This window comes from Serratia aquatilis, assembly GCF_044865145.1.
In the GTDB taxonomy this organism is placed as follows: Bacteria; Pseudomonadota; Gammaproteobacteria; order Enterobacterales; family Enterobacteriaceae; genus Chania; species Chania aquatilis.
The window spans coordinates 2,761,693-2,877,035 of the sequence record NZ_CP173186.1 but is presented as its reverse complement, the minus strand read 5'-3'; the positions used below and the strand labels follow the sequence as shown (position 1 = coordinate 2,877,035).

The window sequence follows — 115,343 nt, the reverse complement described above, 5'->3', positions numbered from 1 at the left end:
TACCCTTAAATAACAATTGGTTCACATTTAGAGGTTTTTTTGACAATGCCAAAGAAGAAAATCGTAGTTGTTGGTGGTGGTGCCGGCGGTCTTGAACTGGCAACCAGCCTGGGTCATAAACTTGGCCGTAAGAACAAGGCTGAGATTACATTGGTAGACCGCAACCACAGCCACCTGTGGAAACCGTTGTTACATGAAGTGGCAACTGGCTCACTGGATGATGGTGTGGATGCGCTTAATTATCTGGCGCACGCCCGTAATCATCACTTCAATTTCCAGCTCGGTTCGCTGATCAACATCGACCGCGAGAAAAAAACGCTGCAACTGACTCAAATCTGCGACGAGCAGGGCAGCGAGTTGGTTCCCGCCCGCGAGTTGAGTTATGACATTCTGGTGATGGCGCTGGGCAGTACCTCGAACGATTTTGGTACTCCAGGTGTCAGAGATAACTGTATCTTCCTGGATAACCCGCACCAGGCACACCGTTTCCATAACGAAATGCTAAACCTGTTCCTCAAGTTTTCGGCCAAACCGGACGAGAAGGAAAGCGTAAATATTGCCATCGTCGGCGGTGGTGCTACTGGCGTCGAGTTATCAGCCGAACTGCACAATGCGGTGAAACAACTGCATAGCTACGGTTTTGAAGGGTTGGATAACAGCGCGTTGAAGGTCACTTTGGTAGAGGCTGGCGAGCGCATTCTTCCTGCATTGCCACCACGAATTTCTGCTGCGGCCCACCAGGAGTTGAACAATCTGGGCGTGCGCGTGTTGACCAATACCATGGTGACCAGCGCCGATAGTAACGGCCTGAACACCAAAGGCGGTGAATTTATCAATGCCGATCTGATGGTTTGGGCGGCAGGGATCAAAGCGCCGGACTTTATGAAAGATATTGCCGGGCTGGAAACCAACCGCATTAACCAATTGGTGGTGGAGCCGACATTACAAACCACACGCGATCCAAATATCTTCGCGATTGGTGACTGTGCTTCCTGCCCACGTGAAGGTGGGGGTTTTGTTCCACCGCGCGCCCAGTCCGCACATCAGATGGCTTCGCGTTGCTTCAGCAATATTCTGGCTTTGATGAACGGCCAACCTTTGAAGCCCTACGTGTATAAAGACCACGGCTCACTGGTTTCTCTGTCTCGCTTTAGCACCGTCGGCAGCCTGATGGGCAACCTGATGCGTGGGTCGATGATGGTTGAGGGGCGCGTGGCGCGTGTTGTGTACATTTCACTGTACCGTATGCACCAGGTAGCGTTGCATGGCTATACCAAAACCGGTTTAATGATGCTGGTTGGCGGTATTAACCGAGTGATCCGCCCACGTTTGAAAATGCACTGATAGGGGCTTGGTTAACTAAACCGTATCGTCATTAAAGCTTACTGAACCACGCGGATCCTCTGCGTGGTTTTGGTACTGCACTTCTGTCATTTCATCCACGAATCCGAATAATTTCCCGTCGACCAAATCTACTTAAAATCGCTGTCACTTAGCGGCTTAAGTATTGCATGCAATGCGTCTGTTTTTGCATAACAGCATGATTTCCTGCTAGGGTTGAGGAGGTAACGTTTCATATTTATATGAAGGCTTTAATGGCGACGGATATAAAAGGGAACTGAAATGCAACAGCAAATAAATCAGTGGTTATTAAAGTTCAGAATAGAATACACCGATGTAATGTCATTGATGCTGGTACTTGGCGTAATCTTACTGATTTCAGTTATTATTCACTTGGTGCTGCACCGTGTGGTGTTGGCCATGATTCAACGAAATAGTCAGCAATCGCAGCGCGTATGGCAGCGAGCTATGACCGAGCACAAATTGTTTCAACGTAGTGCGCTGTTGTTGCAAGGGGTGATAATCAACGCACAAGCTTTACTGTGGTTGCGCAGTGGTAGTGGGACACAAACGTTCATTGTCACCACAACTCAAATCTGGATCATGCTGTTTTCTTTGCTGGTTTTATTCTCATTGCTTGATACGTTATTGGAAGTGCTAAATAAAAGTACTATAGCCAATCAATTGCCTTCGAAAGGTATTTTCCAGGGGGTAAAGCTGGTTGCAACAATATTTATTGGCATCATGATTGTATCTTTATTAATGGGGAGATCGCCGTTGCTTCTGCTCAGCGGTCTAGGGGCAATGACAGCGGTATTGATGCTGGTATTCAAGGATCCTATCCTAGGTTTGGTGGCGGGTATCCAGCTTTCAGCCAACAATATGCTGAAGATTGGGGACTGGTTAGAGATGCCTAAATACGGTGCTGATGGTGCGGTGGTCGATATTGGCCTCACAACGGTCAAAGTCACTAACTGGGATAATACTATTACCACTATTCCTACTTATTCATTGATTTCTGACTCCTTCAAAAACTGGCGTTCTATGTCAGAATCCGGTGGTAGACGAATTAAACGTAGCATTAATATTGATATATCCAGCGTTCATTTCCTGTCTGAAAAAGAATTAGAGCGGCTGAATGCCAATCCTCTGCTGCAACGCTACTTACAAAGCAAAATGCAAGAGGTAAACCAGCATAATTCACAGGCTGAACTGGATTTAAGCCTATCACTCAATGGCCGAAGACTGACCAATATAGGTACGCTGCGTGCCTACCTGTCGTCTTACTTACGAACACATCCCAATATTCATCAACAGATGACGCTAATGGTACGGCAATTAGCGCCAGGGCCTGAAGGAGTGCCATTGGAGATTTATGCTTTTACCAACACCACCGCGTGGGCTGAATATGAGGCGATCCAAAGTGATATTTTCGATCATATTTTCGCGGTAATCGATGAGTTTAATCTGAGGATCCACCAGACGCCTACAGGTAATGATGTACGCACTATTTTTATCAATCAGGCAGATAAGACGGGTGTTGAAACGACTTTAGTCTAAATAAATCGCCTATACCCGTCGCCCTTCAAGCTGCAGGGTGTTGGCTGCGCCCTGTTACCCCAGCCACATAGTGGGCTATGCTACTGGGGTCTAGGGTGCTTGCCGCCTACAAGCAAATCGAATTATTTTGTGTATAGGACCACAAAAGTGCAGTGCGTTTTTGAACAGTGCTTGCGCTGACACAGCCTAATCAGTATGCAACCAACACCCATGCAACTTGAGGCTGCCAGGGTGTTGGCTGTGAAGGGAAGGGGTATTCCTATCATGCCGGCAACGTATGTTCCCGGAAGGATCCCAGTAACTCCTCGATAAATTTCAGGCGGGCCGGGCGGTCGGAAAGATCCAGCATAAACTTCAGCTTGGTTGGGCCATCTAGGCGATAAACTTGCGGCTTACTTTGTAGCAAACCAATCAGATAAGCGGGGTCGACGCGGTTTTTCTCGCCAAACTCGATAAACCCGCCGCGTTCATTGCCTTCAATGCGTTTGATCCCCAGCCTCTGCGCATCTTGACGTATGGCGGCACTTTGCAACAGGTGACGAGCAGCGTCGGGCAACAAACCGAAGCGGTCGATCAGTTCTACTTTCAACTCTTCCAGTTCTCCGACATTTTTGGCGCTGGCAATGCGTTTGTAGAAGGATAACCGGGTATTCACGTCCGGGATAAAATCATCGGGTAGCAGAGCAGGCATACGCAGCTCCACTTCGGTCAGGCTACTGGTGAGATCTTCTAGCGAAGGTTCTCGCCCATTCTTCAAAGCGTCCACGGCGCTTTCCAATAGCTCCATATACAGCGAGAAACCCACGGTCGTCATTTGACCGCTCTGATCTTCGCCCAGCAATTCTCCCGCGCCGCGTATTTCCAAGTCGTGCGTCGCCAGTGCGAACCCAGCCCCTAAATCTTCCAGGGTGGCAATGGCCTCAAGACGTTTTTGTGCATCAACGCTCATAGCTTTAGGCGTTGGTGTTAACAGATAAGCGTAAGCCTGATGGTGCGAACGCCCCACGCGCCCGCGCAGTTGGTGTAACTGTGCCAGCCCAAAGCGGTCTGCACGCTCGATGATAATGGTATTGGCGCTTGGGATATCGATACCGGTTTCTATAATGGTGGTACAGACCAACACGTTGAAACGCTGGTGGTGAAAATCGTTCATCACTCTTTCCAGATCCCGCTCGCGCATTTGGCCGTGGCCGATGGCAATACGCGCCTCAGGTACCAGTTCTGCCAGCTTCAGTGCCGCTTTATCGATGTTTTCTACGTCGTTGTAGAGGTAGTACACCTGCCCCCCACGCAGCACTTCACGCAGAATGGCTTCGCGTACTACCAGACTGTCGTACTCGCGTACAAAGGTTTTTACCGCTAGGCGGCGGGCTGGTGGGGTAGCAATGATCGAAAGATCGCGCATACCGCTCATGGCCATATTCAACGTACGCGGGATCGGGGTGGCGGTTAGTGTCAGAATATCCACGTCGGCGCGCATCGCTTTGATGCGCTCTTTGTGGCGCACGCCAAAGCGGTGCTCTTCATCAACAACCAACAGACCTAAATCTTTCCAGCGCAGATCGCTCTGCAGTAGCTTATGCGTCCCGATGAGAATATCGACTTTGCCTTCAGCCGTTTCTTGCAAAATCTGTTGCTGTTCCTTGGCGCTGCGGAAGCGTGACATCATTTCAATGCGTATTGGCCAGGTGGCAAAGCGATCGCGGAAGTTATCGAAATGCTGTTGCGCCAACAGCGTAGTGGGCACCAAAACCGCCACCTGTTTACCATTTTCAACCGCCAGAAACGCGGCCCGCATCGCCACTTCGGTTTTGCCAAAGCCTACGTCGCCACACACTAGCCGATCCATCGCCAGCGGTTGGCACATATCGCTCAGTACCGCGTTGATAGCCTGTTCCTGATCGGGGGTTGTCTCGAAAGGAAATGCCTGGCAGAACAGTTGGTATTGCTCCCGATTATGCTTAAACGCAAAACCGGATTTTGCCGCGCGTTGGGCGTAGATATCCAACAGTTCGGCTGCAACGTCACGCACGCGTTCGGCGGCTTTCTGCCGGGCTCGCGACCAGGCATCGCCACCCAGTTTGTGTAGTGGGGCATTTTCGTCAGCCCCGCCTGAGTAACGGCTGATCAGGTGCAGCGAGGAAACCGGTACATACAATTTGTCTTCACCGGCATAGGCGAGGATCAGATACTCCGCCTTGATACCACCTGCCTCCAAGGTTGTCAGGCCGACATAGCGGCCAACACCGTGCTCCAGATGCACCACCGGCTGCCCGGGGCGGAGTTCCGCCAGGTTGCGGATCAGCGTATCGGTATTAATGGTGCGGCGGTTATCCTGCCGACGGCGGCTGACCCGTTCGCCAAGCAGATCGCTCTCGCAAATCAAGGCCCGCTCGCGCAGGGTATCAAGGAAGCCGCGCTCAGAGGCTCCAACCATCATATAACGGCCCGGTGCTTCGACTTCGTCCAGGCGCTGTATCAGGCTGGTACTCAGCTTGATACGGCCAAGCAGTTCTTGCAGGGTCTCGCGGCGGCCTTCACTTTCTACCGAGAAAATGACGCTGCCGGTGAAACTTTCAATGAATCGGCGCAGATTATCCAGCGGTGCCTTCTGTTGCGCCTGCACAGCCAGTTCCGGCAGCGTCTGATAGCCCAAATTGGTACAGCCCGCCTTGGCAGGCAGTTCTTCGGTCTTCAGTGCTATGCGGGGCCAGGCTTTCAACTCGCTAAATAACGCATCAACGCGTAGCCATAAGCTATCTGGCGCAACCAGTGGCCGCATTGGGTCGATGCGCCGGTTCTCGTAACGCTGATTGACATCAAGCCAGAAACGTTCTGCTGCACTCTCCAGATTGCCGGTATTAACGATTAGCGTATTCGCCGGCAGGTAGCTGAACAGGGACGGTAACGGTTGGCTGAAGAATAGGGGTTGCCAGTATTCAATACCCGCAGGCCAAGTGCCTTTGCTCACTTGCTGGTAAATATGTTCGGCGTCGCGACGAACTTCAAACTGTTCGCGCCATTGGCTGCGGAACAGCTCAATGGCGGTTTTATCGGTTGGGAACTCATGAGCTGGCAGCAAATTGATGGCATTGACTTCGTTCAACGTGCGTTGAGTATCGACATCAAAAGTACGCAAGCTGTCGATCTCATCATCGAAGAAGTCGATGCGGTAGGGTTCTTCGCTACCCATGGGGTATAAGTCGAGTAGAGCCCCACGTGTAGCGAACTCACCGTGTACCATAACCTGATCGACGCTGCGGTATCCGGCTTGCTCCAATTGGCTACGCAACAGATCCCTTGATAGCCGTTGCCCCTTTTCCATTACCAGTGCGTGCCCGTGCAGGAATTCATGTGGGCACACACGCTGCATCAACGTGTTCACCGGCAGAATAATAATCCCGCGCGCCATGGTTGGCAGTTGGTACAGGCTGGAAAGGCGCGCAGAGATGATTTCCTGGTGCGGAGAGAAACTGTCGTATGGCAGGGTTTCCCAGTCCGCCAGCGTGGTGACCATCTGATCGGTAAATTGCTGGATTTCGTCCCGTAGCCGCAACGCGTTTTGCATATCCGGTGCAATGAGCATCACGGGGCCGGGATGACGCTCGACGATCTCGGCACATTCAACGGCACAGGCTGAACCGGTGAGTTGACCTAGCTGGCGTAAATCGCCTGCACGATCGGGTAAAGAGTAACGGGAAGAGGGCGATGCGGAACTGCGGCTATTATCTTGAATGCTCATTCAGTTATCTTTAATCAATGGATTGAATATACCCGTCGTTTTTCAAGCCGCAGAAGGTGTGTTCCTGGCCGATTTGCCGGTCAGTTGTTGCTTATCTGCTACCTTGAGTCACTCGGATAAAACAGTTTTTGTGGTGTTCACCGTGGTGATTGACGCATGAAGACCACAAAATCCTGTCCGTCAGGCGGAAATAGCAACGCGCCTTTACCCTGTTATACTAGCCCAGCGGCCAATAAACTGACACAGGTAAAAGCGCGTGGTTCAGGTTTGCCGGCGGTTATTTCACCAACTTATTCGCGTGCCATGCTGAGGTATTGCTCGATTTTGTCCACATCCACATTTCCGCCACTGACGATCACCCCAACTTTTTTGCCGTGCAGGTCGATCAGTCGATTCATGGCCGCAGCCGCAGCCAAGCAACCGGTGGGCTCGACGACGATTTTCATCCGTTCCATGAAGAAGCGCATTTGCTGGCATAACTGCTTGTCGGTCACCGTCAGAATATCTTCCACATACTGTTGAATGATGGGGAAGGTGAGTTGACCGACCTGTTGAGTTTGCGCGCCATCGGCAATGGTTAGCGGTACTGGTATATGGACCCGGTTTCCACTTCTGAGGGATTGTTGTACATCATTGCCAGCAAGGGGCTCCACGCCAAAGACCCGGCAGCCTGGTGACCAGTGGTGTGCTGCCACCGCACAGCCAGAGAGCAAACCGCCGCCACCGGTGCAGACCAACAGAATATCCAGTTGCCCAACCTCTTCTATCAGTTCTTTTGCAGCAGTCCCTTGGCCTGCAATAACCTGCGGATAATTGTAAGGCGGGATCACCGTTAAGCCCTGCTCAGTAGCCAATCTTTCAGCAATCGCCTCTCGGTCTTCGCTGTGGCGCTGGTAGATAACGACATTGGCCCCGTAACCGCGTGTTGCCGCCAGTTTGGTGGCTGGAGCGTCATGTGGCATCACGATGGTGGCATTAACTCCAAGCTCGCGTGCCGCCAGCGCTATCGCCTGGGCGTGGTTGCCAGATGAGAAGGCAATCACGCCTGCTCGGCGCTGTGTCTGGGTCAATTGACTGATGGCGTTATAGGCACCACGGAATTTAAAAGCCCCAATACACTGGAAGTTTTCGCACTTGAAAAACAGCCGTGCACCAGCGATTTCATCGGCCTGATGCGATGTCATAACCGGTGTGCGGATTGCATGACCTTGCAGGATTTCAGCAGCTTTGGCGATATCGCTGGCAGTAATACAGTGCGGCGTTGTGTTCATGGCGACCTCGTTTGTGGGAAAACGGATTGAATCAACTTGTTGAAGCGCTTGACGAAAATTACTATCAAAAGGTTGAGTTGATAAGTGATCTCGAACAAGAAAATGCCTGATTATTTTGGAGATGAAGAAGGGGGGAGTGATAGATGGCCCAGCGCTGAGAATATCAGATTTTCGTCCTGAACCATGCTGACAGAGAGAATAAAACGGGCCGGGTGGTTCCATAAACAGGGTAGAGCCTTTATTATCCTTGATCACTTTGCTTAAGCTACGGCAACAAAACGGATTTCATGTATCAACCTGTCGCGTTATTTATTGGCCTGCGTTATATGCGCGGGCGTGCTTCAGACCGTTTCGGGCGGTTTGTTTCCTGGCTCTCCACCATTGGCATTACGCTGGGGGTGATGGCTTTGGTCACCGTACTTTCGGTGATGAACGGTTTCGAGAAAGGTCTCGAAAACAACATTCTGGGTTTAATGCCACAAGCGCTGATCACTAGCAAGCAAGGGTCGATCAATCCTGAACAGCTTCCCGTATCTGCGATACAGGGGCTACAAGGGGTTTCGCGTATTGCCCCCTTAACTACCGGCGATGTGGTGCTACAAAGCGCCCGTAGCGTGGCCGTTGGCGTGATCCTGGGCGTTAACCCGGATGAGGCCGATCCATTAACCCCTTATCTGGTCAACGTTAAGCAGCAGCAACTGCAGCCTGGCCAATATAACCTGATCCTCGGTGAACAACTTGCGGGGCAGTTGGGCGTCAAGCGTGGTGACCAGTTGCGCCTGATGGTGCCGAGTGCCAGCCAGTTCACACCGATGGGCCGCATCCCAAGCCAACGTCTGTTTACGGTGATTGGTACTTTCCACGCCAATAGCGAAGTGGATGGCTATCAGTTACTGGCAAATCAGCAGGATGTTGCGCGCCTGATGCGTTATCCGGCGGGCAACATCACCGGTTGGCGCCTCTTCCTGCAGCAACCGTTGGCCGTGGATACGCTCAGCCAACAAACGTTGCCGCAAGGTGCCGTTTGGAAAGACTGGCGTGAGCGTAAGGGCGAGTTGTTCCAGGCGGTGCGCATGGAGAAAAACATGATGGGGCTGTTACTTAGCCTGATAGTTGCGGTTGCCGCCTTTAACATTATTACTTCACTGGGCCTGTTGGTGATGGAAAAACAGGGTGAAGTGGCTATTCTGCAAACACTGGGCCTGACGCGGCGCCAGATTATGTTGGTTTTCATGGTTCAGGGGGCCAGTGCAGGGATTATTGGCTCACTGTTGGGCACCCTGTTGGGCGTTTTACTGGCGACCAACCTGAACAGCCTGATGCCAATGCTGGGTGCATTGATTGATGGCGCTTCACTGCCGGTGGCGGTCGAACCGCTACAGGTGACTCTGATTGCCGTGGTGGCAATGGCGATCTCTCTGTTATCCACGCTTTACCCTTCATGGCGCGCTGCCGCCGTACAACCCGCTGAGGCTTTACGTTATGAGTAACCATCTTTTGCTGCAGTGTGACAACCTGTGCAAGACCTATCAGGAAGGCAATCTGCAGACCGATGTGCTGCGCAACGTCAGTTTTGCTATGCAACCGGGCGAAATGATGGCTATCGTCGGGAGTTCGGGGTCAGGTAAGAGCACTCTGCTGCACCTGCTCGGCGGGTTGGATTCCCCCACTTCGGGCGAAGTGATCTACAAAGGGCAGTCCCTGAATTCACTCTCGTCCACTGCCAAAGCGGAACTGCGCAACCGCCAACTGGGTTTTATCTACCAGTTCCATCATCTGTTACCGGACTTCACCGCGCTGGAAAACGCGGCAATGCCGTTGCTGATTGGTGGTATGAAACCAGCGTTGGCACAGGACAAAGCGCTGGAGATGCTGACCGCTGTCGGATTGGAAAAGCGTAGCAAGCATCGTCCATCCGAACTTTCCGGCGGGGAACGCCAACGTGTGGCGATAGCCCGTGCGCTGGTGAACAATCCATCACTGGTACTGGCGGATGAACCGACCGGTAATCTGGATAAGCGGACTGCAGACAGTATTTTCGATTTACTGGGTGAATTAAACGTGCGCCAGGGCACCGCGTTTCTGGTTGTTACTCATGATTTGCAACTGGCCAAGCGCCTGAGTCGCCAACTGGAAATGACAGATGGGCAATTGCAAGACCAACTTACCCTGATGGGGGCTGACTAATGAGCGTATCGCCACTTTCATTGCTGATGGCGTTGCGTTTCAGCCGTGGCCGGCGGCGTGGCGGCATGGTTTCACTGATTTCGGTCATCTCAACCATTGGTATCGCTTTGGGAGTAGCGGTGCTCATCGTTGGCCTGAGCGCCATGAACGGCTTTGAGCGCGAATTGCAGAACCGCATTTTGGCGGTAGTGCCGCACGGCGAGATCGAACCGGTCAATCAGCCATTCACCGACTGGCCTGAAATCCTGCAGCGGATTGAGAAAGTGCCGGGTATTTTAGCAGCAGCACCCTATATCAACTTTACCGGGCTGATGGAAAACGGAGCGCAACTGCGTGCGGTACAGGTAAAGGGAGTTGATCCCGAACAGGAAAGTCAACTCAGTGCGTTGCCTAAGTATGTCAAAGATAATGCCTGGGCCAATTTTAAAAGCGGCGAGAACCAGGTGATCCTCGGGCAGGGCGTCGCTGAAGCGCTTGGGGTGCAGCAAGGTTCTTATGTTACGGTAATGATCCCGAACAGTGACCCTGAAATGAAACTGCTGCAGCCGAAACGTATTCGCCTGCACGTCACCGGTATTTTGCAATTAAGTGGCCAACTCGATCACAGTCTGGCAATGGTGCCGCTGGCGGATGCTCAACAGTATCAGGATATGGGCGACAGCGTGACCGGGATTGCTATCAAGGTCAACGATGTGTTTAAGGCCAATAAACTGGTGCGCGATGCCGGTGAGGTCACCCATTCCTATGTATATATCAAGAGCTGGATTGGCACCTTCGGCTACATGTATCGCGATATCCAAATGATCCGCGCCATCATGTATCTGGCGATGGTATTGGTGATAGGTGTGGCCTGCTTCAATATTGTCTCTACGCTGGTGATGGCGGTGAAAGACAAAAGCAGTGATATTGCCGTGCTGCGTACCCTGGGAGCCAAAGACGGTTTTATCCGCGCCATCTTCATCTGGTATGGTCTGTTGGCCGGGCTGGTGGGGAGTTTGAGTGGTGTGGTGGTAGGGGTGATTGCCTCGATGCAACTGACCAATATCATCAAAGGGATCGAAAAGCTGATCGGTCACTCTTTCCTGTCTGGAGATATCTATTTTATCGACTTCCTGCCGTCTGAATTGCACTGGCTGGATGTGGTTATCGTATTGGCAACGGCACTGGTGCTCAGCCTATTGGCCAGTTGGTATCCTGCCCGGCGCGCAAGCCGCATCGACCCAGCCAGGGTACTGAGTGGGCAATCATGAATGCGCGATAGCACACCATTTTTATCCTGAGGGAACTCGATGTACTACGGTTTCGACATAGGCGGTACCAAGATCGAAATGGGCGTATTCGATGCCAATTTGCAGCAGATCTGGCAAAAACGGCTGCCGACGCCCCGTGATAATTATCGGCAACTGTTGGCTGTATTACGCGATATGACCGTTGAAGCCGATGCGTTTTGTGGCATGCAGGGTTCGGTGGGCCTAGGGATCCCTGGGTTACCGAATGAGGATGGTACCCTGTTTACTGCCAATGTTCCGGCGGCGATGGGGCAAGCGCTGCCGCGCGATCTGAGTGCGCTGATTGGTCGTGAAGTGAAGGTAGACAATGACGCCAACTGCTTCACGCTCTCGGAGGCCTGGGACCAGGAGTTCCGGCGCTACCCGACGGTTCTGGGTATTATTTTGGGTACTGGCGTTGGCGGTGGTTTGATCGTTAATGGTAAGGTGCTGTCCGGGCGTAATTATATCGCTGGGGAATTTGGTCATTTGCGCTTGCCAGTGGATGCGCTGGAAGTGCTGGGGCGGGATATTCCGCGCGTTGCCTGCGGTTGTGGCCACGGTGGCTGTATCGAAAATTACATTTCGGGGCGTGGATTTGAATGGATGTACGCGCATTTCTATCAGCAACAGTTGCCCGCAAAGCAAATCATTGCGCACTATCGGGCGGGTGAACCACAGGCGGTGGCTCATGTTGATAGATTCCTGGAGGTCTTGGCAATTTGTCTGGGTAATTTACTGACTATAATTGATCCTCATCTGCTAGTGATCGGTGGTGGTTTGTCGAATTTCGCCGAAATCTATCAGGCATTACCCCTGCGCCTGCCAGCCCATCTGTTACGCGTGGCTAAACTGCCGCGCATTGAGAAGGCTCGTTACGGCGATGCGGGTGGTGTTCGCGGGGCTGCGTTCCTCAATTTGCTGGAAAGTCATTAATAAGGAGAGTTCATGCACACTCGCCATAGGCTGTGTCAGTTTCGAAAGAGTAAGCATGTGCTGCATCAGCGCTTTCGCTCACGCATTTTTCATCGCGATACTATGGCCGCGGCGGAGCTTAAAAAACCCTTTGTGGTGGTGCTGACGGGCGCAGGTATTTCTGCCGAGTCCGGCATCCGTACTTTCCGCGCTGCCGATGGGTTGTGGGAAGAACATCAGGTAGAAGATGTAGCTACTCTGGATGGTTTTAAACGCGATCCGGCATTGGTTCAATCGTTTTACAATGCTCGCCGTCGTCAGTTACAACAACCCGGTATTGCCCCTAATGCCGCACACCGTGTACTGGCCGATCTGGAAGAGTGGCTAGGAGACAACTTCCTGCTGGTGACGCAAAATATTGATAACCTGCATGAGCGGGCGGGAAGCAAACGGGTATTGCATATGCACGGTGAGCTCCTCAAAGTGCGTTGTACCAGTTCGGGACAAGTGTTCGAATGGCATGAAGATCTGGACGTTGAAGAGCGCTGCCACTGCTGCCAGTTTCCCGCCCCATTAAGGCCGCATGTGGTTTGGTTTGGTGAAATGCCGTTGGGGATGAACGAGATCTACGAGGCATTGGCCAAAGCCGACTTCTTCGTAGCGATTGGTACCTCGGGCAATGTTTACCCGGCGGCAGGCTTTGTTCATGAGGCACGACTGGGTGGCGCCTATACCATGGAACTGAATCTGGAGCCCAGTCAGGTAGAAAGCCAGTTCGAAGAGAAACATTATGGCTTGGCCAGTGAAATTGTGCCGCGTTTTGTACACAAATTCCTGATGGGTAAGGTCGAACGGGCGGATAAGGCATAACAACGCTGACGCTGGTTTTTGTTACCCCAGTTTAAACGCCCCCTTCTCTATAAGAGAAGGGGGCGTTTAAACGATTCGCGTTAATCAGCGCCCGGCTTTCAACTGCTGGAAATAGGTTTCATACAACGTGCTGGTTTCGCCTACGTCATTCTGCCACTCGCCGTTCTCAATCACGGCATCATCTGGATACAATGATTTGTCGTTGGCGATTTCTTTCGGCAGCAGTTTTCTAGCAGCCAGATTGGGGGTTGGGTAACCGATGGTCTGCGCGACCTGTAACGCAATTTCCGGACGTAACAGGAAGTTGATTAACTTTAGCGCTCCGTCGACATTTTTAGCGTTCGCTGGAATGGCAAGGCTATCCATCCAGAAAATGCCACCTTCTTTTGGCCAAACGATATCAAGCGGTATGCCAGCCTGTCGCGCCACATAGGCTGAGCCGTTCCACAGCATCCCCAGGTTCACTTCACCTTCCATATAAGGATTACCGGGATTATCGGAATTAAAGGCTAGCACGTTAGGCATCAGCTTCTTCAGTTCGTTATAAGCAGCCTCGATCTGTTTAGGATCGGTGGTATTGCCTGAATAACCGAGTTTACGCAGCGCGATCTGGAACACCTCGCGGGCGTCATCAGTCAGCAGCAGACTGCCTTTGTATTCCGGTTTCCACAGGTCGGCCCAGGAGGTGACGCTTTTCGAGTCGATAGCATCGGTATTCACGCCAATGGCGGTAGCGCCCCAAATATAGGGAATGGAGAAGTCATTATGCGGATCGAAGGATTTGTTCAATAGGCCGGGATCGAGATCTTTAAAATTACTGAGCTTACTCTTGTCGATCTTTTGCAACATTCCCTCTTTACTCATCTTGGCGATGAAATAGGTTGAGGGCACCACCAGATCATACGCGCCGTCCTTGTAGGTTTTTAACTTGGCGTACATGCTTTCGTTGGATTCGTAGGTGGAGTAAATCACCTTGATGCCGGTCTCTTTGGTGAACTGTTCTAACAGACCCGGTGGGACATATTCAGTCCAGTTATAGAAATAGAGCGTTTTGCCGTCATCGGCAGCATTTGCAGAGAAAATGCTCAGTGCCATCACCCCGGTGGCGAGCAGATGTGACCACTTTTTCATTGATACATCCTTCAGCAGTGATTTCGAATTTCAGTATATCCCCGGGCCCTTCAAGTTGCAGGGGAGTGACTTCTAAAAACAAAGGTGCTTTTTGCCATACGATAAATCAGCGCGTATGGCGATCGCGCAGTACCAGTTGGCTGGTGACAACCAATATCAGTGATAACAGCAATAGAATGGTCGCCAGCGCATTGACCTCGGGCGATACGCCGACTTTGACCATTGAGTAGATCTTTAACGGCAGGATTTCATAGCTTGGCCCAGTCACGAACGAAGAAACCACCACATCGTCCATCGACAGAGTGAAACTCAATAACCAACTGGCGGCGATGGCGGGCATTGCCAGTGGCAGAATGATTTTGCGCAGAATGACAACTTCACTGGCCCCGAGATCGCGTGCTGCTTCAAGCATTTTCACGTCAAAGCCCTTCAGGCGGGAATAAACGGTGACAACCACAAATGGTAAGCAGAAGGTGATGTGTGAAACAAACAATGACCAGAAGCCTAACGAGATCCCCAACAGCATAAACAGCACCAGCAGCGAGATCGCCATCACTATATCGGGCGACATCATTACCACAAACAGCATACCGCTGACGAAAGGCTTGCCACGAAAACGGTAACGGTAGAGTGCAACAGCCGTCAGCGAGCCGATCAGCGTAGCAAAGCTGGCTGATAGTGTCGCCATGATCAGCGAGTGGCCTGCCGCCTGTAACAGACTGTCGTTATTGATCAACGTGCTGTACCAATTGGTGGTAAAACCCTGCCAGTTGATGCCAAAGCGCGAGGTGTTGAACGAGTTAACGATCAGGATCACGATGGGGATATAGAGATAGGCGTAAATCAGGGCCATGAATCCGCTGCGCAATAGGCGACCAATCATTCCAACTCCCCCTTTTTATTTAGCAACCTGGCGGCGCGGTAGTAGATCCACAGCATCAGCCCCATAATTAACGTCAGGCAAATACTGGTGGCAGCGCCAAATGGCCAGTCGCGGATGTTCAGGAACTGGCTTTTGATCACACTGCCAATCAGCAGGTTTTTGGCTCCTCCCATCAAATCTGCTACATAGAACAGGCCCATGGCGGGGAGCAGTACTAACAGACAGCCGGCAATGATCCCAGGCATGGTCAGTGGAATAATGATGCGAATAAACGTCTGTAATTTGCTGGCACCAAGATCGCGTGCAGCTTCGATACAGGATTTATCTAGCTTTTCCAGGCTGGAGTAGAGCGGCATCACCATAAAGGGCAGCAGGATGTAGATCAGGCCGATGATCACCGCCTCGGAGGTGTACATAATGCGAAACGGCGTATCGATTAATCCGCTCCACAGCAGGAATTCGTTCAAGTAACCACGGGTGCTCAGGAACAACTTGAGACCATAAATGCGGATCAGCGAGTTTGTCCAGAACGGGACGATCAGCAGGAACAGTAGCAGTGGCCGTATTTTTTGTGGCAGTTGTGCCAGAATGTAGGCAAAAGGATAACCGAGCAGCAGGCAACACAATGTGGCGATCAGCGCCATATTCAACGAGTGCAGCATCACCTGCGCGTAGAGTGGGTCAAACAGGCGCAGATAGTTATCCAGAGTGAATACCATCTTTACCAGGTTGGCGTCGTCGCGTGTCAGGAAACTGGTACCGATAATCATCAGATTCGGGATAAAGACAAACAGAACGAGCCAGGCAACGGCGCCGCCGATCACCAGATTCTGAAATATATTACGCGATTTCTTCATCGACGAGCACCACCTCCCAGCTTTCTACCCAGGTTAACGCCATCTTCTGGTTCAGCGAGTGGTCGAAGTCTGGGTCATCTTCATTGAAGAACTCATTGACCATCACCATTTTGCCGTTTTCCAGTTCAACTACGGATTCCAGTGTCATACCTTTATAGTTACGTTCGCGTACATAGCCAATCAACCCATCGATCTGCTCGCCGTCATTAACTTCCTCAACGCGTAAGTCTTCAGGGCGCAGCAGAACTTTTAGCGATTGCCCTGGCTCAACCGGCAGGGTCGCGTAGATATCACACTCACGGCCTTCCACGCGGGCTCGCACCCGTTGAGGATCCAGGCGCTGTAACACGGTGGCATCAAAAATATTGATCTCGCCTATAAAACTGGCCACAAATAGGTTGGTGGGTTCTTCATAAATCTCTCTTGGCGTCCCGTCTTGCTCGATCCGCCCGTCGCGCATCACCACAATACGGTCCGACATGGTCAAGGCTTCTTCCTGATCGTGCGTAACGAAAATAAAAGTGATGCCCAGTTGACGCTGTAGTGCTTTCAGCTCGTTCTGCATCTGTTTACGCAACTTATAGTCCAGCGCAGAAAGTGATTCATCCAACAGCAGCACCTTGGGCTTATTCACTACGGCTCGAGCGATAGCCACCCGCTGTTGCTGACCGCCAGACAATTGATGTGGTCGACGTTGGGCAAACTCATCCAGTTGCACCATGCGTAGGGCTTCTTCAACGCGTGGTGTCAGCTGTGCCTCTGGCGTTTTCTGCATACGCAGGCCAAAGGCGACGTTCTCAAATACCGTCATGTGAGGGAAAAGCGCATAGCTCTGAAAGACAGTATTAACGTGGCGATGCTCGGCGGGAATGGCGGTTATATCTTGCCCCTCAAGAAAAATTTGCCCTTGATCGGCGCTTTCTAAACCGGCAATCAGCCGCAGTACCGTGGTTTTTCCGCAGCCGGACGGGCCAAGAATAGTCAAGAATTCCCCGTCGTTAATCTCAAGGTTGAGATTGTGGATGATTTCTTTGCCGTCAAAGCTTTTGCTTAGGGCATTGAGCGTTACTAGGGAGCTGTTTTCAGTCATTTTAAGAGTCTCTATCCCGTAAGGTGATGCAGATAGAACCGCCACTGGAAAAGACTGCACGAGTCTATAGGTATTTACTTTAGCTCAAAGCCAGTGACGCCAATCGAAATTTTAGGAGCGCGCATGATAGACGCTAAGGCAAAGAATGAAAAGCCAAAATGACCACAGCAGGACGCCTGTCTGAGTTTACCTGCGAAAACTTTGGTTTCAAACAATTGCTAGGCTGTGTCCCTTAAAGGGACACAGCCTAGGCTGATGATTTCGGTTAAATCTGGTTATTAATGACCTGTCTCAATATTTGATCCGGATCGGTTCCGCATAATGAACAGCGAAATTCTGAGGGCGGAATCATGGATAAACTACTCGATCGCTTTTTCAACTACGTCTCGTTCGACACACAGGCAAAAGCGAATGTCAAAAATGTGCCGAGCACCGAAGGGCAATTTAAGCTGGCGCGGGCGTTGCGGCAGGAAATGATTGAACTGGGGTTTGAACAGGTATCGCTCAGCGAACATGGCTGCGTGATGGGCACATTACCTGGCAACGTCGCCTGGTCAGTCCCGACTATCGGGTTTATTTCTCATCTTGATACCTCACCGGATTTTTCCGGTAAGAATGTCGTACCGCAAATTGTGGAAAATTATCGTGGTGGCGATATTGCTTTGGGTATTGGTGACGAAGTGTTATCGCCAGTCATGTTTCCGATCCTGCATCAAATGTTAGGGCAAACGCTGATCACTACCGATGGCAAGACGCTGCTTGGTGCAGACGATAAGGCCGGTATTGCCGAAATTCTGACCGCCATGGTGCGCCTGAAACAGAAAAATGTTCCTCACGGTGAGATTCGTGTGGCCTTTACCCCTGATGAAGAAGTCGGCAAAGGAGCTCATTTCTTTGAGGTTGACGCGTTTAATGCCGAATGGGCATATACCGTTGATGGCGGTGGTGTGGGTGAACTGGAGTGTGAGAATTTCAATGCGGCAGCGGTGACGGTTAAAATCGTCGGCAATAACGTGCATCCAGGCAGTGCCAAAGGAGTGATGGTCAACGCACTGTCGCTGGCAAGCCGTTTTCATCAGGCGCTGCCTGACGATGAAACGCCAGAGAATACCGAAGGCTACCAGGGGTTCTACCATCTGGGTAGTATCAAAGGAAACGTAGAACGTGCAGAGATGCATTACATTTTGCGTGATTTTGAGCGTGAGGGTTTTGAGGCGCGTAAACGCAAAATGATCGAAGTGGCGCAAAAAGTGGGGCGCGGCTTGCCGCGGGATTGTTATATAGAAGTGGCTATTGAGGATAACTATTACAACATGCGTGAGCAGGTTGCCAAACATCCCCATGTGATTAAGTTGGCGCAACAGGCGATGCGTGATTGTGATATCGAACCGCTGATGAAACCCATTCGCGGTGGCACCGATGGTGCGCAACTGTCATTTAAAGGGCTGCCTTGCCCTAATTTGTTCACCGGTGGCTATAATTTCCATGGCAAGCATGAGTTCATCACTTTGGAAGGTATGGAGAAGGCGGTGGCTGTTATTATGAGAATTGCCACACTCACCGCTGACCGAGCTAAGAACAAGAGCTCGTTTTCTTGATAGCATCAATAACAACATCAAATGAGGGTGATGCGCCAGTCGCATCACCCTTCATCTCTAACCGTTTCTAGTTGTTGAAATACCAGTAACCGCTGTTGATCAACTCCGTCAGCAAAGCCAGGAAAGAAGGGTCATCAATGGCTTCTCCCAGCATTTCTGCCTGGACCGTAAAGTGATTACACAGCGCATCGGCCGCTTGCAGATGCTCCGTTTCAATCAACTCACCATTTACGAAGCATTGATCCCCAACGCGCAGCACGCGCAGGCCACCCAGCCGTTGCAATGGCTCACCTTGCTGTAGCAGCTGGTAGATTTCACCTGCCTGATAAGGTGGCTCCGGTGGCGCGATGTCCAGTTCATGGCGTGACTGCGAGATAAATTCGCCAAACCAGTTCTGGAAGTGTTCTGGCTGTTGAACCAGATCGAGCATCATTTGACGCAAGCCATCGACTTCATTTGGCAGGATGCGGGCAGGGGCGTCACGCAGAGTAATGTCTGGATCGCTATAGCGATGGCTACCCAGTTCACGGGCCAAAACGTAATCAGCAAAACCACTCACCAATTCGCGGCAATTTGGTGCACGGAAACCAACAGAATAGTTAAGTGAATTTTCCAGTGAATACCCTTCGTGTGGGAAACCCGGTGGGATATACAGAATATCACCGGGCTCCATTACTTCATCAATGATGGCGTCAAACGGGGCTACCTGAAGCAGATCAGGGTGCGGGCTGTGCTGCTTCATTGGCACTTTCTCACCCACTCGCCAACGGCGGCGGCCAGTCCCCTGGATAATGAATACGTCATATTGATCAAGGTGCGGGCCAACGCCACCGCAGGGTACAGAAAACGAGATCATCAGGTCGTCCATACGCCAATCCGGCAGTTTGCGGAAGGGGAGCATTAACGCACTTGAGGCTTCATGCCAGTGATCAACGGCTTGTACCAGCAGTGACCAGTTGTTCTCACCCAGATGGTCATAGCTGTCAAACGGGCCGTGAGCCACCTGCCAATGACCTTCCTGATGACTTACCAGACGGCTGTCCACCTCATTTTCCATCGCCAACCCGGCCAACTCATCCGGAGAAATCGGATCGATAAAATTATTAAAACCGCGCTTGATGATAACTGGACGCTTTTGCCAATAACGTTGCAAAAAGTCGTTCCAGTCCAGGTCTAATTGATAATCCATTTTCTATTCCAGAATAGAGTAAGCCAGAGGGAATTATAACGGAAGTCTGGCCCAGTTGAGCGGGAACGGAGCCTGAACGACAGAATTTATTCGTGATGGTGGTGATCGTGCTGACGGGCAAAAGTCACTTCCATGCGCGCACCGCCTAACGGACTGTCACTGATGGTAATTTGCCCATCGTATTGTTCGATGATCTCCGCGGCGACCGAGAGGCCAAGACCCTGACCAGGGCGCAGAGTATCAACGCGCTGGCCGCGCTGGAAAATCAGTTCGCGTTTGCTTTTCGGGATACCTGGGCCATCATCGTCAATGAGGATAGTCAAAAATTTGTCTGAATGCCGCGAGGTGATTTCAACAAATTCCAGGCAATACTTACAGGCGTTTTCCAGCACATTGCCCATCACTTCCATAAAATCGTTTTTCTCACCGATAAATGTCACTTCAGGTGAAATGTCGAGGGTTATCGCTACACCTTTGCGCTGATAAACTTTATTTAATGCCACACACAGGCTATCAAGCAGAGCGGAAACCGAATGCATCTCACGTGTCAGAACTGTCTGCCCTGAATTGATACTGGCACGGTGCAGGTAATAACCAATCTGTTGCGAGATCCGCCCGATCTGTTCAAGCATAATCGGTTCCGCTTCTTCGATGGTGGTCTGTTTGCCGGAACGTAGCGAGCGTAGGGTGGTTTGCAATACCGCCAGCGGGGTTTTCAGGCTGTGGGTCAGATCTGACAGCGTAGTGCGATACTTGGTATAGCGCTGCCGTTCATTGCGCACCAGAATGTTAAGGTTTCGCACCAGGCTGCGTAGCTCGCTGGGGGGATTCTCATCCAGTTGTTCCCGTTCACCATTTTCCAACTGCCCCACCTGCGCGACCAGTGCTTGAATGGGGCGTAAACTCCAATAGGCTGCCAGCCACAACAGCGGCACCACCAGTAATAGGTTGGCCAGCAATACGTAGCTGAACCATTCCCAAACCACGTCTGAACGCTGGAGTTCCTGCGGGATACTGTCAACTACGACAATGGTCAGGGCAGGTAGATTTGGTGTGGCGGCATAGGTATTGACGGCGACCGAGTGGGTCAGGGCGTTCTGGTCGCTGTCATCGTAATTTTTCAACTGGTTCTGCGCTGTGGGGTTATTACCCAGCACTTTACTACTGGTCCGAGTATTGGTATCGATTTCGTAAAAACCGGACTCTTCAAGCCATTTTTTCTGAATGCGCTTTTCCAATTCAGGGACGGATCGCTGGCTCCACAACAGGTTTCCCTGCACGTCATAGATAAAGACTAAGGTTGGGGAGTTGATATCAAGTTCGGGAGGGACAGAAATAGTTAGTTTTTTATCTTTCCACTGCGCCAGGCTGAAAAACAGGTTGCTCTCACCGCGTAGCAGGCGGAAAGAGGTTTTATCAAAACTGACGATGTAACCCACAACTGCCACTAACCCATAGGACAGAGACAGTGCCAGGATCACCCCGGCAGTAGCCATTAAAAAACGAGCTCGGAGTGAGAAGGGCTTTTTATTTTTTTTGAACATCATGTTCACTTAGTATCGAAACGATAGCCCTGCCCACGTACGGTAGTGATAACTTCGTGTGGATGCTCGGCCTGCAGTTTTTTACGCAGACGGCCCATCAACACATCGATAGTGTGGCTTTCACGCAGTTCCGCATCAGGGTAGAGCTGCAACATGAGAGAATCTTTGCTCACCACTTTACCTGCGTTACGGATCAGTGTCTCGATAATCGTATATTCAAATGCGGTCAGTTTGATTTGCTGTTCGTTGACGGTGATCTCACGACGCGAAAGGTCGATCTGGAACGGCGGCAGTACGATCACTTGTGACGCCAGGCCACTGTTGCGACGCATCAGCGCTTGCATGCGGGCAATGACCTCTTCCAGATGAAACGGTTTGGTCACATAGTCATCAGCACCGGCTTCCAGCACGGCGACTTTATCCTGCCAGCTTTCACGGGCGGTCAACACCAGAATAGGTAACTTCATCTGATTAGCCCGCCAGCGGCGAATAAGGCTAAGGCCATCTTCCCCTGGCAGCCCCAGATCGACAATAGCAATATCAGGGGCATGTTCTTGCAGGAAGTAGTCGGCTTCTTTGGCATCTTCAGCGGCATCCACCTGATGGCCCATCTCGCGCATTTGCACAGAAAGGTGGTGACGCAGCAAACCATTATCTTCAACAACCAGTACTCGCATGGGGAAAGCTCCTGTTGACGTGTGGGCAAAACTTCATTTAACCGCGTTATGGGGCTACACACTTTTCAGTACGCAAGGGATAACGTCTGGATAACTGACAATGGATCCGCTTAGTGGTTTAAGTTAACAGTATGCTAGACGGGCCGCTATTGCCGCAAGAATACAGCGGAAAATCAGCGTTATCACACCAGATACTTTAAGTTTCTCAAGTTGCGCGGGGTAAGCCAGCCAACATGCAACTTGAAGTCAAGTGCATTGATTATCGTCAATCGGTAATAAACACAGGATAAACAGCGTGAAAGCAAAGGTAAACCAAACTTAAACGACATTAAACGACAGCGAGTGTGGTGCAGGTTTGAGCAGGGCGCTCGCGTCCAGTTAAAGGACACAGCCTAGCCCACCGCTTCAGTCTGGCCGATTTCTTTGCCATGGTGCAATCCCTGGTAACGGTATTGGTCTACAACAGTACAGGTGCCCAATTATACTGCTGGCAGTGCCATTTAAACTGCTCGATCATTTCAAGAGCGGCCTGGGTTAATGGTCTTTTGCGGGGATAAATCAGGCCGTAGTGCCCAACCGGCAGTAATGCATGCCCAATAGGTAATACACTCAAAACGTCGCCAAAGTTCAATTCACTAAGTCGCGCCTGAGCCAGGATCGTCAGGTAATCGCTATTGGTCACCAGTTTCATAATGCACACCATCGAGTCGGTTAAAACCGGAGCTGAAGGGTTATTGGGGTGATTAAATGGGATAAATTGCCGAATGTAGTGGTAGTAGCCCATATCTGTTTCTGGGATCAGCCACTTGGCGTCAGCCAACTCCTCCGGCGAGGAGCAGTGCATCAGCGGGTGATTTTTACGTCCCGCAATACAGAATGGTGCGTCGAATAGCGGGGTAATGATAAAATCGCCTAATGGCATATCTTCGGTCAAGGTACCGAGTGCAAAGTCGAGCCGGCCGTCGCGGAGGCTGGGTAACAATGTCGATAGTTGAGCTTCTTTAATATTAATGAGTGTTTTAGGCCGCGTTTTTTTAAAATCCCGAATCACAGCATCGAGTATGGTTATGCCAAACAGGGATGAAATGCCGAAAGCAACGCGTCCATAAGTGTTTTTATTTATTTGTTCAATTTCATCTGCGGCTTTCTCCAATTCTTCTAAAATCAGGTGAGCACGGACAGCGAACGATTTTCCAGCCTCGGTCAAGGTGATACCTTCATTACTGCGCACTAACAATGTCGCACCTAAATGATGCTCAAGTTCTTTCAATGTTCGGGTTAATGCAGGCTGTGACTGATTCATTTCTCTGGCTGCAGCACGAATACTCCCACTGCGTATAACCTCATTGAAAACCTTAATTTGCTGCAGCTTAGGTAAATATCGCATTTTAGTCCCTATCAGCTTTTATTATCATGGTAAGAGTAATAGCATCGCTATCCATCATCATTCATTGCGCAAAATCAAAAGAACCTGGCAGTAATATCAGCAACACTAGAATGACTTTTTTAAAATGGAAATAATCCAATGCTAACTATTACTCTGGGGATATTGGTACTCATTGCGACCATTGTATTATTAGTCAGGCGCTATGACACCAGAACCACACTTATTGGTGCAGGGATAATACTCTGTATTCTCTCATTGTCACCGATGAATGCGTTTAGTGCTTTTTCGGATCGGATGTCCACCTCTGGACTGATTGAATCAATCTGTTCCAGCATGGGTTTTGCCTACGTTATGAAGTATACCCGATGCGATCTAGCGCTGGTGCACTTGCTGACGCGAGGCCTTTCCAAACTCGGTTTTTTACTGATCCCGGCGGCGGTTGCTGTCACCTTTGTGGTTTGCATCGCTATCCCTTCTGCGGCGGGTGTCTCCGCTGCGGTTGGTGCCACTCTGATCCCACTGCTGATTGCCGCGCGTATCCATCCGGCAATCGCCGGAGGCACGGTACTTTCCGGCACCTTGGGGGCCTATCTGAACCCCGGTGTGGCCCACAATGCCTTCATTGCCAACATATCTAAAACACCGCTGATGGACTTTGTTTTTTACCATGCTCCAATCACCATCATCTGTGGCGTGATCTGCGCAATCTGCCTGACGCTGGTGGCAATCTTTGCCAAAGAGCTCAACTATCAGCCACCAGAGGGGGCGGAGTCTGTGGCCAAGCAAGGAACCGAGCATCAAGAAATACGCGACCTGCGTTTTTACCTAAAGACTATCGCCCCCTTTTTACCGGTAGTATTACTGGTTGCCGCCGGGCTTGGTTGGTTTGGCAATACCAAAGTCAATGTGCCTGCGGCAATGATTATTGGTTCGATTTACGCATTGTTAATTACTCGCTCCACCCCCAGCGAACTGACGAAAAGCTTTTTTGATGGTATGGGTTCATCTTATGCCAATATTATGGGCATCATCATTGCGGCTGCGGTATTTATTGAAGGGTTAAGCGCAGCGGGCGTTATTAAAGGTTTTATTCAGTTACTCACCAGTTATCCAGAGTTTGCTCGTTGGGGGGGCACCTTGGGGCCTTTCTTTATGGGGCTGATTACCGGTACCGGTGATGCAACGGCATTTGCATTTAATGAAGCAGTAACGCCTCATGCCAGCAGCTTTGGTTATGAAGTTAATAATCTGGGGGCTGGAGTGATGTTGGCTTCCGCACTGGGGCGCAACATGTCACCATTGGCAGGTGCAGCCATCGTGTGCGCGGGGTTGGCTGGAGTAAATCCAGTGGAGATCGCCAAACGAACCGCCCCTGGAGCCATTGCCGCGGTGCTCTTTATCGCCATCTTTTTCTTATAAACGGGGATCTGATTATGAGCCATCCAACCTCAGAACAGCTACAGCAGTGGCGCAGGGAATTCCATCAGATGCCGGAAATTGGCTGGTCGGAATTTGTGACCACCGCGAAGCTAATGAGTATGCTGCGTGAAATGGGCTATCAGGTTTTGCCCGGTAAAGCTTTCTTGTCCCAGGACGCTATTCTTGGGCGCCGTCAACAGGATGTCGAACAGGGATTAGCGCGTGCGCAGGCGTACGGCATTTCCCCCCAACTCATTGCAGAGATGGCAGGACTAACCGGATGCGTGGCGCAGTTGGATACCGGGGTAGCGGGGCCAACCATTGCTATGCGTTTTGACATTGACTGCGTAGTGGTTGCTGAAAGCCAACACCCGCAACATATTCCAGCGCAGCTTGGGTTTGCTTCGGAAAATCCGGGTTATATGCATGCCTGCGGGCATGATGGGCATATGGCGATAGGGCTGGGGGTTGCTCAATGGCTGATGGCATCACGATCCACGCTAAAAGGGCGTTTCAAGCTGATATTTCAACCTGCTGAAGAGGGAGTGCGCGGTGCTAAGCCGGTTGCCGAAGGGGGCATTCTCGATGATGTAGATTATTTCTTTTCCGCACATTTGGGGATGGGGTGCCCAAGTGGGGAAATCATGGTTAACCCGCTGGAGTTCTTGTGTACGACCAAGCTGGACTTTCGTTTTTATGGCGCCCCGGCACACGCTGGCATCAACCCGCAGGGCGGTGCCAATGCGTTAGCTGGAGCCTGCCATTGTGTAACACAACTGTTGGGCATACCGCGCCATGGTGACGGTATGACGCGTATTAACGTGGGGACGCTGCATGCCGGTGAAGGGCGCAATGTGATCCCCGCGAAAGCCGAGTTGCAGCTTGAGGTGCGTGGGGCTAACCAGGCAATTAATCAGTATATGATCGCCCAGGCTCTCAATATTGGCATCGGGATTGCCCAGAGTTACGGATTGCGTTTTGAACATGAGGTTATGGGTGAGGCGGTGGATCTTCATAATGATACTGAACTGATCGATTTGGTCAGCCGTGTCGCCTGCAATGAGATCGGGCTCAAGCCACGAGAAGGGCTGTTTGGCGGTAGCGAAGATGCAACACTGCTGGTTAAGCGGGTACAGGATCTGGGCGGCAAAGCGATTTATTTTGTGCTGGGTTCAACTATTGCTGCCGGGCACCACGAGGCAAGCTTTGATATTGATGAGTCATCGCTATTACAGGGTGTTCAGGTATTTACCGGCTGTATCCGCGTATTATCAGGGCGTTAATCACTCCTGGTGATACTGTACGGCTGTGGTGTATTAAACTGGCATAATCAATCTTCATATCGATCAGGCGAGAGACGTTTATGGTGATAAATCAGTATGGTCAGCCGGTAGGAGAACCCTTACCTCACTGGTCCCCGCGAGCGCGTCCAGATGGAGCCACTTTGAACGGCAGGTTTTGTCGCCTGCAAGCGCTGGATGCTGAACGCGATTTTTCCGCGCTGTTCGATGCGTTCCAGTTAGCGCCTGATGGGCGCGACTGGACTTACCTGATGCGGGAAAGGCCTGAAAGCCCGCAAGAGTTGCGTGAGCATTTGCAAAACATGCAGGCAAATTTGGCGCTAGTTAACCTGACCGTGTTTGATTTATCGAGCCAAAAGCCGGTTGGCACGGCAGCCTTTATGCGCATTGAAGAAGGCCATGGGGTGTTGGAAATTGGTCATATATGTTGGTCGCCGCTGATGAAACGGTGCTCGAGTGCCACAGAAGCCATTTACCTGATGTTGCGTTATGCGTTTGATGAGTTAGGTTATCGCCGTTGCGAATGGAAATGTGACAGCCTGAATGAACCATCCCGGCAGGCTGCGCAACGTTTTGGCTTTACTTATGAAGGGCGGTTCATCAAGGCGTTAGTAACCAAGGGCCGCAGCCGCGATACCGACTGGTTTGCTTTGACGGAAGAGCGCTGGCCTTTGGTACGCAGCGCGTTTGAACGCTGGCTTGATGACAGTAACTTTGATGCTGCAAACCAGCAAAAACAGCGCTTGCAGGCGTTTATGTCCTTTTAAGCTCTTGGCGTATGACGAGTCAGCCATGTAGACTGCGCCCCAAAAGTCTGCCCTTGGTGTTTCTTTCACCCTCCGCCTTGATGGCGGGCCGCTGGGTCAGCGACGGTAACTAAGGGGCACAGCCTAGGTGACTTACTGCGCTTCAGCCTGTTTTCCAAGCAATACGCGGACTTCATTGAGCAATATTGGCCATGCTGATGACCGTGTGGAGACTAAATCATAATGTGTTGCTCCAGGCACAATGATGGTCTTAACTTCACTTGGATGCTGGTTATACTTTTCTGTGTACTCATTGGCATAATCAGGTATAGAGATAGTATCTCTTGCACCATTGAGCAAAGTAACAGGAGTTTTCGGGCTACCCATATGATAAGGAGAGGTATCAGAGTAGGGATCTTTTCTTTGATGATTAACCATCCCAAGTAAGTTCTGATAGTCGGTTTCTGTTAAATTCGAGCAGGCTTGTTGCATATTTTCCATATTGGGCAAACTGCCAAGCGCGACAACACCTTTAAAGGCTAAATTTGCGGGCTGCAAATACTCGCTCTTCATATTGTTACTCGCCGCTGCCCATTGAACTAAATGCCCACCAACAGAATGGCCCACCAAGACTACGCGGGAAAGGTCTAATGAATACTGTTGGGCCGACTGCTTGAGCATATCAATCGCGCTAGAAATATCGTTATAAGTTTTTGGATAGCCTCCTCCTTCTTCATTGATGCGGTGATATTCAACGTTCCAGACGGCGATCCCATGCTGACTAAAGGCTTCAGCCAATTCTCCCATTTGTGGAATACCCTGGGCACTTTTATCCCAACAGCCACCGTGTATCAATATTACAACGGGGGATAACGCTGTTTTTTTCTCTGCATGCGCCAAGAATAACTGTGCGTACTGTGATGATTCCTTACCGTAATGCAGTACGGCATCCGGCTCTCTGCTGCCTTTCAATTTCATATAATCCGCTAGCTGCATACCATTGAAGGCAAGTGCAAGGGGAGAAAAAACGTATTGAAATAAGGTGAGCAACATGGCTACGGCAATTTGACGATAAGTTTTAACTAAGGTTGTCTTTCTTTTAACGGTTAATAGCATATATATTCCTTTAATGACATTTACCTATCGGCCTTCAAGCTGAAGGAGCCATTGGCTATTAGGACAATAGACTTCAATAGCGTACCCTAATACGCGATGGGTGAATATAGTTTCCAGACAATTTATGGCATGAATGGAATAATAATCAGCCACATCCGACTAGTGGTGCACTAAAATTGAACAGCCTGGGTTCTATAACAACGCTGGAACAGGGAATACGGCGACCGTAACTGCTTGGAAAAATTAAGACACGAGGTTTGAATAAAGGGATATTGATATACTCTAGATAATTCGAGTTGCATATAGGCTGCATACACTGTGCCAAATCGAATCACACGTATTTTAACTCAAACTCCTAAATACAAGGGACACAGCCTAGGCCGAGAGTCGCCAGGAGCAAAGCCTATTATATGCCTGCCACGATCAGGCCCATAAAAATTGAAGAATGACGGGTATATACAGTTATATGAGTGACTGCTGTAATATCCCTCTCCCCCTAATGCTTCAAGGTGGGAGAGGGAATGACTGCCAGTTACTTCAATTCATCTACCATGGTGGCCGCTCGGCCAATATAGTTGGCTGGCGTCATGGCTTTAAGGCGGATTTTCTCTTCCTCTGGCAGAGCCAGGCTATCGATAAAGGCCTGCATACCCGCTGCATCTACACGTTTGCCTCGGGTCAGCTCTTTCAGCTTTTCATACGGCTTTTCGATACCATAGCGGCGCATTACCGTCTGAATAGGTTCAGCCAGCACTTCCCAGTTGTGATCCAACTCGTCCAACAGATGAGCACGGTTCACTTCCAGCTTACTGATGCCCTTCATGGTGGCTTGATAAGCAATCAATGCATAGCCAAGGCCCACGCCCAGGTTACGCAGCACGGTAGAGTCAGTAAGGTCGCGCTGCCAGCGGGATACCGGCAACTTGCTCGCCAGGTGGCCCATCACGGCATTGGCCAGGCCCAGGTTGCCTTCGGAATTCTCGAAGTCGATAGGGTTAACTTTGTGCGGCATGGTGGAAGAGCCAATCTCACCGGCAATGGTTTTTTGCTTGAAGTGATTCAGGGCAACATAGCCCCAGATATCACGATCGAAGTCGATCAGAATGGTGTTGAAGCGTGCAACGCAGTCGAACAGCTCAGCAATATAGTCATGTGGTTCAATCTGGGTGGTATACGGGTTCCAGGTAACCCCCAGTGAAGTGACAAACTCTTCGCTGAAACGGTGCCAGTTCACTTCCGGGTAGGCCACAATGTGAGCGTTGTAGTTACCCACCGCACCGTTGATTTTGCCGAGGATCTCAACGCGCTCCAATTGGCAGTATTGACGCTCCATACGGTAGGCCACGTTGGCCATTTCCTTACCCACTGTAGACGGGGTGGCTGGTTGGCCATGGGTGCGTGACAGCAGGGGAATATCGCGGTATTCCAGCGCCAGTCCCTTAATAGCATCAATGATTTTGCGCCAGTAAGGTAGCACCACGTCCTGACGGGCGGTTTGCAGCATCAGCGCGTGTGACAGGTTGTTGATATCTTCTGAAGTACAGGCAAAGTGGATAAACTCTGACACTGCGTGTAGGGCAGGCACTGCTTCTACTTTTTCTTTTAGAAAGTATTCAACCGCTTTCACATCGTGGTTGGTGGTGCGCTCGATAGTCTTGATGCGTTGCGCGTCTTCTTCACTGAATTCTGCGACGATCTTATCAAGGTAAGCGTTTGCGTTGGCATCGAAAGCGGGAACTTCCTTGATCTCCGCGCAGGCGGCCAGTTTTTGCAGCCAACGTACTTCAACCTGCACGCGGAATTTCAGCAGGCCGTATTCGCTGAAAATGGCGCGCAGTGCGCTGACTTTATCACCGTAGCGTCCGTCAACGGGTGAAACGGCGGTCAGTGAGGATAATTCCATCGGTAGCAACTCCTGGGAAAATTAACAATGAGCAACGATATTCTGCGCCTGCTTAAGCAGACGATTACGGGAAAACATTAATTGCAGACGGCTACCGCCTACCTGCTGCCACAACACGGCAGCACGGATACCGGCGAGCAGTGCGGCACGCACCTTGGCTTGCACCTGAGGATTCTGCAGGATGGCGGGTGACCCTGTCACCTGAATACGTGGCCCCAACGGCGCCACGACATCCACATAGATCCCGGCCAAAGAACTGATGATGGTTTCAGAGCCCAATTCAAAATGAACCAGTTGGCGTTCCAACTGGCTGAGCCGTTCACCTAGCGTATTCATCGCTGACTTATTGGCATTCAGCTTACGTTCCAGCACCATCAGGCTGATGGTGTAGCGGGTCAGTTCAGCGGCAAGCCCCTTATTATTGGCATTGAGCACGCTAATCAGCGTTTCAAGGCCCATCTTCAAGTTACGTTCTTCACCGCCGAAGACTGCCAGCGTTGAAGGGGGATCCATCTGTAACAGGCTATTGAGTGAGGTATGGAAAGCTTCCTGATCCAATTGCCCTTCATGGGCTAGTTGTTGAACCAAACGTGCGGCTTGGCTAATTCCAGCCATTGCCAGCGTAATGTCATAATAATTCTTCGCCACGATTACTCCTGTAAGCGCTGTTCAATAATTCCGCCACCCAGGCAGATATCACCAAGATAGAATACGGCAGACTGGCCTGGCGTGACTGCTGCAACCGGTTCGTCGAAGCGGACCTCGATACGATCGGCATCCAGGGGGATCACGGTGCAGGGAATATCCTGTTGGCGATAACGGGTTTTTACCGTACAACGCAGGGTTTCTTCCAGTGGCAGGCGGTCAACCCAGTGTAGTTGTTGTGCAATCAGACCATTGGACATCAGGCGAGGGTGATCGTGGCCTTGAGCCACCACCAGAATATTATTGATGACGTCCTTATCTACTACGTACCAAGGTTCTTCACCACTGTCCTTCAGGCCGCCAATGCCCAACCCTTTACGCTGGCCGAGAGTATGGTACATCAACCCCTGGTGTTCACCGACGGTCTGGCCGTCCACAGTGACGATAGGCCCCGGTTGCGCGGGCAGATAACGGCCAAGAAAATCACGGAATTTACGTTCACCAATAAAGCAGATACCGGTAGAGTCTTTCTTCTTGGCAGTAACTAGCTCCAGTTGCTCCGCAATGCGGCGTACTTCCGGTTTTTCCAGCTCACCAACCGGAAACAGACTCTGTGCAACCTGCTCGTGGCTCAGTGTGTAGAGGAAATAGCTCTGGTCTTTGTTGCCATCAACACCGCGTAGCAGGCGGCTTTTGCCGTCTACATCCTGACGGCGGACATAATGCCCGGTAGCAATGTAGTCCGCACCCAGATCTTCTGCCGCAAACTCCAGGAACGCCTTAAATTTGATCTCTTTGTTGCACAGGATGTCTGGGTTTGGAGTGCGGCCTGCTTTGTATTCTTCTAAGAACAGCTCGAACACGTTGTCCCAGTATTCGGCAGCAAAATTGACCGTGTGCAGCTCGATGCCCAGTTTATCGCATACCGCCTGCGCGTCAGCCAAATCGGTAGCTGCCGAGCAATACTCTTCGTCGTCGTCCTCTTCCCAGTTCTTCATAAACAACCCAGCGACCTGATAGCCCTGTTGTTGTAACAGATAGGCAGTAACGGAGGAGTCGACACCGCCGGACATTCCGACGATTACTTTTTTCTGGCTGTTGTCTGACATGGGGATCTCACGAACTTGAACACGCACTGCGCGATAAAAATGAGCGCAGGATTTTACCACGTTGGCAGCCTGCGCGCACGGCACTTATTTACCCTCAGAACGGCCAGTTATAGCTGGAAACCAGCGATAGTGGGTAACGCTCTTGTTGCTGGTAACAACGGATACTCTCGGCAACCAAGGGCGAACGCAGGTTGTTAGCTTCCAGGATCTGCTGCGGGGTGAGCCACAGGCAGCGATCGATGTCGCTGTCATGAGGCTCGGTAGGCAACGGTGTAGCCAACTCGATGACAAAACTAAAACGCAGAAATGGCGTATTGTCGGGGGCAATCCACTGATGCATCCGCAGGAAAAACTGCGGCTGTGCGCGGATACCGGTTTCCTCCCACAGTTCACGCTCAGCAGCCTGAAGCAATGTTTCATCCGCTTCAAGGTGACCCGCTGGTTGATTCCACAGAGCTTTGTGATTGATGGTTTCTTCAACAATCAAAAATTTACCGGCAGCGTGGACGACGCACGCAACGGTGACGTGTGGCTTAAACATGGTGACTCCTTAGCTGGCTGTGCCCATAGGTGTTTGCTAGTTTGCGGCTATTTGGGCTTGGTTGGTTACAGCGAGTCAACGGTTTGCCATTCACCCGGTTGCAGCGATCCCAACGAAAGGTTTCCCATACTGTAACGAATCAGGCGCAGGGTAGGGAAGCCGATATGCGCCGTCATGCGGCGCACCTGGCGATTCCGGCCTTCGTACAGCGTGATTTTCAGCCAACAGGTAGGAATCGATTTGCGCTCACGAATCGGTGGGTTGCGTGGCCATAACCATTCCGGTTCATTAGTCTTTTCTACTTCTGCGGGCAACGTGGGGCCATCTTTTAGCATTACACCGTGGCGCAGCGCAGCCAGATCCTGTTCTTGTGGTTCCCCTTCGACCTGCACGAAATAGACCTTACCGGTCCTTTTGCCCGGTTGAGTTAATTGCGCCTGTAGCTTTCCATCATTGGTGAGTACCAGCAGGCCTTCGCTGTCTCTATCAAGACGCCCTGCAGCATAAACATCGATAAAGGGGATAAATGTTTTTAGCGTTTCACGCCCAGCTTCATCAGTAAACTGAGGCAATACGTCAAAGGGCTTATTGAATAGCACGATCCTGCGCGGCCCCTGCTTCACAGGCTTGGGGGCCTTGAGGCTAGTGCGGCTGAATCGTTTAACTTGGTGATTTTTAACAGGGAATTTAGTCATAATAGTTGAGATTACGAATGATAGGCGCATTATAGCCGAATCCGTTTCGGATTGGCGCGGACTGAATATTCAAGTAGTATTGACACGCATCTTACAAAGCATTAACAAAATTGCGCTTGAAGAAGAAGGAGAGGTTGATGGAAAGCAAAGTAGTTGTTCCGGCAGAAGGTAAAAAGATTACGGTTGATGCCCAGGGTAAACTGGTTGTTCCGCATAACCCTATCATTCCGTTCATCGAAGGTGACGGTATTGGCGTTGATGTTACCCCTGCCATGATTCACGTGGTTGATGCTGCAGTAAAAAAAGCCTACCACGGCGAACGTAAAATCTCCTGGATGGAAATCTATACCGGTGAAAAATCCACCCACGTATACGGGAAAGACGTGTGGTTGCCGGATGAAACGTTGGAACTTATCCGTGACTATCGCGTTGCAATCAAAGGCCCACTGACCACGCCGGTGGGTGGTGGTATTCGTTCCCTTAACGTAGCTTTGCGCCAACAACTCGATCTGTATGTCTGCTTGCGCCCAGTGCGTTACTATCAGGGTACGCCAAGCCCGGTAAAACAGCCCGAATTGACCGATATGGTCATTTTCCGTGAAAACGCCGAAGACATTTATGCCGGTATTGAATGGAAAGCGGGTTCTGCAGAAGCTGATAAAGTGATCAAGTTCCTGCGTGAAGAAATGGGTGTGAAGAAAATCCGCTTCCCAGAGCAATGTGGTATCGGCGTGAAGCCATGTTCTGAAGAAGGCACCAAGCGTCTGGTTCGTGCCGCAATTGAATATGCCATCGTTAACGATCGTGATTCAGTGACTCTGGTTCACAAAGGCAACATCATGAAGTTCACCGAAGGTGCCTTCAAAGATTGGGGCTATGAACTGGCGCGTGAAGAGTTCGGCGGCGAACTGATCGACGGCGGTCCATGGCTTAAAATCAAGAATCCGAACACCGGCAAAGAGATTGTGGTTAAAGATGTGATTGCCGACGCATTCCTGCAGCAAATTCTGTTGCGTCCGGCGGAATATGACGTAATTGCCTGTATGAACCTCAACGGTGACTATATTTCTGACGCCTTGGCTGCACAGGTTGGCGGTATTGGTATCGCGCCAGGTGCTAATATCGGTGATGACTGTGCTTTGTTTGAAGCAACCCACGGTACAGCACCGAAATATGCTGGCCAGGACAAAGTAAACCCAGGATCCGTTATCCTGTCGGCTGAGATGATGCTGCGTCATATGGGCTGGTTCGAAGCTGCCGACCTGATTGTTAAGGGAATGGAAGGCGCAATCGCTGCCAAAACCGTGACTTATGACTTCGAACGCCTGATGGAAGGCGCTAAACTACTGAAATGTTCAGAGTTTGGCGACGCTATCGTTAAACACATGTAAGTGTGATTTAGCGTTGAATGATTACGGGAGCCTGATGGTTCCCGTCCGTTTTTCCCCCTCCAAAAATTCTTCTACAAAACTCTTCTACAAAACTGTATAAAAAATGCGCTATTTTTACCCGCTAACACCCTTCCAATCTTTCCCTCGATCATCGTTATAGCGATCAGTTTGTCGCTGGGTTTTATGCCCTAATAAATCCTTGGTGTTCACTTTCTGTTCTCTGTACAGGCGCTCAGCCAAGGAACGAATTTCGTGAAAAGTTGGGGGAGTTCCTTTTTCCCAAACCAAGCCACTGTAAATATGCTGGAAGTGTTCTGGCCTATTGATTCAATCTATCATTGACGGTGTTTGAACCTGAGCCAGCTCCAGATTCCGAGGCAGAACACTAGGCTGGTCCCTCCATTTGCCCGTGGTGCCGTCGCAGACTCAAAAGCCCGTTATCAAGGTGGAGGGGCAAGGGCTGAGTGGCGCTCTATTTAACCCGACTTTGCTTCGAACGTGCTTTCGGGGCGTGACTCTTCGGGCTGGGGCCATTTGCGTGCATTGTCGTGTTGTTCGCCGCTTATTTGGCGCACCAACTTGTACGACTCTCGCTTTGCTATGCGCGCAAATGACCGCCAGCGGCGCTCACGTGCAAGGGGTAACTAGCTAAAGTAGAGGCAATCAGTCTAGGTTTCCGTCGCGATTGCTGGCTTTTTTATCAGATTATGACCTTTAATGAGCAGATATCCTTGGTCGGACAGATACACAGTGCAACTGGCAACGGATAATTTGGGTTACTCTCTGTCCAGAGCGGTAAGCAAACTGCAAAACATAACCCAAGGTAATAATTTCATTGACACACACCACCAGAGAAACTATTTTTCTTTTATCTTAATAACTTAGATAAGGAGAATGTCATGACATCTCGTCCTGTGCATGGCTGTATTGATAACGTTGAGCTAGCCGTCAGTGATATTGAACGTTCGCGTGCTTTTTATGGCGCGGCATTTAATTGGACATTCAAGGAGTATGGGCCTCGCTACTGTGAATTCAGTGATGGTCGTATCAACGGCGGATTGACCACACTCAGTGAAGTTAAGTCAGGCGGTGGTCCTTTGATTATCCTGTATACTGATGACCTTGAAGAAGCAAAAGTGCGGCTAGAATCTCTGGGGGCTTCGATTGTAAAACCTATCTTCTCTTTCCCCGGCGGGCGACGCTTCCATTTCGTGGATCCGGATGGCTACGAATTGGCGGTCTGGTCTGATCGGTAGCTTGGCAGCATGTCGATGCCTAAGAAATTAACACTGCAGTTCGAGGAAGAATGAACAATTATATCATTCTGGTTAGCAACGGTATTTACGTGGCGGTGGATATATTATCCAATTCGGCATCCAATGAAATAACCTCTCTGTTACAGCAAGGCTTTACTATCGCCTATGACTCTTGCAAAGCCGAAAGTATCGAACAGGCACTGAGGACCTGGCAAAAGCAGAAGGAGGGCACCTATGGTTATGAACATATCATTACTTCGACCACCAGTGTGTTAGCTCGAAACATTGAAATTGTTGAAGTCAAAGGCGTCATCACCGCAACGATTGTTGCTGGCATGAGCTTTTTAAGAGACTTATCGGCAGTTATACGAGATTTTACCGGTGGAAACTCTGGCACTTACATGTCCAAATTAGACGACATCAAATCTCAGGCACTGGTGCAATTAAGAAGGCAAGCTGATGAGTTAGGCTGCAACGCGGTTATAGGCGTTTCGATCGATGTTGACGAGATCTCCGGTGGTGGCAAATCGATGATGATGGTGACCGCTAGTGGGACGGCTGTGAATATGGAGAAGTTGGTAACGCCGCCGTCCAGTTGATATTGATATGTTTGCAATACCGATGAATACTGGGCTATCAGTGATAATTTGCAAACAAAGGGAATCAACCACTTTGTAATTCGAGAGAAAAGGCGATTAAAAAGACATTATTTTCTGCATCTCTGGTTGAGGAACGTTAACAGGTCTTCGAAAAATAGTCATAATGTTTTAACCAATATAATTTTCTATTGGTTTTATATTTTTCATTTATTGCGTTGCATTTTTGTTGACTCTTGATGCTAACTAAAACTGGTTAATTCTGGCATAAGCAAAACCGAAGGCATCCGTAACAAAACTTTCACGTGACGTTATGCCTTTTGGGATTTGTATTAATATGGTGTTGTTCTTTTTTAAGGCTTAGAACTATCAATTTTTTGGCAAGATAGTGATATACACCATTAATCTTCGGTCTTACGGAAGTAATGTCCGCAGTGCGGGCAAATCAACGTGATATTTTTTTTTACTTTTTGGCGGTCCTGAGGCGAACTTTTGGCACACTCAGGGCAAGTGACGTTGACTGATGTGTCACTAAACATCTTAAAGGCATCAAAGATAGACATATCTTTTACCGGATAGATGTATGGGTACTCAGTATAACCTGTTCAGGTGTCTATAGCTCACGATAGATCGCCTATGGGTGTGATTGAGCGCTAGATAACCAAAATATTATGTTGGGCAGAGAGCGCATCGACATTGGCCTGGTGTGATCAACGCTTTTTGCTTCCACATACGTACCTTGTTTCGGTAGTAACTGATTGCAGATTAAGACTTGAACCCTTTGGTTCATATGCCCTATATTCCCCGCGATTAGCTTTATTGTTCAAGCTGTTCCAAATTTGTTGGAAATTTGTTGTATTTATGCGGAGTTGTTGATGGAGTTAGCTACACTTTTGCTTTATGTCATTGCAGTCAGTGCTGTTATGGTCACACCCGGCCCTTCAATGTTATTAGCGTTAAACAATGGGGCAATCCATGGAATGCGCATCGCCAGTTACGGTTTCCTTGGCGCCGTATTGGCAGACTTGCTACTGATTGGTGCCGTTGGTTGTGGTTTGGGGGCACTCTTACAGGCTTCCGAGCAGTTGTTTGCTGTAGTGAAATGGGTGGGGGCGCTGTATCTGGTTTATCTGGCTTGGGTCCTTTGGCGAGCACCAGTGAAGGCACTGTCGGTGAGTGCCAACGATTCTGCTGCGACAGGGAAAACGGCATTTCTTCGTTCCCTGATGGTCGGGCTATCCAATCCCAAAGGTTTGCTGTTTTACTCTGCATTCTTGCCGCAATTCATTCGCCCTGAAGCACCAATTGCCTCTCAGTATCTGATCCTGGCATTGGTCAGCGCGATAATAGATTGTGTGATGATGACGCTCTATGCCTATGGTGGCCGCCATGCAATGCGTAAGTTCTCAGCGAATGTAATGCGTTGGATTAACCGTAGCTGTGCAGGTATGCTCGGCGTGCTTGCAATTGGTGTCGCCTTATATCGGCGCAGCAATATTGCCTAGGCTGTGGGTCGATTGACGGTACGTTGTAATCTAGGCTGTGTCTCTCAATTGTCCGTGGTGCCGTCGCAGACCCTTCGGGTTGGGGCCATTTGCGTGCATTGCTGCGTTGCTCGCCGCTTATTAGGTCCACCAAACCTCACGCCTCACGCCTTGCCCTGCGCGCAAATGACTACCAGCGGCGCTCACGTGCAATTGAGTAACACAGCCTAGACACAGCCCGGCTAGCTTCCCGTTGGCTACAAACCAATCCGATCCCGTAATGTATAGTAAGCGGCTCCTATGGCAGTGAATGGGATTTGCAGATTACGCCCGCCAAAAAACGGCAGATGTGGCAGTTTGGCAAACGCGTCGAAGCGCTCTGCGTCACCGCGCATCAATTCGGTGATCAGCTTCCCTGCAAGATGAGTACAGGTGACGCCGTGGCCACTGTAACCTTGCATGTAGTAGACGTTATTTTCCAGGCGGCCAAATTGCGGCATGCGCGACAGCGTCAGCAGGAAATTGCCGGTCCAGCGGTAATCGATACGTACGCCTTTTAACTGTGGGAAGGTTTTCAGCAGTTTGGGGCGGATCAGATTATCGATATCATCTGGATCACGCGCACCATAAACTACTCCTCCGCCGTAAAGCAGGCGATTGTCAGCGGTGATGCGGTAATAATCCAGCAGGTAGTTACAGTCTTCTACGCAATAGTTTTGTGGGATCAGTGATGCTGCAACTTCTGGTGCCAATGGCTCAGTGGTCACTATCTGGGTGCCGCAAGGCATGCTGCGTTTTGCTAATCTTGGTTCCAGTTTATCGCCTAAATAGGCATTTCCTGCGACGATAACGTAACGTGCTTTTACCTGCCCATTGGCGGTGCTGACTAGCGCAGGCTCACCGTAGCGGATATTGGTCACTGCTGACTGTTCGAATATACGTCCTCCTTGCATACGAATGGCTTCCGCCTCGCCCAGCGCCAGATTGAGAGGGTGCATATGGCCGCCGCTGTGATCGAGCAGTGCGCCGACATAACGTTCGCTAGCGACTTCTTGACGAATACGTTCACCATCCAGCAGTTCAAGCTGAGTATTGCCGTAACGTTCCCAGTTCTGTTTCTGTTCGATCAGTGCATGGTATTGTTTGTTGTTGAGGGCAGCAAAAATACCGCCTGGTCGATAGTCACATTTAATCGCGTAACGTTCGATGCGGCTACGGATAATATCCGCCCCCTCAAACATCATGCTGCCAAGCATCTTGGCGCTGTCGGCACCGTAACGGGCTTCAATCACATCGATATCGCGGCTGTAAGAGTTGACCAGTTGCCCCCCGTTGCGGCCGCTGGCACCAAAACCGATGCGTGCAGACTCCAACAACACTACGTTATAGCCTGCTTCTACCAGAAACAGTGCCGAAGACAGGCCGGTGTAACCGCCACCAACGATACAAACGTCACATTCGATCGATTCGTTCAACTGCGGATAAGGCTGATGAGCATTAGCCGTTGCCGCGTAATAGCTTTTTACGTGTTCAGTCATGATCCAGTCCTTATTCCAGTGAAATCCAGGTGGTTTTCAGTTCGGTGAATTTATCCAGCGCATGCAGTGATTTATCCCGCCCGTTGCCGCTCTGTTTGTAACCACCAAAAGGCACGGTCATATCACCATCGTTATAATTATTGATGAACACGGTACCGGCTTTTAACTGGCGAGCCATGCGGTGAGCACGGGAGAGGTTGCTGGTCCAGACGGCAGCACCGAGCCCATATTCACTGTCATTGGCCAGTTTCAGAGCCTCTTGTTCCCCGTTGAACGTTGTCACCGCCAATACGGGGCCGAATATTTCTTCGCGGGCAACATTCATCGTATTGTTCACCTGGGTAAGGATCGTCGGGCCGAGGTAGCTGCGATGTTGCCCCTGAGGATGGTGGCGCCCGTCAAGGAACAGTGAGGCACCCTGACTCAGGCCCTGTTCGATATAGCCTGCTACCTTTTCACAGTGCTGGTCATCGATAAGCGTGCCCATTACTGTCTGCGGATCAAGAGGATTACCCGGTGCAAATGTGGCTGCATGTTTGCGCAGTGCCTGTAAAAACGGTTGCTGGATGCTCTCTTCAACCAGCAGGCGGGTTCCGGCAATGCAGACTTGACCCTGGTTGTAGAAGATGCCTGCGGCTGCATTCTGTGCTGCTTTATCCAGATCTGCGCAATCGGCAAAAATGATATTGGCGCTCTTGCCACCCGCTTCCAACCAGACACGCTTCATGTTGGATTCACCGGCATATATCATCAACTGCTTGGCGACCAGCGTCGAGCCGGTGAAGGTCAGGGCATCAACATCGTGATGCAGTGCAAGAGCTTTACCAGCATCATAACCGTAGCCGGGAATGATGTTCAGCACGCCGTCCGGTAAACCGGCCTGTTGAGCAAGATCACCCAAATAGATCGCCGTCAGTGGTGATTTTTCGGAGGGTTTCAACACCACACTGTTGCCTGCTGCGAGGGCTGGCCCTAATTTCCAACAGGCAAGCAGCAGTGGGAAATTCCATGGAACAATGGCACCAACAACGCCAATCGGTTCCCTGTGGATCAGGGCTAGCGTATTATGGCCGGTGGGCGCAATTTCGCCATAAACCTTATCGATGGCCTCGGCATACCAGCGTATGCTGCGGATCGCACCAGGAATATCATCGCGCAGGCTGTGGCGGATGGGCTTGCCAGTATCTAGTGTTTCCAACAGCGCCAACTGTTCCTGGTGCTCTTCCATCAGGGCGGCTAATTTTAGCAGGGTTGCTTTACGTTGGGATGGTGCAGCTTGCGACCAGTCACCGCGTTCGAAGACATCACGCGCCGCTTTGACCGCTAAATCGATATCAACGTGGCTGCCGCAGGCCATTTGAACCAGTTCGCGTTGTCCCGCAGGATCATGCACTGGGAAGGTTTTACCTTCAGCGGCCTGCAGATAGCGGCCATTGATAAAAAGTCGATTCTCAATCTTCAGGGACAGGGCCCGTTGTTGCCAATACTGCAGGTTGTGGAAGTCCATACCTTACTCCGTTAATCAGAATGTCGTCGGCGTGTGCGCGCTGATAATTCGGCAAATTCGCGCCGAGGTATTGCTGAAACTGTGGGGAATACCGGTATTGATGGCATAACTTTGGCCAGCTTGCAGATGATAGGTTTGCCCATTGACCTGCAGCATGACTTCGCCTTCCAGTAAAGTACCGATCTCTTCCCCCTGATGTTTGAGCCTTTCACCAGTGGTTGTTCCTGGCTCATAGGTTTCGATCATCATTGCCAAGGTGCGATTTGGGTCACCGTTGTGGATCAGTTTCATCGAAACTCCCTGGCTACCAATCTCGATCAGGTCATGTTGATTGATGATGATCTGTGGCTCATCCGGTTTATCCGGTTCGGCAAAAAATGCCGAAAGTGACAGCCCATAAACCGTCAGTAGTTTTTGCAGCGAACTGATGGCTGGGCTGACTTTGTCCTGCTCGATAGTGCTAATAGCACTGTGCGTTAAACCAGACAGTTCGGCTACTCGACGCTGTGACAACCCTAATTGTTGACGGATCTGCGACAAACGTTTCCCCGGAGCCAAGCTGACGTCGCTCATAGGCGTTTTTCCTTCTGGTAGTTCTTGCAAGCGCTGATAAATCCTTCAAACAGGAGGCGGGATAAAGCGTATTCCTCACTATTCCATTCCGGGTGCCACTGCACGCCGAGTGCGAAGGGCTGATCGCGGATACTGATGGCTTCCACCAGACCATCTGCGGCCTGTGCCTCGATGCGCACGCTCGGGCCGAGAGTCTTGGCTCCTTGCCCATGCAGTGAGTTCACCCAGAATCGGTTGCAATCAGGCAGTAACTGCGAAAGCAATCCTCCTTCCTGCACCGTCACCTCATGTGCAGGGGCATACTGCTGTTCCAGTGGCAGATCGTGATCTTCTCTGTGTTCAAGTAATGCCGGCAGCTCATACAAACGGCGGTGCAGCGTGCCCTGAGTGGCTACCGCCAGTTCCTGCATACCGCGGCAAATGGCGAAAAGGGGAATGCGCCTGTTGAGTGCTTGGCCGATCAGCGCCAGGCTCAATTCGTCTCGCCCAGGATCGGCGTCAGGCTCATCGCCGTTTTCACCATAAAGGTGCGGCTGCACATTACTGGGGCTCCCCGGCAGCATGATGCCGTCAAGGTGCTGCAGTAACTGTTCCAGGATTTCGGGCTCTGCCAGTGCGTGCGGTAGGGCTACCGGTAACCCTCCCGCGCTTAATACTGCATTCAGGTACTTTTCTTGCAAGGTCTGTGTGAGGTGTTGATTTAACCTGTACCTACACATCACCACGCCGATGACTGGTCTGTTAAATATATTGCCCATGCTGTCCCCTTGGTATGTTCGATATTATGAACGTTAAGCCGCCACATCGCCTATTTCGTTCAATATTAACTAAAACTAGCAGTCATTTGGGCAATATTCAAACCAAAATTAACACTTGCAAAACAATTTTGTTGCATCTATGTTTCACTGGTGGGCATTATATTGAACAAGATGGTCAAAAAACATCGAATGCGATAAGTGTGAGAACCAAAGACAACACATAACGGCGGGTGAACCATGCAAACCAACATCGTAGAAGTGGAAAACTTTGTTCAGCAGAATGAAGAAAGACGAAGTAGCACGTTCCAGCGCGAAGTGAAGAAGTATCTGGAGCGCTATCCATTAACGCAGCATATAGATGTGTTACTGACCGACCTTAATGGCAGTTTCCGGGGGAAACGTATTCCAGTGGCTGGCCTGAGTAAACTTGAGAAGGGTTGTTACTTCCCGGCCTCGGTGTTCGCGATGGATATTCTTGGTAACGTGGTGGAGGAGGCGGGCTTAGGGCAGGAATTGGGCGAGCCGGATCATATCTGTGTACCGGTGGCCGGTACCTTGACGCCCTCCGCAGCAGATCCCGAATACATCGGTCAGGTGCTGCTCACCATGCTGGATGAAGATGGTACTCCCTTTGACGTTGAGCCCCGTAATGTGCTGAACCGTGTATGGCAGCGCTTGCGCCAGCGGGGGCTATTCCCGGTGGTAGCGGTAGAGTTGGAGTTTTATCTGATTGATCGCAAACGTGACTCAGAAGGCTACCTGCAGCCTCCTTGTGCTCCCGGAACCCAAGAACGTAATACCCAAAGCCAAGTTTATTCTGTAGATAATCTCAATCACTTTGCAGATGTTTTGACCGAAATAGATGAATTGGCCCGTTTGCAGGGGATCCCGGCTGACGGTGCGGTGGCTGAGGCTTCGCCAGGGCAGTTTGAGGTTAATCTGTATCATACCAATGATGTGTTGCAGGCTTGCGATCATGCTCTGGCGCTGAAGCGACTGGTGCGTATGGTGGCGGAGAAGCACAATATGCAAGCAACATTTATGGCCAAACCCTATGAGGAACACGCAGGGAGCGGTATGCATGTGCACATCAGTATGTTGGACAATAAAGGAAACAATGTCTTTGCCGACGATGATGGTGAAGATTCAGCGCTGCTGAAGCAGGCACTGGCTGGCATGATCGCTCTGATGCCTTCCTCCATGGCGCTGTTGGCACCCAATGTTAATGCCTATCGCCGTTTTCAGCCGGGCATGTATGTCCCCACCCAAGCCTCTTGGGGCCACAATAACCGTACCGTAGCGCTGCGTATCCCTTGCGGCGATCGTGATAATCATCGTGTCGAGTACCGCGTGGCGGGGGCTGATGCCAATCCCTACCTGGTAATGGCAGCGATCCTTGCCGGTATTGTGTATGGCCTCGAAACACCTTTACCTTTACTTGAACCTGTCACCGGCAACGGTCTGGAGCAGGAAGGCTTACCTTTCCCAATCCGCCAAAGTGACGCGCTGTATGAGTTTGAACACCAACCGGTACTAAATGCACTGCTGGGTGAACGGTTCAGCCATGTCTATCTGGCCTGCAAAACTGATGAGTTGGTGCAATTTGAGCGGCTGATCACTGAGACGGAAATTGAGTGGATGCTGAAAAACGCCTGATGCGTTCAGCCTGATCCTACCGCGCGCCGGCGTATTCCCGCGGGCTACCTGTGGCCTGGCGAAGCCGTGCGCACGCGGTGCAGACTTTCTTCCAACTTGGCGTACAGGGCGCTGGTGAGGAATAACCCAATGACGAAAAGTGCCATCGATTGCAATGGCGCGGGCAAACCGCAACTGCGTAAAACGTTAAAACTGTGGCAAGTGGTAATGATCGGGTTGGCTTATCTGACGCCAATGACGGTATTTGATACCTTCGGGATCGTTTCTGGGGTGACGGATGGCCATGTGCCGGCTTCTTATCTGTTTGCATTGGCCGGGGTGCTGTTTACTGCCATCAGTTACGGCAAACTGGTTCGCCAGTTCCCAACGTCGGGATCTGCTTATACCTATGCGCAAAAGGCAATTAACCCGCATGTGGGGTTCTTGGTAGGGTGGTCTTCTCTGCTGGATTATCTGTTTTTGCCGATGATTAATACGCTGTTGGCGAAGATTTACCTGACAGCGTTATTCCCAGAGGTCCCTCCATGGATCTGGGTGGTGGGTTTCGTCGTGATCATGACCTCAATTAATCTGAAGAGTGTCAACCTGGTAGCCAACTTCAATACTCTGTTTGTCTTAGCACAAATAGCGATTATCGTCGTATTTATCATTCTCGTGGTTCACGGGTTGCGCAATGGTGAAGGCGTGGGGACCGTGTGGAGCCTGCAACCTTTTGTCAGCGAAAATGCGCATTTGATCCCGATTATTACCGGAGCCACCATCCTCTGCTTTTCATTTCTTGGTTTTGATGCCGTCACCACTCTCAGCGAAGAAACGCCAGATGCCGCTCGCGTGATCCCCAAGGCGATCTTCCTTACTGCACTGTACGGTGGGGTAATTTTCATCAGTGTTTCATTCTTTATCCAGCTGTTTTTCCCCAACATAGAACGGTTCAAAGAGCCTGATGCCGCACTGCCTGAAATAGCCTTGTATGTCGGTGGTAAATTGTTCCAGGCGATTTTCCTCTGTACCACCTTCATCAATACCTTGGCTTCAGGCCTGGCTTCACATGCCAGCGTCTCTCGATTGCTATATGTGATGGGCCGCGATAACGTTTTCCCGGAAAAAATCTTCGGCTATATCCATCCTAAATGGCGGACTCCTGCATTAAACGTCTTGCTGGTCGGGTTGGTGGCTTTATCGGCATTATCTTTCGATCTGGTGACGGCAACTGCGCTGATTAACTTCGGTGCGCTGGTGGCGTTTACCTTCGTTAACCTTTCGGTGGTCAGCCATTTCTATATTCGTCAAGGGCGTAACAAGACGTGGAAAGACCGTTTTCATTTTCTGATCCTGCCATTGGTGGGGGCTCTTACCGTAGGGGTATTGTGGTTGAATCTGGATAAAAGCTCATTGACCATGGGGCTGATCTGGGCAGCATTGGGATTTGCATATCTGACTTACCTGACGCGCCGATTCCGTCAGCCGCCACCACAACTTGAACGCCAACCACAACAGTAGTTTGAGCAACTAGGCTGTGTTCTTTGAATGACCGCCAGCGGCGCTCGCGTCCAGTTAAGGTTCACAGCCTAGGGTATGGCATGGTCAAAGTGCCTTTCTTTTTCCCCAGTAGGTCAGTAGATTTAAAATCCGATAAAAAATAAATGATTAGGATTTGCTCTGATGCCTCTTTTATCTGTTTCCCATAAAGCGACGCTGCTTGGTCTGTTGGCCATTGTGTTGTGGAGTAGTGTTGTTGGTCTGATCCGCAGCGTTAGCGAAGGTCTTGGGCCGGTAGGGGGGGCAGCGATGATCTATAGCGTAGGAACGCTATTTCTATTTGCGGTGATGGGGATCCCAAAGTTGGCGGCGTTCCCTCGTGCTTACCTGTTCATTGGCAGCCTGCTGTTTGTGCTTTACGAGATTTGCCTTTCCTTATCATTGGGATATGCCAGTAATCGTATGCAAGCGATTGAGTTGGGGATGATTAACTATTTATGGCCCTGCTTTACCATACTCATGGCGATCCTGTTCAATGGCCAAAAGGCTAAATGGTGGGTGACCCCAGGTTTGCTGCTTTCGCTGGTTGGCATTGGCTGGATTATGAGTGGTGATGGGGGGTGGTCCCCGACGCAAATGCTGGCTAATGTATACAGCAATCCATTGAGTTACACACTTTCCTTCAGTGGCGCTGTGATATGGGCCGTCTATTGCAATGTGACGAAGAAACTGGCTCAGGGCAAAAATGGTGTTGTACTGTTTATCGCCTTGACCGCATTGGCACTGTGGCTGATCTATCCCTTCAGCCATGAAAGTATGTATTTTAGCTGGCCGGTTACCCTGACTTTATTGTGCGCTGGTATGGCGATGGGGGCCGGGTATGCCGTATGGAATGTGGGGATCTTACACGGCAATATGACCTTGCTAGCCACCGCCTCTTACTTTACCCCGGTATTATCTGCGGTATTTGCAGCAGTAGTTCTCAGTACTTCTCTGTCAGTCAATTTTTGGCAGGGGGTTATCATGGTGACTTTGGGATCGCTGATTTGCTGGCACGCGACGCGTAACGCTTAGCATTTATTTTTTGTCGGTGGGTAACTAAGTGATGAATATCAGCTAATCTAAAAGAGAGAGTTTTGCCAGAAGGAGCGGAAAAATGAGAAAAGATATTCAGTTTATTCAGCAGCCTTCTCTTGATGGGCAAAGTTTCAGTGCCGGTGATATCGTTCGTCTGACCACCGCCAATCTGGTGAACGAGTACCAACTGGACGTGGTTATCCTGCGCCGCGACGAACAATTGATATATGGCTCGGTGGTAGTGGCCGCACCTAAAAACGATATTCCCGTCAGGCAATGGGAGATTGCCCGTGGTGACGAGGTGGTGTTTCGCTTGGAGAACATCACAAAAGCGGTACTTGGTGCACGTTGATAAAGGTGCAAGTTCCCTACCGAACGATGAGCTATTAGACCGGGCATTTCTCGTCTATGGGGCTTAACACATAAAGCCGATTTTATGTTATCGGCTTTTTTACCATCCAGGCTCAAGCCTAAATCACTTTTTTGCCATTCCCTTACATAATCATGGTGAATGTTTTTACGGTATTGCTATCCACGAGCAACAGTGACCAATCAAGTCAATAAGTTCCGATTTCCGTGTTAATAAAAATTGAACACCCTATCTTATAGAATTTTATTAGGGTTATTTCCGATTGGCTGGCGTAGGTAAATGCTTAACTGGCATAACGAGTTTGCCATTGATCACATAGCACTCGTTTTCGATCCACTCAAGGATTTGCTCACAACTGACACCTTCAAATTGTGCATAGCGATGAATATCGCCATTAAAGTAGTGCGCAATGTATTCCATCAAGGACATTTGCATATCTGTAACTCCTGAATGCCGTCCGTAGCTGGTTTGATCATCGGAAAAGGTTAAGGTTTCAAAGCAAAAACTAAAAAATCGACGACGAAGAACCGACTAAATGCAAACCGTATTTTGCAAATTAAGGCGAAAAAAATCCCGCCCGGAAACGGCGGGAAAATAAGTATTATCATTTTTGATGACATAAGATAGTGTTCGAGGCGAAACAAAAAATAGCACGTTAGCTCTTTTTTGTGACCCCCACAAACTACTGGATGACATATTTTGCTGCAAGAAAAATCTGCATTTTTGTTTCGGTTTTTACGAGTAGTTTTGGGTTGGAATAAATTTTTAGCTTGCCAGAATGTTCTGTAGCTCAATAAACATGCTGAATATTATAGAGTTGCTCAATTCTTTAGCTGCAAGTATGCAGAGCAAACCTGTGCTCAAAATAGTCTGGCTGGCTTACCTAAATGGCCCCTGCCCGTAGGGTCGCGCCCCAAAAGCCCGTTCGAAGTAAAGTCGGGCTTGAACAGAGAACCACTATGCCCTTCACCCTCCGTCTTGATAACGGGCTTTTGGGTCTGCGACGGCACCACGGACAGTTAAGGGACACAGCCTAGGCCTGCTCTTCTCCCCAGGCAAGCATACTTTCGAGTAACTTTTGCAGTAGGTGTTGTAAAGGTGCTGCACGGGTGGCATCAAATGCGAAGGGATACTGTTCAGACATATAATTCACCTGTGCGAGTTCCAACTGTACCGCGTGTATATCCACCTTAGGCTGCCCATAAGCGCGGGTGATGTACCCCCCTTTAAAGCGCCCGTTGAGTACGTGGGTGAACTGCTGTTGCCGCTCGCAACAGTTGAGCAGGCTATCGCTCAATGCCGTGGCACAGCTTTCTCCGTTATTGGTCCCAAAGTTTAGGTCTGGGAGTTTGCCATCGAACAGTCTAGGTATCACTGAAGCAATGGAGTGAGCGTCAAATAGCAATGCATAGCCGTGTTTGGTTTTCAAACGAGTCAGTTCATTCTGCAACTGCTGGTGATACGGCTGCCAGATCTCTTGCAGGTATTGCGCCCGCTCGGCATCAGAAGGTGCTGCATCTGGGCGAAAACTGGGCCGACCATCGAATAAGACATCAGGAAACAAGCCAGTGGTGGCCGTCGCGTAAAGTGGTTTATCATCCGCCGGGCGATTAAGGTCGATAACAAAACGCGAATAGTTGCCTATCAGGATGCTGGCTCCCAGATGACGGGCAAAATCATACAGTTTTGGAATATGCCAATCGGTATCCGGCAGTGGTCGTGCATCTGCAGTCAAACCTTTTTCTACGGCAGAAGTAAGCAGCGTTCCGGCATGGGGAATACTGATCAACAGTGGCAGATTACCGCTTTGAAACTCGAAAGGATTATCAATCATCATGAACGGACTTCTCCTCGGAAAATGACAGTGCAGGGCAGTTGCCCACCCAACCAGTAAGCCAGTTCAGCTGGGCGAGCCAGCGGCCAGTGAACAAAGTCGGCCACTTTACCTGTTTCCAGCGAACCATGACTTTCATGCAACCCCAATGCTTTTGCTGCATGCACCGTTACGCCAGCTAGCGCTTCTTCCGGTGTCAGACGAAACAGTGTACAGGCCATATTGAGCATGAGCCGCAGTGACAGCGCTGGGGAGGTTCCTGGGTTGGCATCACTGGCGATGGCCATAGAAACGCCATGTTTGCGGAACCAATCGATCGGTGGGCACTGGGTTTCACGTAACAGGTAGTATGCGCCGGGCAACAGTACTGCAACAGTGCCTGCTGCTGCCATGGCGATAGCATCTTGCTCAGTTGCGTATTCCAGGTGATCGGCGGAAAGGGCATGGTAGCGTGCCGCCAGTGAGCTGCCACCCAACGCCGAGAGCTGTTCCGCATGCAGTTTAACGGGGAGACCTGCCTTTTGAGCTGCGACAAACACCCGTTCAACCTGTGACGGCGAAAATGCCAAATGTTCGCAAAAAGCGTCGACGGCGTCTGCTAATCCTGCAGCAGCGGCTTCAGGAATAAGGGTATTGCATACCATTTCAATATAGTCGTCGCTACGTCCAGCATACTCTGGGGGAACTGCGTGTGCCGCCAGACAGGTTGTTTTGACTTCGACAGGTAGTAGTTGGCCAAGTTGGCGTGCCACGCGCAACATTTTCAACTCGCTCTGCGGGGTTAATCCGTAGCCTGACTTGATTTCTACACAGGTAACGCCTTCAGCCAACAGCGGCCGCAGGCGAAAAAATGCCTGTTCCAGTAGTTCTGCCTCTTCGGTATCGCGTGTAGCTGTTACCGTGGAGATGATACCGCCCCCTTGTGCGGCAATCTCTGCATAGCTCACACCGTTCAGTCGCTGTTCAAATTCACCGCTGCGATTGTCGCCAAACACCAGATGGGTGTGGCAGTCAATCAGGCCAGGGGTAATGATCCCACCGTCAAACTTGACCGTTTCTGCCGCCGCTAGTGCGGGCATTGAAGGTTGTTCACCTATCCAGACAATTTTTCCGTCACGTACAGCGATCGCGCCATCTTTGATGAGGTGATACTTGCCGTTACGCATGGTGACAATATCTGCGCCGTGCCACAGGCTATCGCAGTGGATCTCAGACGTCATGGTGTTCAACTCCTACATGGTTGTATATACAATTAAAAACAACCTAACGCATTCATCGATATGCCACAAGAGAGAGGCTGAAAATTTGTTATCAAGATGTGATGAAACGCCTGAAAGGGGGCTGGTGCACTGCAATAATGCAAACAAGGCCTCCCCCGATAGGGTCGGCCTGACTGGAGATTCAGACCTGGTTGGTAAAACGGCCAAACAGTTGATAACGGCTGCCTGGGTAGAGTAAACGTGCGGAGGTAACCACCGTTTTGCCTGACCAGGTTCGGCGATGGATCACCAGGCCGGGCTCTTGCGCATCCAATTGCAGCAGTTCACGTTCCTGTTGGGTAGGAATCACCGCTTCCACAATATGTTCGCCTGCCGTCAGCGGGGCGGCCTGGGTCAGGTAAATATAGGGGGTAACCTGATCGAAATCCTGCTTCATGTAGTCGGGCGCAATAGAGGGATTGACGCAACGATCTTCTATCTGCACCGGCACGTCGTTTTCATAATGCACAATCTGTGAGTAGAACACTTGCTGTCCCGGTGCAAGACCCAATGCGGTGGCTTCTTCATCACTGGCAGGGCGTGCTTTCAATTGCAGAATTTTACTGCTGTGCCGATGCCCGCGTCCGGCAATCTCGTCGGCAATATTATGAACTTCCAGTAAGGCAGTATGTGCCTTAGCCTCTGCAACGAATGTACCTACACCCTGCATGCGGATCAGGAATCCTTCACTGGTGAGTTCACGCAATGCACGGTTGATGGTCATACGGCTGACACCCAGTTCAGCCACCAGTTCACTTTCAGAGGGAACGCGTTGATGCGGTTGCCAGTGGCCTGCACGGATTTGGCTTATTATCGCCTGCTTGACCCGCAGATAGATCGGGGCGGGGGTATCGCTCATTGCTGCGGCCAACTGCAAGACAGTCTGTTGATCTACCACGACGTTAACCTCGTCAAATAAAAAAATAATAACATCAGTTTACTGTTGATGTTGGAGTACGTATATGTATATACAAGTCAGTGTCAGTTCACCAGATGAATCAAACTGACTAACATTTCGTTAACTTGCGCGCTTTTTGCGCATTATTAGCTGTTAAACCTACTATGGAATACTGCTATGACTGCATATTTTGCCTCTCGCGCACTACTCCCGTCTGGTTGGGCGCAGAATGTTCGGCTGGATGTCGATGCTTTTGGTCAACTGAACCAAGTGACGCCAAATGCATCTTCTGCCGGTTGTCTTCATCTGCACGGCGACGTAGTACCCGGTATGCCGAACCTGCACTCCCATGCTTTCCAGCGTGCTATGGCTGGGCTGGCCGAAGTGGCGGGCGATCCGCAAGACAGTTTCTGGACCTGGCGCGACCTGATGTATCGTTTGGTTCAGCGTTTAACCCCAGAGCAGGTTGGGGTTATTGCACGTCAACTGTATATCGAAATGCTTAAAGGGGGATATACCCAGGTTGCAGAGTTCCATTACCTGCATCACGCTCCTGATGGTAAACCTTACTCCGATCGCGGTGAAATGACCGGGCGCCTCAGCCAGGCGGCCCAGGAGGCCGGGATTGGTATGACACTGTTACCAGTTCTATATAGCTATGCCGGTTTTGGTGCACAACCTGCGCAGCCTGGGCAAAAGCGCTTTATTCAGAATGTTGAGAGTTATCTTGAGCAACAACAGGTTATTGCCCGCCAATTGGCGGAGTTACCGTTACAGAATCAAGGGCTTTGTTTTCATTCTTTGCGAGCGGTGGAACTGAGCCAGATGCAACAAATCCTGACTGCCTCTGACCAAACGCTACCGGTGCATATTCATATCGCTGAACAACAAAAAGAAGTGAATGACTGCCTTGCCTGGAGCGGTCAGCGCCCAGTAGCTTGGCTGTATGAGCACTTGCCCGTGGACAAGCGCTGGTGCCTGGTGCATGCCACCCATCTGGATCGTGAAGAGCTGGAGCAGTTAGCGCACAGCAAAGCGATTGCTGGTCTGTGCCCGACAACAGAAGCAAATCTGGGGGATGGTATTTTCCCTGGGGACAGTTACCTGCATCAACAGGGACGTTGGGGTATCGGATCGGACAGCCACGTTTCGTTAGACGTGGTGGAGGAGCTGCGCTGGTTCGAGTATGGGCAGCGGTTACGCGACCAGCGGCGCAATCGGCTGACTACGGCGGAGCAGCCAGCAGTAGGTAACGTTCTTTACCAACAGGCATTGCAAGGCGGTGCGCAAGCCTGTGGCGTGGCACTCGGTCAACTGGCGGTGGGATATCGCGCGGATTGGCTGGTACTGGATGGTGACGATCCCTATCTGGCGGCGGCACCTACGGCATCTATTCTCAATCGCTGGCTGTTTGCCGGTGGTAAAGAACAAATCCGTGATGTGTTTGTTGCAGGCCGACAGGTTATTGTTCAGGGGCGTCATGCCTTGCAAGAGGAGAGCCGAATCGAGTTCCTGCAAGTGCTGAAAACTTTCCAACAGGAGGCATGATGAACCTTAACCATTTTGACTTCGCCGGTCTGCCGGTCAGCCCGTGGCGCAATGGTGGCGGAGAAACACGTGAAATTACCAGCCAACCTCAAGGCAGTGGCCAATTTAGTTGGCGTGCCAGTATTGCGACTATTGCCCAGAATGGGCCGTTCTCGGTATTCAACGATATTGACCGCTCGATCACCTTGCTGGAAGGCGATGGTGTGCATTTGCTCAGTGCCGGGCAGATAGACCACCGCCTGCGAGAGATTGGTGAGCCATTTTCATTTCCTGGTGATGTGCTAGTGGAGGCCACCTTGTTAGGAGGCCACAGTCAAGATTTCAACATCATGACACGCCGTGGTCACCAGGCTGCCCGTGTAGAGCGTATGGTGGAAACCTTTGGTTTGTCCTTGCTGCATGCAGGGGTGTTTTACGTATTACGAGGAGAGTGGCAACTACCTGATGGCCGTTTGTTAGCGGCGCGTCAGGGCTGTTGGTGGCGACATGGGGAAGGGCCACTGAGATTGGTTGCCAAAGGTAACCTGGCGCAGGCTATCTGGGCCGATATCTTACCGAGCGGAGTGGAGTAGAGTTTCGCGCTAAGTTATGGGATTATCTGCCTTTCGATCCCAAACAGAGAAAGGTGTATGGCCTCGCTGAAAGACGTTGCCAAACTTGCCGGGGTATCGTTGATGACGGTTTCCCGCGCCATTAACGAACCCGGCAAACTACGGCCAGATACCTACCAACGTGTTAAACAAGCGATTGATCAACTTGATTATGTTCCGGATCTTGCTGCTCGCCGTATACGGGGCGATAGCAGCCGGGTGAAAACGCTTGGCGTGCTGGCGTTGGATACTGCGACAACGCCATTTTCGGTAGAGATGATCCTCTCGATTGAAAAAACGGCGCGTGAGCATGGCTGGAACAGCTTTGTCGTCAACCTGTTCGCCGATGATGCTGCTGAACAAACGGTCGATCTTCTGCTGGCACACCGGCCTGATGGTGTAATTTTTACTACCATGGGTCTACGCCAAGTTTCCCTTCCTGGAAAGTTACTTGATCAGCAACTGGTACTGGCTAACTGTATTAGCCCGGAAAATAGCGTTGCCAGTTATATTCCCGACGACGAACAGGGGCAGCATGACGCGATGTGCGCAGTGCTTGCACGTGGGTATAAGGCACCTCTGTGTATCTATTTACCCGAATACGCATTGGCGGCAGGATTGCGGCGGCACGGACTGGAGCGCGCCTGGGCAGAGGCTGGTGGCGATGTAACAAAATTGCGTCAATATCATCTCGATCTCAGCAAAGGTGATGAAGGTTATCGTGACACCGTCACTATTTTGGCTAACCATTTTTCTAGCGGCAAACAAGATTGTGATGTGGTGGTGTGCGGTAACGATCGCGTGGCATTTCTGGTCTATCAAACCTTGCTAGCTCAGGGCTGGAAGATCCCTGAGCAGGTCGCGGTTCTTGGGTATGACAATATGGTGGGTATTGGTGAGTTGTTTCAACCGCCGTTGACTACGGTGCAGTTACCACATTATGAATTGGGGCGGCAGGCTGCGTTGCATTTGATTAATCAATTGCCACATAAGAAAACGGTAAAGGTTGCTTGCCCGTTACTGATACGGGGATCGCTGTGAAAGTAGGCTCCTGCTCAATCGGCAGGAGCAACGCACATCTCAAAGCCAAACAGAGTTCAGTGCCCAGGCCTCAATTTCACCAAACTGTGCGCTTCCCGCCTCGGCAAATAGAGCAATATGGCGATCGCCATCCTGCGGATAAATGCGGCTGGTCAAGCAGGCCTCACCATGATTGACAAATACTTCCAATGAAGAACGATCAACAAATATCTGCAACGCAAGCTTGTCACTTTCTGGCAGTGCTACGCTTCGGCAACTACAGAGTGCGGGTTCATGGCTAAAGCGTTCTAACACTAAACGACGTGCCTGATTGTCAACGTAAATTCGGGCGGCCTGGCCAACGTTGATCCCATAGCGTTCTGCGTCGCTGGCAGCCAGGTTTACCGTCAGTATCAACTCTTGCAGGTTATCCCCCAACGTATGGTGTTGGTTACGGTATAAAGCGGCAGCAAACTGCTGCTTTTCGCCCCGCAATGCGGCCAATTCACGCGCTGGATGCATCTGCAGTTTCCCCTTCTCATTGAGGGTCAATTCACGCGGCAGTGTTAGCGCTCCAGCCCAACCGTGCTGCTTGCTCGGCATGGGTGATTCCCACATATCCATCCAGGCAAATAACAGGCGGCGACCATCGGCAGCAACAAATGTCTGTGGAGCATAGAAATCATGGCCAGCATCCAGTTCGCTAAAGGGCCGAGTGATGGAAAATTCGTTTTCTGGTTGCCAGTTGCCCAGCAGGTAACCACTCTGGAATCGATTACGGTTATCATAGCCCTGAGCAGCCAGACCTTGCGGTGAAAAGAGCAGCACATGCCGATCTGCTAGCGGGAACATGTCAGGACATTCCCACATATAACCTTGCGATTCCGAGCTTGCTGCGGCCAGCACACGCTCAAACTGCCAATGGCGCAGGTCGGTGGAGCGATATAGCCGAGCCTGACCGAGGTTATGCTCTTTGGCACCGAGCACCATCCACCACTCATCGGCCTGACGCCAGACTTTGGGATCGCGAAAGTGCATGATCCCTTCGGGTGCGCTTAGTACCGGACCCTGTTTGATAAAGTTGATGCCGTCGTGGCTGGTAGCCAAACATTGAACTTCACGTAGTTGGCTATCGTCCCCGGCCTGTCCTAGCCAGACGTGACCGGTGTAGATCAGTGTCAGCACGCCGTTATCATCGACCGCGCAGCCTGAAAAACAACCATCCTTGTCGTAATCGTCACCCGGTGCTAACGCGATAGGTTGATGCTGCCAATGTACCAGATCCTTACTGGTGGCATGCCCCCAATGCATCGGGCCCCAGTTTTCATCGTAAGGATGATGCTGAAAAAACACATGGTATACCCCGTCAATGCAGATCAGACCATTGGGGTCGTTGATCCACCCCGCAAGCGGAGCCAGATGGAAACGCGGGTAATAATCATCTTGACGCTGTGCGCGCAGAGCTTCAACCGCATGTTCAGCTTGAGCTAAGGCTTTTTTCATTGGGCAGACTCACTTGATTTCATTGCTGATTGGAAATGACTTTCCTGAGACGGGCGTTCCCCGCGCAACAGGAAGTAAGAGATAAACGTGGTACAGGCAACGGCACAGCCCATCAACAGGTAGGTCTGAGCGAAACCGATATGATCATATCCGTAGCCGGCCAACGGTGAGAGAAAGCTGGCCATCACTTGGGTAATAAACTGGAAACCCACCAGATACAGCGTGGAAGACAGGCGACTGTCAAAACGCGTAGCGATGTATTTGAAGATGGCGATCAGCAGAATGGGCAGTTCGACGGCATGCAGCAGTTTCATTGCTGAAATCATCAGCGCACCGCTGGCCAGACCGGAACCGAACATGCGGATCGCCATTACGCTTCCCGCCAGCAGCAGCCCCTGTTTGGCCCCGATACGATTTACCAGCAGCGGAGCCAGAAACATTCCCCCAGCCTCAAGGAAAACCTGCAACGAGTTCAGGAATCCGTACATCTGATTGCCTTCCTGTTGGGTTGGAAACTGCGAGGCAAAGTAGACGGAGAACTGTTGGTCGAAGACGTTGTATACGCTGATACCGAGCACAAAGACCACCAACGCCCAGAAGCCGGGCAGGCGCAATAAGGCTAGCGCGTCCGCTAATTTCAGATTTTCCGGTTTGCCGTATGCCAGCCCGACCATCGCATTAGGCTTGAGTTCTCGGATCTGGCTTAACAGCAGTAGGAATATTACTGCCGAGGCAGAAGCCAGCCAGAAATTGATATTGGGATTAATGTTAAAAATAAACCCGGCGAAAAAGGTGGCACACGCCCAGCCGAGTGAGCCCCACATGCGGGCGCGACCAAATTCAAAACCGACAATACGGCTGACGCGCTCGGTATAGGATTCCAGCGCACCGATCCCGGCGAAGAAGGTCGCGCCGATAAATAGGCCGCCCGCCAGTGCGCCGATGAACAGATTGTGGGCCAGCAGCGGGGCATAAATATAGATGAAGAACGGCCCTGTGAGCAGCAGCATCACGCCAAGAAACTGCAGCAGATGTTTGCGTAAGCCCAATTTATCCTGAACAAAGCCATACAGCGGTTGAGCACAAAGTGCTACCAACGATATTGCTGAAAAGATCAGGCCAGTTTCAGCCCCACGTAAACCAATCTTTTGATTCAACCAGATGGAGATCAGCGAAAAACTGCTAGACCAGGTAAAGAAAAAAAAGAACAACAGACCACTTAGCAGCACATAATATTTTTTTGTTTCGCGGTTCATGTGAAAGCCCTGATGGATGAGATTGGTATTATTGTTAACGTTAACTTTTATTAAAATAAACCCACCAGGAGTGAGCATTGAGATGTTAATCACAAAAGTTAACGTTAACATTCAAAATGTGAGACCTTAATCACGTGTTCAAAACTGCATAGGTGGGGGCGTGCTGATGAGATTACCCTTGATTAAGGAACACCACTCAATATCAAAGCTACCCAATCATTTTTGACGAGTGGGTTAGTAAAACAACTTGTATACTCAAAATAATTCGAGTTGCCTGACAAAAACGCAATGCGTTTTTGAACAGCGCTTGCGCTGGCCCCGCAGGGGCGAGGCCCAGAATTGGGGCGAGTAACGCGGCAACGCAATGAATACCCAGGAGCTTACTCAAGTAAGTGACTGGGGTGAGCGAGGAAAGCCAACACCAAGCAACTCTAAGTATGACGAGTATAGACATATCCAAAGGGCTGACATTAAGGGAATGGTTCACTTTCCATTCTTCAGCATGTTGATTGCTGCACCAATCAGGATCCGTTGCTCAACATCATCATTTGCCGCTAATTTTTTTGCCAAATAGCTGGCAAGCGTCTCTACCGACAAAACTTCGCCACGATGGCGAAGCTGCATTACGCTGTCGCCAATCAGCCTGGCAACCTCATCCCATATTGGCTTTATCTCCTGCTCTGAGTATCTCATCGCTAACCCCAACTGGGTGATTTTTGGTCAATGTAGCAGTTGATTTAAAGGTTCGCCACCGATGAGAAAGAATAAAACCGGAAGTATATAAAACATCTCGTCAGTATTTCTTCTTGTTTTCATATTCAATACTGAAAGCGCCAAATAGCAGGAGGGAAAACTATGAAACTTGTCGAACAATTGGCAGTTTATTATCGGCTCAGTCACCATGCGGAGGTTAAAAGCCGTTGGTGTCAATGGTGGCTACCACAAGGCGAAGCCCGAGTTGCCTATCTAAGGGAGTTGTTTGAGCCGGTTGCCAAAACAACACCCAACCAGGCAAGACGCTTGAGAGAAAAGGGCGCTGACTAACCGAAGATAATGGCAGCCCATCTCAGTAATAACAGGGCTCCGCAGATCAACACCAGGATCACGAACATTTTCCAATGCTTGGTTTGCATACGTTTGTTTGGCAATTTTGCTTCCTTATTCCGTTTAGGTGCAGAGATACCAAATACTCAAACCGACAATCACGATCGCAGTAAAAGCGATAATTTTCAGTAAATCACTGAAGGTATCATCGGGATCTTTCTCTGCTTTGTTCATATTGCCGCCTCGGCGAGCTGCCGTTAGCACATATTGACCGACAGTATGCATGTTGCAAAGACTTACGCACAGAAATTTACCGAAAATCCGCTAAAAGCTTGCGGCTGAAGGGCCGAGCAGTAACACCGCAGATGCGTGTTCAAGAGGATGCGGTATACTGAACATCATAGATTTGATGCTCATTCAATAAAGGTAAAGTTATGGCATTTCCAGAAAAATACGAAGATGTAGAACGTTGGGCATTTGGCGACACTGAGCGGCAGGCAGATGAACTGGCAAAGCTGGTTCTTGACGGGATAAAGACAGCCACTTGCTCCAACCTTGACGGTGAGGGCATTCCACAGACTGGCGATATATTTATCGTGGTGGATGGGAAAAATGAGCCGGTGTGTGTCATAGAGCTGACCAAAGTGGATATGAGCACTTATGAACAGGTCGATGAGGCACACGCGCTGGCCGAAGGTGAAGGCGACCGAACGCTTGCCTATTGGCGCAAAGAGCATAAGCGCTTTTTTGAAGAGTACGAACTGTTCTCACCGGATATGACATTGGTGCTGATGCACTTTAAAGTTATTGAAAAGTTCTAAGCAATGGCGCAGTCGACAGTTCCCTATTTTTGTCAGTGGGCGACACCCGAGTTGGCAGTTGATCTGATCAAAGGCCGCGCAGCTCTTGCCGATGATGCCAACTGGGCGGAAAGTGGTGCTGCCGATCAGGCGGAGTACTGTGAATGGGCAAACCATGTCTGTGGAATGGCCTGTTTGAAAATGGTGCTTGCGCATCGTGATGGCACGGCTCCGCCGCTTCTGGAACTGGCACGCCGTAGTTTGCCTTATGGCGCTTATGTGCGCGAGGGAAAGCAAATCAAAGGGCTGATTTATGCGCCCTTTGTTGAATTTGTTGGCGAACAGTTTTCACTGACGGCATCCGTGCAGATTGATGTCAGTGTAGATGAACTACCTCAGTTGTTGACCCAGTATCGTTATTTTATGGCTTCTGTGCACCCCTCCATTCGGCAACCACAGACGCCGCCACCAACACGCGGCGGACATCTGGTATTACTGATTGCTGCGGATAAAGATACGGTCACTTTCCATAATCCGTCCGGTGATAGCCGCGAAACGCGACAACATGTCACGATTAAGTTGAACGAATTCGGGCGTTTTTTCGCCGGGCGCGGTATCGCCATCCGTTAATCGCACAAGGTTTACTGATGAAAATCCAAGGTGCCGTCGCGCACTAATTCCCGTGGCAGACTGTTTTTAATCCGGCTGCCTATACGTTTGGCTAATCCTAAAGGCTGCTGTTGATAGGTGAGAATAAACTCGTCTCCCTGTGGCAGCGCAGATGGATAGAGATCGCGGCCGTGAAACCACTCCTGTGCCAACGTGGCGTCAAGTTCAAAGGTATTTTTGGGGTCACTTGCACCCAAGGCAATCACGGCTTCATGTTGCCAACGGAATCCTTTTGTGAATCGTTCGGCCAATTTGATTCCAATACGAGAAAAACGCACTTTGCCGATCAATGCTTCCAGTTCAGCAGGAAACAGCCAGATTTCCTTGTCTCGCGCCCACAGTCTGCCTGTTTCATCCCAAGCTAATCCAGCAGCTCTCGCCGCCTGCTTGATCTGCGCGGAATCTTTGGCTGAAAGTGGCGAAAAAGGGAACTTTCCTAAGGTGTAGCCAGGTTTGGCCAACGGTGTGACGCTATGGTTTTTACGCAGGCGGGCGACAAAAAAACCTTCGCTATCGTAAATCTGTGGGAATACGTGCAGGAAGCCTTCCGCAGTTGATGCCCTGTGTGCATCAGGAAATAATTCTGTCAGCGGTTCAATGCTCACGGCATCGCCGTACGTGGCCAATAGATAGGTCACTACATCCTGATTCTCCTGAGCGTTCAGAGTACAGGTAGAGTAGACCATCACGCCACCGGGTGCCAAAGCGTGAAACGCACTGTCGATGAGTTCTCGCTGGGTTTGCGCAATGCGTGTAACGCTTTCGGGCGACCAGTTACTCATGGCATCCGGGTCCTTACGCACGACACCTTCACCAGAGCAGGGGGCATCCAACAAAATGGCGTCGAAGCTTTCGGGCAATGCGGCGCCAAATACTCGGCCATCGAAGTGCGTCAATGCGACATTCCTGACACCGCAACGGCTGATGTTGGCATGCAGAACCTTGACCCTACTGGCAGAGTACTCGTTAGCAACAATGCCCCCCTGATTATCCATCAGCGCAGCAATCTGGGTAGTTTTGGAACCTGGTGCTGCGGCAACGTCAAGCACTCGGCGTAGTTCTGGCCGTTCGGCAAACAAAGCGCTCACTGGTAACATGGAACTGGCTTCTTGAATGTAGAACAGGCCACTCAAATGCTCGGCTGCATTGCCCAAACGTAACGCCTCATCCTCGCGCTCGATCCAAAAACCCTCAGGGCACCAGGGAATGGGTTCCAGCCGCCAGTCATAATCTTTTACCAGCGCTAGGAAGTCAGTGACGCTAATTTTCAAGGTATTGACGCGCAGGCTGCGGCGTAAAGGTTGCTGACAAATGGTGACAAAGTCATCCATCGATAAATGGTCTGGCATAATGGCGCGAGTGGCGTCGAGAAAAGCAGCGGGCAGAAAAGCAGGAGCAGGTTTAGCCACAGGGGGGCTCTCAGGGCGAAAAAAAATCAAGGGGCTAGTTTAACATAAAATATTGCTCTGAGAACATCGGCAAGGTTCGGTATAATGAACCTTGCCGATGAAAAAGACTGGATTTTTTCTTAATCGGCTAGCAGCGCACTACAGAGTAACGCAGTTTAGTTTTTAGGAATGGCGGTTCCCCATCCACGCCAGTCTTTGGGCTCTTCCGCGTTGAGCAGGAAGTGTTTATTGGGGACGGCCTTTGGTGCCAGCGGAATGCTGGGTGGCGTAGCAAAGGCAATCCCGCCGCGAATAAACTGCTGGAAGGTACCACTCTTAATCACGCCACCAGTCAGACCGAACTGCAGGTTATAACCCGACGCCTGCCAGAATACGCTGTTGTTTCGCACTAGATGCTGGAATTTCTTGCTGATACGCAGTTTAACGTTAACGCGGTCTGACAGTTCGCCCAGATAGAGGCCAGTAACGGTTCCCACTTCAACACCACGGAATAACACCGGAGTTCCGACCTGCAGTGACCCCGTATCTGCCGCATCCAGTATAACGGCCAATCCATCCTGATAGCGTGAATCGGTAATGCTTGATTCCTGTAATTCAAAAATACGCGTCAGGTGGCCATGACCGGGTTCCACGTTGATATAGGGCTGTAGTAACGTGTCAAGGTTGTTGACTCCAGCTGCGGATATTTCTGGGGAAACAATGGAGAAACGGCTGCCAAAACGCGTAAACGCCCGCACATACTCGGGGTACAGCACGGCTTGAGCTAATACCTCATTTTTTTCCGGTGCCAGCTTCAGTGACTCGACCTGGCCGATATCGATGCCGAGATAGCGTAGCGGCATACCTGGGGAGAGTTTACTGGCATCAAACGTGCGCAAAGTAATCTGGCTACCAACGGCGCGTGCAGCGGTTTCGGAAATATAGAGAGTGCGTTTCGCTCCTTTTTCCAGTTTGACACCCTGCAAATTGTCAAAACTGATAGCGCCTTTCAATGCACGATTAAGTGGCGAAGCCTGTACTGAAATACCGCTGCCATTCAACTGGATCTTGGCTCCACCTTCAGCCCAGAAAATGCTCTCATTGGTCAGCAAGTTGCGGTATTCCGGGCTGATATAGACATCAACTTCGAATTCGTTGGCTTTAGGCCGAATGCTGATAATCTCACCTACCTGAAACTTGCGGTATAGCACGACCGAACCGGTCTGCACGTCGGGCAAACTGGTTGCCTTTAGCGTTAGCGTTGGCTTCGGCGTGCTGTCAACAATACCGTTTTCGGCATTTTCCAAATTACTGTAAAGGGGGTAGTGCGTTGCGGGTTCCCCTTTATTGCCCGGAATAATCCGCACACCACCGTCAAGCCACTCTTGCGCACTGGCCCCCAATACGCGCACTCCATCCAGGCCAAATTTGACGTCCAGGCGGCTGTTAACCACGAATTTGCTGTCTTGATGGATCAACTGCCGATACTGCGCCTCAATCGCTGCTGTAAAGCTCACGCCGTCGTCTGTCAGCGTTCGCGTCAGAACACGCCCTACATTGATGCCGTGGACAATTAATGGCTGGCCAACGTCGATGCCGTAACTTTGCGGAGCATGCAAAGTTATTGTCAGAACCCCCGGCTGCTGCAGCAGCGTTCTGTTGCTGTCAAGGACAGTAAAGTGATGTTGGGGCCCACCCTCACCAGGCACCAGTTCTAACGTATTGCCCGTCAGCAACTGGCTTAGCTTGGTATCATTAAAGCTGATCCTGGGGCTATGCATTTCAATACGGGTACCGCTTCGCATCAGATCGACAATCGAAGGATCGATAGTCAACTCACCAGTGACTTTGCCGTCCGCCTGCAAAATCAGGCGAGTAAGGGTACCCACCTGTAAACCTTGATAAATCAGTGGAGTACGGCCTTCACTCAGGTTGTTACCATTAGGAAGTTCTAACGTAACGTTAACACCGCGCTGGCTGCGGGCCAGGTCTGGGTAAAGAGTAAAGTTCTGATGAGTTTCAGCCTGTTTGCCATCGGTTGGGGAATCCAAAGCTATTGCACCGTTAACCAGCGCTGCCAGGCTCTCCATCTGTACCGATGCCCCCGACAGGCTGAAGTCGCCTTTAAACCCCGAGACATTCCAGAAACGGCTGCTGTCTTTCACCAGATTGGCAAAACGGCGTTCGATCAGGACATCGATAGTTACGCCATCGTTTCCTTCAGAAATCGTGTAGTCATAGACTTTACCAATGGGAATTTTGCGGTAATAAACCAGAGAACCGGAATTCAGTGAGCCAAGATCATCGGCATGCAGGTGGATCAGCAGTTCGCCCGTATTCAGACGATATTTGGGCTGATTATCCAATGCGACGAAATGGGTCTGAGGTTTGCCGGGGCCAGGCATCATGCCAACGTAATTCCCGCCTACCAATGCATCCAGGCCAGAAACTCCCGCTAGTGAGGCTTTGGGCGTAACCAGCCAGAATTGCGTTCCTTCGCGTAATGCATCTTCAAGATCGTTTTTGATGCTGGCTTCCACGACGATGTTACGCAAGTCTTTACTCAGCGAGATACTTTGGACGGTACCGACATCGACACCCTGGTAGCGAACTGGCGTTCTGCCAGCAACAATCCCGGCTGCCGATTTGAAATCGATAGTGATAGTCGTGCCGCGCTCCTCAAAGTTGTTGTATACCAGCCAGCCGGCGATCAGCAGGGCGATAAACGGCAATAACCAGAATGGTGAAATGCGGCGCTTGTTCTTGATTCTAGCCTCAGTCGGCGTACTCGGCGTTTCCTGTTGCATGTGCATCCCAAATCAATCGGCTGTCTAGCCACTTAACGGCAAGGATAGTTAAAATAACCGCAGACCCAAAGTAAAAAGCGGCGGGCCCCATAGTGAAAGATAATAGCTGGTCACGGTTGACGAGCGACATCATCAACGAAATAACAAACAGATCAAGCATCGACCAGCGGCCAACCCAGGCCACCAGCCGCAGCAGACGAATGCGTGTCTTCAGGCTGTGCGGCGTTTTAAAATGAATGCTGAAAAGGATCATCAGCAGCACAATCACCTTGGTGAAAGGCACCAGAACGCTGGCAATAAACACAATGGCGGCGATTGGTATATTGCCAGAGGTAGCCAGAGACACTACGCCAGAGAAAATGGTATCCTCCATCCGCGCGCCATTGACATAAACAATCGAGATGGGCAGCAGATTGGCAGGGAACAGTAGCACCATTGCGGCTATCAGTGCAGCCCAGGTTTTTTGCAGGCTATGGGGTTGCCGGTGATGTATCGGAACATGACAGCGAGGACAACGCCCGCGTTGGTCCTGAAAACCGGTATAATGGCAGGCCAGACAAACGAGCAGTGTTTCTGGGTTGCCAGCGCGTTGCTCCTGGGAATAGTAGCGTTCCCAAAGTTGCTCCAGATTCAGATGGATTAATGTAAGAATGCTAAGCAGCGTGAGTGTCAGATAGGCAATCATCGCGCTGCCCATCTGAATATCCGCATATTCCTTAACCTTGATTGCCGCCACTGCCATGCCGATCAGATAGATATCCAGCATGACCCACTCTTTGAGACGCTCCAGCATTAGCAAAACTGGCCGCAGGTTCATGCCCAATGCGCTACCAAATCTTAGATACAACAAGGACAATGCCAGCGTAAGTGGAGCACCAATGGTGCAGAATGCCACCATGCTTGCTGTGATAGGGTCTCCCTGGCTGCTCATTTGCCAGATCCCCTCCATGAGGCTTGCGTTGATACGGGTGCCGAGCAGCCTGATGCTGATCAAGGGTTCAGTGAAGGCAAACGGCATCAGCAAGAGCATGGCTACCGCAATCGCTGTCAGGCGTGTCATTGACCAGTCGCGGCCAAGCACTACCTTGGCATTGCAGCGTGGGCAGTAAGCGGCTTGTTTTCTGCTCAGTGGCGGCAGTGAAAACAGCAAATCGCATTCGCAACAGCGTTGGTAGCGTGCTTTGGACAACGGGACGATGGCGTTTATATTCATCATGAAAGGCTGTTCTGAACCTTTTGGGTTTACTTATCGTAGCTCAAAATGAGCATTTTCTTAGTCTGGATACGGCGAACATGGCAGGTTAAAAATACTGTCAAGCTGGCAAACATACCTTGCGAGGCACTGTTTTGTGAAGCAACAGATGATTCACCTTGTGGGCATACGCATTTAATGCTTATTTTATACGGGGCAAGCCTGGACTATCCAAGAGTAATAACGGTTAAGAGATGACTAAAGAACAATTCTACGCGGAATTAAAACGTGACTTGAATGCACTGCTGGAGGGGGAAACTCATTTCATCGCAGCTTTGGCCAACGCCAGTGCGCTGCTCAATGAACGATTGAATGACGTCAACTGGGTGGGTTTTTACCTGATGGATGACAATCAACTGGTACTTGGCCCGTTTCAGGGCAAAGTAGCCTGTGTGCGTATTCCCATCGGTAAAGGTGTGTGTGGCACCGCAGTCGCGGAAAACAGGGTGCAACGTGTTGACGATGTTCATGCATTTCCCGGTCATATCGCCTGCGATGCTGCCAGTAATGCAGAAATTGTGTTGCCGTTAGAAGTCGACGGTCAGGTTATCGGTGTTCTGGATATCGACAGCACAGTTTTTCAACGCTTCGATGAACAGGATGAAATTGGCCTGAAAGCAGTGGTAGCGGGGCTTTGCGGACAGCTGGCACTGTGCAGTTGTGCGAAATACGTCACTGTAGCTGCAAGTTGATCTACGGTTAACGTGGTATTTAGCGATAGCGTCATTATAATGACGCCTGTTCATGCCTGCGGCTTGTTGGCAACCCGTTGTAATCAGGAAATTTCATGGAAAATCAACACAAGTTGAACTCAGTCAAAGAAGTCATAGCTTTTCTTGCCGAGCGTTTCCCGCTCTGCTTTAGCGCAGAAGGTGAAGCGCGTCCTCTGAAAATTGGTATTTTTCAGGATCTGGTTGAACGTATGCAGGGGGAAGAAAACCTCAGTAAAACGCAATTACGTTCCGCTCTGCGCTTATACACCTCGAGCTGGCGTTACCTGTACGGCGTCAAGGTGGGCGCGCAGCGTGTCGACCTGGACGGAAATCCGTGCGGTGAACTGGAGCAGCAGCATGTCGATCATGCGCGTCAGCAGCTTGAAGAAGCTAAAGCGCGTGTTCAGGCACAGCGAGCGGAACAGAACGCCAAAAAACGTGAAGCCGCTGGTGAGTCTGCCGCTGCCGAGCCTCGCCGTCCGCGTCCTGCCGGTAAAAAGCCAGCTGTACGCCGTGAAGGTGCTGCCGCAGCCACAGAGAACCGCAAGCCACGCCCACAAACTCGCCCACAGCAAGCTCGTGAACCTCGTGAAGTAAAACAAGAGGAGAACCAGCCACGTCATGTGCCAGTCACAGATATCTCTAAACTGCAAATTGGCCAAGGAATTAAAGTCAGAGCAGGTAAGAGCGCAATGGATGCAACCGTACTCGAAATCGCTAAAGATGGCGTACGTGTACAGCTTTCTTCCGGTCTGGCGATGATTGTGCGCGCAGAACACTTGCAGTTCTGATACGGAGGCCAACCAAGGCATGAACAAATTTATCAGATTAACAGCAGTTGCGGCACTGCTGTGGGCTGGGGTCAGTTATGGCGCTGATACCGCCAACATTCGTATCGATCAACTGCCTCAGCTTTCGCAGGAAGCGCAACACACGACCGTAAGTGAGCGTGTAACTTCGCGCTTCATGCGTTCGCATTACCGCCAGTTTAGTCTGGATGAGGATTTTTCAGGCAAGATCTTTGATCGCTACCTGAACATGCTGGACTACAGCCATAACGTATTGTTGGCTTCAGACGTTGCCCAATTTGCTGCTAGACGCAATACCTTGGGCGAAGAACTGAAATCCGGCAAGTTGGATACGCCATATGCGCTATTCAATCTGGCACAGAAACGCCGTTTTGAACGTTATCAGTATGCTTTGTCCCTGCTGGAAAAACCGATGGATTTTACCGGCAATGACACCATCGATTTGGACCGCAGCAAAGCTCCGTGGGCAAAAGATAAAGCCGAGCTGGATCGTCTTTGGGATGCCAAGGTCAAATATGACCAACTGAATCTGAAGCTGACTGGCAAAACGGATAAAGAGATCCGAGAAACGCTAACTAAACGCTATCAGTCTGCTATTAAGCGCCTGACGCAAAGCAACAGCGAAGACGTTTTCTCTCTGATTATGACGGCTTTTGCACATGAGATAGATCCGCATACTAATTACCTGTCACCTCGTAATACCGAACAGTTCAACACTGAAATGAGTCTCTCACTCGAAGGGATCGGCGCGGTGTTGCAAATGGAGGATGACTACACGGTAATCAATTCAATGGTCCCTGGTGGCCCAGCAACCAAGAGCAAGGCGATTTCCATCGGCGATCGTATTGTTGGTGTTGGTCAGGCGGGTAAACCGATGGTCGATGTGATTGGTTGGCGTCTTGACGATGTTGTATCTCTTATCAAGGGGCCGAAGGGTAGCAAGGTGCGTCTGGAGATCCTGCCAGCAGGCAAGGGCACCAAAACCCGCATGGTGACGTTGACACGCGAACGTATCCGTCTGGAAGACCGTGCGGTGAAAATGACCATCAAAACCGTTGGTAATCAGAAAGTAGCGGTGTTGGACATTCCTGGTTTCTATGTTGGCTTGACAGACGATGTGAAAGTCCAGCTACAAAAGATGGCCAAGCAGAATGTGGACAGCCTGATTATTGACTTGCGTTCCAATGGGGGCGGGGCATTGACCGAAGCCGTGTCGCTTTCCGGCCTGTTTATCCCTAGTGGCCCTGTTGTGCAGGTGCGTGATAACAACGGAAAGATCCGCGAAGATGCGGACACAGATGGTGTTGTTTACTACAAAGGTCCGCTAGTGGTGCTGGTTGATCGCTTGAGTGCTTCTGCTTCCGAGATCTTCGCTGCTGCAATGCAGGATTATGGCCGTGCGCTGATCGTGGGTGAACCGACCTTTGGTAAAGGTACAGTGCAGCAATACCGTTCGCTGAACCGTATCTACGATCAGATGCTGCGTCCAGAATGGCCTGCGCTGGGGTCCGTGCAATATACCATCCAGAAGTTCTACCGTGTAGATGGTGGCAGTACCCAACGTAAAGGTGTCACGCCAGATATTCTGATGCCGACGGGGATCGACCCGGCAGAAACCGGTGAGAGCTTCGAAGATAACGCTATGCCTTGGGATAGTATCAATGCGGCGACATACACCAAAACGGGTGATTTGAAGCCATTTGAACCGGCGTTACTGAAGGACCATGAGCAACGTATCGCCAAGGATCCAGAGTTCCAGTACATCGCTCAAAATATAGCGCACTATAAGGCTCTGAAAGATAAGCGTAATATTGCTTCTCTCAATCTGGCTATACGCGAGAAAGAAAACCATGATGATGACGCTACGCGTTTGAAGCGTATCAATGAACGCCTGCAGCGTGAAGGGAAGAAACCGTTGAAATCCCTTGATGAACTGCCAAAGGATTACAAGGATCCAGACCCATATCTTGATGAAACGGTCAGAATAGCCTTGGATCTTGCCAACATTGAGAAGCAGCAACCATCACAACAGACGCCAGCGGTTAAATAGCAAGGTTTTCTGTTAAAACAGATAAGGCGCACCTCAGGGTGCGCTTTTTTAATACTTAAACGTTTTACAAAAAATCCCCATAAAATTTCACTCCTTTACGCAACAATCAATTACAATTTGCCAAGGCACGTTTTGGCGTTGATATTGTAAAGTTTCGTATTTTTAGTAGGTTAATGGCATGCAATGCTTGAAATTGTGACAATTGCCCATACGATCTGCGTATATCAAGCAGCGTTTTGTTAACATTTATGAGGAAGTAAACATTCTATGATGCGTATAGCTCTGTTCCTGCTTACCAACCTGGCGGTGATGTTGGTTTTCGGGCTGGTACTCAGCCTGACAGGGATCCAATCCAGTAGCGTTCAGGGCCTGATGATTATGGCTGGCCTGTTCGGTTTTGGCGGCGCATTTGTGTCGCTGCTGATGTCCAAATGGATGGCTCTGCGCTCCGTGGGCGGAGAAGTGATTGAACAACCGCGTAATGAAACTGAAAACTGGCTGCTGCAAACTGTTCAGCGTCAGTCGCAACAGGCTGGCATTGCCATGCCACAGGTTGCGATCTATCATGCCCCGGATATCAACGCCTTTGCGACAGGTGCACGCCGCGATGCCTCTCTGGTCGCTGTGAGTACCGGTTTGCTGCAAAGTATGAGCCGTGACGAAGCTGAGGCTGTTATTGCCCATGAAATCAGCCACATTGCCAATGGTGATATGGTTACAATGACTTTGATCCAGGGGGTTGTGAATACCTTTGTGATCTTTATCTCTCGTCTGATTGCGCAAGTGGCCGCTGGCTTCTTGGGGAATCGCGATGGTGAGGGGGAAGGCAATGGCAACCCGATGATTTACTTCGGCGTGTCGATGGTACTGGAACTGGTGTTTGGCATCCTGGCTAGTATTATCACCATGTGGTTTTCTCGCCACCGTGAATTTCACGCTGATGCAGGTTCAGCCAAACTGGTTGGGCGCGAAAAGATGATTGCGGCGCTACAGAGACTGAAAACCAGCTATGAACCGCAAGAGACGGGTAGCATGATGGCATTCTGCATCAATGGTAAATCCAAATCATTCAGTGAGTTGTTCATGTCGCATCCACCGCTTGATAAGCGTATTGAAGCGTTGCGTTCCGGTCAGTATCTGAAATAACAGCTTCCAAAACGGCTTTTCGAACTGCACCCCAAAAGTTTCCTGAAAACTGATTAAGGTGCAGTTTTTTTATGCCTGAGAATGGGCCTTTTTACTTTGAGGCTACTGTATGGGGCTGTGTCATACGTAAGCAACTCACTATTGCTGCAACGCTGGCGAAGACCCCCGCCAGTATCAGCGAAGCGTGTGTACCATCGGTGTGAAACAGGTTAAACATTAGTGCTACCAAAGCGGCTCCGGACGTTTGCCCTAATAAACGTGCAGTACCGAGCATACCACTGGCACCTCCGCTACGGTGGCGCGGAGCGGCAGAAATGATGGTGTGGTTATTGGGTGACTGGAATAGGCCGAATCCGGCTCCGCAAAGTACCATGCGCCAAACAATATCCAGATTTGTCGGGTCATTGGGCAGTAAGGCCAACAGAAACAGACCAAGTGCGAAGGTCGCCAAACCAATCCCGCCGAGTAATCCTGCGTGAATACGCTCCACCAACCTGCCGGCAATCGGTGCCATTATGATGATCGCCAGCGGCCAGGGTGTCAGCAGCAGGCCGGTCTCAACCTCGTCACGCCCCAATGAACCTTGCAGGAAGAAGGGCAGCGATATCATTGCCAACATTTGTGCAGCAAAGGAGCAAACTGAGGTGCCCATAGACAAAGCAAAAATAGGAATACGCAGCAAATCTACCGGCAATAGCGGGGAGGTTTGGTTCAACTGACGGCGGACAAAGAAGTAGCCGATAATAAGCAGTGCTGCGATCTCGGCAGTAAGCAACAGCATGCTGTGTCCTTGAGCAAGACTACTTATGGCTGTGATCAGTAGACCGAACGTTAAGGCATTCATCACCGCACTGGTAGTGTCAAAACGCCGACTGTTGCTCTTCTGGCTATTGGCCGGCAGGAATTTTGTTCCCAGGATAAGGGCGACAATCCCTATTGGTAGATTGACGGCAAATAGCCATTGCCAAGAAGCAACAGAGAGAACGGCTGCGGCGACGGTGGGGCCTGCTGCAGAAGAGAAGGCAACAATCAGCGAGTTGATACCGATACCACGACCAAGGTAACGTTGGGGATAGATGATGCGAATGAGTGCCGTGTTGACGCTCATAATCGCTGCAGCGCCAAACCCCTGTAAGACGCGGGCAATTGTTAGCGTTGTCAGCGAGTCTGACAGTGCGCAGAATACTGAGGTAATGCTGAATATCACTAACCCGGCCAGATAGACACGGCGGTAACCAATGAGATCCCCCAGCGAGGCCAACGAAAGTAATGAGATAGTGATAGCCAATTGATAGGCGTTCACAATCCAGATCGAACTTGCCGGGCTCGCTTGCAGGTCGCGAGCAATGGTTGGCAAGGCAACATTGGCGATAACTCCATCAAGCACTGAAACGGTAATTCCCAGAGCAATGGCAAGGATCGCCCCATATCGTTGGGGGAGAGGTAAACCATCGGAACAAGGTTGCGTCATAGCGGCGGTATTTATTAAATAGAGGGAATATTAACATGCTAATCATATTTGCTGCCGAATGCATCAGCAGTTTATGTACCAAGTGTAAAAGGGTAAGATGCGTGCGGTCAGTTAATTCATTAGCAGTAATTATTGCGCAACTTTCATTGCACGAAGTGAAATGTTCCGATTATACTGAAACTCTTGTTCAAATTTCCTAAAACAAAAAACAGTTGAGTAAGGTAGTTACCATGGCTAACGCAGATCTAGACAAGCAACCGGATTCGGTTTCATCAGTATTGAAAGTGTTTGGCATTCTGCAGGCACTGGGTGACGAACGCGAGATCGGCATTACCGAGCTTTCCCAGCGGGTAATGATGTCCAAAAGTACCGTATATCGTTTCCTGCAAACTATGAAGTCTTTGGGATACGTCTCGCAGGAAGGCGAATCTGAGAAGTATTCTCTTACCCTCAAACTGTTTGAGCTTGGGGCGAAGTCACTGCAAAACGTTGATTTGATCCGCAGTGCCGATATTCAGATGCGCGAACTGTCAAATCAGACTCGCGAAACCATTCACCTTGGTGCATTAGACGAAGACAGTATCGTCTATATCCACAAGATTGACTCAATGTACAACTTGCGTATGTATTCGCGTATTGGGCGCCGTAACCCATTGCACAGTACTGCTATCGGTAAAGTACTGCTGGCTTGGCGTGACCGCGCTGAAGTTGAAGAGATCCTCTCCCATATTGAGTTTACTCGCAGTACGCCGCACACACTCACCAGCACAACAGCGTTATTACCTGCTCTGGATAAAGTACGTGAGCAGGGATACGGTGAAGATAATGAAGAGCAGGAAGAGGGGCTGCGTTGCATCGGAGTGCCCGTGTTTGACCGCTTTGGCGTAGTGATTGCCGGTTTGAGTATTTCCTTCCCAACTATCCGTTTCTCTGAAGAAGCTAAAGATGGGTATGTCGCCCAGTTACATACCGCTGCACGTCTGATTTCAGAGCAGATGGGGTATCACGACTATCCGTTTTAGTCAGCGACGCCTTTTTATCTGGGTGCACTAGCGAGTAAATGCCAGTCAGTTAAATCCGACTGGCATTTTTACTTTATTTTTTCGGTTGTTAAAACCGAGCGGCTACAGAATATGGATCGTAAAAAACCGGTGGGTGTTTATTTTCAAACACTTGAGAAAATCGCGTAAAACCGGTGCAATTACACCGGTTCAGATTATGCTGCCGTACTTTGATCAGCTTTACCGCTGAGCCAATTCCACTTCGTCTTCGCTCTCCATGATGGTCTTGTCAGTTTGCTTCATCAATTGGCTGGTGACAGTACCCGCAGTCATTGAACCGCTGACGTTCAGTGCCGTTCTGCCCATATCGATCAGGGGTTCAACTGAAATCAGTAGGGCAACCAGCGTCACGGGCAGGCCCATGGCAGGCAGAACAATCAGCGCCGCGAACGTAGCACCGCCACCAACTCCGGCAACCCCTGCGGAACTGATGGTTACAATTCCGACCAGCGTGGCGATCCAGACCGGATCCAGCGGATTGATACCTACTGTAGGAGCAACCATTACCGCCAGCATTGCCGGGTAAAGCCCTGCACAACCGTTCTGGCCGATAGTGGCGCCAAAGGATGCCGAGAAGCTGGCAATGGACTCCGGCACGCCTAGACGACGGGTTTGCGCTTCAACATTCAAAGGGATGCTGGCGGCGCTGGAACGGCTGGTAAAGGCAAACGTCAACACTGGCAAAACTTTGCGGAAAAATTTCAGAGGGTTAACCCCAATCACGCTTAGTAGTATGGCATGCACGACGAACATAATCGCCAAGCCAAGATACGATGCGACCACAAAGCTACCCAGCTTGAGGATATCGCTGATGTTGGAACCTGCTACGACTTTGGTCATTAAAGCCAGTACACCGTAAGGCGTGAGCTTCATAACCAAACGAACCAGCTTCATTACCCAGGCTTGCAGGGTATCGATAGCTGATAAAACGCGCTTACCTTTCTCACCATCGTCTTTAAGAAGTTGTAGTGAAGCGACGCCCAGGAAAGCGGCAAAAATGACAACGCTGATGATCGATGTGGGGTTAGCGCCAGTCAAATCGGCAAATGGGTTTTTCGGAATAAATGACAGGATCAACTGCGGCACGCTGAGATCGGCAACTTTGCCGACATAGTTGCTTTCAATTGCCGACAGACGTGCCGTTTCCTGAGTCCCTTGGACCAGGCCACTGGCAGAAAGCCCAAACAGATTGGTTACCAATACGCCCACCAGCGCAGCGATCAGCGTAGTAAAGAGCAGGGTACCGATAGTCAGGAAACTGATCTTGCCCAGGGAAGATGCGTTGTGCAGCTTGGCTACCGCGCTCAGAATAGAGACGAATACCAGAGGCATTACGATCATTTGCAGCAGTTGTACATAGCCGTTACCGACAATATTAAACCAGCCAATAGATGCTTTAAGAACGGGATCCTCTGAGCCATAAATCAGCTGCAGTGCCAAGCCGAACACGACGCCAATAACCAGGCCGACCAACACTTTCTTTGCCAGACTCCATTGCTTATGGCGGGTTTGCGCCAGCAGCAAAAGGAGCGCAATAAAAACCAGCACGTTTAATACGAGCGGTAGATTCATCCCCATTTCTCCAATCTTCTTTTCTTTAAGTCAACGAGCTACGCACCATGTGTAGCAATGTAAATATCGTAACAGCTTGCCCATAGGCCCACTTATATCCGAATGGAATTTAATATAATTTTTTTGATTAATTTGGTTAGATAATCACAAAAAAGAGCAATAAATCACCACTTCATCAGCTTCACAGCCGGATATTTTTTATTTGCTCAAAATATGACTGCACAGGGAATGTGTAATCACCTTGCCAATAGATGGCAAAAGCAACCAGGCACAGGCATAGGACTCGTTCTAACTGGTTACCTTTTTGTGAGTTCAGCAAGGGGACGCAGAAGCGCCAACGGCACGGCCACAGTAGAGGGACACCTGCGGGAGTAAGCATATCGGCCAGGAGATGGCTGAAGTACCCAATAATCATGGCGTGTAGCGCATCGGCGGGTATTGGCCAACTGCGGGGGACGTCTAGCTGAAATAACATCATACCACCGGCGATTGCCAGTAGGCTGTGAGTAAAACCGCGATGACCAAAGGCACGTGATATGGGGATGGCTATCCAGCGCAAGCGCTGGCCTAACACTGATTTTGGGTGATCGATGTCGGGTAACAATGAAGTTAGAAGGGCGGCAGGAATAATCCGCCACCAGTCGCCATTGGCGAGTTCAGGCGTCACCTCTGCTTTTTTGGCGAAAATCGCGCAAGCAACAGAGAAAATGAGATGTCCTTCCGCGGTCATTAATGCTCTATCCTGGATACCAAACTGTTAATATATCCAGTATATGGGAATTTTTACAGTTGTGAAAGTAGTTACCCTGTAACAAATAGTTATTTAGGCATTGATACCATCGGCTACATAGAAGATGGCTTGCCATAAGAAGAGAAGTTGTAACTTGGTTGATGGCAAAGTGAACGGGAGGATTTCTGGGAGTTCAAGTCATGAAGAAAACACCAGGCTACCAGTTGGCTCTGTGTGGCAGTGACAGTGTCACAGATCGCCCGGTGTTTTCTTCACTCAGTCAGCATATTTGAAACGGCGTATAAATTCAATAAAAATGAAACGTCGTTTTAATTAATTATTTAATTCAGGTAATAAAAGCAGAAACACTTAATATTAGTAACGTTTTGAACAGCATTGCGCCAGAGTTATGACAGATGAATGGCGGTTAAATGCTCAAGGCTCGGTAGTTTATAGTCAGCCAGGGCCCAGCGAGGATCATGGCTATACTCTTGCGCAGGAATAACGATTGATTTCATGCGCGCAGCTTTGGTAGCAATCATGCCGTTGAAAGAGTCTTCAAGCGTGATACAGTGCTCAGGCGCACTACCCAAGCGCTCGGCCGCAATCAGGTAAACTTCCGGGTGCGGCTTGCTGTATGGCAAGTATTCCGCTGATACCAGTTGATCAAAATAACTTTCAAGCTCAAACATTTTCAAAACTTGCTGTTGCATATGCAAGGGAGACGCAGAGGCGAGACCGATATTTAGCCCCAGGCTACGGCACAGTTCCAACGATTGCTGCACTCCGGGTAACAGAGGGCGCTTTTCTCTGACCAAATCGATAGCGCGTTCAATGATCCGCTCAGCTACCTCTTGTTGAGAAATACCCTGCCACGGCATGGTTTGGTACCACATTTTGACCACCAAATCGATGCGTAGGCCTAGCGTATCTGGCAGTTTGTCGCGATCTGACAGATCCAGTCCCAGTGAGCCAAAAATATCCAGCTCCGCTTGCAACCATAAGGGTTCTGAATCTATCAATAAACCATCCATGTCAAAAATAGCGGTTTCGATACGCTGCAAATATGCCATTAACTCTTGCTCCACCAGTAAAGGGAAAAATTTCTGTCACTGTATCATTTTAGCTAGCGAGCCTGTACTACCTGCGATTTACCTATTTTGTCAAAATGCGAGGTTTGCCAGAGTTCGAACAATTTTGCATATCAACGCCACATCGCCGGGTGGTGCCGCGCATTTAGCCGGGTAAAGATAAAGAAAACGGTGGGCGAGTTTGATTAACTAAAGGTAGACTTAGCCAAATTATGGTTACGTCACATCAGAGGGGAAAACATGACGTATCAACAGGCTGGGCGTATTGCCATTTTGAAACGTATCTTTGGATGGGTTGTTTTCATCCCTGCATTACTTTCAACGTTAGTTTCGCTATTGAGCTTCGTGTATCAGCACAGTGATAAGTCCAAAGGGATTAACGCTGTGATGCTGGACTTTGTTCACGTTATTGTCGATATGGTGCGCTTTAATACCTCGTTCCTGAATATTTTCTGGTACAACTCGCCGGTGCCGGATGCTGACAAAAGTCTGTTTGGCGGCGCAAACCTGATGTTTCTGATTATCTATTTTCTGATTTTTGTGGGTTTGGCATTGCAAGCTTCCGGGGCGCGCATGTCGCGTCAGGTTAAGTTTATCCGTGAAGGGTTAGAAGATCAGATGATTCTGGAGCAGGCTAAAGGAAACGAGGGGCTGACCCGCGCACAGTTGGAAGAACGGGTTACGTTGCCGCACCATACAATACTTCTGCAATACTTTCCGCTCTATATCCTACCGATTGTAATTGCCGTGGTGGCTTACTTCATACTCAAACTATTGGGGCAAATGGCAGGTGCAGTCTGATTTTGGGCAATGTCTATGATGAGGTGCTGCAAGCAGCACCCTGATTGTTTGCTAATTAGCCTCTTTCCGGGTGCATCAGTATTTCAAGTGCCCGCTGTGCTGCGACCAGATGCTGGCCACCGAATAGATTGCTGCGGTTAAGCAGGTAGTAAAGTTGATACAGCGGCTGGCGCTCAATAAAACCCGGTTCTAATGGCCAAACGCTCTGGTAGCCATCATAAATTTGGGCAGGTAAATCTGGGTAGAGCGGTAACATCGCTAAATCGCACTCTCGATCACCCCAATAGCAAGCTGGGTCGAACAGGAATGGCCCCTCTGCCGCCAGAGCGCAGTTGGCAGGCCACAGATCGCCATGTAAAAGAGACGGTTGCGGCTGGTGGTTCTGCAATCTTAGGTAAACCAGATCGATAATTTCGTCGATATCCCCAAAGATCATACCTTTCTCCGCAGCCAGTTGCAGTTGCCAACCGATACGTTGTTCAGCAAAAAACTCTGCCCACCGGCGTTGCCAGGCATTGGGTTGAGGGGTGGTTGCAAGGTCGTTATCGAAGTCGAGACCAAACTGCGGCTGTTCACTCCATTGGTGCAGACGGGCTAACTGTTGGCCTAGACAGTGCGCATTATGCGCATCGAACGGCTTAAGCGCTTGATACTCAAGCAACAGGAAACTGTAATCACGATCGCTGCCAACCCCGTACACTTCGGGAACGCGCACGGTTTTACTGCGGGCCAATAGAGCCAACTGATCGGCCTCAGCGGTGAATATGGGCAACATCTCGCGTCCGTTGCATTTCACGAACACCTCGCTGTCACCGTAACTCACACGCCACGCAGAATGGATTTCTCCTCCCGGCAGTTCGGTCCTTTCGCGGATTTCTGCGCTGCCAAGATGCTCACTTAGCAGACGGCTAACGGCTTGCCACATAGTAATCCCCTTATGTTGCCTGCAATTTCATTAGGTTAGCGTCTTTCTAGCTACGAAAACACGATGTGGCGCACAGCGGCACATCTTTGGCAAAAATAAACCACTGTGTGTCACGCCAGAGTATATACGCTATTGGTTATTTTAAGAACAAACCAGCTTGAAACTTGGCTACTATTCAGCGATTTTAATCGAGCTGTCACGCCTGACAGCATTATCAGCATGGCTTAATAGGAGTGGTGAATGGACTCGAGTTTGCACTGGCAGCGTGGTGAGTTTCGTATTAGTACTGATAAAAGTGAGTTGGATCTTGCCCTTACTCATGCATTTCTGACCACTACCAGTTGGGCGAAGGGAATTTCTTTTGCAACGGTGCGTCTTTCGATAGAGAACAGTTTGTGTTTTGGTCTCTATCATCAACATCGGCAGATTGGTTTTGCCCGGTTGGTAACGGATTATGTCACTTTTGGTTATCTGTGTGATGTTTTTGTGGTGCCAGAATTTGAGGGGCGCGGGCTGGCTGCCTGGTTGATGAATTGTTCGCTGGAACATCCTGTGTTACAGCGTTTGCGCCGCATTATGCTGGTGACCAACAGTGCTCCTTGGTTATATCAAAAAGTGGGATATCAGCCGATCAACCAGCAGAATTTTGTCTGGCATATCGTTAGACCCGATATTTACCAGCAGTGATAAAGCCCAGCAACGCCGGGCTAGAGGCTAGTGATCTTTGGCAAGGGTAGCCTGGAACGGTTTAAAATGGGTATAGAGCAGGGTGACTACAAAAAGTAAGGCCTGAACTATTACGATACATGGGCCAGTTGCACCATCAATGTGGAAACTGATTAGCGTGCCGAGGACTGAGGAAAAGACGGAAACCAGGGTAGCAATAATCAGCATACTTTCGAAGGTGCGGCACAGCATAAAAGCGATGATCCCAGGCGCGATCAGCATTGCGATCACCAAGATCACTCCCACAGCCTGTAACGAAGCCACAATGGTTAATGCCAGTAAGCACAGTAAGCCGTAATGCAGAAGTTTTACTGGCAAGCCGATGACGCGTGCATGGCTGGGGTCAAAACAGTAAAGCATCAGGTCTTTGCGCTTGAGTAATACAATTGCTAGCGTGATAGCGGCAATCCACAGTGTTTGTTTCAATTCTTCATCGGTGATACCCAGCATATTGCCAAATAGAATATGGCTAAGGTGTTGATCGGTATCGATTCGGGCAAATAGGACCAGCCCAAAAGCAAACATGCCGGAAAACACGATCCCCATGACAGTATCTTCTTTTACCCGACTATTTTCTTTAAGATAACCCGTTGCTACCGCACAAAAAATGCCGGAAATAAATGCACCAATTGCCAGCGGAATTCCCAGAACAAAGGCCAGCACAATTCCTGGCAAAACGGCGTGTGAGATCGCATCACCCATCAGTGACCAGCCTTTCAGCACCAGATAGCAGGATAAGATGGCGCATACTACGCCAGTGACGATCGCTGCGACGATCGCCCGCTGCATAAATGGATAGGCAAATGGTTCAGAAAGCCATTGATACAGGATTTCCATCAGTTGCCCTCCGCTGGGTCACCGCGTGCTGCGCGACGCCTGGCAGCAAACAGCCCGTGTTTGGGTGCAAACAGAAAAGCAACCAAAAAGACCAGTGTCTGCAACGTCACAATTACGCCACCCGTTGCACCGTCAAGGAAGAAACTCAGGTAAGCGCCAATACTGCTTGTCATGGCGCCAATCCCAATGGCAATGAGCACCAAGCGTCCAAAACGGTCGGTCAACAGATAGGCGGTAGCACCAGGGGTAATGACCATAGCGATCACCAATATTGCCCCTACGGTTTGCAGTGCGGCGACGGTACAGGCACTGAGCAGGGTAAAAAACAGGATCTTCATTTTTAGCGGTGAAAGGCCTATCGATACTGCATGGCTTTCGTCAAAAAATACTGCCAGCAGGTCTTTCCACACCAGAAACAGGATCAGTAATGAAACACCAATAATAATCTCGACCTGCAGCACATCTTCGTCAGCAATACCGAGAATATTGCCAAAAATAATCGACTGAACATTTACCGATGTAGGGTTAAGTGAAATGATCAGTAGACCGACAGCGAAGAAAGTGGAGAAAATAAAGCCGATAATCGCGTCTTCACGCAGACGTGTGATGTGGCGAACCAACGTCATTGCCAACGCTGCCAGCATACCGGTAAAAAAAGCGCCCGCAGCGTAGGGTAAGCCGAGCGCATAAGCACCCGCTACGCCAGGCACAACCGAGTGCGAAAGCGCATCCCCCATCAGTGACCACCCCTTCAGCATCAGGTAGGCTGAAAGAAAAGCGCAGGTTCCACCGACGATAGCGCTAACCCATATCGCTTTGACCATGTAGTTGTAATTGAACGGTTGCAGTAAAAGCTCAAGCATCAGGTTTTTTCTCCCTCGGCTGGCTTTGCGTGGGAGGATCGCTTTTGGTATAGCCGTAGAACACAGCAGGACGCTCATCGTCAGTGAGTACCGTTACTGTGCGAGGGTCGTTATCGTCGTGCAGGTCGGTACCAGAAAGGTTGATATGACGCAGAACACCACCAAAGGCTAACTCCAGATTGCTTTGCGTGAAGGTGGTTTCTATCGGCCCGGCGGCAAGCACCGTTCGGTTAATCAGGATAACTCGATCACAAAATTCTGGAACGCTGCCAAGGTTGTGAGTTGAGACTAAAATCAGATGGCCTTCATCCCGCAAGGATCGTAACAGCTCGATAATGGCGTTTTCTGTTTTGACATCAACGCCGGTAAAAGGCTCATCCAGTAGTAACACAGTCCCCTGTTGTGCCAAGGCACGAGCCAGGAAAACACGCTTTTTCTGCCCACCGGAGAGCTCACCAATCTGCCTTGCGCGCAGTTCACTCAGACCAACACGCTCCAGAGCACTGTCAACCCGCAGGCGATCTTCTTTCTTTGGTATGCGCAGGAAGTTCATTTTACCGTAGCGACCCATCATAACCACGTCTTCTACCAAGACAGGAAAGTTCCAATCAACGTCTTCAGTCTGTGGCACGTAGGCAATAATATTTTTTTTAAGTGCATCGACGACCGGTTGTTCATTTAATCTCACCTTGCCGGATGTAGGTTTCACCAATCCCATGATGCTTTTGAACAGGGTCGATTTACCGCTACCGTTAACGCCAACTAGGGCACAGATTGACCCACCACTGAGCGTAAAACTGGCATTATGGATTGCCGTATGGCCGTTGTTATAGGTTACGGAGACATCATCAACGCTGAGTTCTGGGCGGACAAAAAACTCTGAGCTCATTGATTAAATCCTTTGGCGATGGTTTGTACAGTAGTATTGAGCAGATCGATATAGGTTGGCACAGGCCCATCTGGAGCGGACAGTGAGTCGACATACAGTACGCCTCCATATTGAGCACCCGTCTCTTTTGCCACTTGTTTGGCGGGTTTATCAGATATAGTGCTTTCACTGAATACGACCGGGATGTGATTGGCTCGAACGGTGTCGATGACGCGACGCACTTGCTGAGGGGAACCTTGTTCGTCAGCGTTGATTGGCCATAGGTAAACCTCTTTCAACTGATAGTCTTTGGCCAGATAGCTGAAGGCCCCCTCACTGGTGACCAGCCAGCGTTGGCTTTCAGGAATACGTGCTAATCTTGCGCGCAGTGGGGCATCCAGCGCCGCGATTTTTTCAGCATAGGCTTTGGCATTACGATTATAAGTTTCCGCATTGTCAGGATCGTGTTGTACCAAAGCCTTACGAATGTTCTCGATATAGGTTAGGGCATTTGTCGGAGACATCCATGCGTGAGGGTTAGGGTTAGCGTTATAGGGCCCTTCATGGATGGGCATGGGGACAATTCCCTCAGTAACAACGGCAGCAGGAACTTGCTTTATATTCTCGAAGAAACGTTGAAACCAGCGTTCGAGATTCATTCCGTTCCATAAAATCAGATCGGCATGCTGCGCCTTTACAATATCTCTTGGCGTAGGCTGATAGTCGTGGATTTCAGCACCGGGTTTGGTGATGGATTCTACTACTGCGGCGTCACCCGCCACGTTTTGGGCGATATCCTGGATAATGGTAAAAGTGGTTACTACCCGCAGTTTCTCTTTTGCCATTACCTCTGTGGGGATAGCCAAAACGCTTAGTAGCAGGCCAAACGAGGCAAAGAGACGAAAAAAGGCTGGAATAGAACGATAGTGCTGAAGTACACGGTTTTTCATTGACATGGTGACGTTTTCCTTCGCAAATGAAAATGATTATTAATATCAGTTGAGGTGAAGTCAAGCGTCAACAGCTTCTAGGGGGCGGTTATCTTTTTGTTAAAAAAATAATACCATCATAGAGGTTATAGCATTTTACGTTTTAATATGTAACTTTTTAATCCCGTCATTATAGAGCGCATTGTTCACTTAGCTATTTTTTACAAAGCGACTTCGCCGAAGCCTTGAGTAATCTTTTGTATATATTACTGATTTAATGATATCGCTATTGCAAGACGGTTGCTTTCGTATGGTGACAAACGCTATTTGCAACTTTGCCTGAGGTAGCAAAATGTTTACGAATAGTTGCCCGAACCGTTCTAGCGCACCCGTTAATCCTATTTCTGGATGTTAAAGTCACTACACTAGCAGCGAATCAAGGTTGACTCATAAATCGCCTCTTGGTATATGGATAACCGGAGAATAGAGCAATAAAAGCTATGCAGGCATCCTTACCAGTTGTACGTGCTAAGCAACTCATTGATAGGAGTGAGGGATTCTGTGAAGATAAAAGTAGGTTGCCTAACGGCAATCATCCTGTTAGCTGGTTGCGCTGAAAAACCGCAAACAAATGACAACACGGCGAGCAATGGCACATCAGGCGGCTGGTTAAAACCCCCATCGCAAATACCAAGCAACCGAACCGGAACACCCATCGCCTATAACGATTATATCAGCAAGGCTGCCAACAATTATGGCGTCGATGAAAAGCTGATCAAAGCGATAATTCAGGTAGAGTCAGGGTTTAATCCCAATGTTGTCAGCACCTCTAATGCCGTTGGATTAATGCAGCTAAAAGCCTCAACTGCTGGACGCGATGCCTACCGCTTGAAAGGTAAAAGCGGGCAGCCTAGTTCACGAGAGTTGAAAGATCCAGCGGTCAATATTGATCTGGGAACAGCCTATATCAATATTCTTCAAAGCCAGCAGCTAGCTGGGATCTCCAACCCACAAACATTACGCTATGCCACGATTGTTTCTTACGTTAATGGGGCAGGTGCCATGTTGCGGACTTTCTCATCGGATAAGCGGGTAGCAGTAAACCGTATAAATCAGATGAGCCCAGACGAATTTTATAAGCACATCCAAAAGAGACACCCGGCACCGCAAGCGCCGCGTTATTTGTGGAAGGTTACCGCGGCTTATCAGGCGATGCTCGAATAGCAGTAGATTCAACGAAACCGGCTCTGAATGCCGGTTTTTTTAGGCATAGGTGCTGGTTGGAATGATTAGGTGATGAGAATTCATCCTCAGCCTCAATCTGGTTTTATTGCTGTGAGTTTTCAATAGGAGATTTCCCATGGAAAAAGTCGACCTGCATATGCACTCCAACTATAGCGATGACGCGGATTTTCCGGTTGAGGTACTGATTGCACGCTGTAAGGCAAATGGCATCGATACGCTGGCAGTAACAGACCATAACAGTGCCCGTTCTGTGTCTGAAGCGCAGGCGTTGGCATCGCCAAGTTTAAATGTGTTGTCCGGCATTGAGATTGACTGCACCTTTGGTGAACGTAATTACCACCTGCTTGGTTATGGCTTTAAACCCAGTGATGATTTTGTCGAGATCTATAATAACTTCAGCGCTATCCAACGTGAGTTGACGCCAAGAAAATTTGAGAAATTGCGCGAGCTTAACTTCTATCTTGATGAGCAACGTCTGGAACAGATATGTGGCGGTGCTATTCCGCAAGAAGAACAGATGGGAGAAGTGATACTTGAAGATGAGCGTAACCACAATCATCCATTATTGATGCCATATCGTGCCGGCGGTGACAGATCAGATATGCCTTTAATCAACTTCTACTGGGACTTCTTTGGCCCGGGAAAAGTATGTTACATGCCAGTTACTTATCCTGCAATGAGCGATATGGTTGATGTGATCCGCCAGAATGGTGGAATACCTGTCTTGGCGCACATTGGTGCTAATGTTAAACAGGACCACACGCAGGTGATCGGTGGCATGTTAAACGTTGGGGTGATGGGCATAGAGGTCTTCTCAAGTTATCACTCGCCCGAGTTGGCTAATCAACTGTACGAGTTTGCTGTTGATCGTTCGGCCTTTGTTACCTGTGGTAGCGATTTTCATGGTCGAAACAAGCCAAAGATTGAGGTAGGGCAATGTGCTTATGGTGCACAGCATATTGCGGAAATACGCCGTTTTGTTGCGGCTGCCAGTGCATGATCTCAACCTTCAACAAAGCTTGGATAATGGGGTTTAATGCTGGTATTTAGCCGCGCACCGAGCTCATCTGGAAGAGGGTAGCTCCGCAGGGGAAAACTTGGCTGCGGAGCTGGGCAGATTAATTTACCGGAACGTATGTAGTTATCAATTCAAATATGCCATTGATAATAAACTGAACGCCCATACAGACCAGCAAAAAACCCATCAAGCGTGATATCGCCTCGATGCCGCTTTTACCAACCAGTTTCATGATCCCTGTAGAGCTGCGTAAGCATGCCCAGAGAATGATGGATACCGCGAAGAATGTCGCTACTGGCGCGACCACTAGCACCCAATGCGCAAAGCCCAGCATATTTTCTTTAATACTGGATGCCGAACTTATGATCATGGCAATGGTACCTGGCCCCGCAGTACTTGGCATAGCCAGAGGAACAAAGGCGATATTGGCTGAGGTTTTTTTGCGCAGTTCGCGGGTTTTGGTTTCCATTTCTGGTGATTCATCGGCACTTTGTTGCGGGAACAGCATGCGAAAACCGATAAAGGCGACAATCAATCCACCTGCGATGCGTAGGCCAGGAATGGAAATGCCGAAGGTTTTCATCACCAACTGGCCAGCGTAGAACGCCACTGTCATGATAAAGAACACGTAAACTGAAGCCATCAGTGACTGTTTATTGCGCTCTTCACTCGTCATATTCCCTGACAGGCCAAGTAACAGTGCCACGGTAGTGAGTGGATTGGCCAGTGGTAGCAGTAAAACCAGTCCCAGCCCGATGGCCTGAAACAACTGCAAAATAGTCGACATAAAAACAAACCCCAAAACGATGATAATCAACAGGCTCAATCAAACGCCTATCACGGTTCTTCACCTAGACAGCGTTAGACCAAACGTTCAATTTTTCTGTGTCTCCATACCAACCGATAGAACGTTGTCTGTAGCGCGAGCATGGCCAGATAGGCGATAGGGAAGGCCATCCAGACACCCTCTAGGCCAAATCGCTGGCTTAGCAGATAGGCCGCTGGTAACTGAATAACCGCAATACATAAAATGGCGATTGTCACTGGCACCAGAACTACCCCACTGGCGCGCATGATACCACTGACAATGGCCTGGAAGCCAAATACCAGCATGCTCCATAGCATGATATGCAAGAGGTGTTCAGCTTCGGCCAGCACCTGCGAATTGGTAAGAAACAGACCCAGTAACCAGTTTGAAAGCAGGTAGACGACAATAATCAGTGAGCCTGTCAACCAGAGGTTGATAAATAACCCAGTACGCAAAATAGGGCCGATGCGCTCTGTGTGCCCGCCACCGATAGCCTGAGCGCCAAGGATCGAGGCCGTAATGGCAATCGATAGTGCGGGGAATTGCACATAGTTAACGATTTGCGTAACGGCACCATAAGCGGCTGTCGCATTTGAGCCGTGCCGGTTCACCAATGCCAGGATAACCAGTTCAGATAATGAAATGACCACCATCTGCACACCGGTTGGCAAGCCGATGCGCAAAACTTTGCGCAACACCACCATGTTTAATTTCAGCGCTGCCAACATGGCACGGTCGGGTGCCAGTACATGTTTTTTACGGCGCAGGCGTAATGCCAGGTAGACCATCGCCATAATATTTCCGGCCATACCTGCCAGTGCAGCACTTTGTATGCCCATTGGCGCAAATCCTAACCAACCGCGGATCAGTGCAGGAGTGAGCAGTAAACCGATACAGGTAGACAGCAGTAATGCCAACAATGGTGAAACGGTATCACTGACACCACGTAAAAGCTGAGTGAAAAGAACGAACACCAGCAGCAGTGGCATAATCAACATCATGATACGGGCGTAAGCCACCGCCTCTTCAAATACATCAGCCGGTGTGCCCAACAGCCGTAACGCCTGTGGGGCAAACAGGCTACCAAATACGGCAGCCAGCAACCCAATCAGCAAGCCTAACATCAAAGCTGTGCCTGCAATGGTTTTCACTTTTTCTGGTTCATTGGCTCCCCAAGCTTGCCCGACCAGCACCGATGCACCAGCCCCGATGCCAATCACCAATGAGATAAAGAAAAAAACGATCGGAAACATGCCTGAGATAGCGGCTAAAGCCTGCGTGCCGAGCATCTGGCCGATATAAATCCCGTTGAGTGTGCCAGAAAACCCTTGCAGGAAATTGGACAGCACCATGGGTACTAAGAAGATCAGATAGATGCGCCATAAAGGTACTTGTCCTTGCTGCGAACGGGGTTGCATAAATGGAATTTTCCTTTGCCTTAAAAGGCTCATGTTGAGCACCAACCATCATGCTCACATATAGCGTTATCGTTGCCGGTATCCACTCGTATCAACGAAAGGGTAGATCGCGGCTCATCCAGGTTAGGTGGGCTTGTATATCCACTGGCCAATCAGCGATGCGTTCGACAAAAAGGCGAGCATCATTGCCGAATAGCGCTCGTACCGCTTCTTCATAACCGGGTAAAGCACCGGCTATGGCTGTCATAAAGCGATAACAACTCTCTTTGATAAGGCGTTCATGGTCCTGAGCCACCGTATTACGGCGTGCCTCGTCAATTAGGCGACGCAATGTGGCAGAGGCACCGCCACGCTGCTGGGCCAGCCACTCCCAGTGACGGGGCAGGAGGGTTACCTCACGAGCCACAACACCTAGTTTTGGTCTTCCTACCGTGTTAGGTGCAGCGGGCTGACTGTCCAGCACGTCTGTACTGTCGCTCCCAGGTTGAGGCCATACATAGCCTTCTGGCCAAGGGTAGTCTACTTGTGAGCCTGTCGCGTCATCGAAGACCAGCAGACCTCCAGCCGAAAGGTCGAGTGCTGCGAGTGTTTTCGTTACCTCATCATAGGAGCCAGTTGCAACCTGTCGGTGGTGCAAAAATGCGGTACAAGTTGGTACAGTGAGTGTTTTCATTTTTTTACCCGGATTTTATTATTTAACCCGGGTTAATTTGATTGAATTGCGCGCAAAAGTCAATCGGTATCGTGTCAACGAGATACGACCTGCACTTTATTTATCCGCTACAAATTTAATGTTATTATCCGCAGGCCTAATAAGCCGCCTTTACTGGCGAGACAAGCTGTATGTCAATCTGGCAATTGTGGGCGAGATATGGCGCATAGCTTACTTAATACTAACAAGATATCTGTACTACATGTGATCTGTCGTGTGGGTCACCACTGTAGATAAGGAATTATTAATGCCTGTTATTACTCTTCCTGACGGAAGTCAGCGTCATTACGACCACGCCGTTTCCCCCATGGATGTTGCCCGTGATATCGGCCCTGGCCTAGCCAAAGCCTGTATTGCAGGACGTGTAAACGGCGAATTGGTGGATGCCAGCGATCTGATTGAATCAGATGCACAATTGGCGATCATCACCATCAAAGACGCCGAAGGTGTGGAAATCATGCGCCACTCTTGTGCGCATCTGCTGGGCCATGCGATCAAACAACTGTGGCCAGACACCAAAATGGCCATCGGCCCGGTGATCGACAACGGTTTCTACTATGACGTTGACATCGACCATACTCTGACGCAGGAAGATCTGGATCTGCTGGAGAAGCGGATGCATGAATTGGCCGACAAAGATTATGATGTCATCAAGAAAAAAGTGAGCTGGCAAGAGGCCCGCGATACCTTTGTTGCCCGTGGCGAAAGCTACAAGGTAGCGATTCTGGATGAAAACGTCAGTCGTGATGACCGTCCTGGACTATATCATCATGAAGAATATATCGACATGTGCCGTGGTCCGCACGTGCCGAATATGCGTTTCTGCCATCATTTCAAACTGCAGAAAACCTCAGGTGCATATTGGCGTGGCGACAGCAAAAACAAAATGCTGCAACGTGTCTATGGCACTGCCTGGGCAGACAAGAAGCAGTTGAATGCTTATCTGCAACGTCTAGAAGAAGCTGCCAAGCGTGACCACCGCAAAATCGGGAAACAGCTCGACCTGTACCATATGCAGGAAGAAGCGCCTGGTATGGTGTTCTGGCACAACGATGGGTGGACCATTTTCCGTGAACTGGAAGCCTTTGTGCGTATGAAGCTCAAAGAGTATCAGTATCAGGAAGTGAAAGGACCATTCATGATGGACCGAGTGCTGTGGGAAAAAACCGGGCACTGGGAAAATTACAAAGACGCTATGTTCACCACGTCGTCGGAAAACCGCGAATATTGCATCAAGCCGATGAACTGCCCAGGCCACGTGCAAATCTTCAATCAAGGATTGAAATCCTACCGTGACCTGCCGCTGCGTATGGGCGAGTTCGGCAGTTGCCACCGCAATGAACCATCGGGCTCGTTGCATGGCCTGATGCGTGTCCGTGGTTTCACCCAGGATGATGCGCATATCTTCTGTACTGAAGATCAGGTTCGTGCTGAGGTGAATGACTGTATCAAGATGGTCTACGATATGTACGGCACTTTTGGCTTTGAAAAGATTGCGGTGAAACTTTCCACCCGTCCTGAGAAGCGTATTGGTACTGATGATATGTGGACTCGGGCTGAAGACGATCTGGCGGCTGCGCTGACTGAAAACGGGATTCCGTTTGAATATCAGCCGGGTGAGGGTGCCTTCTACGGACCAAAAATTGAATTTACCTTGCATGATTGTTTGGATCGCGCATGGCAATGTGGTACCGTGCAGCTCGATTTCTTCTTACCGGGCCGTTTAGGCGCGTCGTATGTCGGCGAAAACAACGAACGCGTGGTTCCGGTGATGATTCACCGTGCTATTCTTGGTTCCATGGAGCGCTTCATAGGTATCCTTACCGAAGAATATGCCGGTTTCTACCCAACCTGGATTGCTCCAGTGCAGGTAGTGGTGATGAATATCACCGACAGTCAGTCTGATTATGTCCAGCAATTGACCAAAAAACTGCAAGATGTGGGTATTAGGGCAAAAGCGGACTTGAGAAACGAGAAGATTGGCTTTAAAATTCGCGAACATACTTTACGTCGGGTTCCTTACATGTTGGTGTGCGGTGATAAAGAGGTCGAAGCAGGCAAAGTTGCCGTTCGTACCCGCCGTGGCAAAGACTTGGGAAGCCAAGACGTAAACGAAGTCGTAGACAAGCTGCTAAAAGAGATTCGCAGCCGTAGTCTTCATCAACTGGAGGAATAAAGTATTAAAGGCGGAAAACGAGTTCAACCGGCGCGTCCAAATCGCATTAACAGAGAAATTCGCGCGCAAGAAGTTCGCCTAACCGGCGTCGATGGCGAGCAGATTGGTATAGTCAATCTGAATGAAGCTCTTGAAAAAGCTGAGGAAGCGGGCGTCGATTTAGTAGAAATCAGCCCAAATGCCGAACCGCCAGTTTGCCGAATTATGGATTACGGCAAATTCCTCTACGAGAAGAGCAAGTCGACCAAAGAACAGAAGAAGAAGCAAAAAGTTATTCAGGTCAAGGAAATCAAATTCCGTCCTGGCACCGATGATGGCGACTATCAGGTCAAACTACGCAACCTGATTCGCTTTCTGGAAGATGGCGATAAAGCCAAGATCACCCTGCGTTTCCGTGGGCGTGAGATGGCGCACCAGCAGATCGGTATGGAAGTGCTTAACCGCGTCCGTAAAGACCTGTGTGAAGATAGTGATCTGGCAGTGGTCGAATCCTTCCCTACGAAGATCGAAGGCCGTCAGATGATTATGGTGCTCGCACCCAAGAAGAAACAGTAAGGCTTCCAAGTAATCGAACCTGCGCAGCGCTTGCGTTGTGCGGGTTTTGTTCGCCTCACTGATTCGTTGTTTAACAATGCGAAGTGGATTTAATTAACATGCCAAAAATTAAAACTGTACGTGGTGCAGCCAAGCGCTTCAAAAAAACCGGCAGCGGTGGTTTTAAGCGTAAACATGCAAACCTGCGTCATATTCTGACCAAAAAATCAACCAAGCGTAAACGTCACCTGCGTCCGAAAGGCATGGTGTCTAAAAACGATCTGGTCCTGGTTATTGCGTGCCTGCCGTACGCATAAGCTATATTTTTTGAATCAAGAATAAGACTTTAGGAGAGAGCATATGGCTCGCGTAAAACGTGGTGTAATTGCACGCGCACGTCACAAGAAAATTATGAAGCAGGCGAAAGGCTACTACGGTGCCCGTTCGCGCGTTTATCGTGTTGCCTTCCAGGCAGTAATCAAAGCAGGCCAGTATGCTTACCGTGACCGTCGTCAACGTAAGCGTCAGTTCCGCCAGCTGTGGATTGCACGTATCAACGCAGCTGCTCGTCAGAACGGCCTGTCTTACAGCAAGTTCATTAACGGCCTGAAAAAAGCCTCTATTGAAATTGACCGTAAGATCCTGGCTGATATCGCCGTATTCGACAAAGTGGCCTTTGGCGCGCTGGTTGAGAAAGCGAAAGCAGCTCTGGCGTAAGAAAGTCGGAAGAGGGAGCATGCTCCCTCTTTTACTTATAGCGCTACACACAAATATTGACTTTTGTTAGCTTCCGCCATAACACTGGTGGACGTTTAATCGGCAAGGTAATGCAAACATGCACGCTGCTATTTTCCGTTTCTTTTTTTACTTTAGCGCCTGACTTCAGGAGGCTTTGCGCGTAAGAAAAGAAACGGAAAGTTGCGCCTAAGCCTCCCATAGTGGAGGCTTTTTTGTTTTTGCCCATACCCTTTGTCTTTCAAGTTACAACTGCGTTAGCTGCGTGTATTCACCTCGGTCACTTAGTTATCTAAGCTCCTGGGAATGAGCCCGCTTGTTGCCTGTTGGTAACCTGAAATCCTGTGGGTATGGTCTAGGCCATAGAAAATAAATTACCTAATCATTACTTAGGGCCATACCGGCCAGAGGAAGGGGAAAGCAATGTCACATCTCGCAGAACTGGTTGCCAGTGCCAAGGCCGCCATCGAAGATGCCCAGGATGTTGCCGCGTTGGATTTAGTGCGCGTCGAATATTTAGGCAAGAAAGGCCATTTTACTTTGCAGATGCAGTCACTGCGTGAAGTACCAGCAGAAGATCGCCCTGCTGCTGGAGCCGTGATTAACCAGGCTAAGCAGGAAGTTCAGGAGGCAATGAACGCACGCAAGAATGCGTTGGAATCTGCCGTACTAAACGCACGTCTGGCCGCTGAGACGATTGATGTCTCGTTGCCGGGACGCCGCTTGGAGAATGGTGGCCTGCATCCGGTTACACGTACTATCGACCGCATCGAAACTTTCTTTGGGGAACTGGGTTTTTCGGTAGAAACAGGCCCGGAAATTGAAGATGACTACCATAACTTCGACGCCTTGAATATCCCAGGGCATCACCCGGCGCGTGCCGATCACGATACCTTCTGGTTTGACGCGACACGCCTGCTGCGTACACAGACTTCAGGGGTGCAGATCCGTACCATGAAGACCCAGCAGCCACCGATCCGTATCATTGCGCCGGGCCGCGTTTACCGTAATGACTACGATCAGACTCATACGCCAATGTTTCATCAGATGGAGGGGTTGATTGTCGATAAAGACATCAGCTTCACTAACCTGAAAGGTACGCTGCATGATTTCCTGAACAACTTCTTTGAAGAAGACTTGCAGGTTCGTTTCCGTCCATCCTATTTCCCATTCACTGAGCCTTCTGCCGAAGTGGACGTTATGGGCAAAAACGGTAAGTGGCTGGAAGTGTTGGGTTGCGGCATGGTGCACCCGAATGTATTGCGCAACGTGGGAATCGATCCAGAGGTTTATTCCGGCTTTGCATTCGGTATGGGTATGGAACGTCTGACAATGCTGCGTTATGGCGTGACCGATCTGCGCGCGTTCTTCGAAAACGATCTGCGTTTCCTCAAACAGTTTAAGTAAGGCGGGAATATCACATGAAATTCAGTGAACTCTGGTTGCGCGAATGGGTAAACCCGGCCATCAGCAGTGAAGCATTATCCGATCAGATCACCATGGCTGGCCTGGAAGTGGACGGTGTGGAACCTGTTGCTGGTGACTTTAATGGTGTGGTGGTAGGTCATGTAGTGGAGTGTGGACAACACCCGAATGCTGACAAGCTGCGTGTGACAAAAGTGGATGTCGGTGGTGAAAGATTGCTGGACATCGTTTGTGGCGCGCCGAACTGCCGCATTGGCTTGAAAGTTGCTGTTGCGACAGTGGGCGCAGTACTGCCAGGTGATTTTAAAATCAAAGCTGCCAAGCTGCGAGGTGAACCCTCTGAAGGTATGCTGTGTTCATTTTCCGAACTGGCAATTTCTGATGACCACAACGGTATTATCGAACTGCCAGAAGATGCGCCTATTGGTGCCGATATTCGTGCCTATTTAAAACTTGATGACAGCGCGATCGAAATCAGCGTCACGCCAAACCGTGCCGATTGTTTGGGCATTATTGGCGTTGCTCGAGATGTTGCTGTACTCAACCAGTTGCCACTCAGCGAACCTGATATGAGCCCGGTTGCAGCAACGGTCAGCGACACGTTGCCCATTCGTGTCGACGCTTCCAATGCATGTCCACGTTACCTTGGCCGTGTAGTGAAAGGCATTAACGTGAAGGCACCTTCGCCTTTGTGGATGCGTGAAAAGCTACGTCGTGGCGGTATCCGCTCCATTGATGCCGTTGTTGATGTTACCAACTACGTGTTGATGGAACTCGGCCAGCCTATGCATGCCTTCGACCTGAACCGTATTGAAGGCGGTATCGTAGTGCGCATGGCCAGCGAAGGGGAAACTCTGCGTCTGCTAGACGGCAGCGAAGCCAAATTGAATTCGGATACCCTAGTGATTGCCGATCATCAGAAGGCACTGGCTATGGGCGGTATTTTTGGCGGTGAGCATTCTGGTGTGAATGATGAAACACAAGATGTTTTGCTGGAATGCGCTTTCTTCAGTCCGTTATCTATCACTGGCCGAGCTCGCCGCCATGGGCTGCACACTGACGCATCCCACCGCTACGAGCGTGGTGTAGATCCCGCTCTGCAGCATAAGGCCATGGAGCGAGCTACACGCCTGCTGATCGACATTTGTGGCGGCCAGGCTGGGCCTGTTATTGACGTTACCGATGAAAGTGCACTGCCGAAGCGTGCAACGATTTCGTTGCGCCGCGAAAAGCTTGACCGCCTGATTGGTCATGTAGTACCGCATGCGCAAGTTAGCGATATTCTGCGCCGTCTGGGTTGCCAAGTGACTGAGCAAGGCGATAACTGGCTGGCGGTAGCGCCGAGCTGGCGTTTCGATATGGAAATTGAAGAAGATCTGGTGGAAGAGGTTGCACGCGTCTACGGCTACAACAATATTCCAGATGTTCCAGTACGCGCAGACCTGGTCATGACCCAGCACCGTGAAGCCGATCTGGAACTTAAGCGGGTGAAAACCATGCTAGTTGATCATGGTTTCCAGGAAGCGATTACCTACAGCTTTGTCGATCCAAAGGTACAGGCACTTTTGCATCCGGGTGAGGACGTTCTGATCCTGCCAAGCCCTATCTCGGTTGAGATGTCTGCTATGCGTCTGTCGCTGTGGACCGGCTTGTTGTCTGCAGTGGTCTATAACCAAAACCGTCAGCAGACTCGTGTGCGCCTGTTTGAAAGTGGTTTGCGCTTTGTCCCTGATACTGCGGCGAATCTGGGGATCCGTCAGGATGTCATGCTAGCGGGCGTAATTGCCGGGCATACACATGATGAGCATTGGGATCTGGCAAGAAAGCCCGTTGACTTCTATGATTTGAAAGGGGATCTAGAGTCTGTATTGGAGCTGACAGGCAGATTATCTGAAATTCAGTTCAAATCAGAAGCAAATCCGGCACTGCACCCGGGGCAAAGTGCTGGAATATATTTGCACGGTGAGCGTGTTGGTTTCATCGGTGTGGTTCACCCAGAACTTGAACGTAAACTTGATCTTAACGGCCGTACTGTAGTGTTTGAACTGGAGTGGAACAAGGTCGCAACCCGCGCTGTGCCTCAGGCGCGTGAGATTTCCCGCTTCCCTGCAAACCGTCGCGATATCGCTGTTGTGGTGGCTGAAAATGTGCCTGCAGAAGATATTTTGGCAGAGTGTAAGAAAGTTGGCGCAAATCAGGTAGTTGGCGTAAACTTGTTTGACGTGTACCGTGGCAAGGGCGTAGCGGAGGGTTACAAGAGCCTGGCTATCAGTCTGGTATTGCAGGATACCGCCCGTACACTGGAAGAAGAGGAGATAGCCGCTACCGTTTCAAGATGTGTAGAGGCTCTAAAACAGCGATTCCAAGCATCCTTGAGGGATTGAACCTATGGCGCTTACTAAAGCTGAAATGTCAGAACACCTGTTTGAAAAGCTTGGGCTTAGCAAACGGGACGCAAAAGACCTGGTTGAGCTGTTCTTTGAAGAGGTCCGTCGGGCTCTGGAGAATGGTGAACAGGTCAAATTGTCTGGTTTTGGCAATTTTGATCTGCGAGACAAGAACCAACGTCCGGGACGCAACCCGAAAACCGGTGAGGACATTCCGATTACGGCGCGCCGTGTGGTCACTTTCCGTCCGGGGCAGAAACTGAAGAGCCGGGTGGAGAACGCCAGCCCTAAAGAGTAAATTGTATAAAAACCAAAAAAAGCCGCATTGGCCTAGTGCTTGTCAGTAGAGCTTTGAAGACGGTCGCGACGTATCACGTTGCGGCCTCTTTTTTTACTTTTCGCAGCTAATATCCTAGCTGTCTCCAGTATTTATTGTGGTGGGGTGGAGCTATTTGCTGAAAATAGGCAATGCTCGTCGTGTTCAGTTCCTTTAATATCCGCCCTAGTGCTTTCCCTCACTGCGCTAACCCCCTAATATTTGTCCTAAGATATAGACTCTACCGGGGCAAAACAGAGGCCCTCAGGAAACCTGTGTACCATGCCTACCAGTCAGACGTTCACTCTATTACAAGAAAATCAGCGCCAGCGGGATAAACGGCATATCACAATACTGTCGGTTGGCGTCATAGTGGCGTTCATCTTCAGTTTAAGCGCAGGTGATGTCTGGCTCTGGCCTACGCAATGGCTAAGTGAATCTGCACAGTTGTTTGTCTGGCAATTACGCTTACCGCGTGCGTTAGCGGTGATGTTGGTAGGGGCAAGCCTGGCAGTTACTGGTGCGGCGATGCAGGCACTGTTTGAAAACCCTTTGGCTGAGCCGGGTTTGCTTGGAGTGGCAAATGGCGCGGGCGTTGCCTTGGTGTTAACCGTACTGTTAGGTCATAGCCTGTTACCTGTGGCTTGGATGAGTCTGAGTGCTATCGGCGGTGCGTTATTGATGACCGGCCTATTATTGAGTTTTGCCCGGCGTCGGTTGTTGAGCAATGCACGCCTGCTGCTGGTGGGTGTAGCATTGGGGATTGTATGCAGCGCAATCATGACGTGGGCAGTGTACTTCAGTTCCAGTCTCGATCTGCGGCAGTTAATGTACTGGATGATGGGCGGGTTTGGTGGGGTAGACTGGCGGCAAAAATGGTTGATGTTGATTCTTCTGCCCGTGCTGTTATGGCTATGTTTACAAGGTAATGCACTGAATTTGATGGCGCTAGGCGAAGTCCAGGCACGACAGTTAGGGCTTTCGCTACATTTATGGCGCAATTTACTGGTACTGGCTATTGGTTGGCTAGTGGGGACAAGTGTGGCATTGGCGGGTGTGATTGGTTTTATCGGGTTGGTTATTCCACACATACTGCGCCTGAGTGGCTTGACCAATCAACGTTTTCTACTGCCTGGCTGTGCCCTGGCTGGCGCGAGTGTTTTGCTGGTGGCAGATGTGGTGGCACGTGTCGCGCTAGTTGCAGCAGAATTACCTATTGGTGTAGTGACAGCGACGCTGGGTGCGCCATTGTTTATCTGGTTGCTCGCGCGGACAAAAAGCGTAAGGTAAGTGAGTTGCTGGTGTTAACTGGCAACACCTTATCTGTCACCTGCAAATAAAATAATAGGATGAAATCTGATGAGTAAATCAATTTATGCCATTCCGCTGAAAACCATTGAGGGCCAGCCCACCTCACTTGAAGCCTATGCAGGCAAGGTACTGCTGGTGGTGAATGTTGCATCAGAATGCGGCCTGACCAAGCAGTATGAGGGGCTGGAAAAACTCTATGAGACCTGGCATGAGCAAGGTTTTGAAGTGCTGGGTTTTCCATCCAATGAGTTTCTAGGCCAGGAGCCGGGAACCAATGAGGAAATACTGGCATTCTGCCGCAACACCTTTGGCGTCAAGTTCCCGATGTTCGCCAAAATTGAAGTAAATGGACCCAATCGCCACCCGCTCTATCAGGCGCTTATTGAGGAACAACCAAAGGCAATAGAACCCGCTGGCAGCGAGTTTTTTGAACGAATGAAAAGCAAAGGTCGTGCGCCGAAGCAAGTTGGCGATATCCTGTGGAACTTTGAGAAATTTCTGGTTGGCCGCGATGGTCAGGTGGTACAGCGTTTCTCTCCAGATATCACGCCAGAAGATCCTATCGTCTCAGAAGCGATCAGGCTGGCTCTAGCCAAGTAAAGTAAAGTAAAGTAAAGTAAAGGAATCAATAGAATCATGCTGCAACTCTGCCAGGTAGGGGTTGAAGGGCGTCTGGATCCTTTTTCAGGGCAGGTTGCTGCTGGTGTGCAGGTCCACCTTATTGGTCCCAATGGTGCGGGTAAGAGCACACTGTTGGCTAGAGTAGCGGGAATACTACCGGGTCTTGGCGAAATCCGTTTATCGGAGAGGCCGATGGGGGAATACTCAGGAGGAGAGCTAGCGCGGCGGCGGGCTTACCTCAGCCAGCAGCAGTCCCCTGTGTCTTTGATGCCAGTGTTTCAGTACCTGGCTTTGCACCGCCCGACACAGTGTGGGGAAGATGAGCTGGAAAATGTCATTATTTATCTGTCTCGGTGCCTGAAACTCACGAATAAATTGCCACGCATGCTGACCCAACTCTCCGGTGGGGAATGGCAGCGAGTGCGTTTAGCTGCCGTTTTGTTGCAGGTATGGCCGACGGTGAATCCGCAAAGCCAGCTGTTGCTGCTCGATGAACCAACAAATAGCCTCGATGTCGCACAGAAAGTAGCGCTTGACCACCTGCTACGAGAGTTTTGCCATAGCGGCCGGAGCGTATTGATGTGTGCTCACGATCTCAATCATACCTTGCAACAGGCCGATCAGGTTTGGTTATTACAGGCTGGTCGCTTGATCGCGCAAGGCTCTACGCTTGATGTAATGGAGCCGGAGTTGCTGTCCCGAGTATATGAAGTTGATTTTCATTTGCATTCGTTAGGTGGACAACAATGGGTTATGACCAAAAGTGCATGATTCAGACAAGGGCGCCATGCTAAGTGCGCAAATCGCGAATGAGCGAAAACTAAACGAGCGAAATATAAATAGCGCATAACGGCGTCACAATGGTTGGGTTTTCTGTGAAATAACCCTTTTTTGTTGAAAAAGGCCGTTGTCGTGCTACGCTATCATCGAAAAATTCAAAATAAATAGATATTTTTTTAAAGTGTAACAAATTGATTACACTACGGTTTTAGCTACAATTGCTGGCGATCTTTTTCAGGGCATATCCTGATGCTAATTCGTGAAATAAGCTTACCAACCTTAGTTGGTAGATAACCCACCGGTATGCTTTCTCTCAGGCGTTTAACATCTGTTAAACGTTTGGGTTTTACAGTGGCTGAAAATTCAAGACGTTTGGGGTCTTAATTATGGATCAATTCCTGCCTTTCTCGCGCCCGGCGATTGGTGATGAAGAAATTGCGGCGGTAGAAAAGGTGTTGCGTTCCGGTTGGATTACGACTGGGCCGCAAAATCAGCAGTTAGAAAGTGAGTTTTGTAAAACCTTCGGATGTAAACATGCTGTGGCCGTCTGCTCTGCGACTGCCGGTATGCATATCACCTTGATGGCATTGGGTATAGGCCCAGGAGATGAGGTGATAACCCCCTCCCAGACCTGGGTTTCCACTCTTAATATGATCGAATTGCTCGGTGCGACGCCGGTAATGATCGATGTCGATCGTGATACGTTGATGGTGAGTGCTGCTGATGTAGAAGCCGCAATCACCGCGCAAACCAAAGCTATCGTTCCTGTTCACTATGCTGGGGCACCATTGCCAATGGATGCGTTGCGTGATGTTGCTCAGCGCCATAACATCCCCCTAATCGAAGATGCTGCTCATGCGGTGGGCACTCGTTTTAACGGTGAGTGGGTCGGGGCTCGGGGCACAGCCATTTTCTCTTTCCACGCGATTAAGAACTTGACCTGTGCGGAGGGTGGGCTGATTGCTACCGATGATGATGCACTTGCCGATCGCGTCCGCTGCCTTAAGTTTCATGGTCTGGGTGTTGATGCCTTTGATCGCCAGTTGCAAGGGCGTAAACCGCAGGCTGAAGTCGTTGAGCCTGGCTATAAGTACAACCTTTCAGACATCCATGCCGCTATTGCTGTGGTTCAACTTGCGCGATTGCCGGAACTGAATGCCCGCCGTAAGGTGTTGGCAGAACGCTATCTAGCCGCTCTTAAAGATTCACCTTTCCAGCCTTTAGGTTTGCCGAGTTACCCGCACGATCATGCTTGGCACCTGTTTATGGTTCGTGTCGATAAGCAACGCTGCGGTATTGATCGTGACCAATTGATGGAACGTCTGAAAGAATTTGGTGTTGGTACTGGGTTGCACTTCCGCGCAGCTCATACGCAAAAATTTTATCGTGAACGCTACCCACAGCTTTCTCTGCCGAATACCGAATGGAATTCAGCAAGCCTGTGTACCCTGCCGCTATTCCCTGACATGACCGAAGCAGATGTTGATCGCGTGGTCAGTGCCTTATTTTCAGTTTTGGAGTCCTCAAGTGTCACGCGTTGAACCGATTAAGAAAGTCTCTGTGGTGATCCCTGTGTTCAACGAGCAGGAAAGTCTACCTGCACTGCTGGAACGCACTACAAATGCCTGTAAGCAACTCCTTCAACCTTATGAAATTATTCTGGTTGATGATGGTAGCAGTGATAATTCTGCTGAAATGCTGAGTGCCGCAGCGCAACAGCCTGGCAGCTGTATTATTGCCGTATTGCTTAACCGTAATTATGGACAACACTCTGCCATTATGGCGGGTTTCAATCAGGTGAGTGGAGATCTGGTAATCACACTGGATGCCGATCTGCAAAATCCACCAGAAGAGATCCCTCGCCTGGTCAGTGTGGCGGAAGAGGGGTATGACGTTGTAGGTACCGTGCGTGCCAATCGTCAGGATTCTTGGTTCCGCAAGACCGCCTCGCGGATGATCAATATGATGATCCAGCGTGCGACAGGCAAATCGATGGGCGATTACGGCTGCATGTTGCGAGCCTATCGCCGTCATATCGTTGATGCGATGCTGCACTGCCATGAGCGCAGTACCTTTATTCCGATTTTGGCCAATACTTTCGCTCGTCGTACCACGGAAATCAATGTGCGACACGCAGAGCGTGAATTTGGTGACTCCAAATACAGTCTGATGAGACTGATTAACTTGATGTATGACCTGATCACCTGCCTGACCACAACGCCACTGCGTTTGTTAAGTGTTGTTGGTAGTGCGATTGCGTTTTCAGGGTTTGTACTGGCGGTATTGTTGATTGCTTTGCGTTTGATTATGGGGCCTGAATGGGCTGCTGATGGTGTATTTACGCTGTTTGCAGTGCTGTTCACCTTTATTGGAGCGCAGTTTGTCGGTATGGGTTTGTTGGGGGAGTATATTGGCCGCATCTACAACGATGTCCGTGCTCGCCCACGTTATTTTGTTCAGAAAGTGGTCGGCGATAAGCAGACCCAAAACAATCAGGAAGAAGAATGATGAAAGCTATTGTATTTGCTTACCATGATATCGGTTGTGCAGGTTTGCAAGCACTGACCGAAGCGGGTTATGACGTGCAAGCCGTATTTACGCATACCGACGATCCTGGTGAAAACAACTTCTTCTCTTCCGTCGCCCGTCAGGGTGCTGAACTGAATCTGCCGGTATATGCCCCGGAGGATGTTAACCATCCCCTTTGGGTGGAGCGTATCCGCGAACTTCAGCCTGACATTATCTTCTCTTTCTATTACCGCAATATGCTGAGCGAAGAGATCCTGTCGCTGGCACCGAAGGGGGGTTTTAATCTGCATGGTTCACTGTTACCACGCTATCGTGGTCGTGCTCCGATCAATTGGGCTCTGCTCAACGGCGAAACTGAAACCGGTGCGACGCTGCACAAAATGGTAAAACGCCCGGATGCGGGCGACATCGTTGGTCAGCAGAGAGTGGCTATTGAAGACAATGACACCTCACTGACGCTGCACAAGAAAGTGTTAGACGCAGCGAAGGTGTTGCTTAAAGAACAATTGCCGAAACTGAAAAACGGCACGGCAACCTTCACCGCGCAAAATGAAGCGGATGCCAGCTATTTTGGCCGCCGTACTGCAGCAGATGGTGAGATCCAGTGGAGCAACTCTGCGCGTCAGATTAACAATCTGATCCGTGCTGTCACAGAACCTTATCCGGGCGCATTTAGCTACCTTGGGCAACGCAAACTGATCGTATGGCGTTCACGTGTTTTGGATACACAGCATGACAAACAGCCGGGCACCGTATTGAGTACTTCACCTCTGGTGATTGCTTGCGGTGAGGGTGCGCTGGAAATCGTGGCTGGTCAAAGCGAGTCTGGTCTGTACGTGCAGGGTAACCGTCTGGCGCTGGAAATGGGCATCGTTACCGATGTTCGTCTGACTCCAAAACCTAGTGCAGCTATGAAGCGCAGAACGCGTGTGCTGATCCTCGGCGTCAATGGTTTTATCGGTAACCACCTGACAGAACGTCTATTACGTGAAGATCGTTATGATATTTACGGTTTGGACATTGGTTCTGATGCTATCAGCCGTTTTCTTGACAACCCGCGTTTCCACTTTGTGGAAGGGGATATTAGTATTCATTCCGAGTGGATTGAGTATCACATCAAGAAATGTGACGTGGTTCTGCCGCTGGTGGCGATCGCAACACCGATCGAATACACCCGTAACCCACTGCGCGTATTTGAACTGGACTTCGAAGAAAACCTGAAAATCGTCCGCGACTGTGTGAAATACAACAAGCGCATCATCTTCCCGTCAACTTCAGAAGTTTACGGCATGTGTGACGATAAAGAGTTTGATGAGGATACCTCACGTCTTATCGTCGGGCCGATCAACAAGCAACGTTGGATTTACTCAGTCTCCAAGCAGTTATTGGATCGGGTTATTTGGGCTTACGGTGCGAAAGAAGGTCTGAAGTTCACGCTGTTCCGTCCGTTTAACTGGATGGGCCCGCGTTTGGATAACCTTGATGCTGCACGTATCGGCTCTTCTCGCGCAATCACCCAATTGATCCTCAATCTGGTTGAAGGTTCACCGATCAAACTGGTTGATGGTGGTGCACAAAAACGTTGCTTCACCGATATCAACGACGGCATTGAAGCACTGTATCGCATTATTGAAAACCGCGATGGTGTGTGTAATGGCCAGATCATCAATATTGGTAACCCGACCAATGAAGCAAGCATTCGTGAACTGGCTGAAATGCTGTTGGCGAGCTTCAATGAACACCCTCTGCGTAACAATTTCCCACCGTTCGCCGGCTTTAAAGATGTGGAAAGCAGCAGCTACTACGGTAAAGGTTATCAGGATGTAGAACACCGCACGCCAAGCATCAAAAATGCGCACCGCCTGCTGGATTGGCAGCCGACTATTGCCATGCAGCAAACCGTGGCCGACACGTTGGACTACTTCTTGCGTACCACTGTAAAGGAAGGTAGTGGTGAATGAAGAAAGTCGGTCTGCGAGTTGATGTAGATACCTTCAGCGGCACCCGTGAAGGTGTGCCGCGTTTGCTGGACCTGTTTGATAAATACGATATTCAGGCCAGCTTCTTCTTCAGCGTCGGGCCGGACAACATGGGGCGCCACTTGTGGCGCCTGCTTCGTCCTCAATTCCTGATGAAAATGCTGCGCTCAAACGCAGCATCTCTCTATGGCTGGGATATCCTGCTGGCTGGTACCGCCTGGCCAGGGCGTAATATTTCACGCGCTTTTGGCTCGTTGATGAAGCGCACCGTAGAGGCAGGCCATGAAGTCGGTTTACACGCCTGGGATCATCAAGGTTGGCAGGCGCGTGTAGCGCGCTGGTCTACTGAAGAGTTAACGCATCAGATCCAATTAGGGGTTGATGCACTGACTGCGAGCATCGGGCAGCCTGTCAAATCATCGGCAGTTGCCGGTTGGCGTGCCGACCAACGTGTCGTAGAAGTTAAACAAGAGTTTAATTTTGATTACAACAGCGATTGTCGTGGCACACATCCGTTTCGCCCATTATTGGATAATGGCCAGCCTGGGACGGTGCAGATCCCGGTAACACTGCCTACTTTTGATGAAGTGATTGGCAGTGAAGTCAGTATGGAAAACTTCAACGATTACATTCTGCAGGCCATCGAGAACGACCGTGGTGTACCGGTGTATACCATTCACACCGAGGTTGAGGGGATGTCTCAATCTGGCATGTTCGAACAACTGTTGCAGCGTGCACGGCAACAGGGCATTGAGTTCTGTCCGCTAAGCGCATTATTGCCACAAGATACGGCATCATTGCCGTTGGGCCGCATCACGCGATCGCCGTTTCCTGGCCGTGAAGGCTGGTTAGGTTGTCAAACCGAGGTAGAGGGAAAAGACGTTTAATGAAAGCGCTGAAAGGAACTTGGGCCATCGTATTGGCCATTTTTTTTGCTCTGGTATATCTGATCCCGCTTAATGAGCGCCAGCTATGGCAGCCGGATGAAACCCGTTATGCGGAAATTAGCCGCGAAATGTTGGCAAAAGGGGATTGGGTGGTACCCAATCTGCTTGGCCTGCGTTACTTCGAAAAACCTGTTGCCGGTTATTGGTTCAATAACATCAGCCAGTGGTTGTTTGGCGAAAATAACTTTTCCGTCCGCTTTGCTTCGGCATTCAGCACGGGGCTTACTGCGCTGTTAGTATTTGCATTGGCCTGGATGATGTGGAAGAACGCTCGCCGTGCCAGCTTGGCAGCGCTGATCTTTCTGTCGATGGTACTAGTGTTCAGCGTTGGTACTTATAGCGTGCTCGATCCGATGATCGCGCTTTGGCTAACGGCGGCGATGGTGAGTTATTACCTGACACTGAAAGCCACCACGGTCAAAGGGAAATTATGGGGATACGTGCTGCTCGGGCTTGCGTGCGGTATGGGATTCATGACTAAGGGATTCCTGGCGCTTGCGGTGCCGGTGATTTCAGTGATCCCGATTGTTATCCAGCAGCGGAAAGTGAAGGAACTATTCTGTTACGGGCCAGTAGCTGTGGTGGTTGCAGTGCTGTTGAGCCTGCCGTGGGCGTTGGCAGTGGCGCGCAGTGAGCCTGATTATTGGAACTATTTCTTCTGGGTTGAACACATTCAGCGCTTTGCTGAAGATAATGCTCAGCATAAGGCACCATTTTGGTATTACCTGCCGATATTGATCGCGGCGGTGCTACCTTGGACGGGGCTTTTACCGGGATCGCTGCTCAAAGGGTGGCGTGAGCGTACTCAACGTCCAGAACTGTTTTTCCTGCTGAGCTGGGTCATCATGCCATTGATTTTCTTCAGCATTGCTAAAGGCAAACTGCTGACCTACATCTTGCCCTGCATGGCACCACTGGCACTGTTGATGGCGGCCTATGCGGAAGACTGTGTAGCGCAGTTGCGGACTCGGGTATTCAAAGCCAATGCTCTGTTGAACGGCTTGTTTGGGCTGATTGGCATTATTGCATTGGTATTGATAGGCACTGGGGCATTGCCTAACGTGCAACTATTCTCTGCGGACGAATGGCCGAAAATTATTCTCGGCATAATCGCATTTGCAGGGTGGTTGTTGTTCGCCATTGTCTCTGTCCGCAACAATGCGCGGCGTTGGACCTGGGCTGCGGCTTGCCCGTTACTGCTCTGTTTGCTGATTGGCTATGCCATTCCACAGCAAGTGATTGATTCCAAAATGCCGCAGAACTTCATTCAAACTAACATGCCGGTTCTGAGTCAAAGCCATTATGTTCTAACCGACAGCGTGGGGATTGCTGCAGGTCTGGCTTGGGAGTTGAAGCGCAGTGATATTCTGATGTTCAGCGAGAAAGGTGAGATTGCCTACGGCCTCAGTTATCCTGATTCTCGCAGCCACTATATCAGCGATGAGGATTTTCCGCAGTGGTTGGAGCGGGCACGCAAACAAGGTGATGTGTCACTGGTGTTGCAACTTTCACGCGGTGAACTTGTGCCACAGAGTCTGCCAAAGCCAGATAGCATTTATAAGATGAATCGTCTGGTGCTGTTGTTATACAAGCAGCAACCCTGATGGCCTACTTATTGGTGATCATGGTCAGCCTGTTTACCTGCGCAGGGCAGTTATGCCAGAAGCAGGCTGCCCAAGTCTGGCAACAGACAGGCGAACGGCGGCTGGCGATAACGCTGCGTTGGCTGGCTCTGGCAGTGGTATCGTTAGGTTTGGGTATGGCGATCTGGCTTATTGTTTTACAACGCCTACCGTTGAGCTTGGCCTATCCGATGCTCAGTCTCAATTTTGTGCTGGTGACGCTGGCGGCAGGCTGGTTGTTCAATGAGCCAACGACGCTGCGCCACTGGTATGGTGTGGGCGCAATTATACTCGGGATCTTGCTGATGAGTGTTAATCCATGAAAGGTTACGCATGGGGTGCTGCCAGTGTTTTGTTGGTGACAATGGCACAGTTGCTGATGAAATGGGGAATGGTGCAGATCCCTCTGCTGTCATTTTCCGAGGTTTCGCTGCAACTGCTCAGTCACTATTGGCTAGCCTTACTGGCCGTCAGTGGGGGGATTTTTGGTTACGCGTTGTCAATGCTGTGCTGGTTCTTTGCCTTGCGCTATTTACCGCTGAACCGTGCTTACCCCTTGTTGAGCGTCAGCTATGCGCTGGTTTATCTGGCTGCAGTGATCCTGCCCTGGTTTAATGAATCGGCCACCTTACTAAAAACGTTGGGCACTCTGTGCATACTGTTTGGCGTTTGGTTGATCAATACCAATAGCGCAGCAAAATCCCATCAACAAGATTGATGCTATTATGTCTTTATAAAGATTATCTAGAAGATAAATTAACGCAAAGCATTCTCCTTACACCGTATCAGCACCCTATAAATGCTGCATGCGGTGTCATGTGGCAGCGTTTTCAGTAAAGGGAACATTGTAATGCGAGTGTGGTTTTTATTGGCCAGTTTAATCCTTGCCGGTTGTAGCAGCCATGCGCCACCACCTAGTGGGCGTTTATCCGATTCAATCGTGGTGGTCGCGCAATTGAATGAACAACTGCGTCAATGGTACGGCACTCCATACCGCTACGGCGGGTTGGATAAAGGAGGGGTAGACTGCTCGGGTTTTGTTTATCGTACCTTCCGTGACCGTTTTGACCTGCAATTGCCGCGTTCAACAGAACAGCAGACCGGGATTGGCACCAAAGTGTCGCGTGACGAACTGATGCCAGGCGATCTCTTGTTCTTCAAAACGGGCAGTGGTGAGAATGGCTTACATGTGGGTATCTACGACACTAACGATCAGTTTATTCACGCCTCCACCAGTAAAGGTGTAACGCGCTCTTCTCTCAATAATGACTATTGGCGCAAGGTTTATTGGCAGGCTCGCCGAATCTGATGTTACCGAGAGTATCTGGTGTATCATGGCAGCATCCTATTATTTCCGGTGACTGCCATGAATTCATTACGTTTATTAATTTCTGATTCCTACGATCCGTGGTTTAATCTGGCGGTGGAGGAGTGCATCTTCCGCGAAATGACCACGCAAAAAATACTCTTCCTATGGCGAAATGCAGAAACCGTGGTAATCGGCCAATCGCAAAACCCATGGAAGGAGTGTAATACCCGGCGTATGGAACAGGACGGTATCCGTCTGGCACGTCGTAGTAGTGGTGGCGGTGCGGTATTCCACGATCTGGGGAATACCTGCTTTACCTTTATGGCGGGCAAGCCTGGTTATGACAAAACCGTTTCGACAGGCATTATCCTGCAGGCGTTAAAAAGCTTAGGTGTCGAAGCCTCGGCCTCAGGGCGCAACGATCTGGTGGTCGAAACGGCGGATGGAATTCGCAAAATATCCGGTTCTGCCTACCGCGAAACTCAGGACCGTGGTTTTCACCATGGAACATTGCTGTTAAATGCCGATCTCAACCGCTTAGCGGACTATCTTAACCCCGATCCTAAAAAACTGCAGGCCAAGGGCATTACCTCCGTTCGTTCAAGGGTGGCTAATCTGGCTGATTTTGTGCCTGAAATTGACCACCAACAGATTTGTGCCGCCGTTATTCAGGCGTTCTTCACTCACTATGGAGAAACGGCACAACCGGAAGTGATCTCTCCAGACGTGTTTCCCGAACTACCAGATTTTGAAAAGCAATTTGCCAAACAAAGCAGCTGGGAATGGAACTTTGGTAAAGCACCTGCGTTCAGCCATCTTTTGAGCGAGCGCTTTACCTGGGGCGGAGTCGATATTTTCTTTGATGTAGAGAAGGGCAAAATTGTGCGTGCACAAATCTTTACGGACAGCCTTAACCCTGCGCCATTGCAGGCACTAGCCCAGAGTCTGGTAGGCTGCGACTATCGCAGTGAGGCCGTAGCCGCCTGCTGTGAACAACTATTGTTAAAATATCCTCAACAGACGGCAGAGATGGGCGAGTTGCGACAATGGTTATGGGATACCATCAAGTAGCGTGATGCGGCCTTTGCCAATATTGGGATAGCCTAGGCTATCCCTTTTTCTATTAAGTTAATTTAATCAATAGGATGTTAATTAGCTGTCTTGATTTAGTGGGAAATGACCTTTTTCCTAGTCTATTTATACTGAAAGTCAAGTAAGCAACGGTTCCTCCACTCTGCTACGTAAAATTATCGCGCAAGCAAAATAAGTGAATTCATATAATTATTTGCACTATTTGATAAGTGTTCAGCTCTGTTTTTTAAACTTTATTTTTAATTATTGTTAACTAAATCATATTGTTAGATATATTACCAAGATCTGAACGCCATAGCATCAGAGTTGGCAATCCTTAATTCGTTAACTTAACTAATGATTTAATTGAATAATAAATGGAAATTTTGATTTACAATCGTTGAAAGCTATCAATAAATTAAAATTTTGTTGGTAACAAGAATTTTTGTTTAAGATAATTCTCTAATACATTGATTATGTGAATGTGTTGATATAGGATTGAAAGGCTGGCGATTAAGCCTTGGCATTGATGTTTAATTTTATACTGTCTACTTTGCCACTAGGCTGTGTCCCTTAATTGCACGCGAGCGCCGCTGGCGGTCATTTGCGCACAGGGCAAGGCGTGAGCCGCGAGGTTTGGTGGACCCAATAAGCGGCGAACAACGCCGCAATGCGCGCAAATGGCCCCAGCCCGAAGGGTCGCGCCCTAAAAGCCCGTTCTCTGTGTTGTCGGGTTTGAACAGAGGGCCACTCTGCCCTTCACCCTCCGCCTTGATAACGGGCTTTTGGGTCTGCGACGGCACCACGGGCAATTAAGGGACACAGCCTAGGCCTTTCAACCTGCTTATGACATAGCGGGAAAACTGCTGGTAATATAACTACCTATTTATCCCTTTCAGTCAGCTGGACGGGTCATTTTAATGCCACCGGAAATTGGCATTACGCTCTAAACAACGGACTGAGTTATTTAAACAACAAGTGATGATAACTGAAAAGTATGCATCGCGGTTTGTTGTGTGTGGTGTTTTTTTAATCATCAATATCGAATGAGCGGTTGTCGACTTTATTTTAGGCGCCAATCACTTGGTGAATGTTACAGAGTCAGGATTTATCACCGCTAGGATCGATGAGGGGCTAACTCATCTTTTTTATCGGGAGAATAATCTTAAAGCCAGATTGTTGAGTGGCTCCTTTTACTGTGTCTTGATGGTTTTAATCCAGTAAAAACAACACATAACATGCTGTATGCGGTTTTTTTGATTATGTGAAGATAGACTGCAATTGTTTATCCATAAAAGGATATAACGTAGTTATCGATCCATTGTTAAAAAATCAATCTATAGTGAATGGGGTGATTGTTTGTGGAGTAGAGAAAAAAGAAAACGGTAATAAGCTTATAATGGTGGGTTCTTTAGGGATACAAGATTTTTTTAACCTGCCGTTTGTAAGGATAATTTGCGTTCTCTGGGAAGGATGACCGAAGAGTTCGATAATAGCTGAATATTTTGACTATATGCTCGGAGGTAAATAGTGGACTGGACGATTATATCTGTGGTTCCTGTGCTGTTACTCATTGTGGTTTTCTCATTGTTAAAGCATTTTATCAATACCCGCAATAAATCCTTGAAGACCTCTCGTCGTCATAAGTAGTTCTGATGCCTCCGCAGATCTTGTGCGGGGGCGTTCTCCCTACAGTTACTCAGTGTTAATCCTACTCTCCAACCACTACACTAGGCTGTGTCCCTGCTGATTGCGTGCAGTCAAGGGACTCAGCCTAATCGAAATGGAGGGGCTATGTTGCAATTTAAAAACGCTTACCATCAACAATTGCCCGGCTTCTACACAGAACTGAATCCTACCCCGCTTAAAAAGCCTCGCCTGTTATATTACAGCCAGCCTCTGGCGCGTGAATTAGGGCTTGATGACAGCTGGTTTACGCCAGATAAAACGGCAGTGTGGGCTGGCGAGACTCTGCTTTCCGGCATGCAGCCTTTGGCTCAGGTTTACAGTGGGCACCAGTTTGGTGGCTGGGCGGGGCAGTTGGGGGATGGCCGAGGGATCCTGCTGGGTGAGCAAATACTTGCGGATGGCCGCAGTATGGATTGGCACTTAAAAGGGGCCGGATTAACGCCTTATTCCCGTATGGGGGATGGCAGAGCAGTGTTACGTTCGGTGATCCGCGAGTTTCTTGCCTCTGAAGCCTTCTATCATTTGGGTATTCCCACCACCCGTGCGCTGACGATTGTCACCAGCGAACACCCTGTCTTTCGTGAGCAACCGGAGCGCGGAGCGATGTTGCTGCGTGTGTCGGAGAGTCATGTGCGCTTTGGCCACTTTGAACATTTTTACTACCGTAAACAGCCGGAACAGGTCAGGCAACTGGCTGATTTTGTGATTACCCACCACTGGCCGCAGTTGGCAGGGGAAGAGGATCGCTATCAGCGTTGGTTTACCGACGTCGTTGAACGTACGGCGCGCATGATTGCGCATTGGCAAACCGTCGGCTTCGCGCACGGAGTAATGAATACCGACAATATGTCGATCTTGGGTCTGACTATGGATTATGGTCCCTACGGTTTTCTGGACGACTATAAACCTGATTTCATCTGCAACCATTCTGACCATCAGGGTCGCTATGCTTTCGATAATCAACCTGCGGTGGGGTTATGGAACCTGCATCGGTTGGCACAAACGCTCTCTGGTCTGATGACAGCAGAACAGCTACAGGCAGCTTTGGCAGCCTACGAACCAGCGCTGATGCAGGCATATGGCGAGCAAATGCGTGCCAAGCTGGGCTTCTTTACGCAGTCCAGACAGGATAACGAACTGCTAACCGGGTTATTAAGCCTGATGGCGCAGGAGGGGCGTGACTATACCCGCACGTTCCGCTTGCTATGTGAAGTTAAGCAGCAACAAGCAGATACACCGCTGCGCGACGAGTTTATCGACCGCGCTGCATTTGATAGTTGGTACCAGCATTATCGCCAGCGTTTGCAGCAGGAATCGGTAAGTGATGCCGAGCGCCAGCAAGCAATGAAAAAGGCAAATCCCAAATTTATTTTGCGTAATTATCTGGCGCAGCAGGCGATAGAGGCGGCTGAGCAGGATGACGTCAGTAAACTGGCACGCTTGCACCAGGTTTTGCAGAAACCTTTTGACGAGAATACCGAGTATGAAGATCTGGCCGCCTTGCCGCCAGACTGGGGTAAACACCTGGAAATTTCCTGTTCTAGCTGATTAGGCTGTGTCCCTTAACTGCAAATGGCCCCAGCCCTGCGGGCCGCGCCCCAAAAGCCCGTTCTCTGTGTTGTCGGGCTTGAACAGAGGGCCACTCTGCCCTTCACCCTCCGCCTTGATAACGGGCTTTTGGGTCTGCGACGGCACCACGGACAGTTAAGGGACACAGCCTAGAACAGGCCTTTCTTGGCTGATTATTATTGCCGCAAGTAAATCTGCGGCAAAGCCGTTTCCGGATGTTTAATCACGCCCAGGTCCGCTTGGTACCACCGCATCAGGTTTTCCTGTTGCAACACCTCATACGGGGTACCGGAAGCGACTAATCGCCCTTGGTGCAACAGTAGAATGCGGTCGGCATACAAGGCGGCCAGATTGAGATCGTGCAGAATACAGCATACCGCCAATGGCTGTTGACGGGTCAACGAACGTAGCAGGCGTAATGTATGTTGCTGATGATAAAGATCGAGCGCAGAAGTAGGTTCATCAAGGAATAACCAAGCTGGAGCCGGTTTTGGTTGCCACAACTGCACCAGCACCCTTGCCAATTGGACACGTTGCTGCTCCCCTCCGGAAAGTTGCCTATAATCGCGCTGAGCCAACGCTAGGCAATCGGTTTGTGTCATTACCTGCTTAATCGCTTGTTGTGCGTCACGTCCGCCATAGGGGGAACGTCCCATAGCCACCACTTCCTCCACACTGAATGGGAACACAAGTTCACTGTGTTGGCGCATCACTGAACGAACTTTCGCCAATTGTAGCGGGCGCCACTGTTCAAGGGGCTTGCCCAGCAGATGGCATTCACCGCTGTCTGGCTGCTGATAACCGGTGAGCAAGCGCAGTAAGGTCGATTTACCCGCTCCGTTGGGGCCGATAATCGCTACCACCTCACCGCTGGCTATGCTTAGAGAGATATCTGTCAGCAGCGTGCGGCCTCCACGTCGATAATAAAGCTGCTGTGCAGTAAGTGTTGGTAAATTATCCACCTGAACGCTCCCGTTGGTACATGACCAGCCACAGGAAATAGGGGCCGCCAATCAGGCTGGTCATCAGGCCAACCGGCATTTCAGCTGGCGCGACCAGGGTTCGTGCCAGCGTGTCGCTCACTAATAACAGACAAGCGCCACCCAAGGCTGAAGCAGGTAACAGCCAACGATGATCGCCGCCAAGGCGCATGCGTACCAGATGCGGGATTACCAGACCGATAAAACCAATCACACCGCTCATCGCCACCGCCGCGCCGATCAGCAGTGCACTGAGTAGCAACAATTGTAGCTTGGCCCGTTGCACATTGACCCCGAGATAGTGTGCTTCCTCGTCGCCGAGTTGTAGCAAGTTCAGGCGACGGGCTTGCAGTAAGGTCAACAGCGCCGTCGGCAAAACCAGCGATGCAGCAACGATCAGGGTTGGCCATTGCGACTGGCTGAGGCTTCCCATCATCCAGAGCGAAAACTGGCGAAGTTGCTGGTCGCTGCTGAGATAAGAAAGCACCCCAATAGCCGCCATGCACAGCGCATTGATAGCAATACCTGCCAGCAGCAAGCGTGAAAGGCTGCCGTGCCCACTACGGCTGATGCCATAAATCAATATCGAGACCAATAGACTGCCCAGAAAGGCGGCAAGCATATGGCTGTATAGTGCGATGAACGGTGGCAAGGTGAGAGGCATAACGATGATAAGGGCAACAAACAAGGCTCCGCCGCTGCTGATGCCCAACAGACTGGGGTCGGCTAAGGGGTTGCGGAATAACCCCTGCATGACGGCACCGGAAACCGCCAATGCGCAGCCGATAATTATGGCCAGCAGAACGCGCGGCAAGCGGATATTCAGCCAGATATGCCAGGCGGTATCGTCCAAGGGCAACTGCCACAACGTGCGAAAAGAGAGTGTCACGGCCCCCAGATTGGCGGCACCGACGGTCAACAGACTTAGCAGGATCAGCAGACTACCGATCGCCAGACGGGGGGAGGTCCGTAAGCGCATTACTTTTGCTCCGCCGCAGTTCGCAGTAAGCCAAGTGCTTGGGGGGTCTGCAGGCCAAAGCCTAACAGCGCCATATCATCGACGGTAAGAACTCGGCGGTTTTTCCCTGCTGGCGTCAGGGCGATACCGGGTAATTGCCATAAATGCGCCAGACCACCCATTGAACGAACGGTATCAGTAGTGACCAGTAATAAATCCGGTGCGCTGGCAATCACGCCCTCTTGTGAAAGAGGGCGGTAATTATTGAATCCCTGCATGGCATTTTTTAACCCGGCGGCGCGGATAATGGCATCTGCTGCGGTATTCTGGCCAGCGGCCACGGGAGTGATCCCACCGTGGCTCATAACGAACAACACTTTCACCGGCAGTGGCGTAGTGTTCACAGTAGCCAGTTGCCGTTGATAACGTTCGGCTAGCTGCATACCTTGGCGGTTACGATTTAACGCGTTGGCAATAATACGGAATTTTTCCGTTACTGCCTGCAATGTCGTATCACCGGGTATTCGCACTACTTTGACACCACTTTCCTCCAACTGCCTAATTACCAGTGCCGGTTCTGCCAGTTCGGATGTCAGAACCAACGACGGTTTCAGTGCCAGAATCCCCTCGGCGTTCAGTTGGCGCATATAGCCGATGTTCGGCAATTTCTCTGCCGTGGCAGGATGAAGGCTGGTGCTGTCTCGTGCAATAACTTCACCTCCAGCACCCAAGGCGAAAGTGATTTCGGTTACGTCGCCACCGATTGAGACAATCCGTTCAGCGGCGTAGGTAACCAACGAGAAGGTTAGTAGGCTGAAAAATGCCAGGGTGCGCAGTGATGAAACCTTCATGCGGCGATATCCTTTGGCTCAAGACTGGCAATTTGCTCACGCCATTGCATTTGTTCTGGTTGGCCTTCGGTGCGCTGACCATAAAGTTGCGCAATTTGTGTACCATCGGCGGCAAACAGCTCCAGACTGGTGACCATGCCATCTTTGGTTGGTTTGCGGGTGATCCAGCTTTCCGCAATGGCATCTTCGATCAGGTGCAGGATAAAACGGCGGTTGAAGATATTGAGCCAACCATCTTGCGGCATCAGACGCTCAATGCGGCCGGTAAAGATCTGAACACATCCCCGATTACCGACAAAAATCATGATTTCGTTCTGATCGGTTTGCGCTGCCTGCAGAATTTGTGACAGAGCACGGTTGTCTACGCGATAGGCTAGATCGTTACCTACGGCACGGAATGCCTGTTGGCGGGTTAGGTTATTGCGGCTCAACAGTTGGAAGAATTGGTGTACGTCGGTCATTGCTCGCCATTCTGCATCGATTTGGGCGTTACTCGCTTCTTTATGGTTCACGCTGCTCTGTTCCGGCTGCCGTAGTTGCAATGGCGGATTTTCTGCACTCTGGTAACGCTCAACCAATGCCAGCCAGGCCGCAAGATTGGTTTCGTCTGTCGTGTAGACCTTATGCAATGCCTCCCCTTGATGGTCAAAAAACTGGATACTGTGGCGAGCGCCGCGCCTGTTGGTTTCACTTAACGCGAAGGCACTGGCCCAATGGTTGAGGAACAGCCGCAAATCCAGTTCACGGGGATTGAGGATCAGCCCGGCGTGGCCGTTAAGATGCTGGTTTTGGTAGCAGCCAATTTGCTCATGAACCGCGAAGCTGTTGCGGGTGATTGACTTGGTGACGCCGACCTGTTCAAGCGCTGTCAGCAATGTACGGGCATCGGCTTGTAAGCGTTGCGCATCATGCCCTACGCGCGCGTGGGTCAACTCCGCTTCACTGACCTTCAGCAACTCGGCTAAATCGCGTGCATACTTACCTGGATTATCGTTTTTTGCCTTTTGATAACGCTGATACAGAGTTTCGCTCATAACGGGTATTCCTTTGCAGTTGTTTAAGTACGGGCAAGGTGCTTGCTCGCTAGAGTTAAATACCAGTTACCACTGGTAGCTGATCATCAGTTTGGCATTACGTCCATCGCGTGGAATGCCCTGTGAAGAGTAATATTCTTTATCGAAGGCGTTGCCCAGCACCACGGAGGTAGTGACATCCTTCAACTTATCGCGGCCTTGGTAGCTCAGATAGAAATCGTGCACACCGTACCCGCCTTGTTCAGCGGTGCCTTCACGGACGCGGCTGGTGCGTTCAGCAAGCGTAGCAACCCAGCCAGCACTAAGACCGGTGCCGTGAATGGGTATGTCCAACGTACTGGTGACGGTGTCCGGTGAGATATCTGCGAGCCATTGGCCGCTTTTGCTATTGAGTTCACCTTGGTTAGAACGATCTTTGCCGCGGGTGCGGTTGTAAGCCAGATCCCAATTGAACCAGTGATTCTGGTAACTCAGAGAGGTGTCCCAGCCCCAGATTTTGGCACGCGAGATATTCTGGGAGTAGGATTTACGGCCACGAATATCGACGTATTGGCTGATATAATCGTGAGCATCGGTATCGAAATAGCTGGCTTTGAACTGGAGGCTGTCTTGCGCGAGCAGCAGATCATCAAAGCGCAGACCGAAACCGAATTCAGTGGTGTCGTTGGTTTCCGGTTTCAAGTTAGGGTTAGCGACCCAATAGTTACCAGGGAAGTGCATCGAGTCGTTGTACATTTCACCCATGGTTGGTGCGCGGAAAGCCTGAGAGTATGAACCGAACAGCATCAACCAGTCCGTTGGGGTTAACGTAATCGCCCCCCGCGATGACCATTTGTCGGCGTTGACGTCAGCATGGCCCTGGCTGGTTCCTTTATAATTGTCGTAACGCGTTCCGGCGATGATGGAAATCGGCAGATCACGTAAGGTGATCTCGTCTTGTAACCAACCGGAAGAGAAATTGATTTTTGCATCGGGGAAGCTGGTGGTGCTGCCACTTGGGCGCTGTTTTTGCTGGTAAGTTTCGCTGCCATAAGTTAGCAAGTGGCTAGCAAAACTGTTGCTAGCCAGCTTGGTACGGTTTTCCAGTTTGGCACCGTTGGTGGTTTGCTTACGAAACTCGTCTATTTTTCCGGTGTTATGTGCGTTGATTTTTACTTCTGAGGTATACAGTTTTGCAACCGCATCCAGCCAATCTTGATCTTTGGGTTTCAGCTTATAGCTGAGCGCTGCGTCGCGCTGAATGGTAGAACGCTCGGTAAACGGATTCGCTCTGGTCGCCGCCGAATCTTGAGGGTTTTTGGGCTCGCGGGCACTGTTATTGTAGTAGCGTAGCGCGCTACTTAGTGACTGACTGTCGTCTATCTTCCAGGTGCCTTTAGCCAGAATATTGCCTATGGTTTCGTCATTGGGTGCGTCAAATCCGTTGCTTTGGCGAATATTACCAATGTCACGAGCGCCAAAAGAAAGCAAGCCATCAAGGTTATCGGTTTTTCCGTAGGCGCTGGCCCCCATGCCCAGGCTATGATCGCCGCTTGCGGCATTGCCGAAGACGCGGAAACCGCTGTTATGGCCTGGCAACAGCAGATCGGCAGCGCCGACGGTTTCGAAGGAGACAACACCACCCAAGGCTCCACTACCGTATAACAATGCGGATGGACCGCGTACCACTTCAATACGCTTTACCAACCAGGGATCCAGAAAGACACTGTTGAGGTGGCCGGTGTCCGTTCCCTGCCGAATACCATCAACCAATGTCAGTACGCCGTTCTTGCCGTAGCCCCGAAGCGTGAAGTCCTGTCCGTTGGTACGGCTACTCCCTGAAACGGCAATACCAGGAACACGGCGTAGCATATCTGCCGCAGAAGTTGCCGTTTGGCTCTGAGGGCGATTACGGTCGATCACGGTGACCATCATTGGGGCTTCGAAGCTGTTACGCGGGTTACCGGTGGCCACCACGGTGATGGCTTCACTGCTGTTTCTTTCGCTATTTACCTTGTTAACAGGGGCAGTGCTGGCGCTGGTCTGTGCAATAACCACCGTTGGCAAGGCGCAGGCAATTGCCAAGCTGACTGCGGATAAACGCAGTGGGGTGGATAAAAAGGCAGGCATGAGGCAATTCTCCGTATGTTTTAAACATATCAATAGATTTGCTGGCTGCCTGGATCACAAGATCGGGGTGGCTGGCGCTA

General features: G+C 50.2%; 104 protein-coding genes, 1 pseudogene and 1 other annotated feature. Of the genes and pseudogenes, 55 read left to right on the top strand and 50 right to left on the bottom strand.

Features of this window, described 5'->3' with window-relative positions; translation table 11 throughout:
* The first annotated feature begins 39 nt into the window (after window positions 1-39).
* Both SAQUA_RS12945 and SAQUA_RS12940 read left to right on the top strand, forming a co-directional pair.
* Window positions 40-1,344, top strand: coding sequence for an NAD(P)/FAD-dependent oxidoreductase (locus tag SAQUA_RS12945; RefSeq protein ID WP_380675523.1), 1,305 nt, complete (start codon window positions 40-42; stop codon window positions 1,342-1,344).
* A 279-nt stretch (window positions 1,345-1,623) separates the two neighbouring features.
* On the top strand, window positions 1,624-2,901 hold the full coding sequence (locus tag SAQUA_RS12940) for a mechanosensitive ion channel family protein (protein WP_380675521.1): 1,278 nt from the start codon (window positions 1,624-1,626) through the stop codon (window positions 2,899-2,901).
* Between the two features lie 262 nt (window positions 2,902-3,163).
* Here SAQUA_RS12940 and mfd read toward each other — a convergent pair whose 3' ends face one another.
* Entirely contained in the window at window positions 3,164-6,643 is a 3,480-nt protein-coding gene (gene mfd / locus SAQUA_RS12935; RefSeq protein ID WP_380675519.1) for a transcription-repair coupling factor, read from the bottom strand.
* A gap of 290 nt (window positions 6,644-6,933) precedes the next feature.
* The gene (locus tag SAQUA_RS12930) at window positions 6,934-7,914 is read right to left on the bottom strand and encodes a threo-3-hydroxy-L-aspartate ammonia-lyase (RefSeq protein ID WP_380675517.1); all 981 of its coding nucleotides are present in this window, start codon (window positions 7,912-7,914) and stop codon (window positions 6,934-6,936) included.
* A gap of 287 nt (window positions 7,915-8,201) precedes the next feature.
* Here SAQUA_RS12930 and lolC point away from each other — a divergent pair, with 287 nt between their 5' ends.
* From lolC to cobB, 5 genes are read left to right on the top strand one after another with little or no spacing between them, the layout of a single operon-like run.
* The gene (gene lolC / locus SAQUA_RS12925) at window positions 8,202-9,404 is read left to right on the top strand and encodes a lipoprotein-releasing ABC transporter permease subunit LolC (protein ID WP_380675515.1); all 1,203 of its coding nucleotides are present in this window, start codon (window positions 8,202-8,204) and stop codon (window positions 9,402-9,404) included.
* Window positions 9,397-10,101, top strand: coding sequence for a lipoprotein-releasing ABC transporter ATP-binding protein LolD (gene lolD, locus SAQUA_RS12920; RefSeq protein ID WP_380675513.1), 705 nt, complete (start codon window positions 9,397-9,399; stop codon window positions 10,099-10,101). Before lolC ends, lolD begins: the two co-directional genes overlap by 8 nt.
* Window positions 10,101-11,351, top strand: coding sequence for a lipoprotein-releasing ABC transporter permease subunit LolE (lolE, locus tag SAQUA_RS12915; RefSeq protein WP_380675511.1), 1,251 nt, complete (start codon window positions 10,101-10,103; stop codon window positions 11,349-11,351). Before lolD ends, lolE begins: the two co-directional genes overlap by 1 nt.
* 39 nt (window positions 11,352-11,390) lie before the next feature.
* A complete protein-coding gene (gene nagK, locus SAQUA_RS12910; protein WP_380675509.1) occupies window positions 11,391-12,305 on the top strand; it encodes an N-acetylglucosamine kinase in 915 nt (304 codons plus the stop codon).
* A 12-nt stretch (window positions 12,306-12,317) separates the two neighbouring features.
* Window positions 12,318-13,154 carry a Sir2 family NAD+-dependent deacetylase gene (gene cobB / locus SAQUA_RS12905; RefSeq protein ID WP_380675507.1) on the top strand — a complete coding sequence of 279 codons (837 nt, stop codon included), beginning with the start codon at window positions 12,318-12,320 and terminating at the stop codon, window positions 13,152-13,154.
* 84 nt (window positions 13,155-13,238) lie between these two features.
* Here the strand turns inward: cobB and potD are convergent, their stop codons facing one another.
* From potD to potA, 4 genes are all read right to left on the bottom strand, one after another.
* A complete protein-coding gene (gene potD / locus SAQUA_RS12900) occupies window positions 13,239-14,285 on the bottom strand; it encodes a spermidine/putrescine ABC transporter substrate-binding protein PotD (RefSeq protein WP_380675505.1) in 1,047 nt (348 codons plus the stop codon).
* A 106-nt stretch (window positions 14,286-14,391) separates the two neighbouring features.
* The gene (gene potC, locus SAQUA_RS12895; protein ID WP_380675503.1) at window positions 14,392-15,168 is read right to left on the bottom strand and encodes a spermidine/putrescine ABC transporter permease PotC; all 777 of its coding nucleotides are present in this window, start codon (window positions 15,166-15,168) and stop codon (window positions 14,392-14,394) included.
* Window positions 15,165-16,025, bottom strand: a complete 861-nt coding sequence (potB, locus tag SAQUA_RS12890; protein WP_380675501.1) for a spermidine/putrescine ABC transporter permease PotB — start codon at window positions 16,023-16,025, stop codon at window positions 15,165-15,167. Before potB ends, potC begins: the two co-directional genes overlap by 4 nt.
* The gene (potA, locus tag SAQUA_RS12885; protein WP_380675499.1) at window positions 16,009-17,115 is read right to left on the bottom strand and encodes a spermidine/putrescine ABC transporter ATP-binding protein PotA; all 1,107 of its coding nucleotides are present in this window, start codon (window positions 17,113-17,115) and stop codon (window positions 16,009-16,011) included. The genes potB and potA overlap by 17 nt, the downstream gene beginning before the upstream one ends.
* Before the next feature lie 350 nt (window positions 17,116-17,465).
* On the opposite strand from potA, the gene pepT reads away from it, so the two are divergent.
* Window positions 17,466-18,713 (top strand): peptidase T, encoded by a 1,248-nt coding sequence (pepT, locus tag SAQUA_RS12880; protein WP_380675497.1) that lies wholly within the window; start codon window positions 17,466-17,468, stop codon window positions 18,711-18,713.
* Window positions 18,714-18,780: 67 nt separating this feature from the next.
* Here pepT and SAQUA_RS12875 read toward each other — a convergent pair whose 3' ends face one another.
* From SAQUA_RS12875 to SAQUA_RS12860, 4 genes are all read right to left on the bottom strand, one after another.
* On the bottom strand, window positions 18,781-19,902 hold the full coding sequence (locus tag SAQUA_RS12875; RefSeq protein ID WP_380675494.1) for a JmjC domain-containing protein: 1,122 nt from the start codon (window positions 19,900-19,902) through the stop codon (window positions 18,781-18,783).
* Window positions 19,903-19,988: 86 nt separating this feature from the next.
* Window positions 19,989-21,446 carry a two-component system sensor histidine kinase PhoQ gene (gene phoQ, locus SAQUA_RS12870; RefSeq protein ID WP_380676018.1) on the bottom strand — a complete coding sequence of 486 codons (1,458 nt, stop codon included), beginning with the start codon at window positions 21,444-21,446 and terminating at the stop codon, window positions 19,989-19,991.
* Between the two features lie 5 nt (window positions 21,447-21,451).
* Window positions 21,452-22,123: a two-component system response regulator PhoP gene (gene phoP, locus SAQUA_RS12865; protein WP_380675492.1), complete on the bottom strand. Its 672-nt coding sequence runs from the start codon at window positions 22,121-22,123 to the stop codon at window positions 21,452-21,454.
* A gap of 457 nt (window positions 22,124-22,580) precedes the next feature.
* Window positions 22,581-23,510 (bottom strand): LysR substrate-binding domain-containing protein, encoded by a 930-nt coding sequence (locus SAQUA_RS12860; protein WP_380675490.1) that lies wholly within the window; start codon window positions 23,508-23,510, stop codon window positions 22,581-22,583.
* Between the two features lie 138 nt (window positions 23,511-23,648).
* Here SAQUA_RS12860 and dcuC point away from each other — a divergent pair, with 138 nt between their 5' ends.
* The 3 genes from dcuC to SAQUA_RS12845 all read left to right on the top strand — a co-directional run bounded on the left by dcuC (window position 23,649) and on the right by SAQUA_RS12845 (window position 26,997).
* Window positions 23,649-24,929 carry a C4-dicarboxylate transporter DcuC gene (gene dcuC / locus SAQUA_RS12855; RefSeq protein ID WP_380675488.1) on the top strand — a complete coding sequence of 427 codons (1,281 nt, stop codon included), beginning with the start codon at window positions 23,649-23,651 and terminating at the stop codon, window positions 24,927-24,929.
* 14 nt (window positions 24,930-24,943) lie between these two features.
* Window positions 24,944-26,212 (top strand): amidohydrolase, encoded by a 1,269-nt coding sequence (locus SAQUA_RS12850; RefSeq protein ID WP_380675486.1) that lies wholly within the window; start codon window positions 24,944-24,946, stop codon window positions 26,210-26,212.
* 80 nt (window positions 26,213-26,292) lie between these two features.
* Entirely contained in the window at window positions 26,293-26,997 is a 705-nt protein-coding gene (locus SAQUA_RS12845; RefSeq protein ID WP_380675484.1) for a GNAT family N-acetyltransferase, read from the top strand.
* A 132-nt stretch (window positions 26,998-27,129) separates the two neighbouring features.
* Here SAQUA_RS12845 and SAQUA_RS12840 read toward each other — a convergent pair whose 3' ends face one another.
* The 6 genes from SAQUA_RS12840 to rluE form a co-directional block, all read right to left on the bottom strand.
* Window positions 27,130-28,092, bottom strand: coding sequence for an alpha/beta hydrolase family protein (locus SAQUA_RS12840; protein ID WP_380675482.1), 963 nt, complete (start codon window positions 28,090-28,092; stop codon window positions 27,130-27,132).
* 532 nt (window positions 28,093-28,624) lie between these two features.
* Window positions 28,625-29,995 (bottom strand): adenylosuccinate lyase, encoded by a 1,371-nt coding sequence (gene purB / locus SAQUA_RS12835; RefSeq protein ID WP_380675480.1) that lies wholly within the window; start codon window positions 29,993-29,995, stop codon window positions 28,625-28,627.
* Window positions 29,996-30,016: 21 nt separating this feature from the next.
* Window positions 30,017-30,643 (bottom strand): high frequency lysogenization protein HflD, encoded by a 627-nt coding sequence (gene hflD / locus SAQUA_RS12830; RefSeq protein WP_380675478.1) that lies wholly within the window; start codon window positions 30,641-30,643, stop codon window positions 30,017-30,019.
* 2 nt (window positions 30,644-30,645) lie between these two features.
* Complete coding sequence (gene mnmA / locus SAQUA_RS12825) at window positions 30,646-31,749, bottom strand: tRNA 2-thiouridine(34) synthase MnmA (protein ID WP_380676016.1); 1,104 nt, start codon at window positions 31,747-31,749, stop codon at window positions 30,646-30,648.
* Window positions 31,750-31,843: 94 nt separating this feature from the next.
* Entirely contained in the window at window positions 31,844-32,290 is a 447-nt protein-coding gene (locus SAQUA_RS12820) for an NUDIX hydrolase (protein WP_380675476.1), read from the bottom strand.
* A gap of 65 nt (window positions 32,291-32,355) precedes the next feature.
* Window positions 32,356-32,985: a 23S rRNA pseudouridine(2457) synthase RluE gene (rluE, locus tag SAQUA_RS12815; protein WP_380676014.1), complete on the bottom strand. Its 630-nt coding sequence runs from the start codon at window positions 32,983-32,985 to the stop codon at window positions 32,356-32,358.
* 137 nt (window positions 32,986-33,122) lie between these two features.
* Here rluE and icd point away from each other — a divergent pair, with 137 nt between their 5' ends.
* Entirely contained in the window at window positions 33,123-34,376 is a 1,254-nt protein-coding gene (gene icd / locus SAQUA_RS12810) for an NADP-dependent isocitrate dehydrogenase (protein WP_380675474.1), read from the top strand.
* 114 nt (window positions 34,377-34,490) lie between these two features.
* On the opposite strand, the pseudogene SAQUA_RS12805 reads toward icd, so the two are convergent.
* A pseudogene (locus SAQUA_RS12805) lies at window positions 34,491-34,670 on the bottom strand (integrase); the annotation flags it as partial.
* 605 nt (window positions 34,671-35,275) lie between these two features.
* On the opposite strand from SAQUA_RS12805, the gene SAQUA_RS12800 reads away from it, so the two are divergent.
* Together SAQUA_RS12800 and SAQUA_RS12795 are read left to right on the top strand one after the other, a co-directional pair.
* Window positions 35,276-35,632, top strand: a complete 357-nt coding sequence (locus SAQUA_RS12800; protein WP_380675472.1) for a VOC family protein — start codon at window positions 35,276-35,278, stop codon at window positions 35,630-35,632.
* A 50-nt stretch (window positions 35,633-35,682) separates the two neighbouring features.
* Window positions 35,683-36,231: a YbjQ family protein gene (locus tag SAQUA_RS12795; RefSeq protein WP_380675470.1), complete on the top strand. Its 549-nt coding sequence runs from the start codon at window positions 35,683-35,685 to the stop codon at window positions 36,229-36,231.
* Between the two features lie 398 nt (window positions 36,232-36,629).
* Here the strand turns inward: SAQUA_RS12795 and SAQUA_RS12790 are convergent, their stop codons facing one another.
* On the bottom strand, window positions 36,630-36,767 hold the full coding sequence (locus tag SAQUA_RS12790) for a YnfU family zinc-binding protein (protein WP_404413210.1): 138 nt from the start codon (window positions 36,765-36,767) through the stop codon (window positions 36,630-36,632).
* Between the two features lie 336 nt (window positions 36,768-37,103).
* On the opposite strand from SAQUA_RS12790, the gene SAQUA_RS12785 reads away from it, so the two are divergent.
* The gene (locus SAQUA_RS12785; RefSeq protein ID WP_380675466.1) at window positions 37,104-37,733 is read left to right on the top strand and encodes a LysE family translocator; all 630 of its coding nucleotides are present in this window, start codon (window positions 37,104-37,106) and stop codon (window positions 37,731-37,733) included.
* A gap of 236 nt (window positions 37,734-37,969) precedes the next feature.
* Here SAQUA_RS12785 and SAQUA_RS12780 read toward each other — a convergent pair whose 3' ends face one another.
* Genes SAQUA_RS12780 through puuD form a run of 4 tightly spaced genes read right to left on the bottom strand, consistent with a single transcriptional unit; the run spans window position 37,970 to window position 42,088 of the window.
* A complete protein-coding gene (locus tag SAQUA_RS12780) occupies window positions 37,970-39,250 on the bottom strand; it encodes an NAD(P)/FAD-dependent oxidoreductase (protein ID WP_380675464.1) in 1,281 nt (426 codons plus the stop codon).
* Window positions 39,251-39,260: 10 nt separating this feature from the next.
* Window positions 39,261-40,757 (bottom strand): aldehyde dehydrogenase PuuC, encoded by a 1,497-nt coding sequence (puuC, locus tag SAQUA_RS12775; protein WP_380675462.1) that lies wholly within the window; start codon window positions 40,755-40,757, stop codon window positions 39,261-39,263.
* A gap of 15 nt (window positions 40,758-40,772) precedes the next feature.
* Window positions 40,773-41,330, bottom strand: coding sequence for an HTH-type transcriptional regulator PuuR (puuR, locus tag SAQUA_RS12770; protein ID WP_380675460.1), 558 nt, complete (start codon window positions 41,328-41,330; stop codon window positions 40,773-40,775).
* On the bottom strand, window positions 41,327-42,088 hold the full coding sequence (puuD, locus tag SAQUA_RS12765; protein WP_380675458.1) for a gamma-glutamyl-gamma-aminobutyrate hydrolase: 762 nt from the start codon (window positions 42,086-42,088) through the stop codon (window positions 41,327-41,329). Before puuD ends, puuR begins: the two co-directional genes overlap by 4 nt.
* Before the next feature lie 237 nt (window positions 42,089-42,325).
* Here puuD and SAQUA_RS12760 point away from each other — a divergent pair, with 237 nt between their 5' ends.
* From SAQUA_RS12760 to SAQUA_RS12745, 4 genes are all read left to right on the top strand, one after another.
* Entirely contained in the window at window positions 42,326-43,744 is a 1,419-nt protein-coding gene (locus tag SAQUA_RS12760; RefSeq protein ID WP_380675455.1) for a glutamine synthetase family protein, read from the top strand.
* Window positions 43,745-43,873: 129 nt separating this feature from the next.
* Window positions 43,874-45,244 (top strand): APC family permease, encoded by a 1,371-nt coding sequence (locus SAQUA_RS12755; protein WP_380675453.1) that lies wholly within the window; start codon window positions 43,874-43,876, stop codon window positions 45,242-45,244.
* Between the two features lie 162 nt (window positions 45,245-45,406).
* The gene (gene yddG / locus SAQUA_RS12750) at window positions 45,407-46,297 is read left to right on the top strand and encodes an aromatic amino acid DMT transporter YddG (RefSeq protein WP_380675451.1); all 891 of its coding nucleotides are present in this window, start codon (window positions 45,407-45,409) and stop codon (window positions 46,295-46,297) included.
* Window positions 46,298-46,379: 82 nt separating this feature from the next.
* A complete protein-coding gene (locus SAQUA_RS12745; protein ID WP_380675449.1) occupies window positions 46,380-46,652 on the top strand; it encodes a hypothetical protein in 273 nt (90 codons plus the stop codon).
* Between the two features lie 270 nt (window positions 46,653-46,922).
* Here the strand turns inward: SAQUA_RS12745 and SAQUA_RS12740 are convergent, their stop codons facing one another.
* The 4 genes from SAQUA_RS12740 to hutC form a co-directional block, all read right to left on the bottom strand.
* Entirely contained in the window at window positions 46,923-47,105 is a 183-nt protein-coding gene (locus SAQUA_RS12740) for a hypothetical protein (RefSeq protein ID WP_380675447.1), read from the bottom strand.
* A gap of 598 nt (window positions 47,106-47,703) precedes the next feature.
* Window positions 47,704-48,507 carry an N-formylglutamate deformylase gene (gene hutG, locus SAQUA_RS12735; RefSeq protein WP_380675445.1) on the bottom strand — a complete coding sequence of 268 codons (804 nt, stop codon included), beginning with the start codon at window positions 48,505-48,507 and terminating at the stop codon, window positions 47,704-47,706.
* Window positions 48,504-49,724: an imidazolonepropionase gene (hutI, locus tag SAQUA_RS12730; RefSeq protein ID WP_380675443.1), complete on the bottom strand. Its 1,221-nt coding sequence runs from the start codon at window positions 49,722-49,724 to the stop codon at window positions 48,504-48,506. The genes hutG and hutI overlap by 4 nt, the downstream gene beginning before the upstream one ends.
* A 181-nt stretch (window positions 49,725-49,905) precedes the next feature.
* Window positions 49,906-50,661, bottom strand: a complete 756-nt coding sequence (gene hutC / locus SAQUA_RS12725) for a histidine utilization repressor (protein ID WP_380675440.1) — start codon at window positions 50,659-50,661, stop codon at window positions 49,906-49,908.
* Window positions 50,662-50,838: 177 nt separating this feature from the next.
* Here hutC and SAQUA_RS12720 point away from each other — a divergent pair, with 177 nt between their 5' ends.
* The 3 genes from SAQUA_RS12720 to SAQUA_RS12710 are packed head-to-tail and all read left to right on the top strand — an operon-like array spanning window position 50,839 to window position 53,840.
* Window positions 50,839-52,209 (top strand): formimidoylglutamate deiminase, encoded by a 1,371-nt coding sequence (locus SAQUA_RS12720; protein ID WP_380675438.1) that lies wholly within the window; start codon window positions 50,839-50,841, stop codon window positions 52,207-52,209.
* Window positions 52,209-52,781 (top strand): HutD family protein, encoded by a 573-nt coding sequence (locus SAQUA_RS12715; RefSeq protein ID WP_380676012.1) that lies wholly within the window; start codon window positions 52,209-52,211, stop codon window positions 52,779-52,781. The genes SAQUA_RS12720 and SAQUA_RS12715 overlap by 1 nt, the downstream gene beginning before the upstream one ends.
* A 57-nt stretch (window positions 52,782-52,838) precedes the next feature.
* The gene (locus tag SAQUA_RS12710; RefSeq protein WP_380675436.1) at window positions 52,839-53,840 is read left to right on the top strand and encodes a LacI family DNA-binding transcriptional regulator; all 1,002 of its coding nucleotides are present in this window, start codon (window positions 52,839-52,841) and stop codon (window positions 53,838-53,840) included.
* Between the two features lie 39 nt (window positions 53,841-53,879).
* Here the strand turns inward: SAQUA_RS12710 and SAQUA_RS12705 are convergent, their stop codons facing one another.
* The 3 genes from SAQUA_RS12705 to SAQUA_RS12695 all read right to left on the bottom strand — a co-directional run bounded on the left by SAQUA_RS12705 (window position 53,880) and on the right by SAQUA_RS12695 (window position 57,271).
* Window positions 53,880-55,322 (bottom strand): glycoside hydrolase family 32 protein, encoded by a 1,443-nt coding sequence (locus SAQUA_RS12705; protein ID WP_380675434.1) that lies wholly within the window; start codon window positions 55,320-55,322, stop codon window positions 53,880-53,882.
* Window positions 55,319-56,578: an MFS transporter gene (locus SAQUA_RS12700; protein ID WP_380675432.1), complete on the bottom strand. Its 1,260-nt coding sequence runs from the start codon at window positions 56,576-56,578 to the stop codon at window positions 55,319-55,321. The genes SAQUA_RS12705 and SAQUA_RS12700 overlap by 4 nt, the downstream gene beginning before the upstream one ends.
* 483 nt (window positions 56,579-57,061) lie before the next feature.
* Window positions 57,062-57,271: a hypothetical protein gene (locus tag SAQUA_RS12695; RefSeq protein WP_380675430.1), complete on the bottom strand. Its 210-nt coding sequence runs from the start codon at window positions 57,269-57,271 to the stop codon at window positions 57,062-57,064.
* A gap of 162 nt (window positions 57,272-57,433) precedes the next feature.
* On the opposite strand from SAQUA_RS12695, the gene SAQUA_RS12690 reads away from it, so the two are divergent.
* A complete protein-coding gene (locus SAQUA_RS12690) occupies window positions 57,434-57,622 on the top strand; it encodes a hypothetical protein (protein WP_380675428.1) in 189 nt (62 codons plus the stop codon).
* Here SAQUA_RS12690 and yniD read toward each other — a convergent pair.
* Window positions 57,619-57,726 (bottom strand): small membrane protein YniD, encoded by a 108-nt coding sequence (yniD, locus tag SAQUA_RS12685; protein ID WP_380675426.1) that lies wholly within the window; start codon window positions 57,724-57,726, stop codon window positions 57,619-57,621. The two genes, SAQUA_RS12690 and yniD, sit on opposite strands and share 4 nt — an antisense overlap.
* 330 nt (window positions 57,727-58,056) lie before the next feature.
* On the opposite strand from yniD, the gene SAQUA_RS12680 reads away from it, so the two are divergent.
* Together SAQUA_RS12680 and SAQUA_RS12675 are read left to right on the top strand one after the other, a co-directional pair.
* On the top strand, window positions 58,057-58,443 hold the full coding sequence (locus SAQUA_RS12680) for an ASCH domain-containing protein (RefSeq protein ID WP_380675424.1): 387 nt from the start codon (window positions 58,057-58,059) through the stop codon (window positions 58,441-58,443).
* 3 nt (window positions 58,444-58,446) lie between these two features.
* Complete coding sequence (locus SAQUA_RS12675; protein ID WP_380675422.1) at window positions 58,447-59,052, top strand: C39 family peptidase; 606 nt, start codon at window positions 58,447-58,449, stop codon at window positions 59,050-59,052.
* Between the two features lie 11 nt (window positions 59,053-59,063).
* On the opposite strand, the gene rsmF is transcribed toward SAQUA_RS12675, so the two are convergent.
* The 3 genes from rsmF to yebS all read right to left on the bottom strand — a co-directional run bounded on the left by rsmF (window position 59,064) and on the right by yebS (window position 64,499).
* Window positions 59,064-60,500, bottom strand: a complete 1,437-nt coding sequence (gene rsmF / locus SAQUA_RS12670) for a 16S rRNA (cytosine(1407)-C(5))-methyltransferase RsmF (protein ID WP_380675420.1) — start codon at window positions 60,498-60,500, stop codon at window positions 59,064-59,066.
* A 155-nt stretch (window positions 60,501-60,655) separates the two neighbouring features.
* A complete protein-coding gene (locus SAQUA_RS12665; protein ID WP_380675417.1) occupies window positions 60,656-63,286 on the bottom strand; it encodes an MlaD family protein in 2,631 nt (876 codons plus the stop codon).
* The gene (gene yebS / locus SAQUA_RS12660; RefSeq protein WP_380676010.1) at window positions 63,255-64,499 is read right to left on the bottom strand and encodes a membrane integrity lipid transport subunit YebS; all 1,245 of its coding nucleotides are present in this window, start codon (window positions 64,497-64,499) and stop codon (window positions 63,255-63,257) included. The genes SAQUA_RS12665 and yebS overlap by 32 nt, the downstream gene beginning before the upstream one ends.
* Window positions 64,500-64,732: 233 nt before the next feature.
* Between yebS and SAQUA_RS12655 the strand changes: the two genes are divergently transcribed.
* From SAQUA_RS12655 to htpX, 4 genes are all read left to right on the top strand, one after another.
* A complete protein-coding gene (locus tag SAQUA_RS12655) occupies window positions 64,733-65,230 on the top strand; it encodes a GAF domain-containing protein (RefSeq protein WP_380675415.1) in 498 nt (165 codons plus the stop codon).
* A gap of 95 nt (window positions 65,231-65,325) precedes the next feature.
* Entirely contained in the window at window positions 65,326-66,042 is a 717-nt protein-coding gene (proQ, locus tag SAQUA_RS12650; protein WP_380675413.1) for an RNA chaperone ProQ, read from the top strand.
* Between the two features lie 19 nt (window positions 66,043-66,061).
* Window positions 66,062-68,110: a carboxy terminal-processing peptidase gene (prc, locus tag SAQUA_RS12645; protein WP_380675411.1), complete on the top strand. Its 2,049-nt coding sequence runs from the start codon at window positions 66,062-66,064 to the stop codon at window positions 68,108-68,110.
* A gap of 267 nt (window positions 68,111-68,377) precedes the next feature.
* Window positions 68,378-69,256, top strand: a complete 879-nt coding sequence (htpX, locus tag SAQUA_RS12640; protein ID WP_380675409.1) for a protease HtpX — start codon at window positions 68,378-68,380, stop codon at window positions 69,254-69,256.
* 91 nt (window positions 69,257-69,347) lie between these two features.
* On the opposite strand, the gene SAQUA_RS12635 is transcribed toward htpX, so the two are convergent.
* Window positions 69,348-70,727: an MFS transporter gene (locus SAQUA_RS12635; protein WP_380675407.1), complete on the bottom strand. Its 1,380-nt coding sequence runs from the start codon at window positions 70,725-70,727 to the stop codon at window positions 69,348-69,350.
* Window positions 70,728-70,957: 230 nt separating this feature from the next.
* On the opposite strand from SAQUA_RS12635, the gene kdgR reads away from it, so the two are divergent.
* On the top strand, window positions 70,958-71,749 hold the full coding sequence (kdgR, locus tag SAQUA_RS12630) for a DNA-binding transcriptional regulator KdgR (RefSeq protein WP_380675405.1): 792 nt from the start codon (window positions 70,958-70,960) through the stop codon (window positions 71,747-71,749).
* Between the two features lie 219 nt (window positions 71,750-71,968).
* On the opposite strand, the gene SAQUA_RS12625 is transcribed toward kdgR, so the two are convergent.
* The 3 genes from SAQUA_RS12625 to hxpB all read right to left on the bottom strand — a co-directional run bounded on the left by SAQUA_RS12625 (window position 71,969) and on the right by hxpB (window position 75,163).
* On the bottom strand, window positions 71,969-73,360 hold the full coding sequence (locus SAQUA_RS12625; RefSeq protein ID WP_380675403.1) for an L-cystine transporter: 1,392 nt from the start codon (window positions 73,358-73,360) through the stop codon (window positions 71,969-71,971).
* Between the two features lie 181 nt (window positions 73,361-73,541).
* Window positions 73,542-74,090, bottom strand: a complete 549-nt coding sequence (locus SAQUA_RS12620; RefSeq protein WP_380675401.1) for a metal-dependent hydrolase — start codon at window positions 74,088-74,090, stop codon at window positions 73,542-73,544.
* A 407-nt stretch (window positions 74,091-74,497) separates the two neighbouring features.
* On the bottom strand, window positions 74,498-75,163 hold the full coding sequence (gene hxpB, locus SAQUA_RS12615; protein ID WP_380675399.1) for a hexitol phosphatase HxpB: 666 nt from the start codon (window positions 75,161-75,163) through the stop codon (window positions 74,498-74,500).
* Window positions 75,164-75,421: 258 nt separating this feature from the next.
* On the opposite strand from hxpB, the gene SAQUA_RS12610 reads away from it, so the two are divergent.
* On the top strand, window positions 75,422-75,982 hold the full coding sequence (locus SAQUA_RS12610; protein ID WP_380675397.1) for a YniB family protein: 561 nt from the start codon (window positions 75,422-75,424) through the stop codon (window positions 75,980-75,982).
* A 55-nt stretch (window positions 75,983-76,037) separates the two neighbouring features.
* Here the strand turns inward: SAQUA_RS12610 and SAQUA_RS12605 are convergent, their stop codons facing one another.
* The gene (locus tag SAQUA_RS12605; protein WP_380675395.1) at window positions 76,038-76,907 is read right to left on the bottom strand and encodes a fructosamine kinase family protein; all 870 of its coding nucleotides are present in this window, start codon (window positions 76,905-76,907) and stop codon (window positions 76,038-76,040) included.
* 240 nt (window positions 76,908-77,147) lie between these two features.
* On the opposite strand from SAQUA_RS12605, the gene SAQUA_RS12600 reads away from it, so the two are divergent.
* Window positions 77,148-77,594: a GNAT family N-acetyltransferase gene (locus SAQUA_RS12600; protein ID WP_380675393.1), complete on the top strand. Its 447-nt coding sequence runs from the start codon at window positions 77,148-77,150 to the stop codon at window positions 77,592-77,594.
* Window positions 77,595-77,621: 27 nt separating this feature from the next.
* Here SAQUA_RS12600 and SAQUA_RS12595 read toward each other — a convergent pair whose 3' ends face one another.
* The 4 genes from SAQUA_RS12595 to SAQUA_RS12580 are packed head-to-tail and all read right to left on the bottom strand — an operon-like array spanning window position 77,622 to window position 81,157.
* On the bottom strand, window positions 77,622-78,470 hold the full coding sequence (locus SAQUA_RS12595) for a metal ABC transporter permease (RefSeq protein ID WP_380675391.1): 849 nt from the start codon (window positions 78,468-78,470) through the stop codon (window positions 77,622-77,624).
* On the bottom strand, window positions 78,470-79,333 hold the full coding sequence (locus SAQUA_RS12590) for a metal ABC transporter permease (RefSeq protein ID WP_380675389.1): 864 nt from the start codon (window positions 79,331-79,333) through the stop codon (window positions 78,470-78,472). Before SAQUA_RS12590 ends, SAQUA_RS12595 begins: the two co-directional genes overlap by 1 nt.
* Window positions 79,326-80,222, bottom strand: a complete 897-nt coding sequence (locus SAQUA_RS12585) for a manganese/iron ABC transporter ATP-binding protein (protein WP_380675387.1) — start codon at window positions 80,220-80,222, stop codon at window positions 79,326-79,328. The genes SAQUA_RS12590 and SAQUA_RS12585 overlap by 8 nt, the downstream gene beginning before the upstream one ends.
* Window positions 80,219-81,157 carry a metal ABC transporter substrate-binding protein gene (locus SAQUA_RS12580; RefSeq protein WP_380675385.1) on the bottom strand — a complete coding sequence of 313 codons (939 nt, stop codon included), beginning with the start codon at window positions 81,155-81,157 and terminating at the stop codon, window positions 80,219-80,221. The genes SAQUA_RS12585 and SAQUA_RS12580 overlap by 4 nt, the downstream gene beginning before the upstream one ends.
* A 534-nt stretch (window positions 81,158-81,691) precedes the next feature.
* Between SAQUA_RS12580 and emtA the strand changes: the two genes are divergently transcribed.
* Window positions 81,692-82,354 carry a membrane-bound lytic murein transglycosylase EmtA gene (emtA, locus tag SAQUA_RS12575; RefSeq protein ID WP_380675383.1) on the top strand — a complete coding sequence of 221 codons (663 nt, stop codon included), beginning with the start codon at window positions 81,692-81,694 and terminating at the stop codon, window positions 82,352-82,354.
* Window positions 82,355-82,490: 136 nt separating this feature from the next.
* Entirely contained in the window at window positions 82,491-83,375 is an 885-nt protein-coding gene (locus tag SAQUA_RS12570; RefSeq protein ID WP_380675381.1) for a PHP domain-containing protein, read from the top strand.
* Window positions 83,376-83,493: 118 nt separating this feature from the next.
* Here SAQUA_RS12570 and SAQUA_RS12565 read toward each other — a convergent pair whose 3' ends face one another.
* The 3 genes from SAQUA_RS12565 to SAQUA_RS12555 all read right to left on the bottom strand — a co-directional run bounded on the left by SAQUA_RS12565 (window position 83,494) and on the right by SAQUA_RS12555 (window position 86,292).
* Complete coding sequence (locus SAQUA_RS12565) at window positions 83,494-84,180, bottom strand: MarC family NAAT transporter (protein ID WP_380675379.1); 687 nt, start codon at window positions 84,178-84,180, stop codon at window positions 83,494-83,496.
* Between the two features lie 74 nt (window positions 84,181-84,254).
* Window positions 84,255-85,619, bottom strand: a complete 1,365-nt coding sequence (locus tag SAQUA_RS12560; RefSeq protein WP_380675377.1) for an MATE family efflux transporter — start codon at window positions 85,617-85,619, stop codon at window positions 84,255-84,257.
* Window positions 85,620-85,710: 91 nt separating this feature from the next.
* Window positions 85,711-86,292, bottom strand: coding sequence for a DUF2239 family protein (locus tag SAQUA_RS12555; protein WP_380675375.1), 582 nt, complete (start codon window positions 86,290-86,292; stop codon window positions 85,711-85,713).
* Between the two features lie 286 nt (window positions 86,293-86,578).
* Between SAQUA_RS12555 and thrS the strand changes: the two genes are divergently transcribed.
* The 21 genes from thrS (at window position 86,579) to SAQUA_RS12450 (ending at window position 109,310) form a co-directional block, all read left to right on the top strand.
* Window positions 86,579-88,507 (top strand): threonine--tRNA ligase, encoded by a 1,929-nt coding sequence (gene thrS / locus SAQUA_RS12550; protein WP_380675373.1) that lies wholly within the window; start codon window positions 86,579-86,581, stop codon window positions 88,505-88,507.
* A gap of 3 nt (window positions 88,508-88,510) precedes the next feature.
* Window positions 88,511-89,062 carry a translation initiation factor IF-3 gene (infC, locus tag SAQUA_RS12545; protein ID WP_380676008.1) on the top strand — a complete coding sequence of 184 codons (552 nt, stop codon included), beginning with the start codon at window positions 88,511-88,513 and terminating at the stop codon, window positions 89,060-89,062.
* A gap of 98 nt (window positions 89,063-89,160) precedes the next feature.
* A complete protein-coding gene (gene rpmI / locus SAQUA_RS12540) occupies window positions 89,161-89,358 on the top strand; it encodes a 50S ribosomal protein L35 (RefSeq protein ID WP_023490323.1) in 198 nt (65 codons plus the stop codon).
* Window positions 89,359-89,401: 43 nt separating this feature from the next.
* Entirely contained in the window at window positions 89,402-89,758 is a 357-nt protein-coding gene (gene rplT / locus SAQUA_RS12535) for a 50S ribosomal protein L20 (protein WP_004931417.1), read from the top strand.
* A gap of 112 nt (window positions 89,759-89,870) precedes the next feature.
* Window positions 89,871-89,996: a sequence feature (Phe leader region), on the top strand.
* Window positions 89,877-89,921, top strand: coding sequence for a pheST operon leader peptide PheM (gene pheM, locus SAQUA_RS12530; RefSeq protein ID WP_121626058.1), 45 nt, complete (start codon window positions 89,877-89,879; stop codon window positions 89,919-89,921). (Overlaps the previous feature by 45 nt.)
* Before the next feature lie 203 nt (window positions 89,997-90,199).
* The gene (pheS, locus tag SAQUA_RS12525; protein ID WP_380675358.1) at window positions 90,200-91,183 is read left to right on the top strand and encodes a phenylalanine--tRNA ligase subunit alpha; all 984 of its coding nucleotides are present in this window, start codon (window positions 90,200-90,202) and stop codon (window positions 91,181-91,183) included.
* Between the two features lie 14 nt (window positions 91,184-91,197).
* A complete protein-coding gene (gene pheT, locus SAQUA_RS12520; protein WP_380675356.1) occupies window positions 91,198-93,585 on the top strand; it encodes a phenylalanine--tRNA ligase subunit beta in 2,388 nt (795 codons plus the stop codon).
* A 4-nt stretch (window positions 93,586-93,589) separates the two neighbouring features.
* On the top strand, window positions 93,590-93,886 hold the full coding sequence (ihfA, locus tag SAQUA_RS12515) for an integration host factor subunit alpha (RefSeq protein ID WP_004943604.1): 297 nt from the start codon (window positions 93,590-93,592) through the stop codon (window positions 93,884-93,886).
* Between the two features lie 300 nt (window positions 93,887-94,186).
* Complete coding sequence (gene btuC, locus SAQUA_RS12510) at window positions 94,187-95,194, top strand: vitamin B12 ABC transporter permease BtuC (RefSeq protein ID WP_380675349.1); 1,008 nt, start codon at window positions 94,187-94,189, stop codon at window positions 95,192-95,194.
* Between the two features lie 69 nt (window positions 95,195-95,263).
* The gene (locus tag SAQUA_RS12505; protein ID WP_380675347.1) at window positions 95,264-95,815 is read left to right on the top strand and encodes a glutathione peroxidase; all 552 of its coding nucleotides are present in this window, start codon (window positions 95,264-95,266) and stop codon (window positions 95,813-95,815) included.
* 36 nt (window positions 95,816-95,851) lie between these two features.
* The gene (gene btuD, locus SAQUA_RS12500) at window positions 95,852-96,607 is read left to right on the top strand and encodes a vitamin B12 ABC transporter ATP-binding protein BtuD (RefSeq protein WP_380675345.1); all 756 of its coding nucleotides are present in this window, start codon (window positions 95,852-95,854) and stop codon (window positions 96,605-96,607) included.
* A 395-nt stretch (window positions 96,608-97,002) separates the two neighbouring features.
* A complete protein-coding gene (gene arnB / locus SAQUA_RS12495) occupies window positions 97,003-98,157 on the top strand; it encodes a UDP-4-amino-4-deoxy-L-arabinose aminotransferase (protein WP_380675343.1) in 1,155 nt (384 codons plus the stop codon).
* Window positions 98,144-99,124 (top strand): undecaprenyl-phosphate 4-deoxy-4-formamido-L-arabinose transferase, encoded by a 981-nt coding sequence (gene arnC / locus SAQUA_RS12490; RefSeq protein ID WP_380675341.1) that lies wholly within the window; start codon window positions 98,144-98,146, stop codon window positions 99,122-99,124. The genes arnB and arnC overlap by 14 nt, the downstream gene beginning before the upstream one ends.
* Window positions 99,124-101,106, top strand: coding sequence for a bifunctional UDP-4-amino-4-deoxy-L-arabinose formyltransferase/UDP-glucuronic acid oxidase ArnA (gene arnA / locus SAQUA_RS12485; RefSeq protein ID WP_380676006.1), 1,983 nt, complete (start codon window positions 99,124-99,126; stop codon window positions 101,104-101,106). The genes arnC and arnA overlap by 1 nt, the downstream gene beginning before the upstream one ends.
* Window positions 101,103-102,011 (top strand): 4-deoxy-4-formamido-L-arabinose-phosphoundecaprenol deformylase, encoded by a 909-nt coding sequence (gene arnD, locus SAQUA_RS12480; RefSeq protein ID WP_380675339.1) that lies wholly within the window; start codon window positions 101,103-101,105, stop codon window positions 102,009-102,011. The genes arnA and arnD overlap by 4 nt, the downstream gene beginning before the upstream one ends.
* Complete coding sequence (arnT, locus tag SAQUA_RS12475; RefSeq protein WP_380675337.1) at window positions 102,011-103,675, top strand: lipid IV(A) 4-amino-4-deoxy-L-arabinosyltransferase; 1,665 nt, start codon at window positions 102,011-102,013, stop codon at window positions 103,673-103,675. Before arnD ends, arnT begins: the two co-directional genes overlap by 1 nt.
* Window positions 103,672-104,016, top strand: coding sequence for a 4-amino-4-deoxy-L-arabinose-phosphoundecaprenol flippase subunit ArnE (arnE, locus tag SAQUA_RS12470; RefSeq protein ID WP_380676004.1), 345 nt, complete (start codon window positions 103,672-103,674; stop codon window positions 104,014-104,016). The genes arnT and arnE overlap by 4 nt, the downstream gene beginning before the upstream one ends.
* Entirely contained in the window at window positions 104,013-104,411 is a 399-nt protein-coding gene (gene arnF, locus SAQUA_RS12465; protein ID WP_380675335.1) for a 4-amino-4-deoxy-L-arabinose-phosphoundecaprenol flippase subunit ArnF, read from the top strand. Before arnE ends, arnF begins: the two co-directional genes overlap by 4 nt.
* A 132-nt stretch (window positions 104,412-104,543) precedes the next feature.
* Window positions 104,544-105,002, top strand: coding sequence for an NlpC/P60 family protein (locus SAQUA_RS12460; RefSeq protein WP_380675333.1), 459 nt, complete (start codon window positions 104,544-104,546; stop codon window positions 105,000-105,002).
* Window positions 105,003-105,059: 57 nt separating this feature from the next.
* Window positions 105,060-106,073 (top strand): lipoate--protein ligase A, encoded by a 1,014-nt coding sequence (locus SAQUA_RS12455; protein WP_380675331.1) that lies wholly within the window; start codon window positions 105,060-105,062, stop codon window positions 106,071-106,073.
* A gap of 1,794 nt (window positions 106,074-107,867) precedes the next feature.
* The gene (locus SAQUA_RS12450; RefSeq protein WP_380675329.1) at window positions 107,868-109,310 is read left to right on the top strand and encodes a YdiU family protein; all 1,443 of its coding nucleotides are present in this window, start codon (window positions 107,868-107,870) and stop codon (window positions 109,308-109,310) included.
* 197 nt (window positions 109,311-109,507) lie between these two features.
* Here SAQUA_RS12450 and SAQUA_RS12445 read toward each other — a convergent pair whose 3' ends face one another.
* The 5 genes from SAQUA_RS12445 to SAQUA_RS12425 form a co-directional block, all read right to left on the bottom strand.
* On the bottom strand, window positions 109,508-110,233 hold the full coding sequence (locus SAQUA_RS12445; RefSeq protein WP_404413209.1) for a heme ABC transporter ATP-binding protein: 726 nt from the start codon (window positions 110,231-110,233) through the stop codon (window positions 109,508-109,510).
* Window positions 110,234-110,285: 52 nt separating this feature from the next.
* Complete coding sequence (locus tag SAQUA_RS12440; RefSeq protein WP_380675325.1) at window positions 110,286-111,290, bottom strand: FecCD family ABC transporter permease; 1,005 nt, start codon at window positions 111,288-111,290, stop codon at window positions 110,286-110,288.
* The gene (locus SAQUA_RS12435; protein ID WP_380675323.1) at window positions 111,290-112,120 is read right to left on the bottom strand and encodes a hemin ABC transporter substrate-binding protein; all 831 of its coding nucleotides are present in this window, start codon (window positions 112,118-112,120) and stop codon (window positions 111,290-111,292) included. Before SAQUA_RS12435 ends, SAQUA_RS12440 begins: the two co-directional genes overlap by 1 nt.
* On the bottom strand, window positions 112,117-113,154 hold the full coding sequence (locus SAQUA_RS12430; RefSeq protein ID WP_380675321.1) for a hemin-degrading factor: 1,038 nt from the start codon (window positions 113,152-113,154) through the stop codon (window positions 112,117-112,119). The genes SAQUA_RS12435 and SAQUA_RS12430 overlap by 4 nt, the downstream gene beginning before the upstream one ends.
* 66 nt (window positions 113,155-113,220) lie before the next feature.
* On the bottom strand, window positions 113,221-115,263 hold the full coding sequence (locus SAQUA_RS12425; protein ID WP_380675319.1) for a TonB-dependent hemoglobin/transferrin/lactoferrin family receptor: 2,043 nt from the start codon (window positions 115,261-115,263) through the stop codon (window positions 113,221-113,223).
* Window positions 115,264-115,343: the final 80 nt, after the last annotated feature.

Coding starts and splice junctions, on each gene's coding strand:
- SAQUA_RS12940 (WP_380675521.1), top strand. CDS start 1,624: ATGCAACAGCAAATAAATCAGTGGTTATTAAAGTTCAGAATAGAATAC.
- mfd (WP_380675519.1), bottom strand. CDS start 6,643: ATGAGCATTCAAGATAATAGCCGCAGTTCCGCATCGCCCTCTTCCCGT.
- SAQUA_RS12930 (WP_380675517.1), bottom strand. CDS start 7,914: ATGAACACAACGCCGCACTGTATTACTGCCAGCGATATCGCCAAAGCT.
- lolC (WP_380675515.1), top strand. CDS start 8,202: ATGTATCAACCTGTCGCGTTATTTATTGGCCTGCGTTATATGCGCGGG.
- lolD (WP_380675513.1), top strand. CDS start 9,397: ATGAGTAACCATCTTTTGCTGCAGTGTGACAACCTGTGCAAGACCTAT.
- lolE (WP_380675511.1), top strand. CDS start 10,101: ATGAGCGTATCGCCACTTTCATTGCTGATGGCGTTGCGTTTCAGCCGT.
- nagK (WP_380675509.1), top strand. CDS start 11,391: ATGTACTACGGTTTCGACATAGGCGGTACCAAGATCGAAATGGGCGTA.
- cobB (WP_380675507.1), top strand. CDS start 12,318: ATGCACACTCGCCATAGGCTGTGTCAGTTTCGAAAGAGTAAGCATGTG.
- potD (WP_380675505.1), bottom strand. CDS start 14,285: ATGAAAAAGTGGTCACATCTGCTCGCCACCGGGGTGATGGCACTGAGC.
- potC (WP_380675503.1), bottom strand. CDS start 15,168: ATGATTGGTCGCCTATTGCGCAGCGGATTCATGGCCCTGATTTACGCC.
- potB (WP_380675501.1), bottom strand. CDS start 16,025: ATGAAGAAATCGCGTAATATATTTCAGAATCTGGTGATCGGCGGCGCC.
- potA (WP_380675499.1), bottom strand. CDS start 17,115: ATGACTGAAAACAGCTCCCTAGTAACGCTCAATGCCCTAAGCAAAAGC.
- pepT (WP_380675497.1), top strand. CDS start 17,466: ATGGATAAACTACTCGATCGCTTTTTCAACTACGTCTCGTTCGACACA.
- SAQUA_RS12875 (WP_380675494.1), bottom strand. CDS start 19,902: ATGGATTATCAATTAGACCTGGACTGGAACGACTTTTTGCAACGTTAT.
- phoQ (WP_380676018.1), bottom strand. CDS start 21,446: ATGTTCAAAAAAAATAAAAAGCCCTTCTCACTCCGAGCTCGTTTTTTA.
- phoP (WP_380675492.1), bottom strand. CDS start 22,123: ATGCGAGTACTGGTTGTTGAAGATAATGGTTTGCTGCGTCACCACCTT.
- SAQUA_RS12860 (WP_380675490.1), bottom strand. CDS start 23,510: ATGCGATATTTACCTAAGCTGCAGCAAATTAAGGTTTTCAATGAGGTT.
- dcuC (WP_380675488.1), top strand. CDS start 23,649: ATGCTAACTATTACTCTGGGGATATTGGTACTCATTGCGACCATTGTA.
- SAQUA_RS12850 (WP_380675486.1), top strand. CDS start 24,944: ATGAGCCATCCAACCTCAGAACAGCTACAGCAGTGGCGCAGGGAATTC.
- SAQUA_RS12845 (WP_380675484.1), top strand. CDS start 26,293: ATGGTGATAAATCAGTATGGTCAGCCGGTAGGAGAACCCTTACCTCAC.
- SAQUA_RS12840 (WP_380675482.1), bottom strand. CDS start 28,092: ATGCTATTAACCGTTAAAAGAAAGACAACCTTAGTTAAAACTTATCGT.
- purB (WP_380675480.1), bottom strand. CDS start 29,995: ATGGAATTATCCTCACTGACCGCCGTTTCACCCGTTGACGGACGCTAC.
- mnmA (WP_380676016.1), bottom strand. CDS start 31,749: ATGTCAGACAACAGCCAGAAAAAAGTAATCGTCGGAATGTCCGGCGGT.
- SAQUA_RS12820 (WP_380675476.1), bottom strand. CDS start 32,290: ATGTTTAAGCCACACGTCACCGTTGCGTGCGTCGTCCACGCTGCCGGT.
- rluE (WP_380676014.1), bottom strand. CDS start 32,985: ATGACTAAATTCCCTGTTAAAAATCACCAAGTTAAACGATTCAGCCGC.
- icd (WP_380675474.1), top strand. CDS start 33,123: ATGGAAAGCAAAGTAGTTGTTCCGGCAGAAGGTAAAAAGATTACGGTT.
- SAQUA_RS12800 (WP_380675472.1), top strand. CDS start 35,276: ATGACATCTCGTCCTGTGCATGGCTGTATTGATAACGTTGAGCTAGCC.
- SAQUA_RS12795 (WP_380675470.1), top strand. CDS start 35,683: ATGAACAATTATATCATTCTGGTTAGCAACGGTATTTACGTGGCGGTG.
- SAQUA_RS12790 (WP_404413210.1), bottom strand. CDS start 36,767: ATGTTTAGTGACACATCAGTCAACGTCACTTGCCCTGAGTGTGCCAAA.
- SAQUA_RS12785 (WP_380675466.1), top strand. CDS start 37,104: ATGGAGTTAGCTACACTTTTGCTTTATGTCATTGCAGTCAGTGCTGTT.
- SAQUA_RS12780 (WP_380675464.1), bottom strand. CDS start 39,250: ATGACTGAACACGTAAAAAGCTATTACGCGGCAACGGCTAATGCTCAT.
- puuC (WP_380675462.1), bottom strand. CDS start 40,757: ATGGACTTCCACAACCTGCAGTATTGGCAACAACGGGCCCTGTCCCTG.
- puuR (WP_380675460.1), bottom strand. CDS start 41,330: ATGAGCGACGTCAGCTTGGCTCCGGGGAAACGTTTGTCGCAGATCCGT.
- puuD (WP_380675458.1), bottom strand. CDS start 42,088: ATGGGCAATATATTTAACAGACCAGTCATCGGCGTGGTGATGTGTAGG.
- SAQUA_RS12760 (WP_380675455.1), top strand. CDS start 42,326: ATGCAAACCAACATCGTAGAAGTGGAAAACTTTGTTCAGCAGAATGAA.
- SAQUA_RS12755 (WP_380675453.1), top strand. CDS start 43,874: ATGACGAAAAGTGCCATCGATTGCAATGGCGCGGGCAAACCGCAACTG.
- yddG (WP_380675451.1), top strand. CDS start 45,407: ATGCCTCTTTTATCTGTTTCCCATAAAGCGACGCTGCTTGGTCTGTTG.
- SAQUA_RS12745 (WP_380675449.1), top strand. CDS start 46,380: ATGAGAAAAGATATTCAGTTTATTCAGCAGCCTTCTCTTGATGGGCAA.
- SAQUA_RS12740 (WP_380675447.1), bottom strand. CDS start 47,105: ATGCAAATGTCCTTGATGGAATACATTGCGCACTACTTTAATGGCGAT.
- hutG (WP_380675445.1), bottom strand. CDS start 48,507: ATGATGATTGATAATCCTTTCGAGTTTCAAAGCGGTAATCTGCCACTG.
- hutI (WP_380675443.1), bottom strand. CDS start 49,724: ATGACGTCTGAGATCCACTGCGATAGCCTGTGGCACGGCGCAGATATT.
- SAQUA_RS12720 (WP_380675438.1), top strand. CDS start 50,839: ATGACTGCATATTTTGCCTCTCGCGCACTACTCCCGTCTGGTTGGGCG.
- SAQUA_RS12715 (WP_380676012.1), top strand. CDS start 52,209: ATGAACCTTAACCATTTTGACTTCGCCGGTCTGCCGGTCAGCCCGTGG.
- SAQUA_RS12710 (WP_380675436.1), top strand. CDS start 52,839: ATGGCCTCGCTGAAAGACGTTGCCAAACTTGCCGGGGTATCGTTGATG.
- SAQUA_RS12705 (WP_380675434.1), bottom strand. CDS start 55,322: ATGAAAAAAGCCTTAGCTCAAGCTGAACATGCGGTTGAAGCTCTGCGC.
- SAQUA_RS12700 (WP_380675432.1), bottom strand. CDS start 56,578: ATGAACCGCGAAACAAAAAAATATTATGTGCTGCTAAGTGGTCTGTTG.
- SAQUA_RS12695 (WP_380675430.1), bottom strand. CDS start 57,271: ATGAGATACTCAGAGCAGGAGATAAAGCCAATATGGGATGAGGTTGCC.
- SAQUA_RS12690 (WP_380675428.1), top strand. CDS start 57,434: ATGAAACTTGTCGAACAATTGGCAGTTTATTATCGGCTCAGTCACCAT.
- SAQUA_RS12680 (WP_380675424.1), top strand. CDS start 58,057: ATGGCATTTCCAGAAAAATACGAAGATGTAGAACGTTGGGCATTTGGC.
- SAQUA_RS12675 (WP_380675422.1), top strand. CDS start 58,447: ATGGCGCAGTCGACAGTTCCCTATTTTTGTCAGTGGGCGACACCCGAG.
- SAQUA_RS12665 (WP_380675417.1), bottom strand. CDS start 63,286: ATGCAACAGGAAACGCCGAGTACGCCGACTGAGGCTAGAATCAAGAAC.
- yebS (WP_380676010.1), bottom strand. CDS start 64,499: ATGAATATAAACGCCATCGTCCCGTTGTCCAAAGCACGCTACCAACGC.
- SAQUA_RS12655 (WP_380675415.1), top strand. CDS start 64,733: ATGACTAAAGAACAATTCTACGCGGAATTAAAACGTGACTTGAATGCA.
- proQ (WP_380675413.1), top strand. CDS start 65,326: ATGGAAAATCAACACAAGTTGAACTCAGTCAAAGAAGTCATAGCTTTT.
- prc (WP_380675411.1), top strand. CDS start 66,062: ATGAACAAATTTATCAGATTAACAGCAGTTGCGGCACTGCTGTGGGCT.
- htpX (WP_380675409.1), top strand. CDS start 68,378: ATGATGCGTATAGCTCTGTTCCTGCTTACCAACCTGGCGGTGATGTTG.
- SAQUA_RS12635 (WP_380675407.1), bottom strand. CDS start 70,727: ATGACGCAACCTTGTTCCGATGGTTTACCTCTCCCCCAACGATATGGG.
- kdgR (WP_380675405.1), top strand. CDS start 70,958: ATGGCTAACGCAGATCTAGACAAGCAACCGGATTCGGTTTCATCAGTA.
- SAQUA_RS12625 (WP_380675403.1), bottom strand. CDS start 73,360: ATGAATCTACCGCTCGTATTAAACGTGCTGGTTTTTATTGCGCTCCTT.
- SAQUA_RS12620 (WP_380675401.1), bottom strand. CDS start 74,090: ATGACCGCGGAAGGACATCTCATTTTCTCTGTTGCTTGCGCGATTTTC.
- hxpB (WP_380675399.1), bottom strand. CDS start 75,163: ATGGCATATTTGCAGCGTATCGAAACCGCTATTTTTGACATGGATGGT.
- SAQUA_RS12610 (WP_380675397.1), top strand. CDS start 75,422: ATGACGTATCAACAGGCTGGGCGTATTGCCATTTTGAAACGTATCTTT.
- SAQUA_RS12605 (WP_380675395.1), bottom strand. CDS start 76,907: ATGTGGCAAGCCGTTAGCCGTCTGCTAAGTGAGCATCTTGGCAGCGCA.
- SAQUA_RS12600 (WP_380675393.1), top strand. CDS start 77,148: ATGGACTCGAGTTTGCACTGGCAGCGTGGTGAGTTTCGTATTAGTACT.
- SAQUA_RS12595 (WP_380675391.1), bottom strand. CDS start 78,470: ATGGAAATCCTGTATCAATGGCTTTCTGAACCATTTGCCTATCCATTT.
- SAQUA_RS12590 (WP_380675389.1), bottom strand. CDS start 79,333: ATGCTTGAGCTTTTACTGCAACCGTTCAATTACAACTACATGGTCAAA.
- SAQUA_RS12585 (WP_380675387.1), bottom strand. CDS start 80,222: ATGAGCTCAGAGTTTTTTGTCCGCCCAGAACTCAGCGTTGATGATGTC.
- SAQUA_RS12580 (WP_380675385.1), bottom strand. CDS start 81,157: ATGTCAATGAAAAACCGTGTACTTCAGCACTATCGTTCTATTCCAGCC.
- SAQUA_RS12570 (WP_380675381.1), top strand. CDS start 82,491: ATGGAAAAAGTCGACCTGCATATGCACTCCAACTATAGCGATGACGCG.
- SAQUA_RS12565 (WP_380675379.1), bottom strand. CDS start 84,180: ATGTCGACTATTTTGCAGTTGTTTCAGGCCATCGGGCTGGGACTGGTT.
- SAQUA_RS12560 (WP_380675377.1), bottom strand. CDS start 85,619: ATGCAACCCCGTTCGCAGCAAGGACAAGTACCTTTATGGCGCATCTAT.
- SAQUA_RS12555 (WP_380675375.1), bottom strand. CDS start 86,292: ATGAAAACACTCACTGTACCAACTTGTACCGCATTTTTGCACCACCGA.
- thrS (WP_380675373.1), top strand. CDS start 86,579: ATGCCTGTTATTACTCTTCCTGACGGAAGTCAGCGTCATTACGACCAC.
- rpmI (WP_023490323.1), top strand. CDS start 89,161: ATGCCAAAAATTAAAACTGTACGTGGTGCAGCCAAGCGCTTCAAAAAA.
- rplT (WP_004931417.1), top strand. CDS start 89,402: ATGGCTCGCGTAAAACGTGGTGTAATTGCACGCGCACGTCACAAGAAA.
- pheS (WP_380675358.1), top strand. CDS start 90,200: ATGTCACATCTCGCAGAACTGGTTGCCAGTGCCAAGGCCGCCATCGAA.
- pheT (WP_380675356.1), top strand. CDS start 91,198: ATGAAATTCAGTGAACTCTGGTTGCGCGAATGGGTAAACCCGGCCATC.
- ihfA (WP_004943604.1), top strand. CDS start 93,590: ATGGCGCTTACTAAAGCTGAAATGTCAGAACACCTGTTTGAAAAGCTT.
- btuC (WP_380675349.1), top strand. CDS start 94,187: ATGCCTACCAGTCAGACGTTCACTCTATTACAAGAAAATCAGCGCCAG.
- SAQUA_RS12505 (WP_380675347.1), top strand. CDS start 95,264: ATGAGTAAATCAATTTATGCCATTCCGCTGAAAACCATTGAGGGCCAG.
- btuD (WP_380675345.1), top strand. CDS start 95,852: ATGCTGCAACTCTGCCAGGTAGGGGTTGAAGGGCGTCTGGATCCTTTT.
- arnB (WP_380675343.1), top strand. CDS start 97,003: ATGGATCAATTCCTGCCTTTCTCGCGCCCGGCGATTGGTGATGAAGAA.
- arnA (WP_380676006.1), top strand. CDS start 99,124: ATGAAAGCTATTGTATTTGCTTACCATGATATCGGTTGTGCAGGTTTG.
- arnD (WP_380675339.1), top strand. CDS start 101,103: ATGAAGAAAGTCGGTCTGCGAGTTGATGTAGATACCTTCAGCGGCACC.
- arnT (WP_380675337.1), top strand. CDS start 102,011: ATGAAAGCGCTGAAAGGAACTTGGGCCATCGTATTGGCCATTTTTTTT.
- arnF (WP_380675335.1), top strand. CDS start 104,013: ATGAAAGGTTACGCATGGGGTGCTGCCAGTGTTTTGTTGGTGACAATG.
- SAQUA_RS12460 (WP_380675333.1), top strand. CDS start 104,544: ATGCGAGTGTGGTTTTTATTGGCCAGTTTAATCCTTGCCGGTTGTAGC.
- SAQUA_RS12455 (WP_380675331.1), top strand. CDS start 105,060: ATGAATTCATTACGTTTATTAATTTCTGATTCCTACGATCCGTGGTTT.
- SAQUA_RS12450 (WP_380675329.1), top strand. CDS start 107,868: ATGTTGCAATTTAAAAACGCTTACCATCAACAATTGCCCGGCTTCTAC.
- SAQUA_RS12440 (WP_380675325.1), bottom strand. CDS start 111,290: ATGCGCTTACGGACCTCCCCCCGTCTGGCGATCGGTAGTCTGCTGATC.
- SAQUA_RS12435 (WP_380675323.1), bottom strand. CDS start 112,120: ATGAAGGTTTCATCACTGCGCACCCTGGCATTTTTCAGCCTACTAACC.
- SAQUA_RS12430 (WP_380675321.1), bottom strand. CDS start 113,154: ATGAGCGAAACTCTGTATCAGCGTTATCAAAAGGCAAAAAACGATAAT.
- SAQUA_RS12425 (WP_380675319.1), bottom strand. CDS start 115,263: ATGCCTGCCTTTTTATCCACCCCACTGCGTTTATCCGCAGTCAGCTTG.